Genomic DNA, 111,087 nt, shown 5'->3' with positions numbered 1-111,087 from the left:
GTGGGCGTTGATATAGTCGACGGCCTCCTGGGTGGAGCCATAGGATTTGATAGGCAGGATGGGGCCGAAAATCTCATCCTGCATGACCTTCATGTCGTCGGTCGGGTCGACGATGATGGTGGGCGCGATCTTGTGATGGGGCTGCTGGCTAAGGTCTTCGTCCTTGGGGTTAAGGTCGATCACCTCGGCGCCCTTCGCACGCGCGTCGTCCAGATAACCATTGAGGCGTTCAAAATGGCGCTGATTGATGACGGAGGTATAGTCGTCATTGTCCTTCACGCCGCTCGGGAACATGGTTTCGACCGACTTGGTGGCCGCCTGGATGAAGTCCTTCGTCTTGTCCCTGGGCACAAAGGCGTAATCCGGCGCGAGACAGATCTGGCCCGCGTTCAGTGTCTTGCCGGCCATGATGCGGTTGGCCGCCTTTTCGAGGTCTGCCGATTCGCCAAGGATGACGGGCGACTTGCCGCCAAGCTCCAGCGTCAGGGGGACGAGATTGTCCGCGGCAGCACGCATGACGTGATAAGCAATCGAGGTCGCGCCGGTGAAGAGAAGGTGATCAAAGGCGAGCTTGGAGAAGGCCGCGCCCACATCCGGCCCGCCGGTGACGACGGCGACTTCCTCTTCGGAATAATATTCAGCGAAGAGCTTCTTCATCAGCTCAGACGTCTGCTCGGTGAATTCCGACGGCTTGATCATGGTGCGGTTGCCGGCCGCAAAGACGCCTGCCAGCGGGGTGAAGGTGAGATTGACCGGGAAGTTCCAGGGACTGATCACGCCAATCACGCCCTTTGGCTGATAGTGGATGCGGGCCTTGGCGCCGAACAGGCCGAGCGGGAAATCAGTGGAGCGCTTCTCCGGCTTCATCCATTTCTTCACATGCTTTTTCGCGTGCTTCAGCGCGCCGATGGAGCCTGCAATGTCTGTGAAGTTCGACTGATCCTTGGAGCGGTGTCCGAAATCCTCGCGCATCGCCTCATTGAGGGCGTCGCCATGCGTGGCGAGGAGGTCAATCGAGCGGTCGAGCCAGTCGATCCGCTTTTCGACCGACGGGATGCCGTCGCGCAGATGCGCGGCTTTCTGTTTTGCGAGGATCGTTCCGAGTTCGCCTGCGCCGCCTTCTAGTGCCATGATAGCCTGCTCCTGATTTCCAGCTTTGGCTTCAGTGTACTGGAATTGCGCGTCTTTCCAAAGATTGCCCCGGCGTCACGGTTTTGGAGCCCCTGAGAGCGCGCTACAGTCGGCGTCAAATCTAACAAGAGGAAGAGCTGCGATGAGCTTTCAGAAGATCACCTACGAGGTCCAGGACGATATCGCGATCATCGCGTTCAACGATCCGAAGACCATGAATGCTGCCGGGGTCGACACGGTGGATGAGATGAGCCTCGCGCTCGAAAAGGCAGGCGATGAAGCCCGCTGCACGATCATCACCGGCAATGGCCGGGGCTTCTGCTCCGGCGCGAATTTGTCGGGCAATATGGGCGGCGGCAAATCCGAGCGCAAACCCGATGCAGGCCGTGAGCTCGACCGGCTCTACAATCCGTTTATCAAGGCGATCCGGACCCATCCGCATCCGGTCATCACTGCGGTGAATGGCGCTGCGGCAGGTGTCGGCTGCTCCATCGCTCTGGCGGGTGATTTCATTGTGGCCGCCGAAAGCGCCTATTTCCTTCAGGCATTCCGCCGCATCGGCCTGGTGCCGGATGGCGGATCGACCTATCTGCTGACCCGCGCGATCGGCCGGGCCCGCGCGATGGAAATGACGCTGTTCGGTGAGAAGATCCCAGCCGCGCAAGCTCTGGACTGGGGCCTCGTCAACCGCGTCGTGGCCGATGACCAGCTGCTGGATGAAGCAAAAGCCTACGCGAAGAAACTGGCCGACGGACCGACGACCGCGCTGTCGCTGATCCGCGATCTTGTCTGGCAGGCGGAAGACAATGACTTCGACAACCAGCTGCAGGCAGAGCGTTTTGCCCAGCGCACGGCTGGCCGCTCGCCGGACTTTGCCGAAGGCGTGAAGGCCTTCCTCGAGAAGCGCCCGGCTGACTTCAAGAAGGTCTAGGCCAGCCTATTCCGTATCCGGAAGACCGAGCCGGTAGACACCCTTGAAATCATGGGGGTCTACCGGCTTTCCCTTTCTGTAGATCGCAATTTGACCGGCATCGGCGAGCTTGACCGCGCGGACACGGATTTCGCCCATCAGCTGCTGCCAGTTCTCTTTCCGCTTGGCGCGGGCCACTTCGGACGGGCAGACCGTCTTGTCTGCGCCGCGTTCCTCCGTGAGCTCAAGGATCAGCTCATCCAGGCTGGCCTTCTGCCGGCGTCTGGCGTCTTCCTCGCTCACCATTCTATCGCGGCATAGGCGAGCTGCTGGAATTGCGGGCGCAGCGGATAACAGCCGGACGGGATCATCTGTGTCGCCTGGATGGCAATCATCTCTTCCTCATAGTCGATCCAGAAGAAGGTGTTGGCGAGTCCGCCCCAGCTGAACGTGCCGACAGAGCCCGGCTGAATCGTATCGGCGACGTTGACGATCGTGCTGCCGCCAAGGCCGAAGCCATTGCCTTCCATCCGCGCCTCGGAAAAGGTCTTGTCGCCCATCTGGCGGATGGTGCGGTTTTCCGGCAGATGGTTGAGCCGCATGAACTCAACCGTCTTGGGACTGAGCAGGCGTGTGCCGTTGAGCGCGCCGCCATGCAGCAGCATCAGACAGAAATTATGATAGTCCCGCAGCGTCGAGACCAGACCGCCGCCAGCATTGAGAAGCGGCGGCTGGGCGCGATACGCCTTCGACTCCGCGCCCTTGCCATCGCTTTGCGAAACCTTTCCCGTCTCAGGATCGCGCGAATAGCAGGCCATCAGGCGCGGGAGCTTTTCCTCCGGCACAAAGAAATCGGTATCCACCATATTCAGCGGACCGAATATCCGTTCACGGAAGAACTGATCCAGAGACTGCCCGGAGGCAACTTCAACGATGCGGCCGAGGACATCCGTCGAATGGCTGTAATTCCAGCGCGTCCCCGGTGAGAAGAGAAGCGGCAGCTTTGCCAGACGCTTGCACATTTCTTCCAGCGTTTCGTCGGGGCGGCCGATTTTCTCACGCCGGTAGAGGGCATCGACCTCATGCTGCATGAGGAAGCCATAGGTGAGGCCCGAAGTGTGCGTGAAGAGGTCACGCACCTCCATCGGCCGCAGCGGCTTGCGGGTCTCATAATTGTCCAGCGTGCCTTTGACCCACATCTCCGTATCCGCAAATTCCGGGATGTAGTGATGCACGGGATGATCGAGCCGCAGCTTCGATTCCTCAAACAGCATCATTGCGGCAACCGACGTGATCGGCTTGGTCATGGAATAGATGCGGAAGATCGTGTCCGGCCCGATCGGATCTCCGCCGCCAAGTTCATCCCGCCCGCGATAGGCTTCATGCACGATCTGCCCGTTACGGGAGACGAGCGTCGCCATACAGGGCAGCTTGCCGGTGTCGAGATAGTTGTCGGCGAAGAATTCCGGAATCCGGTTCAGCCGCTCTTCATTGAGCCCGACATCGGACGCTTGGATCCCGTCTTCATTTGGTGTCATATGCGTTTCAATCCTCTTTGGCCGGGCGACGGCCTTGTCTTTGAAAATCTAGAGCTGGTCGGCCTTGGCCGCCTTCATGAGTTCGCGCGCGATCACGATCTGCTGGATCTGCGAGGTGCCCTCATAGAGACGGAAGAGGCGCACATCGCGGTAGAAGCGCTCAATACCGTAATCGGTGATGTAGCCTGCCCCGCCGAACACCTGCACGGCGCGGTCAGCGACCCGCCCCGTTGCCTCACAGGCAAAGAGCTTGGTCGAGGAGGCCAGCATGGTGACGTTCTCCCCGGCATCGCGGCGGCGGGCCGCGTCGAGGATCATCGAGCGGGCGGCATAGGTTTCGGCCTGGCTGTCGGCCATCATCGCCTGGATGAGCTGATGCTGGGCAATCGGCTTGCCGAACTGCTCACGCTCCATCGCATAATTGACCATTTCCTTGATCAGGCGCTCGGAGGCGCCCGTCGACACGGCGGAAATGTGAAGGCGGCCCTTGTCCAGCACGCTCATCGCGACCTTGAAGCCCTCGCCCTCCTTGCCGATCATGTTCTCAGCAGGGACCTTCACGTCTTCAAAGATGACGTCGCAGGCATGTGCGCCCTGCTGGCCCATCTTCTTTTCCGGCTTGCCGACCGTGATGCCGGGCGTGTCGCGATCAACGATGAACGCAGAGACGCCCTTGGCGCCGGGCGTGTCCGGGTCTGTCCGCGCCATGACGGTGAAGACCTGCGCCTTGTTGGCATTGGTGATGTAACGTTTGGCGCCGTTGAGAACGTAATGATCGCCGTCGCGGATCGCCTTGGTGCGCAGGCTGGCTGCGTCGGACCCGGCTTCCGGCTCTGTCAGGGCGAAGCTGGAAATATACTCCCCCGCCGCGATGCCCGGCAGCCATTTCTGTTTCTGCTCCTCTGTACCGAAGAGGACGAGCGCCTGGCTGCCGATACCGATATTCGTGCCGGCGACTGAGCGGAAGGCCGGCGATGTGCGGCCAAGCTCCAGCGCGACGAGGCATTCGGTCTCCATGTCGAGGCCGAGACCGCCATATTCTTCCGGCACAGCCAGACCGAACAGGCCAAGCTGTTTCATCTCATCCACGACATCCTGTGGGACTTCATCGGTCTCTGCGACCTGGCCCTCAATCGGGATGCATTTCTCATTCACGAAGCGGCGCACCTGATCGATCAGCGCCTGGCGGATTTCGGCGTCAAAGGCCATGTTTCTTCTCCCGTCCGGTTTCCTGTTCAACATATGCTTTGAGGGGCAATCTGTCGAAGGGCAAGGGGCGTGTCCCTTGGCAGCAGCGCACGCCAGTGTTTAGGAGGGGGAAAAGAGACGGAGGAAAACATGGTTGCAGGCGAAGTGTGCGAAAGCGGTGAGTTCAAGGGCTGGTCAACCTGGCCGGATGAGCCGTTCGAGCACGATACGGCAGGTCCGTTCTATTTCCGTGTCGATGAGAAGGGCCCCGTGGCCGCCTTCCGCGCCGCACGCAAGCATATGAACAAGGGCGGCGTCGTGCATGGCGGCTGCCTGATGGCCTTCGCCGACTTTTCCCTGTTCGCCATCGCCCATGAACAGCTTGAGGGCGAATATGGCGTCACCGTCGCCTTCAATTCCGAATTCCTCTCCGGCCCGGCCGAAGGCGCCTATATCGAGGCGCGCGGCGAGGTGCTGCGCTCTGGCCGCAACCTCACCTTTGTGCGCGGGCTAATCACAGGCGACGGCAAGGCGTGCCTGAATTTCTCAGGCACGATCATGCGCAGGCCGCTGAAGAAAGATCAGTAGCTTTTCGGCAGGCCGAGCACGCGTTCGGAGATGAAGTTCAGGATCATCTCACGGCTGACCGGCGCAATGCGGGCGAGCATGGCTTCGCGCATGTAGCGCTCGACATGATACTCCTTGGCATAGCCCATGCCGCCATGGCTGAGCACCGAGGTCTCGCACGCCTTGAAGCCGGCTTCGGTGCCAAGCAGCTTGGCCGCGTTTGCCTCAGCGCCGCAGTCGACACCCTGATCGTAAAGACCGGCGGCCTTGTAGGCGAGAAGTTCAGCGGCTTTCAGCTCTGCCCAGCGCATGGCGAGCGGGTGCTGGATGCCCTGATTCTGGCCGATGGGCCGGCCGAAGACGACGCGTTCCTTGGCATAGGTGGTCGCACGTTCCAGCGCCGCGAAGCCGAGACCGATCGATTCGACAGCGAAGAGAACGCGTTCCGGATTGAGGCCCTGAATGAGGTATTTGAAGCCCTGCCCTTCTTCACCGATCAGATGCTCCTTGGGTACTTCGAGGCCATCGATATAGAGCATGTTACTCTCGACGGCCTTGCGCCCCATCTTCGGGATCGGCTTGGCGTCGATCTTGTCACGATTGAAATCGGTATAGAAAAGCGACAGGCCGAGATAGGGTTTGGAGGCCTTATCCTTGGGCGTTGTGCGGGCAATGATGAGGATCTTGTCGGCGCGCTGGGCGCCGGTCGTCCAGATCTTGCGGCCATTGATCGTATAGCCGGAATTGGTGCGCTCTGCCTTCGTCTCCAGACTGGAGGTGTCGAGGCCCGAATTGGGCTCTGTCACGGCAAAACACATCTTCTCCTCACCGGAGATGATGCGGGGCAGGTTTTCCTGCTTCTGTTCGGTCGTGCCGAATTTTTCCAGCGGCTTGGGACCGAAAATATTGAGGTGGATGGCCGAGGCGCCCGAGAAGCCGGCGCCAGAGCGCGTCACGGCCTGCATGACAATGGCCGCTTCGGTGAGGCCGAGGCCCGCGCCGCCATATTCTTCGGGAAAGGCAACGCCGAGCCAGCCGCCAGCCGCCATGGCATCGCAGAATTCTTCAGGCCAGTCGCCGGTCTCGTCGGTCTTTGCCCAATAGTCTTCGCCGAACTGGCTCGCCGTCTTCTCGACGGCGTCCTTGATGGCAAGCTGGTCTTCCGTCATCTCACCGATGGAATGCATGTTTTTTCCTCCTCGAACCGGCCTTTCTAATCACGGCGCGGCGCCTGAAACCAGTGTCACGCGCTCTCGCCGGGCACCTGCCGTGGCGCGAACTGCGTATACGTGTCCGGCAAAGTAAGGCCCTCGACCTGATCGGCAATCAGCCGCGCCGTCGCAGGCGCCAGCAGCACCCCGTTCCGGTAGTGCGCGGTCGCGATGAATTCAGTCTCGCCGCAGCGGCCGACCAGGGGCCGGTGGCCGTCTGCCTGCGGGCGCAGGCCAGCCCAGTGCTCGACAAGATCGGCCTGCCTCAGCGCGGGAAGGACGGCGGCGGCCTCTTCAAACAGCGTGCGGGCGACGGCCGGATCTACACCGGCACCGGAATAGTCTGGTTCGCTGGTCGCGCCGACAATGAGGCGGTCCGCCTTGGGCACGATGTAGCGGGGACCGAACCGCAGGACATTACGGGGCAGCCCGGCGACCGGCGAGAGGGCGATGGCCTGTCCCTTGACCTGTTTCATCACGCCGCTCTCGGCCGCGCCGCGGGCCCAGATGATCGTCTCGAAAGCCTGGCCCGCATGCGCTTCCATCTCATAGCGCGTGGAGACGGCTTGTGGGAGCACCCTGCCCTGCCCCTCAAACAGCCGACGCAGCGCGCTGATGACGCGGCGGTTGTCGACCTGATGGTCCTGCGCCAGCAGCAAGCCGCCGCGCAGGCCTGGCGCCAGACCGAAATTGAATTCAAGCGCTGCAGGCGAGAGGGGTCTGGCCGGATGCCCCATCTCATCAAGGTGGCCTCGCAGCGAGGTGAGACGGTCTTCTTCTTCAGCTGTGCGGGCGAGCGCAAGCGTGGCTTTCGATGAATAGCCCAGCGGTACGCCTGTTTCGGCCTCAATGCGCGCTGCGAATTCTTTCCAGAGGGCCGCGCTGTCGAAACAGAACGCGCCAAAGGCCTGATCCGGCGCGCCGGGCTGCAGCATCAGCTCATAGGCGGGGGCGATCATGCCGGCGGCGGCCCAGCCGGTGGACTTCTGCGGGGGGGCCGGGTCGAAAAGCGTGACGTCATGACCGCGCGAGGCGAGTTCGAACGCGCAGGCAAGACCGATAAGGCCTGCACCGGCGACCGCGATGGTCTGGGCTCGTGATGTCTGCGCCGTCATTCAAGCTTCTTAGGCAGGGCTGGCCGCTCTTCTCAACTCTATGAAATCAGAAAGGGCGCGACAGATTGACGTAAGGGCGTCAGAGCTCAGTGAGCTAGTTGCGATTGCTTCTCATTTGTGATTTAGCGGGGCCATGAAACTGACGATCGGAAAATATGCAAGTGTCGGCCTGGCGGCCCTGCTTGTTGCGTGCTCTGGCGGCGAAGACACGGCCGCGATGAGCGAGGACAATTCTGCTGCCAATCAGGAGAGCGCGACGGAGACGAACGATGCGGCGGCAGAGCCCGGCAGCAACGGCACGCTGCGCATCTATTCGGCGCGCCACTATGATTCCGACAAGTTCATGTATGAGGCCTTCGAAGAGAAGACCGGCATCCGCGTGCTCTATCGTGAAGCGGGGGCAAATCAGCTTCTCGAAACCATGAAGGCCGAGGGCGAAAACAGCCCGGCAGACCTGATCATCGCGTCGGATGCGGGGGCGCTCTGGCGGTTTGAGGATGCAGGGCTGACGCAGACCCTGCCGGATGGCGAGTTCGAAGGGGTTCTTCAGGAGCGTCTGATCGAGCCGGCCGGCCAGTGGGTTGGCCTTGCCCGGCGTATACGCGGCGTCGCCTATGATCCCGAGCGGATAAATCCCGACCAGGTAGACCAGTGGCAGGATCTCGCCGATCCCTCGCTGGAAGGTGAAATTTGCGTGCGCTCCTCGACCAATATCTACAATCTATCGCTGATGGCGGAGATGGTGGAGACCTGGGGGCCGGAAAAGGCGCAGGAATGGGCCGATGGTGTCGTGGCGAACATGGCGCGCTCACCGCAGGGCGGCGATACCAACCAGATTGAGGGCGTGGCCGCCGGTCTCTGCTCTGTGGCGATCACCAATCATTATTACTGGGTCCGCATGCTGGAAAGCAGCGCCAGTTCCGACCGTGAAGCCGCCGAAGCGACCGAGATCATCTTCCCGACCTTTGGCGAGGGCGAAGGCATCCATGTAAACATCACCGGGGTGGCGCTCGCCAAGAACGCCAAGAATCGCGATGCCGCGATTGAATTCATCGAATTCCTTCTCACCCCACAAGGTCAGCGCCTTCTTGTCGATGAGACCAAGGAAATTCCGGTCATCGAGGGGGTGAGCTGGCCTGACGGTCTGGATGCCATTCCGGATTTTGAAGACAGCGAAACGCCGCTCGACACGTTTGGCGAGCGTCAGGCGGAAGCCCAGCGCATCTATGATGAGGCCGGCTGGAACTAGCCTTCCCCTCCATGCAGACGCTTCAGGCCCCATCCCTCCATCTGCCGCGCCTCAACCCGGTGGCGCTGATCACACTGGCGGCTGCCGTGCTGGTCGGCGCGCCGGTGGCGATTGCCATCTTTACCGGCCTTGTCGGCGGGGGCGGCGAGGCATGGTCGCATATCGTTTCCACCCAGCTCCTCGGCTACACGCTGACGACGCTGGGTGTGATCGCGATGACCGCGCTCATCATCGTGCTGTTCGCCGTGCCTGCTGCCTGGTTTGTCAGCCTGAACGAGTTTCCGGGCCGGGGCTTTTTCGAGTGGGCGCTTATCCTGCCGCTGGCGGCGCCCGGCTATGTCATCGCCTATGCCTGGGCGGACTTTGCCGATGTCGGCGGACCGCTGCAGTCGCTGCTTCGGGACGTGACCGGGCTGTCGGCGCGCGATTACTGGTTTCCGACCGTCTATTCCATTCCGGGCCTCTCTTTTGTCATGGCCTGCGCGCTCTTTCCCTATGCCTATCTGACGGCGCGCGCGGCCTTTGCGAACCTGTCGCTCTGCACCATGGAGGCCGCGCGCAGCCTTGGCGCCTCGCCGCGCAGGATCTTCCTTCAGGTTGCCCTGCCCGCAGCCCGGCCGGCCATCTTTGCGGGGCTTGCACTCGCGCTGATGGAGACAGCGGCCGACTATGGCGCGGCAAGCTATCTTGGCGTCCAGACCCTCAGTGTCGGCATCTTCCGCGCATGGCATAGTTTCAGCGAGCCTGCGGTCGCCGCACGGCTGGCATTTCTGCTCATCCTCATCGCTTTTGGCCTGCAGTTCATCGAGCGGATTTCGCGCGGGCGAGGCAGTATCCAGCAGACCGCCACACGCTGGCGCACACCGCGCCGCCAGAAGCTGGGCTCACTTGCCGGCTGGTCGGTCGCCCTCGGCTGCGCCCTCGTCCTGACGCTGAGCTTCATCATTCCTGTGGCGCGGCTTGTCTGGGTGAGCGCCGAGACCGGCCTTGGCCAGGGGCAGATTGCCCGGCCATTCTTCAACTCCTTGATTCTCGCGCTGGCAGGCGCGGCAGCTGCCTTCATCCTCGCTCTCGCCATTGTCATCGGCGCGCGTCAGAACCGGTTCAGCCAGTATATCGGCCGGTTCACAGCCGGGGCCGGCTATGCCGCACCGGGTATCGTGCTGGCGCTCGGCGCGCTTTTCATCCTGTCCTGGACCGGCATGTCGGTTGCCGGGCCGGCCGCGCTGGTCTTCCTTGTCTGGATCTATGCAAGCCGCTTTACAGCCGCAGGTGCCGAGCCGCTGAACGCGGCGTTCTCCAAGGCGCCGGCAAGCCTCGGCAATGCGGCGCGCAGCCTCGGCGCGAGCCGCCTGCAGCGCCTGGCGCGCGTGGATCTTCCGGTTGCGATGTCAGGGGCCTCGGCCGCCGCGATCATCCTTTTTGTCGAGACGCTGAAGGAGCTTCCAGCCACACTTATGCTGCGTCCGTTCAACTGGGACACGCTGGCGGTGCAGGCTTTCGCCTATGCCTCAGATGAAAGGCTTGCAGCAGCGACCCTGCCTTCTCTATTGATCACCGCAGCGGGCCTTGGCCCAGTAATTCTTCTGTCCCTGCAGCTGACGCGTGCGGGACAATCGAGAGCGGCTGGATGAGCAATCTTCTACCAATTCATGCGCGCGGCGTGACACGCCGCTATGACGGCCGCGCGGTCGTCGATGATGCCTCGCTGACGTTGCAGCCGGGCAAGATCACCGCGCTTCTCGGCCAGTCGGGCGCCGGCAAATCGACGCTGCTGCGCCTGTTTGCAGGGCTGGAGCCCGTCGATGCCGGGGAAATCCGCCACGGCGATACCCTCGTCTCCTCGCTGTCGAAACATGTGCCTGCCGAAGAACGCCGTATCGGCCTGATCTTTCAGGATTTCGCGCTGTTCCCGCACCTCAACGCCATCGACAATGTCGGCTTTGGCCTGACCGGCGAGACCCGCAAGAAGCGCCGCGAAACCGCCAGCCACTGGCTGGAGCGGCTTGGCCTTGCGCACCGGGCCAAGGCGTTTCCGCATGAACTTTCTGGCGGCGAACAGCAACGCGTCTCCATTGCGCGCGCGCTGGCCGCGCGGCCTGTCGCGATCCTGATGGATGAGCCCTTTTCGGGCCTCGATGTGACACTGAAATCGGAAGTACGCCGGATCGCGCTGGCGGCTGTCACCGAGGCAGGCATTCCAGCCCTGCTAGTCAGCCATGACGCCTCCGAGGCCATGCGGGATGCCGACCGGATCGCGGTCATGAAAGACGGGGTGATCCTGCAGGAAGACACCCCCGAGGCGCTCTACCTCAACCCCGCCAGCATGGCAGTCGCGCGCGCCCTTGGCCCGCTGCGCTCTGTGCGGCGCGATGTCCTGCCCCCCGCCTGGCTGGCAAAGCTGCCCGAGGCAGAGGCCTATTGCCTGCGCCCCGAAGCCGTCCGCCTCGATGCGGCCGGTGAGACGGCGCTGGAGGTCATCAAGGCGCAGCGCACCTCTTCCCTCATGGAAATTGAACTGAAGCTTTCAGACGAGACAAGCGTCCACGCGCTTGCCATCGGACCCTATTGCCCCGCGCGCGGAGAAACCGTCCGCGTCTCCCTGTCACCGGAGTTTGCGTTCGCCGATCCGGCTCCTAACCTGTCTGACAATTCAGTAAGCTAGGGGCCGCGGCCTCGCCAAAGCCGCAATCATCTCCTACGCTCCCTGAAAGAAGCGGAAGAGACGATCATTCATGCGACCACGTTTTCTGAAAACTGCCATCGCCGCCGGGGCAGCGCTCGCCGCTGCGATGAGCGCGTCGGCGCAGGGCCTGATCCGGGATGCCGAGATCGAGACGACGCTGCGCGAATGGACCGATCCGATCCTTGAAGTCGCCGGCCTCGATCCGGAGGATGTCGGGCTTTACATCATCAACGATCCCAGCCTCAACGCCTTCGTCGCGAATGGCCAGAATATCCACCTTCACACTGGCCTGCTGATCGCTGCGGAATCGCCGGGTCAGATCAAGGGCGTCATCGCGCACGAGACGTGTCACATCGCCTGCGGCCACTCCATTTCCCGCACACGCGCCATGGACGTCGCTTCGCGCCCTGCCCTCATCTCCATCGGTCTTGGCGTGCTCGCCATGGCCGCTGGTGCAGGCGATGCGGGCGCGGCCCTGATCGCAAGCTCGCAGCAATTCGCCGCCCTCAATTTCTTCGTCCACACCCGCGCCGAGGAGGCCATGGCCGATGCGGCGGCAGTCTCCTATCTCTCCAAGCTCGGCCAGTCACCCTCCGGCATTGTCGAATTCTTCGAGAAATACCGCTATCAGGAGGTCCTGTCGGAGGCCCGGCGCTATCCCTATTTCCGCTCTCACCCGCTTGCGTCCGACCGGATCAGGACGACGCGTAACCTTGCGCAGGAAACAGGTCTCATGGATGTCGAGCCCGACCCGGAGACCGTGCGCCAGTTCGAGCTCATGCAGGCCAAGCTGATCGGCTTCCTGGAGCCGCTCGCGCGCGTCTATCAGAAGTATCCGACCAGCGATAAGAGCGAGGCGGCCCGCTATGCCCGCGCCATCGCCTCAATGCAGTCATCGGACCTTTCGGGCACGCTGACGGAAATCGATTCGCTGCTCGATGAGTTTCCGGAAAATCCCTATTACTGGGAGCTGAAAGGCCAGGCCTTGTTCGAGATGGGCAAGGCCGCCGAGTCGGTCGAGCCGCATGCAAAATCGCTGGAATACCTGCCGGGACACCCCCTGCTACTCATCAATTATGGCCGCTCCCTCATCGCGCGCGACAATGAAGGCGACCTTGAGGCCGGCGAGGAAGCGCTTCGTGATGCGCTGATCAAGGAGCCGGACAACGCCTTTGCCTGGAACCAGCTCGCCATCGCGCTGGAAAAGCAGGACCGGCGCGCGGAAGCGGAACTCGCGACCGCCGAGGCGGCCTACAATATCGGTGACTATCAACGCGCGCATATCTTTGCCCTACGGGCCATCGAGGACCTGCCAAGCGGTACGTCCGAGGCGCGCCGCGCCAATGACATCCGCAATGTCACCGACCCGGCGCTTCCCGAAAACGAGGATTACTGGCGCCGCCGCGGCTAGGCGATCACGCCATTGTCAGAAAAGGGGTGCCTTTGCGTTGAGACAAACGCAATGTATGGGCGCTAGTCAGACTGACAGTTCAAATGACGACAGGACGAGACATGACCCTGAGACTGCCCCCCCTCGCCGCCCTTTCCCTTCTAGCCTTCACCCCGGCCTGCGCGCAGCAGGACGACGCCGCCCCGCAAAGCCGGGACGAGATCGAGGAGATCGTCCGCGATTATATCCTTGAGCATCCGGAAGTGATCGAACAGGCGCTGATCAAGCTTCAGCAGCGCGCCAGCGAGCAGGAAGCCCAGAGCGCGCGCGACGCGATCGCCTCCAACAAGGAAGCGATCTATGAAAGCGACGCGGACTATTCCATCGGACCGGACGATGCGCCGGTGACGCTGGTGGAGTTCTTCGATTATCGCTGCGGCTTCTGCAAACGCTCCATGGAATGGACGATGGAACTGCCGGACGCCTATGACGGACAGGTTCGCGTTGTCTTCAAGGAATTCCCCATCCTGTCGCCCGAAAGCGAGAAGGCAGCGCTGGCGGCGCTGGCAGCTGGCGAACAGGGTCGCTACTCGGAGATGCACCGCGAACTCATGGAGCTCGACAATTCCAGCGGCTTTACGCCAGACGAGATCGATGCGGCCGCTGAGCGCGCCGGCGTGGATGTCGACCGGATGCGGGCCGATATGGGCTCTGTTCGGCTTCAGAAAGTAGTCGCCGACAACAAGACGCTGGCCCGGCAGATCGGCATCAATGGCACGCCGGCCTTCCTTGTGGGCGACGAGATGGTCTCGGGCGCCAACCAGCCCGGCGTCATCAAGATGCTCGACGAAGCTGTCGAACAGGCTGGCTAGATCAGCCCTGCAAGTGGCGAGGATGGGTCTGCATAGCGTTTGCGGCCCATCCGGCCCGCCAGATAGGCCTCACGGCCAGCAATTACGGCATGCTTCATCGCCCGCGCCATCCGGACCGGGTCCTTTGCTTCGGCGATGGCGGTATTCATCAGGACACCATCACAGCCAAGCTCCATCGCCATCGCCGCATCCGAGGCCGTCCCGACACCTGCATCGACGATGACGGGTACACGGGCCTGCTCCACGATGAGACGAATATTCAGCGGGTTCTGGATACCGAGGCCTGACCCGATCAGCGAACCAAGCGGCATGATCGCGCAGCACCCCGCTTCTTCCAGTTTTTTTGCGTAGACCGGATCGTCCGAGCAGTAGACCATGACCTGAAAGCCGTCGGCGATCAGCGCCTTGGCGGCGCTCAGCGTTTCTTCCATGTCGGGATAGAGCGTCTTCTGGTCGGAGAGGACTTCAAGTTTGACGAGGTCCCAGCCGCCAGCCTCACGCGCGAGCCGCAGTGTGCGCACCGCTTCATCCGCGGTAAAGCAGCCGGCAGTGTTCGGCAGATAGGTGTATTTGTCCGGAGAGACGTGATCCTGCAGGCGATCCTCATCCTTATTGGAGAGGTTTACCCGGCGCAGCGCCACGGTGACCATTTCCGCGCCAGCTGCTTCGGCAGCTTCTGCGTTCTGGGCATAGGACTTGTATTTCCCGGTGCCGATGATGAGGCGCGAGGTGAAATTGCGCCCGGCGATGGTAAGCGTATCGTCTGTCATAGGCCCGCTAGGTAAGAGACAAATCCGCCCTCCGCTAGGGGCCTTACCGGCAGAACTGGCATGCGAGATCAGGCAAGGCCGAATTTCGCCGGATGATCGCGGACATAGGCCTCAAGTTCAGGCAGGCCCTTCTTGATGCCCTTTTTCATCTGCCCCGAAATCAGCGGCCCCAGGATAAAGGGCGCCTTTGCACGGAATATCCAGTCGAGACGGCACCCGCCCGGCACGTTCTGAAGCCGGTAATCCTCAACGCAGGCCTTGATGGGCAGCGTGGTGCGGTCGAAATAGAAGGCCATGCGCTTGGTGTCCTCCCAGGCGAAGAAGACTTCCTCCACGACCTGTTCCCCGATCCAGACGGTGCGGGTAGTGCCCACCTTGTAGGGTTTGGGCGAGGTCCATTCGACCTTCGTGATCGGCAGCCATTTGGTCCAGGTTTCGCCATCGAGCAGCGCGTTCCAGACCACTTCGCGCGGGAATGGGAATTCGTGGCTGACCCGTTTGATCTTCGACTCGTCCGCGATGAAATCCTCACCGACGGCTTCTATCTTTTTCGGTTCCTTGGCCATGACGTCTCCCGGTATATCTCTTTGGACAAGCGGTAGCACCGGCGCCTGCTGGCTGGAAGACTGACCGCAAGGGAAGGCAGGTCAGCCGCCGCCCACAAACTGAACCACTTCCAGCTGGTCGCCTTCCTCAAGGATCACGGCACCGTGCTGCGATTTGGGGACGATCTCCCGGTTGCGCTCAATGGCGACGCCGCGCGGGTCATCGGTGAGCTTTGCGACCAGATCAGCCACAGTGGCACCATCGGCAATTTCGAACGGGTCGCCGTTTACGAGGACCTTCATGGGCGCATGGCTCCTTTCACTCCGGGCCGCTTGCCTTGCCTGCAAAACGCGCGCAAGACCGTCTCATGACCAAACCGATTTATGTTCTGAACGGGCCAAATCTCAACCTTCTGGGGACACGTGAGCCTGAAATCTACGGACATGACACGCTGGCCGACATCGAATCGCGGCTGAGAGACAAGGCGGGCGAGACCCCGCTTGAGTTCCGTCAGACCAATAGCGAAGGCCAGCTGGTCGACTGGGTTCAGGAAGCCTCGAGGCAAGCACGCTGTGTCATTCTCAATGCTGGCGCCTATACGCATACATCTATCGCGCTGCACGATGCCTTGCGCGCTTGCACCGCTCCTTTGATTGAGGTTCACCTGTCGAACCCGGCGGCGCGCGAGGCGTTCCGCCAAACGAATTATGTGGCGCCTGCTGCCATGGCTTCGATTGCAGGACTGGGCCCACATGGTTATGAAGTCGCACTCGAAGCTGCGCTAAGATTAAAAGCCTGAGGACACGCAATCTGATGAGCACCGCAAAAAACAGCCTCGATACCGGCCTTGTCCGGGAACTCGCCGCCATCCTGCGGGATGCCGACCTTGGCGAGGTCGAAGTCGAACATGAAGGCCTGCGAATCAGGGTGAGCAAGGCACACGCCAATCCGCCTGCCCCGGCGCCGGTCCAGTATGCTCCTGCTCCGGCAGCAGCACCGGCGGCGCCAGCAGCGCCCGCCGCAGCCGATTCAACCGCAGACACCGCTGCACCTGTTGCCAAGAATGCCGTGACGAGCCCCATGGTCGGCACGGTCTATCTGTCGCCCGAGCCGGGCTCCAAAGCCTTTGTGGCGGTGGGCGACAAGGTCAAGAAGGGCGATACGCTGATGCTGGTCGAGGCCATGAAGACCTTCAATCCTGTGGAGGCCCCGCAGGCCGGCACGGTGAAGGAAATCATCGTGCAGGACGCCCAGCCTGTGGAGTTCGGCGAACCGCTGATCGTGATCGAGTGAGGCCACCCGCATGATCGAGAAAGTTCTGATCGCAAATCGCGGTGAAATTGCCCTGCGCATTCACCGTGCCTGTAAGGAAATGGGGATCGCCACAGTTGTGGTCCATTCCGAGGCCGACCGTGACGCCATGGCTGTGCGCCTAGCAGATGAGAGTGTCTGCATCGGCCCGGCGCCGTCTTCAGAGAGCTATCTGAAGAAGTCGCGTATCCTCGCGGCAGCAGAAATCACCAATGCCGATGCCATTCACCCCGGCTATGGCTTCCTGTCGGAGAACGCCCAGTTCGCCGAGATGGTGGAAGCGCATGGCCTAAAATTCATTGGCCCGAAGGCGCAGCATATCCGCACCATGGGCGACAAGATCGCCGCCAAACAGGCCATGATCGATGCAGGGGTACCGGTAGTGCCGGGCTCCGATGGCGGCGTGACCAGTATTGGCGATGCAAAGAAGATCGCCAAGAAGATCGGCTATCCGGTCCTCATCAAGGCAGCTGCAGGCGGCGGGGGCCGCGGCATGCGGGTCGCCAAGTCCGAGAAAGAGCTTGAAAGCGCGGTTCGCGCCGCGAAAAACGAGGCGCGCTCGGCTTTTGGCGATGACTCGGTCTATCTCGAAAAATACCTTAGCACGCCGCGCCATATCGAGATCCAGGTGATTGCTGACAGCCATGGCAATGTCGCCCATCTCTGGGAGCGCGACTGTTCACTGCAGCGCCGTCACCAGAAGGTCTTTGAGGAAGCGCCATCGCCTGCCCTCAACCAGGCGCAGCGCGAAGAGATTGGCGGGATCGTGGCCAAGGCGGTCGAGAAACTCGGCTATCTCGGCGCCGGCACGATGGAATTCCTCTATGAGGACGGCAACTTCTATTTCATCGAGATGAATACCCGCCTTCAGGTGGAGCATCCGGTCACCGAGATGATCACGGGCATCGATCTGGTACGTGAACAGATCCGCATAGCCGACGGAAAGAAGCTGTCTTTCAACCAGGAAGACGTCATGCTGGTCGGCCATGCGATCGAGTGCCGGATCAATGCCGAACACCCGGAAACCTTCGCGCCCTCCCCCGGTACGATCACCGAGTTCCATGCACCGGGCGGCCCCGATGTACGTCTCGATAGCGCCGCCTATGCCGGCTACAAGATCCCACCCAATTATGACAGCCTTATCGGGAAGCTGATCGTGCATGGGCGCACGCGCAATGAGTGCATCATGCGCCTGCGCCGGGCGCTGGATGAAATGGTGGTCGGGGGTATTCACACGACCCTGCCGCTGCACCAGCGTCTCGTGGATGCCAAGGATGTGGTCGACGGCCATTATGACATCCACTGGCTGGAGCGTTTCCTGGCCGACAAATAGGTCCCGGGAAAGGCGCGAGCGCCATGTCTGACCGATTCGATACCGAGATGCTCCTCGACTGCTACCGGCAGGGCGTGTTTCCCATGGCGGATTCGCGCGAGGACATGAACCTCTTCCTGATCTCTCCAGAGATCAGGGGCATCCTGCCGCTCAAGGGGTTTCATGTGCCACGCCGCCTGCGCAAGACAGTGCGCAAGGCGCCCTATCGCGTCACGGTAGACCTTGCCTTCAACCGGGTCATCGAGGCCTGCGCGGAGGATATGCCAGACCGGCCCACCACATGGATCAATACACCGATCCAGAACATGTATGCCGCCCTCCACAGGCAGGGCCATGCCCATTCAATTGAGTGCTGGGACGATGAAGGATGGCTGGTGGGCGGGCTTTACGGGGTCTCGCTGGGCGCGGCCTTCTTTGGCGAAAGCATGTTTTCGCGGCGCACTGACGCGTCAAAGATCGCGCTTGTCCATCTGGTGGCACGGCTGATCGCCGGCGGCTACCAGCTGCTCGACGCGCAGTTCCACAACCCGCATCTGGAGCAGTTCGGCCTGATCGAGATGAAAAAGTCGGACTTCATGCGCCGGCTCGAGGCCGCCCTCGCCATGGACGCTGACTTCTATTCGTCTGGCGAAGCGGGCGAGGACAGGCTTTCCGGCGAAGGCTGCTTGCACCTGATCACCCAGACATCATAGACGGGGTGTTCCAGCGCGCTGAGCCCCGGTGAGGACGCAAACATCCAGCCGGAAAAGAGCGGCCCGGCCTCTTCCTCTTTCTCTGCTGGCTGCCTAGGCGCCGTTTTTCTGTCCGCAGCATCGAGTTCTGCCTTAACGTCGGACAGGAGACGCGGCTCTGTCAGCGTGTTGGTTGCCACATAATCGGCTTCGGTAATCTGCAGGAAGGCAGCACTTTCCGGCGGCTCCTCCGGCGGGGTCTGGAAACAGACCTTCAGGTCGACTTCCAGCACGCCATAGACGACCGGCTTGCCGACTTCGATCTCAAAGTCGGTTGACCGGCCGGTGATCTTGTCGAGCGCGCGAAGCGTGGCCATACGTTCCTGATTATAGGTCGGACCGGGGTCTTCCTGCTCCTCTTCCTCGAGGCTTTCCATCCCGTCGGTCTCTTGCGCGCCCTCTTCGCTGGCTTCATCGCCGGCGTCCAGCGCAGGATCGGTCTCATCCTGTGCGCTGGCGCCCAGACTGATCGCTGCTGCCGTCAGGGCGACGCAGAAAAGCTTTCTCACTGATTGTCTCCTGCCGATTCCTCATCTTCTGTCTCATCGACAGAAGCCTCGGATTCAGGAGATTCTGTGTCGTCTTCTGCATTTTCCTGCGGTGTTTCGGCGCTGGAGGCCGAGGCATTGTCCGAAGCGGACGGGGCAGCCGGATAACCGCCTGACGCATCGCTGGATGAGCTGGAGCTGCTTCCACTGCCGCTGTCGCCATCATCTCCGCCGCCGCTTGCAAAGGACGCCATGAGGGTGAGCAGGTCGACACTGCCCTGCGTGTAGAGGATTTCGCCGCAGCCGCTCTCGCCGAACAGCTCCTGACCCTCGCCGCAAGGTTCGATCTGGCCGTAGCCGGCAGCAGGCTCGAGATTGATATAATTGCCGCCCAGCAGGCCTTCGGACTGGATACGGGCGGACGTGCCATCCTCGAGCGGGACCAGCCGGTCATCGATCGCCATTGTCACCAGCGCTTCTGCACGTTCCATATTGAGGTCAATCGCACGTACCGTGCCGACCTTGACCCCGGCCATGCGAACATCGGTGCCGCGCTCGACCCCGCTCACACTATTGAACCGAGCGCCAAGCTCTACCGTGCCGGACGTGCTGGCCGAGCTGTCACTGCCCGTGCCGATGGCAAACCAGAGGAAGGCGCCGGCCACGACGAGGACCGCCGCGCCGATAATTGTTTCGAGCAGGGATTCACGCATCGGGGGTCCACGCCTCATAATCTGCATCAGAAGCCTGGCGCTTGCCGGCCTCATTGAGTGAGCCTTTCGGGTGATAGGCAAACAGGGTGCCGGTCATGTTCGGCTTATGGTCGATTTCCCATTCGCGGCGATTGAGCGGCTTTTCCGTCGGCGGCTCATCCAGCGTGTGATGCAGCCAGCCATGCCAGTCTGCCGGCACCTTGGAGGGCTCTGCATAGCCATCATAGATGACATAGCGGCGGTGACGGCGCTCTATGGAGACCTTGCGGTCTTCATAATACTTGTTGCCGTACTCATCGGTGCCGACGAGCTGGCTGCGGCGCTTGATATCGAACAGGCCGCCGAGCGTGACGCCATTCCACCAGGTAAAGAGTCTGAGCATGTCGCAATCCTGAAACTTCTGTGCGCAAACTGGAATATGGGGCAGGTCGTGCGGCGAATCCAGTTATGGATCGGCTCACAATATATGTGACGAGCCGTCAAGCCTTCTGCATCATTGTGATGCGTCAGGACAAGGCGGGTCCGCCGAGCCGTGAGAGGATGATGACATGGGACACAGGGAGTCGCCAGACGCACGCATCAAGGCAGCTGTGGAGGACGGGCGCATCGGCCCGGTTGCTCCGCTGGGCTCGCTTGCTCTCATGCCAAACGCACCATTCGCCGCAGATGGCGAAGCCGCCCTGCGAACGGCGATTGATGTGCAGACCAATGAGGCCCTCGAGAAACAGACACGGCTCGGGCTCGCCGATCTTGTCGAGCAGCTTGGCACGGCGCCGCGCAATGCAGACCTCGCCGAAGCGCTGAATGCGGGCCTGCCGGCACAGTTGATCGAGGCCGGTCTGACCCATCCTGACGGCTTTCCAGGCGTAGAAGCCTGGCTACGGTCCAGTGCCATGGCAGACGCCGACCAGGCGCCGCTCGCCCTCACCGCGGAACAATTTGCCGCAGCCCCGCTGATGGCCGAACATGCCCGCAGCGAAGGCATCAGCCTGAGCATCTGGCCGGGCCATATGCCGGACGCCGCCTCTGCTGGCTGCGCCCTGGATGTGAGCGGTTTCGTCTCGCCGGAGGGGTTCGAGACAGGTCTGCTGCGCGAGACTGTGGAGGCGCTTGCATCCGCCTGCAATGGCAGACCTCTAGTGATCCTGGCTCAGGGCGTGGCGGCAGCGACGCTTGCGCTGGGCGCCGACGATGAAACCTCTTTTGGACAGATCGGCGCTGCGCTGATTTCAGGTCTCACAGCCCTCATCGAGGGGGGAGAGATGCCGCAGGATGCGCCAGACCTGCTTGGCACTGAGGTTCAGACCTGTTCCCCGATTGAGGGGGCAACGCTCGCCGCCATGCCGCTTCGCCTGTCAGAGGAAAGCCAGCTCATGCCCGCCAGCGACGGGCTTTCCGGCTCGATCTCGCTGACGGTCCTGACCGAAGATGGCGCGGCAATTCCCTCTGCTGCCGCCATGACGGCACTGCAGCGCAGGGAGGCGGGCGGCCCGGACGCGCTTCGCGAAGCGCTTGAGGCTGGCTGCGACATTGACCGTCTGGAGGCCGTGAACAGCAAGGCCCTGCGCGCACGCGGATTTTCCGATGAAGGCATCTCGCGCGTGCGCAATGCCTTGCGCGAAGGCCTGCCGCTGGGCGCGGCCTTCTCACGCTGGGTTCTGGGCGACGATGTCATTGCAACAGAGCTAAAGCTGCAGCCTGAAGCCTTCGACACCGACGGCCGGCCGCTGCTTCGCATGCTTGGCTTTTCCGCCGAGGAGATCGAGACAGCCGAACAGGCTGTCGGCGGCGCTGCGGAAGCAACGGCGCGGCGCTTCTTCGCGCAGCAAGGCATCACCCTGCCCTCAGCGTCGGGTTTTGCGCTGGCTGCCGCCAGGGGCCTGTCACAGGCCAGCGGGCATGGCTTTTGTGTCGATGCGAGCGACTGGACGCCGGACGCGCGTGAAGCCGCCCTGTCTGCGGGCATCGCCATCCATCTGGGCGCCCTGCCCCGCGAGGAGGAAGGCAAGGCGTCCGACCGCATGACGGCGGTCTTCGAACTCGCCGAAGAATTGCAGGCCGAAGAGGCGCGAGCCATGCAGGCTGGGGCCGCGCCCGGCACGGCCACCGGCGCCCAGCGCACGCGCCTGCCGGACCGGCGCAAGGGCTATATCCAGAAATCGACCGTCGGCGGCCACAAGGTGTATCTGCATACGGGCGAATTCGACGATGGCGCCCTCGGCGAGATCTTCATCGACATGCACAAGGAAGGCGCCGCTTTCCGCTCGATGATGAACAATTTTGCCATCGCCGTCTCACTCGGCCTTCAATATGGCGTGCCGCTGGATGAGTATGTCGACGCTTTCGTCTTCACGCGGTTCGAGCCGGCCGGCGAAGTCACTGGCAATGATCGCATCACCAAGGCGACCTCCATCCTCGACTATATCTTCCGGGAGCTTGCAATCTCCTATCTTGGCCGTGACGACCTTGCCGAGCTTGGCGACGATGTCAGCCATGACGGCCTGGGCCGCGGTCTCAAGGACGGCACGCGCGAGGCGCCGCAGCCCCTGCCGGATGAGGCGGTGCAGTTCATTTCGCGCGGTTTCTCACGCGGGCAGCTGCCGGACAATATCGTCATTCTTGAGCGCAAGCGCGCCGAGCGGGACGAAGCCGCCTCAGCCAGCGCGGAAGAGGCTGAGGACGAGGAGACCGAAGACTATCTCAGCGACCCCTGCCCGCACTGTTCGAGCTTTACCCTGATGGCCACGGGCGATGAACGGGTGGCCCATTGCGCCACCTGTAACGAGCCGACCCGGTCCGAATCGGGATTCAACTGAGCGGGGAATCTGGCAGCGCCTTTGCGTAGGAGATGCTGTGATCCAAAATCCAGCCCCTACAGGTGTGCCATGCTGAAACATTTTTTCATTGCTCTCGCCACTATCGCCGCGCTCGCGCTTCCGGCCGCGGCTCAGAATGCCAGCGAGATCGCCAAGGTCCGCAACGGGCAGTCCTGTCCGGGCTGCAATCTGTTCCAGGCGGACCTTGCCTATTATGACGCCGACGGCATCGATGTTTCCGGCTCGCGCCTTCGCCAGAGCGATATGCAGCTGGGGACATTCGATAACTGGAATTTGCGCGGGGCCAATCTTTCGGTCGCCAACCTCTTCGGCGTGCGGTTCAATTCCTCGAACTTCTCCAATGTGAATTTCGAGAATGCGACGCTGGTGGGCGGCTATTTTGGCGCGTCAAACTTCACCGGAGCAAACCTGTCCGGGGCCAATCTTTCTGGCGCTGATCTGCATCTGGTCCGCGGCCTGACGCAAGGGCAGCTGAACCGCGCATGCGGCGATCGAACGACCCAGCTGCCCGGGGGACTGACCATTCCACGGTGCGGCTAGCGGGCAACACATATGTACGTACTTGCAGTTATTACCGGGAATTCAGTTCAAAGCCTCCAGCTGAGCCCGTACATATAGCGCATGCTTAATCTACGTCGTACCTCTGTCCTTCTGGCGCTTTCCGGTTCGGCGATGCTCATGGCCGGGCAAGCCAGCGCCCAATCGAAATCGACCCGTGTGTCCTGGGCGCCGTCCTATGGCGGGTCCTGCGTGAACTGTGATCTGCGCGGACGCAACATGTCTGGCGGCGACATTTCAGCGGCGAACTATCCCCGCTCCAACCTCTCAGGCGCGTTCCTGCGCGGGACACGGGCGCTCAATATCAATCTGACGGACGCGACAGCCAAAGGCACGGATTTCCGGCGCGCGACGCTGGACGGATCGCAACTGGTCAATGGCCATTTCGAGGGCTCCCGGTTTGAGCGGGCCAGCCTCGTCAATGCCGACATCTCCGGTGCGACCTTCAGCGATACGTATCTCAGCGGCGCCCATCTTGGCGCGGCCACGGCCACCGGCGCGAATTTCTCGCGTGCCAGGGCGTCGGGCACCGACTTCTCCGGCGCCAATTTGACTGGCGCGACATTCGAGGGCGCCGTCCTGCGTGAGGCCCAGTTCAATAATGCCATCCTGAGCGGGACGAATTTCGCGGGCGCCGACCTTCAGAATGCGCGTATCACCAATACGAGGCTCATCGATGTGAGCTTTGAGGGCGCGAGCGGCCTGGAGCAGACCATTTTCGATGGCAGCTGCGCGGGCGAAAATACGGATGTTCCGGCCAGCCTGTCGCTGATCTCCTGCCAGAACGTTCAGCTGCCGGGCTCTGACGAACTTCGCGGCGGACTGATCCAGACCGCCGGCAAATAAAAACGCCCCCGACCAAGCCAGGGGCGCTTTCATTTCAATACAATTACTGGCGCGCAGCGCCCTATTCCTTCTTCGCCTGCGGAGCAAGGCGGATATGGAGCTCGCGCAGCTGCTTGTCGTCGACCGGCGATGGGGCCTGCATCATGAGGTCGCGCGCCTGCTGGTTCATCGGGAACAGCGTGACGTCGCGCAGATTGTCGACCTCAGCCAGCAGCATCACGATCCGGTCGACACCCGGTGCGATACCGCCGTGCGGCGGGGCACCGAAGCGGAAGGCGTTCAGCATGCCGCCAAACTCGGCCTCGACCACATCTGCGCCATAGCCTGCCAGTTCGAACGCCTTGAGCATGATGTCCGGACGGTGGTTCCGGATGGCGCCGGAGGACAGCTCCACGCCATTACAGACAATGTCATACTGGAAGGCCTTGAGGTCGAGCTGCTTCTCGACCGTATCGGCCTGGTCCAGCGCGTCCATCCCGCCCTGCGGCATGGAGAACGGGTTGTGGGAGAAGTCGATCTTCTTGTTGTCCTCGTCCCACTCATACATCGGGAAATCGACGATCCAGCAGAATTTGAAGATGCCCTGCTCGATGAGGTCCAGCTCCTCGCCGACCTTGGTACGGGCAGCGCCTGCCAGCTTGTAGGCTGCGTCGTGATTACCGGCCGAGAAGAAGATGCCGTCGCCAGCACCAAGGCCCATCGTCTCAAGGAAAGCCTTGAGATGGTCAGGGTCAAAATTCTTCAGGACGGGGTCCTGGCTGTCGACACCGCCGCCATCGGCCTCCTTGAGGCGCGCATAGCCAAGGCCGGGCGCCTGCATTTCCTTCTTCGCCCACTTGTCGAGGTCATCGAAGAATTTGCGGGATTTCTGCTCAGCCGCCTTTGGCGCGGGGATGGCGATAACCTTGCCACCGCCGCCAATGATCTTGGCAAAGATGGAAAAGCCGGTCTTGCTGTCATCGGCGAAGAAATCGGTGACATCGGCAAGCTCGATCGGGTTACGCAGATCTGGCTTGTCGGAGCCATATTTGGCCATGGCTTCAGCATAGGGAATGCGCGGGAACGGGCCCTCGGGCATGGTGCGGCCCTTGCCCTGCCAGTCGGCGAATTCCTCGAACACGCCGCGCATGACAGGCTCGATCGCGTTGAACACATCTTCCTGCTCGACAAAGCTCATCTCGATATCGAGCTGATAGAACTCACCGGGGCTGCGGTCGGCGCGTGCGTCTTCATCGCGGAAACAGGGCGCGATCTGGAAGTAGCGGTCGAAACCGGACACCATGAGCAGCTGCTTGAACTGCTGCGGCGCCTGCGGGAGGGCATAGAACTCACCCGGATGCAGACGCGATGGCACGAGGAAGTCGCGTGCGCCTTCGGGCGAAGAGGCCGTCAGGATCGGCGTCTGATATTCGGTGAAGCCCTGATCGACCATGCGGCGGCGAAGCGAGGTGATGACGTCGCTGCGCAGTTTCATATTGGCGTGCAGCGTCTCACGGCGAAGGTCGAGATAGCGATGGCGCAGACGGATGTCTTCTGGATAATCCGGCTCACCAAACACAGGCAGCGGCAGTTCATCGGCGCGCGAGAGAACCTCGGCCTTGTCGACAACGACTTCGATACTGCCGGTCGCGAGGTTCGGATTGACGAGCGAGTCCTCACGGGCAACGACGCGGCCCTCAATCGTGATGACGCTTTCGGCGCGCAGATATTCAACGGTCTCAAAATCGGGCGTGCCCGGATTGAAGACGCACTGGGTCAGACCATAATGGTCGCGCAGGTCGATGAACATAACACCGCCATGGTCGCGGCGGCGGTGAAGCCAGCCTGAGAGTTTGACCGTGGCGCCGACGTCAGACTTGGTGAGTTCGCCGCAAGTATGGGTGCGGTAAGCGTGCATTCTCTCACTCCGAGGATTACTGTCAGGCGATGGGTTATGTGAACCTTCCCCTCGCCAATGTTGTGCGGATGCGATACGCGTGCGCGCCATGACTGACAAGACACTGACGCCGATTACGAAGCAGGAAGAGCTGCAAAAGTTCTGTGATTCGCTTGCGGCGAGTGATTTCATCTGTGTCGATACCGAATTCCACCGGGAAACGACCTTCTGGCCAGAGCTCTGCCTGATCCAGGCGTCCGCGCCCGGCGTTGAAGGCGTGATCGACCCGAAAGCAGACGGAATCGACCTCCAGCCTTTCCTCGACCTTCTGGCCGACACGTCCCGCGTGAAAGTGTTTCATGCCGCGCGCCAGGACATGGAGATCTTCAACAAGCTGATCGGCACCCCGCCTGCCCCGGTTTTCGATACACAGGTGGCGGCAATGGCTCTGGGCCTTGGCGATTCCATTTCCTATGACAATCTGATCCAGCGGGTGCTGCGCCGTCATATCGACAAGTCGAGCCAGTTCACCGACTGGAAGCGCCGGCCGCTCTCTGACAAGCAGCTCGCTTACGCCCTTGGTGACGTCACCCATCTGCGCGACGCCTATCTCTGGATGCGGGACGAACTGGAAAAGCGCGGCCGTATGGGCTGGGTGGCTGAGGAAATGGAAAGCCTTTCCGATCCTGCCCTTTACGACACCGACCCGAAGAATGCCTGGCAGCGTCTCAAAATCCGCAAGACGCACAAGGAATACCTCGCCGTCTTTGCCGCTGTGGCGGAATGGCGCGAGCGCCAGGCCCAGACGCTGGACCGTCCGCGCAGGCGTATCCTGAAAGATGATGCGATCCAGGAGATCGCAGACCAGAAACCGAAGACCGAAGACCAGTTTGACCGTCTGCGCGCCGTGCCAAAGGGCTTTATCCGCTCGCGCAATGCCGACGGGCTTATGCAGACGGTGGAAACGGCGCTGGATGATCCTGATGCGCACGCCCCGCCTGCCCCCAAGCGCAAGCAGAACCCGCAGACGCCGGCAGGCGCCCCGGAAATGCTGAAAGTGCTGCTGAAATATGTCAGCGAGGATGTCGATGTCGTCCCGCGTCTGATTGCGAACGCCGCCGACATTGAACGTATTGCGCGCGGTGAGACCGATGACGACATTCCGGCCCTTACAGGCTGGCGCTATGATGTCTTCGGCCAGAAGGCGCGTGCGCTCCTGACCGGAAATCTCGCCCTCTCCTTCGAAAACGGGCAGGTCAGGCTTTTCGAACCTAAGAGCTGATCTTTCCGGAAAAGGAGCCTTCCTAGTCCGCCGTGCTGATCTGCGCGTCGAGATCCAGGAAGGTCGCGAGCTGTTCGAACCGCTTCTTCACCGTGCCGGAAACCATGTCCGCACAGCCTGGCTGCACTTCCAGCACGAGCTTGGACTTTGAGGGCTTCAGACGCGCCTGTTTCAGCAAGGGGGCAGACCGCCCAGAATAGACCGCGCCAAGGCGCATGGCGGCGCCCATGATGCGGGCAAGTTGATCATCGGAATCCAGGCCCAGACGCGTAAATGCCTTCGGGCGCTGAAATTTATGGGTGTAGCGCGCGCCGGTGGCATGCGCGAGCAGGACACGCTCATCATGGCTGATGCCTCGGATCGGTGAGCGCAGGATAAGGTAATAGGCCATGTCGGCGCGGTGGTCTGGGTGGAACCTGCCACCGCAATCAGCCATCAGGCACGCGGCGCGGAACAGGCGTTGGCGCGAATGAGTGCGCGGAAGGACGGGCCGGATGAAGTCGTAAAGCGCCTCACCGAAATCGAGCTGCGATTTCTCCAGCCGCAGAAAAGCGATCGTGCCGTCGATCAAGGCGTCGCCATAGGGCTCGCGCATCGTCTCGAACAGCATCTTCTCGCCCTGGTCGAAGAGAACGCCTTCGCGAAGCCCGTTGGCAGAAACCAGAACTTCCTTGAAGCCGCCGGCGTCGAAAACCTCATCCAGAACGAGCGCCGCGTGCACGATAGTGTCGAAGCGCCGGCCGACAATGCCGGAAATGTGTGAGGCAAGCTCCTTGTCGCGCTGCGTCGCAAGGATGGTCCTAACGACGGTGCGCACGGCCTGACCATTCAGGCGGTAACCGTGGAGGATGGCAAGCGGATAGGCTTTTATGTCCATATGGACGCTGGCGAGCGCGCGCCAGGACCCGCCAACGGCGTAGAGGCGCCTTGTCTTGGCGTTCAGAAGTTCTGAGGATTTGAGCACCTTGCGGATGGCCTTGCGCCGTTCTGCCGGCTTTGCGCCCTCCATATGCGACATGGAAAACGGGCCGAGACGATGGGTTTCGCCTTGCCCATCCTGTCCGGCCGGCGTGATACGCTGAAATTCGAGACTGGAGCCGCCAAGGTCACTGACGATCCCGTCGGGCTGGTCGAAGCCCATACGGACCCCCAGCGCTGACAGCCGACCTTCTTCGGCGCCCGACAGGATGCGCAGGCGCGCGCCAAGTTCGGTGGCCGCCATGCGGGCAAAGTCGGGCCCGTCCTCGGCGTCGCGCACAGCGGCGGTCGCAACAGCGGTGACCTGGGTGACACCCAGCCCGGTGAGGATGGCCCGGTAGCGCCGGATCGCCGCCATGGCATCCACCACACCTTCGGGGGAAAGCTTGCCCGTCTCCGGAAGGCCGCGGCCAAGACCTGCGAGGACCTTTTCATTGAAATATGGAAGCGCCGCAGCGCCCGTCACCTCATAGATAACCAGACGAACGGAGTTCGACCCAATATCGACAACGGCGGCTTTCTCAGGCTGCAGCGCAAGCCTCATTTAGAGCCCCGCTTCTTGGGCGCGAGCCGGGGCGGGATGGACACGACAAGCGCATTGCCGCGACCGGAAAGCGAAGGATTTTCCATGAAGTACCGGTGAGCACTGAAGCCTTTGCCTCTCTCCGGCGGGCGCAGGCGGTGGAATTCACCGTCGCCATCCATCTCCCAGCTCTGCTCGTCATCATTGAGGTTCGCGATCATGATCTGGTTCAGAACCTGACGATGCACCGTCGGATTTTCAACAGGCACCAGGGCTTCCACACGGCGCTTGAGGTTACGCTGCATCCAGTCCGCCGACGAAATCCAGACCTTGGCGCGCGCAGAGGGCAGATTCTCACCATTGGCGAAACAGACGATTCGCGAATGCTCAAGAAAGCGGCCGATCAGGCTTTTCACCTGAATGTTCTCCGACAGGCCGGGGACGCCGGGGCGCAGGCAGCAGATTCCGCGCACGACCAGCACGATGGGAACGCCCGCCTGGCTCGCCCTGTAAAGCGCATCGATCACATCGCCATCGACCAGTGAGTTCATCTTGGCCCAGACGCCGCTTGGCTTTCCGGCCTTTGCATTCTCGGCCTCTTTTTCCAGAAGCTCGATGATGTGAGGCTCCAGCGTCCGCGGCGACATGGCGATCTTTTCGAAGTCGGGCGCTTTCTCCGGCGGCTCGCGATAGGCGGTGATATAGTTGAACAGCTTGTTGGCATCGCGGCCGAGGGCGGGGTCGGAGGTGAACAGCGACAGGTCGGTATAGATCCGCGCCGTCACCGGGTGATAATTGCCGGTGCCATAATGGGTATAGGTCACCAGCTTGCCCCCTTCACGGCGCACAACAAGCGAGACCTTGGCGTGCGTCTTGTAGTCGATGAAGCCATAGACGACCTGAACGCCAGCGCGCTCAAGGTCACGGGCAAGGCGGAGATTGGTCTCTTCATCGAAGCGGGCCTTGATCTCCACCAGTGCGGTCACGTTCTTGCCCATCTCGGCGGCTTCCTGCAGCGCCGAAACGATGGGGGAATTCAGCGTGGTGCGGTAGAGCGTCTGCTTGATGGCCACGACGTCGGGGTCGATAGCGGCCTGCCGGATAAACTGGATCACCACATCAAACGACTCGTAAGGGTGGTGGACCACAAAGTCCTTGGCCTTGATCGCGGCGAAACAGTCGCCGCCCATTTCCCGGATGCGCTCGGGATAGCGCGGCTCATAGGGTTTGAACTGAAGGTCCATCCTGTCTTCGATGATAAGCTCAGACAGGTTCTTCATGCCGAGGAGGCCATGCAGGATCATCACGTCGCGCGGCTCTGAGCCGATTTCACGCGTGATGAATCTCTCCAGCTCCTCAGGCGCGTCGCCATCGATGTGGATGCGCACAATGCGTCCCCGCCGGCGCTGTTTCAGAAGAATCTCGAACTCGTGGATGAGGTCTTCGGCCTCTTCCTCGATCTCGATATCGCTGTCGCGCACAATGCGGAAGACGCAGTGACCGAGCGAGCGGAAGCCCGGAAACAGCATGTCCATGAAAGTTGCAATGACGCTTTCCAGGCGCACGAACCGGATCGACTGGCGGTTGCGGTCCGGCAGACGGATAAAGCGAGGCGAGAAGGCAGGCATCGGCACCAGTCCGACCATCGCTTCGCCGGAGTCTTCGGGCACAAGCTGGAAAGCGACCGCGAAGCCGAGATTGGGGATAAAGGGAAACGGATGCGCCGGGTCGACCGCCTGCGGCGTCAGCATCGGAAAGACGTGGTTCTCGAAATGATCGCGCAGCCAGTTCTTGTCGGTCCTGGTCAGGTCCGCCATTTTCTTGACTTCGATCTTTTCTTCATCGAGCAGGCCCCGCAGCTCGCGCCAGCAGGCCTGCTGGGCCTCCATCAGCTTGGCCGACTGTTTCTCGATCGCCTCGACCTGCTGCGAGGGCGTCATCCCCTCCTGACTGGTGCGCAGGACGCCGGCACGGAGCTGTTCGCGAAGGCCCGCATAGCGGACCATGAAAAACTCATCGAGATTGTTGGCGGAGATCGACAGGAAGCGTAACCGCTCAAGCAGCGGATGGGTCACATTGTGCGCTTCTTCCAGGACCCGCTCATTGAACTTCAGCCAGGATAGCTCGCGATTGAGAAAGCGTTCCGGCCGCTCCATCAGCGGCTTTGCGGCACGTCCTGCCGGTTTTTCCGTCGTGTCTGTGTCAGTCGTGCTCATCGCCTGCCTCTGGCTATCAGGTGTCAGTCTTCGAACAGCGGGCGCGTGCCGTCCATCTCGTCCAGTATTTCCCGGGCCAGAGGTATAGTCACCTCCCGCTCATCACTGAGCTCGTGCAGCTCCTTCACGAAGCTTTCGATCGCCGCATAGCTGCGCTCAAGCCGCATGATGACATAGTCCTCCACCGCTTCGGGAAGTTTCAGGTAACGGCGTTTCATTGCAGCTCTGAGACGGATGCGGAGCATTTCATCATCTGGGGGCCCGAGTTCGAGCAATGTCATCGCGCTGAGCCGCGACTGAAGATCGGGCAAACGCGCCCGCCAGCGCGCCGGTGGCTGGCGTCCTGTCAGCAGAAGTGTGCCGCCATGGCTAGCTGAAAGATTGATAAGCGAGAGAAGATTGTCGTCATTCTCGACCTTGTCGGCCCGGTCAATCGCGACCGGGGCTTCGGCGAGTGCGCTGATCTTCTTATGGGAAAGTTTGCCGAGCGCCTTGGCACTCAACAAGGATCCACCGGAAAGGTCGCACCAGGCCTGGGCCGCTGTCGTCAGGCCTGAGCGCTTTTCGCCGACCAGGCAAAAGGCGGCTGTCCGCCAGTCCGGCCAGCGTTTGAGCAGAGAAATGGCCGTACGATTGGCGTCTGTCACCGCCAGCGTGTCGAGTGTGTGCCCCGTTTCGGGGAAATCGAACTTCAGCTGACGGTTTTTCCTTGGAGAACGATCCGTACCTTGCACCTAGACTAGCTCGGGGTTCGTGTGATGGCTGAGGTCATGACCCAGCCCATATCATCTGTCTCGACCTCTACACCTCTCTCACGCAGGCTGGAGACGAGCCGCTGACGGTCGCCCGCATAGGCGAATTTCACGACGGCACCCTGACGCGAAAGACCGGCGATCTCGAAGTCGAAGACAAGCGGGGACCGTGCCAGTGCGGCGCGAAGCGAATTCCATTCGGGCAGCGAGGTGAAGAGAATTGTCGTTTCCACTGGCGTACGTTCACTGGAGCGGATGATCGCCGAACGCTTCCAGGCTTCCTCCATGAGGGTGGCGGCGAGATCGGCCGCATCCTCGAGTGTTGCAGCGCTGTTCGTAGTGCCCAGATCGGTCTCGCCCGCCGCGGTCACACTGACGACGCGGACGCGATAACTGCCCTCCCCGCCCAGAAGCTCAGCCTTGATGGCCCGGCGCGCATCAGCGGCCAACACATCGCCCGACAGGGTTTCCCAGCCCGACGAGACGGTCGCTGTATTTCCGCGCGCGGTCTCAAAAGGCGCAAGGCGTCCGCGGGAGGCATCGGGCCAGGCTTCGTTCCAGGCATAGGCATCGCCGCCGGACTGCACGGGAAAGACGACAGATTTCGGCGCTGTCTGATCGGTATATGGAATATTCCGCTCATTGAGGAAGTCACGGACCATGGACGGATTATAGACCACGGCCAGTTCGCCGACATATCTGCCGCCGCCGCGCTCTTCCTTTTCGACATCGACCGCCGCGGCGAGCCTGTCCGCCAGAGCTGCGCTGACCGATCCCGACCCAAGCCGACCGGACCTGTCCTCAGGCAAGGTCAGACGCTCAAAGAGCCGGTAGGCGCCTTTGATGCGCGCAGAGGCGAAGGCCTGCTGCTGGGCCTGGATCACGCTGCCGGCCGATTCCTCGACTTCGATTTCCCTGATCGTATAGATTTCCCGGAGCTGAGCAGCAGCGGTGCCGGCAGCGAAAAATACCACAGCAATCATCAGCAAGATTCGTCTGGTCATTTGGTCGCCTTTCCGACTCCGGTTTGGAACTGTCCTTAGCAAGGCCGCTGGCACGATGGAACCGCCATGTCGGCTAGTCGAACACTCATCCACATGGTAACGCGCTTGCCTATGACTTCAAAAGATAAACCCTCCCTTTCCTACAAGGACGCTGGTGTCGATATTGAGGCAGGCGAACGCCTTGTCGATGCGATCTCTCCCATGGCCAAGGCGACCCGCCGTGCGGGCGTCATGGGTGGGCTCGGCGGCTTTGGTGCCCTCTTCGACCTGAAAAAGGAAAACTGGAAGGATCCGATCCTCGTTTCCGGGACCGATGGGGTCGGCACAAAACTGATGCTGGCCTTCGAGACAGGCATTCACGATACGGTCGGGATCGACCTTGTCGCCATGTGCGCAAATGACGTGCTGGCCCAAGGCGCAGAACCGCTTTTCTTCCTCGATTATTTCGCGTGCGGGAAGCTGGAAGCTGGCATTGCCGAAGCCGTCGTCTCCGGCATCGCGGAAGGTTGCCGCCAGGCCGGATGCGCACTCGTGGGCGGTGAAACCGCCGAGATGCCGGGCATGTATCCCCCCGGCCATTATGATCTTGCCGGCTTCGTTGTCGGCGCGGTGGAGCGTGAAAATGTGCTGCCGCGCTTTGCAGAGATGAAGGCAGGCGACGTGCTGATCGGGATTGCCTCTTCTGGCCCGCACTCCAATGGCTATTCGCTGGTCCGGCGGATTGTTGAGCGCTCTGGCCTTGGCTGGGATTCGGCCGCGCCCTTTACCGACAAGCCACTTGGCGAAGCCCTGCTGACCCCGACCCGGCTCTATTCCCACGCCGCCCTGCCCCTTATTCGCAATGAGCGCATCAAGGGTCTTGCCCATATTACCGGCGGTGGCCTTACGGAAAATGTGCCGCGCATGCTGCCCGATGACCTCACGGCGCGCTTCGACCGCGCCGCCTGGCCGGTGCCGGACGTGTTCCGCTGGCTGCAGGAGGAAGGCAATGTCGCTGAAGACGAGATGCACCGCACCTTCAATATGGGGATCGGGCTAGTCTTCGCCGTGGCGCCGGATCAGGCCGACCGCGCCATCGCAGAGCTGGAAGCGGTCGGCGAAACCCCGGTCGTGATCGGTGACATCGTTCCGGCATGAGCCGCCTCAACCTTGCCATCCTGATTTCGGGCCGCGGGACCAATATGGACCAGATCCTGCGGGCGACGACGTCCGAAGACTATCCGGCCCGCGCGCGGCTGGTCCTCTCGAACCGTGAAGATGCAGCGGGGCTGGAGGCTGCGCGCGCCTTTGGCGTGGCGACAGAAACGGTGCCGCACACGGATTATGAGGACCGCCAAAGCTTTGAGCGCGCCATGCATGAGGCGCTGACCCGGCATGAAATAGAGATCATCGCCCTTGCCGGCTTCATGCGGGTCCTGACGCCGTGGTTCGTCGAAAAATGGGCGGGGCGGATGGTCAACATCCACCCCTCACTCCTGCCGGACTATCCGGGGCTGAACACTCATGCTCGAGCGCTGCAGGCCGGCGACAGCGAAGCCGGCTGCACCGTCCACTGGGTCAGCGAAGGGGTCGATGAAGGCGATATCATCCGCCAGGCCCGCGTGCCGGTGAAGTCAGGCGATACGCCAGCCACGCTGGCAAACCGTGTGCTGGAGGCCGAACACAGGCTGTATCCGCAGGCGCTGGCAGAAGCCTGCCGCTATATTATTGCACGGCAAGCGAGCTGAAACTGTCCAGAAGGGCACGCAGATAGACCTCCATCGCCCAGCGGTCGGCATCCGTTGGACGCTTCGCGAGGCGTTCTGCGCATTCCACGATGTCGGCAAGCTGGCGGACCTGGCTGCGCTCAAGGTCACGGCCGGCGCGATATACAAGCGGCCATCCAGGAAACAGCCGGTCCGGGACGCTGTCATGGAAGACGACCTGACACGCGTCATGGCGCCAGTCGCGGCGGATGCGCGAGAAACAGTCGCGAACGGCGCCCTCTTCGCCTTCGATCACCTGCAGGCACAGACTATCCTGATGGATGAACAGGCCCGTCAGCCCGTTGTCCCGATTGCTCTGGCGCGCTTGCGCGAGCAGATCGTACAGGGTTTCGTCCTTTAGAGTCGGACGGCATCTCGACAGATAGATCAGGCGTTTCATGGAAGATCCTTTGCCAGTGACGAATCGATCATGGCGCCCGAAAGGTTAATTCGCGTTTACCAAATAAGAAAAGCCCTCACGCACAGGGCGAGAGGGCTTCCTCAAATCACGCAAAAAGCGAGCTAGCCAACGATCTCGGCTTCAGAGAAGAACTGGCGGATTTCGAGGTCAGCATTCTCTTCGCTGTCGGAGCCGTGAACGGAGTTTTCGCCGATCGACTTTGCATAGAGCTTGCGGATCGTGCCCTCTTCAGCGTCAGCCGGATTGGTGGCGCCCATGACATCGCGATAGGCCTTCACGGCGTTCTCGCCCTGCAGCACCTGAACGACGACCGGAGCAGAGGTCATGAAATCGACCAGCTCACCGAAGAAGGGACGTTCCTTGTGAACGTCATAGAAACGCTCGGCCTGTTCGCGGGTCATCTTGATGCGGCGCTGGGCGATGATGCGCAGACCGGCCTTTTCGATGACGGCATTCACCGCGCCGGTGAGGTTCCGCTCGGTTGCATCCGGCTTGATGATCGAAAACGTACGTTGGATAGCCATGAAAGGCTCCTTTTGAATAGACTTTATTGGTGTGAAACTCTCGCGGCGCCTATAGCGAGCGGGCTGCCTTCGGGCAACTCCTGCTGACATGGCCTGCAGACGTTGATTGCCGGCCGGCGTGGCCCCGCGGCGCGGATCAACCGGCTTCCTTCCAGCCACCTTGTTCGGTCTGCTGAAAATAGCGTGTGGTTAGGCCCGCATCTGACGCGGCCTTGTAGAGCTGGCGGGCCTTGTTGCGGACTGGCGCGTCCCCATCATCGAACATCACCATGCAGCGCTCATAGGCCGAATCGACCGGCATGTCGGCGCCGTCCATGAGCAGGGCCACGGCGGCTTCATTCTGGTTGTCTGTGGTTTCGCTGATTAGGACCGGCTGGCGCGCCGGATCCAGCCCGGCAGCCTCTGCCTGGCCGTGTGGCAGGAAACTCTGGTCGTCATACGTCCAGAGGGCCTGATCCAGCGCGCCGCGGCGCCGGATGTCGGGGCTGACAGCAAGCACGCGCCAGCCCCGTTCCAGGCATTTTTCAAGAAGCGGTCCGGCCGCCTGCTCAAGCGTGGTTCGCTTGAGATGGTAGAACCACCATTCAGGCTTTCCGGTCGCGCTCAAGACTAGCTCTCGTAATTGTCCGCAATCCAGCGATCGAGCAGGCGCGGACCGAAGCCGGAGGCCCAGCTTGGATCAAGCGGAGACTTCTCGCTTTCGACCCAGGCGACGCCAGCGATATCGAGGTGCGTCCAGGCCTGCCCCTCATTCACGAACCGCTTGAGAAATTGCGCGGCCGTGATGGAACCCGCCGACTTGCCGCCAATATTCTTCATGTCGGCGAATTGAGACTTGAGCTGGGCATCGTATTCGGGACCAATCGGCAGGCGCCAGACACGCTCACCTTCGGCGAGGCCAGCCTTGCTGAGCTGATCTGCCATATTGTCATTATCCGTAAAGAGACCGGCATGGTGATGGCCGAGCGACACAACGATGGCGCCGGTGAGGGTCGCCAGATCCACGATGGATTTCGGCTTGAACTGCTTCTGGGCGTACCAGAGCACATCGGCCAGAACGAGACGGCCTTCAGCATCGGTGTTGAGCACCTCGATGGTCTGACCGGAAGCAGAGGTGAGAATATCCCCGGGGCGGATCGCATTGCCGTCCGGCATATTCTCGACAAGGCCAACGAGGCCGACAACATTTGCTTTCGCCTTACGCTTGGCGAGCGCGAGCATGGCGCCCGTCACAGCGGCCGCGCCGCCCATGTCGCCGCGCATATTCTCCATGCCTGGTCCGGGCTTGAGGGAGATACCGCCGGTGTCGAAACAGACACCCTTGCCGCAGAGGGCGACAGGCGCGTCGTCCTTCTTGCCGCCCATCCACTTCATGATACCGAGCTTGGATTCCTTGACCGAGCCCTGTCCGACGCCGAGGAGCGAGCCCATGCCGAGCTTTTCCATTTCCTTCTCGCCGAGGATCTCGACCTCTATGCCGTGCTTTTCCAGCTCCTTGATCTTGTCGGCAAACGTGGCCGGATAGAGCAGGTTTGGCGGCATGTTCATGAGGTCGCGGGCAAGGAAGGTGCCGTCAGCCGCAGCGTCCATCGGCTTCCATGCAGCTTTCGCGGCGCGCTCGTCCGGGACGACCAGTGTGAAGGCTTTGAGGCTCGGCTTGTCATCGTCCTTGAGCTTGGTGAAATACTCGTCAAAGCGGTAAGAGGCCAGCTTCGCGCCAATGGCAGCGCGGGCGGCGAACTCAGCATCATCGACGTGAAGGCCGATAGACTTGAAACCGCTGCCGGCCTGGCCCTTCACAAGAAGCGCACCGATCTTTTCCTGCGCCCGGGCGTCGCGGTCTTTTGGTTTACCGCCACCGATCAGCACGGCGCGGCGCGCTTCACATGCCTTGGGCAGGACGATGACAGCCATCTGCCCATGCTTGCCAGTAAAGCGCTTCTGTCCGAGCGCTTCGCTCAGCAGGCCTCCGCTTTCCTCATCCAGCGAGGCGGCTGCTTCTGGCAGCTTTCCATCCTGATCGATGACATATGCAACGATATCTGTTTCGGCTTTTTCAGCGAAATTGATTTTCATGAATAAACTCCGTTTGATGCCGAAACTAAGCATCGACGCGCGCCAATCAACTCGCTAGGCAGAGGCCCGCACAGAAAAACTGCACCCAAGGCGCAATGAAACGCATTCAGAGCTATCTTTTCAGACAAGTCTTTCGCTCTGTCATTATCATTGTGGGCGGCCTGACCCTGCTCGCCATTCTGGCCCAGGGGCTTTCGCAGACTGACATCATCATCGAAAGCCGTCAGTCGGCCTTCACCTATTTCTATATCGTTGCGCTCGGGGCCCCGCAGGTTATCGCCCTTCTCACGCCGCTCGCTGTCTTTGTCGCGACGATCTGGTCGCTCAACCGGCTTCACCGCGACAATGAGATCGTGGTCGCCGGCGCCGCAGGCATGACGCGATGGGACATCGCCTCACCCGTCTTGCGCTTTGCGGTCATGGCTGCGCTTGTCCATCTTGCGGTCAATCTGTGGGTTCAGCCGACAGCGCAGCGTCTGCTTCGCGAAACGATCCAGGATGCCCGCGCCGATCTTGCAACCTCCCTTGTGCGGCCCGGCCAGTTCACTACTGCGGGCGACGGCCTTACCGTCTATGCACGCGACACCCAGGACGGCGACCTCATCGGCGTGCTGATCTCCGACAATCGCAAGACAGAGACCGAATCGCGCGACTATCTCGCCCAGCGCGGCCGCTTTGTCGAAGTGGATGGCGTCCCCAGCATCATCATGTGGGAAGGTCAGATTCACCAGATCGACGTCAATGGCGCTCTCTCCATCCTGAATTTCGATCAGTCGACATTCGACCTTTCGCCCTTCATCGAGAACCGGGCCGCCGTCATCCTCAAAGCGTCCGACCGTTATCTGCACGAGCTCCTCTACATCGACACGACAAGTTATCAGGAGCTCAACGACCAGGAGGCCTTTCTGGCCGAAGCCAATGCCCGCCTGACGACGCCGCTGGTTTCCATCGCCATGGCGCTGATTGCGGTGATGGCGGTGCTGGGCGGCGACTTCAACAGACGGGGCTATTCGCGGCGTATCGTGATCGCCACAGCGGGCGCCCTGCTGCTTGTGATCGTCCAGCTTGCGGTACAGTCGGCAAGCCGAAGCAGCGTGGGCGTGAATGTGGCCCAGTGGCTCGTGCCTCTAGGCACCACCGCCGTTCTCTCCTTCATTTTCTTCAACTGGCGAATGAAAGTGCCGGCAAGGAAAGTCGGGGTGACGCGGTGATGCTGCTTTCCAGAATACAGCGCTATATTATCTGGCAGCTCCTTTCGGGGCTGGCGCTGGTCCTTGCGATTTTCACCGCGACCATCCTGCTGGTCGATGTCGTCGAGCAGCTGCGCACAGTCGGGACGGATGTCGATCTTTCACCATTCGACGCGGTCCTCCTTTCCCTCATGAAACTGCCGGGCCTCATTGAACAGACCCTGCCCTTTGCTGTCCTGGTCGCCGCCATGATTGCCTATAGCCGTCTCAACAAGCGTTCTGAGCTCTCGGTGATCCGCGCCAGTGGCCTGTCGGCATGGCAGTTCCTTACGCCCGTCATCCTGATGTCCGTCGTGCTGGGCTTTTTCTCGATGATGGTGCTCAACCCGCTGGGCGCGACCCTGGCGGGCAAGTTCGAGGAGTCCCGCAACTCGCTTCTCATTTCTGGTGGGGTACGCCTTGATTCCAGCCGCGAGGATGTCTGGCTGCGTCAGGGCGACGGAAACACCCAAATCGTCATCAGCGCGCAGTCGGTCGATGCGACCGGGCAGATCTTCAAGGATGTGAAGATGCTCGAGGAGACGCGCGTCTATGAGAATGGGCGCCCCCTCGACCGCTATGAATTCACCCGCCGGATTGATGCAAAGACCGCCCGCATTATCGACGGCTTCTGGCAGATCGAGAATCTGATCGAGAATGTGCCCGGTCAGCCACCAGAGCGGATGGACGCGCTTGCCATACCGACCGACCTCGATCCCGACCGCCTTCTGGACAGGTTCACCTCGCCGAACACGATCGGTTTCTGGAAACTGCCTGCCTTTGTACGTCAGACCAGCCAGGCCGGGCTCGACACGTCGCGCTTCACGGTCCGGCTGTTCGGTCTGACGGCCATGCCTGTCTTTTTCACCGCGATGGGCCTGATCGGCGCGCTGGTCTGTTTGCGGCTCTCGCGCCTTGGTGGGACCAGCCGGCTTGTTGCCTCCGGCGCGCTGGCGGCAGTTGGCGTCTTCTTCATCATGCAGTTTTCCTCCAGCCTCGGCGCTTCCGGTGCCCTGCCTCCGTTCGTGGCCGCCTGGGCACCTGCACTCTTTGCTTTGTTTGCAAGCCTGGCTGTGCTGGCCTATCGCGAAGATGGCTAGCTCCCCCTCTCGGGTTGACAGGGGACAGCCACACACCCAAGTTCCGCCGCGCTCTGGAGGTTGCCCTATATGAAAGTCGTTGTTGTTGAGTCGCCGGCAAAAGCGAAGACGATCAACAAATATCTGGGAAAGGACTACAAGGTCCTCGCCTCCTATGGGCATGTGCGGGATCTGCCGTCAAAGGACGGGTCGGTCGATCCAGAGAATGATTTCGAGATGATCTGGCAGGCCGATTCCAAATCGGCAAGCCGCATCAAGGAAATTGCGGAAGCCACCAAGACGGCCGACAAGCTGATCCTCGCGACTGACCCTGATCGCGAAGGCGAGGCGATCTCCTGGCACCTCCTGGAAGCGCTGGAAAAGCGTAAGGCGCTGAAGGGCATTCCGGTCGAGCGCGTTGTCTTCAACGCGATCACAAAGAATGCAGTCACTAACGCGATGGAGCAGCCGCGCGAGATCGATCAGGAACTGGTGGACGCCTATCTCGCCCGCCGCGCCCTCGACTATCTCGTCGGATTCAACTTGTCGCCGGTGCTCTGGCGCAAGCTGCCCGGTTCGCGCTCTGCGGGGCGCGTGCAGTCGGTTGCCCTGCGCATCATCTGCCAGCGCGAGCTGGAGATAGAGACGTTCCAGCCGCAGGAATACTGGTCGATCGAGGCAGACCTTCGCGCCAAGGACGGCACCAGCTTCAAGGCGCGCCTGCATGCGCTGGACGGCGAAAACCTGAAGAAATTCTCCCTGCCCGACGAGAAAACGGCCACCGCCGCGCTCGAAGCGGTGAAGGTCGGCGGCTATACGGTAAGCTCGGTTGAATCCAAGCCCGTCAAACGCAATCCGCCCCCGCCCTTCATTACGTCGACGCTCCAGCAGGAAGCCTCGCGCAAGCTCGGTTTTACCGCCAAGCGCACGATGGGCGCCGCCCAGAAGCTCTATGAAGAAGGCCGCATCACCTATATGCGGACCGACGGCATCAATATGGCCGAAGAGGCCTATCACGCCTCACGAAAGCAGATCGAAAGCGATTATGGGGCGCGCTATCTGCCGGAGAAGCCGCGCCGCTATTCCTCCAAGGCCAAGAACGCCCAGGAAGCGCACGAAGCCATTCGCCCGACCGATTTCTCGATCCGCCCCGAGGAGTATCGCGGCGATGGGGACCTTAAAAAGCTCTACACGCTGATCTGGCGGCGCGCCGTCGCCTCGCAGATGGAAGCGGCTGTCTTTGAGCGCACGACGCTGGATTTCATGTCCAAGGACAAGCGCGCCCAGCTGCGCGCCACGGGCCAGGTCGTGCAGTTTGATGGCTTCATCAAGCTCTACACCGAAGGCCGCGATGATGGCGACGAGGACGAGGATGCTGAAGGCCGCCTGCCAAAGATGAAGGAAAGCGACCACGCCGACCTAGTCGAGGCAAAGTCGGACCAGCATTTCACCCAGCCGCCGCCCCGCTATACCGAAGCCTCGCTCGTCAAACGCCTGGAAGAGCTCGGCATTGGCCGTCCGTCTACCTACGCATCGACCCTGTCTACGCTGGAAGACCGTGACTATGTGCGGCTTGAAAAGAAGCAGCTGATCCCGGAGGACAAGGGTCGGCTGGTGACGGCCTTCCTGGAGAACTTCTTCGCCCGATATGTGGAGTATGACTTCACGGCCGAGCTAGAAGAACAACTCGACGTCATCTCGGATGGCAAGCTCGACTGGAAGGCCTTCCTGCGTGAGTTCTGGGTACAGTTCCAGGCCGCCATCGACGAGACGAAAGAACTTCGCGTGTCGAACGTGCTCGACGCGCTGAACGAGGCGCTTGGGCCTTATGTGTTTCCGAAGACTGACGAGAACGGTAATCCGAAGGAAAACCCGCGCGAATGCCCGCTCTGCGGCGAGGGTGAGCTATCGCTGAAACTTGGCCGGCATGGCGCTTTTGTCGGTTGTTCGCGTTATCCCGAATGCAAGTTCACGCGGCCCTTCTCGGCAGACAGTGAACAGGACGGCGCGATCAACCCGGAAGGCGAGGAGCTGGGCCTGCACCCTGAAACGGGCGAGCCCGTCTTCCTGAAGACGGGCCGGTTCGGACCCTATGTGGAAATGTCACTCGGTGAGGACGAAAAACCCAAGCGCACAAGTGTACCCAAGGGCTGGGATGTGAAAGCCGTGACGCTGGACCAGGGCGTCAAGCTTCTCTCCCTGCCGCGCGATGTCGGCGAACATCCCGACGATGGTGAGATGATCCGCGCCAATCTCGGCCGCTATGGCCCTTACGTTCAGCATCATCGCACCTTTGCCAATGTGCAGACCGTCGAGGAGCTGTTCGACATCGGCCTTAACCGTGCCGTGACGCTGATCGAGGACAAGAAAGCAAAACGTGGCGGGGGCCGCGGGGCCGAACCGCTCAAGGAGCTCGGCAAACACCCTGCTGATGACGAGCCGATCCACGTCTATGAGGGCCGCTATGGCCCCTATGTGAAGCACAAGAAGACGAATGCGACGCTTCCGAAGGACACCACGCCGGACACGGTCACACTGGAACAGGCGATTGAACTGATCGACGCCAAGGCGAAGAAGCCGGCCAAGAAAAAGGCGCCAGCGAAGAAGAAGGCCACCGCGAAAAAAACAACGGCCAAAAAGACATCGACGACGAAGAAGACGTCGACGACGAAGGCGAAGGACTAGCCGATGGAATGTGAGGACCGGCAGCCATGAACGTCAGGCCCGCCACGCTCGATGACCTGCCAGCCCTGCTTGAGTTCGAGCAGGGCATCATCACCGCAGAACGGCCTTATAACCCACTGCTGAAGCCCGACCCGATCACCTACTACGATATCGGCGAGATGATCGAGGCAGACGATGCCGAGGTCATGGTGGTGGAGATCGATAGCGAACTCGTCGCATCGGGCTATGCGAAGACCAAGCGGTCCCGGCATTACACCTCACCCGACTGGCACGCCTTTCTCGGTTTCATGTTCGTGAAGGAAGCGTTCCGCGGACGGGGCCTGAACCGGATTCTTCTCGACGCCCTGCTCGACTGGTCTCGCAAGCGAGGCCTTACCGAAGTCCGACTCACGGTCTATCCTGGCAACGAGCCGGCTATACGCGCCTATGAAAAAGCCGGCTTTTCGCCCTATCTCACAGAAATGAGGCTTGGCCTGAATGAGTAGGCCCATTCCACCTTGCTTTCATGGCAAGCCGAACCAGATCCTCTGGAAGAGGTTCAATAGCTTTGTGAAATAAAAACAAGGCATTTCAAATGCCACCGGAAGGACAGATCATGACAGATCCGAAACTGAAAGAAGAAAAAGCACGCCAGGGCGAGACCGGAAAAGGCGTTCGCTATGTACTTGTTATATCCACGATCGCCGCAGTGATCGGGCTGGGCCTCATCTTTGCTTTCGTGATCTGAAGAGAACGTCCAGGCTGAAAGAGTCCGGGCAAATCGCGCAGAATCCCCTATATGGGGAGCATGAGTTTTCCCGACCGAGAGACAGTTCTCGACTTTATCGCCAAGAATCCGTCCGCGACGACGAAACAGGACATTGCGCGTGGCCTGAAAGTGAAAGGGCGTGAGCGTCAGAACCTCAGGCAAGTTCTGAAGGATCTGGAGGCTGACGGCACCCTGGAACGCACAGGCAAGCGCGCCTGGGCCAAGACCGATACGCCTCCGCCAACAGGCGTCATCATTTTCGAGGAAATCGATGATGATGGCGAGCTGATGGCCCGGTCCGTCGGGCGCGACGGCGCCTTCGGTCCGCCTATCCGCTTTGCCGGTTATAGCGGCAAATCAAAGGGTCCGGCCCCCGGCATCGGGGACAAGGGCCTTGCCCGCATCAATGAGGCGAATGGCGAATATCACGCCAAGCTCCTGAAACTTTTCGAGAAACGCGATGAAGAATCGCAGCTGACCGGCCGGTTCGAACGCAATCCGAAAGGCGGACGCGTTATCCCGGCGAGCCGCAAGGACAAGCGGACACTCCTTATCGACAAGAGCGACACCAAGGGCGCCGAGGATGGCGACCTTGTTACCGCCATGCCCAAACCGGGCAAGCCGAACGGACCCGCGTTCGGTGTCGTCACGGAAATCATCGGTCGCATGGACGACCCACGCGCAGCCTCGCTGCTCGCCATTTATGGTCACGATATACCGGTCGAATTCCCCAAGGACGTCCTCAACGAGGCGGAGACCATCAAGCCGCTGAACGCGCCGCGTGAGGATCTCACCCATATCCCGCTCATTACCATCGATCCGCATGATGCGCGCGACCATGACGATGCCGTCTATGCCGAAAAGCTCGACGATGGCTGGAAGGTGATCGTCGCGATTGCGGACGTGGCCGCCTATGTGCGCCCCGGCACTGCGCTCGACCGCGAGGCGCAGAAGCGCGGCAACTCTACCTATTTTCCGGACCGGGTCGTCCCGATGCTGCCTTTTGAGCTGTCGGCCGATGCCTGCTCGCTGGTCGACAATGAGGACCGCCCCTGCATGGCGGTCGAGATGATCTTCGACCAGTCGGGTACGAAGCGCTCCCATCGCTTCATTCGCGGCACAATGCGGTCCCATGCAAAGCTCTCCTATGAAGAAGCGCAGGCGGCCATTGATGGCAAAACGGGCGGCGCTGGGGAGCCTTGGCTCAAGCCCGTGCTGAAGCCGCTATGGGGCGCTTTCGAAGCGTTGGGCGAGGCCCGCGCCCGCCGTGCCCCGCTGGCGCTCGACCTGCCGGAAAAGCGTGTCGAGATCAGCGAGGATGGCAAGGTCACGGGGATTGTGGAGAAAGAACGCTTCGATGCGCACAAGCTCATCGAGGAATTCATGATTCAGGCCAATGTGGCCGCCGCCGAGACGCTGGAGAAGCTCGGCTCACCCCTGCTCTACCGGGTTCACGATCAGCCGTCCGATGCCAAGCTCGCCGCGCTGGCCGATTTTCTCCAGACGATGGACATCAAATGGGCGCTGGGGGAGCGCCCCCAGACGCACCGCTTCAACCGGCTCCTCAGCGATCATGCAGACACCGAACATGCCGGCACAATTTCCGAAATCGTTCTGCGCTCTCAGGCCCAGGCCATCTATGCGCCGGAGAATGCAGGCCATTTCGGTCTTAACCTCTCCAAATATGCCCACTTCACCTCGCCTATCCGGCGCTATAGCGACCTCATCGTCCACCGGGCTCTGATCTCGGCGCTTGGTCTTGGTGACGACGGGCTGACCAAGGAAATGGCCGCCTCGCTTGAGGATATTGCGAGCCATCTGGTCGATACCGAACGCCGCTCCATGGCAGCCGAACGCGAAGCGACGGACCGCTATCTTGCACTCTATCTTGCCGACAAGGTCGGTGCCGAGTTTGAAGGGCGGATTACGGGCGTCACACCAGCTGGCCTTTTCATCCGCCTAGGCGGTACCGGCGCCGACGGCTTTTCTCCAATTTCCAAGCTCTCTGACGACTATTGGGTGCATGATGAAGGCGCAATGGCGCTGATCGCACGCGGCTCGGGCAAACGGTTCGAGATGGGTCAGGTCGTGAAAGTTGAACTTGCCGAAGTCACCCCGCTTCAGGGCGGCCTTCTGCTCAAGGTTCTCTCTCCACCCCGCCCCAAGAAGCCTGGTGAAAAGCCACCGGCCTCGCGCGGGGGCAGGTCTGGTCCGCCCGGGCGTTCGCGTGGCAAGATGTCGAAGGCGCGCAAGAAGACGCGGCAGAAAACCTCCCGCAAAAAGGGAGCCAAGGGAGGAAAAAGCTGATGGCCGGAAAACTGGGCACAGCCTTTGACAAGGAAAGGGACGGCGATGTCATCCAGAGGGACCGCCCCACCCCTCGGCCGAAGGATGCAGCCACGCTCATCCTGGTGCGGCGCGATCAAGCCAAGCCGCGCCTTCTGATGGGCAAGCGGTCGGGCGGCCACACCTTCATGCCGGACAAATATGTTTTCCCTGGCGGACGTGTGGATACGGCGGACGGACGGGTGCCTTCCCTGAGTGAGCTGCGCGAGAGCGAGCACCGTAAAGTGGCGCACAGGACGCGCCGCAAGCCGCGTGCCTTCGGCCTTACCGCTATCCGGGAAACATTTGAGGAAACAGGACTCATTGTCGGGCGTGCCAATGCGTTTCCAGGCCGTGTGGCGCAGGACTGGCGTAAATATGCCGATCAGGGCGCAGCGCCCTGCCTGCGGGGCTTCACGATGATCGGCCGCGCAATAACCCCGCCCTATCGTCCCAAAAGGTTCGATGCACGCTTCTTCATGGCCGAGGCCGAAGACGTCCTGATCGATGAGCGCCCGCCGGTTGACGGTGCCGAGTTGCACGACCTGCAATGGGTGACGCTGGACGATGCCCTGGCGCTCGACCTGCCAAATGTGACACGCTTCATGCTGGGCGAGATCGCAGAACGTCTGAAGCAGAAGGATGTCGGCGCCCTGCGCCCGCCATTCCTGCGCTGGACCGCTGGTGGCCACTCGCAGGACCGTATCTGAAGACGCAGGTCCCGGGTGCGCACAGGCGCTTGACTTTAAAAGCCCACCCCTCCATTAAGCGCCCTTCGAATTTCTCAGAACACGCGAGCAAGAGCACCCGTCATGGCCAAGCCGACAACCATCAAGATTCGCCTGAACTCGACTGCCGGGACGGGCTTTTTCTATGTGACCAAGAAAAACCCGCGCAACATCACCGAAAAGCTGGTGATGCGGAAATATGATCCGATCGCGAAGAAGCATGTCGAATTCAAGGAAGGCAAGATCAAATAGGTCTTCGCTTTCATAGCAATTCAGATCCAGCCGGACCTTTGCGTCCGGCTTTTTCTTTGGGGTCTACGTAAAAGTCTCTATGGACCTGCCCCCCTTCTCGCACGTTATACTCCCTGAAAATTGGAGGTGACCCATGGCACTTGAATTCAACAAGGTTGTTGCCGTCATTGATGTCGATGACGATCTCGCCAGTCTGATCATGGAAACGGCGTCGAAGCTGACCGCAGATGCCGGCGAACTTCACGCAATCGATTCCAACCCCTTCATTACGACATTCGAGTCGCCCTATGCGGCCGGCGCCCTTGAGGCGGATACCCAGGCCCACCAGGCGGACGCCAAACGCCGCAAGGAAGATATGAACGCGCTGAAGGCCAAGTTCGCCCCAGGGGCGACTGTGGCGGTTCTGGACGGCGACCCGTCGCGAGATGCGGCCAGCTATGCCAAGAAGATCGATGCAGACCTCATTGTCATCGGTTCGCAGCAGAAGACCTGGTGGAAACGCCTGTTGCTCGGATCTGAGAGCCTCGACATGTTGCGGGAGGCCCCCTGCGCGGTGTTTGTCGTAACGAACGCGCATGTGAAGCGTGTAAAGGCAAAGGGTTAGATTGCTTTTGGCGGCCGGTCAGCAGCTCAGGCGGCAATACTCTTGACCTGATTGCGGCCGGCTGTCTTGGCTCGGTACAGCGCATCATCCGCGCGGCGCAGCATGTCTGCGATCGTGTCTTGTTCACCATGAAAAGTCGAAACACCGGCGCTCACCGTGATCACCAGCTTGCGCGCATCACGCACACCTGCGTCAAAGGGGTCTGACGCGATCGCGCGGCGGATGCGCTCAGCCGCCGAACAGGCAAGATCGCCGTCCGTTTCCGGCATGATGACCAGGAATTCCTCCCCGCCGGGCCGGCAGACAATATCTTTCGGGCGGACATTCGCCATCAGCCTCTCGGCGAATAGCTTGAGGACCGCATCTCCCGCTTCATGGCCATAAATATCGTTCACTCTCTTGAAATAGTCGATGTCCACAGAGACAACCGAAAGCGGTTTGCCGCCCATACCGGCCCGTTTGATCCAGAGCGCGAGCTGGTTGTTCATATAGCGGCGGTTATAGAGACCCGTGAGCTGGTCGATCACTGAGAGCTCCAGCCCTGTATCGACGCGATTTCGCAGGATCTCCACATAGCGCGACTTGCGTGTCTGGGTGCGGATGCGTGCGAGCAGTTCCTCGGTGGTGAAGGGCTGCTGGATCACATCGCTGGCCCCGAGCTCAAGCGCCCGGCCGGCGAGTGCATTGTCGGTGTCTTCGGCCGTCACGATGATCGACAGGGCCCGTGTTTCGTCATTCGTACGCAGATGCGCGCACAGACGAAGGGGATCATAGGCCTGATCGCTGAGCCCGAGCAGGACGAGGTCCAGCTTGCCTCGCCGGGTCATATTCGGCCCCTCAGCCTCTTCCAGAGTAAAAACATGATGGCCGGCCGCTTCCAGAGGTTCTCGCAAGCGCCGGACATTGTAGGGATTTGTGTCGACAACGAGCACATTCACGTCGCGGTTCAGCGTTTCATTCTCTTCCTCACTGAATGCCCCGAACCGGACGCCGCTCGCCTCGCGCTGGCGAAGTTCCCTTGTGACCGCATTGTAGCGGATCAGCGCGCTCAGCCTGGAAGCCAGCGCAAAATCATCGACCGGCTTTGTCAGGAAGTCGTCCGCCCCCGCATCCAGTCCGCGAACGCGGTCAGCGGTCTCGCTGAGCGCACTCAGCATGACGACGGGAATATGCGCAGTCTCCGGCGATGCCTTGAGCTGCCGGCAGACTTCATATCCGTCCATACCCGGCATCATGATATCCAGAAGTATGATTTCCGGCGCTTCGGTACATGCGAGTTTTAGCGCCTCGGGCCCGTTTTCCGCCAGAATGACCGAATAGTATCTTGCGGCCAGCTTGGCCTGCATCAGGCGCCGGTTCGCCAGGATATCGTCAACAACGAGGATGCGCGCGCTCATGCCGCCCGCCTGTCTCCAATAAGATCCTCGACTGCCGCGCGGAAGGAACGCATCTGAATAGGTTTGGACAGATAGGCCTCGCAGCCTGCCTCGCGCACCAGCTTCTCATCGGAGCGCATCGCAAATGCGGTAACAGCAAGGACCGGTATGGAGGCGATCGATTCATCATCCTTGATCCAGCGGGTGATATCGAGCCCCGAGACGTCCGGCAGCTGGATATCCATGACGATGAGGGCGGGCTTATGCTGGCGGGTAAGTTCAACTGCACGCGCGCCGTCGCGGCATTGCAGCGTGTCATATCCGAAGGCATCAAGAAGATCACAGAACAGGCGCATGTTCAGTTCATTGTCCTCGACAACGAGAACCGTTTTGCGAGCGCCTGACGTCATTTCCCCTGCTTCACCCTCACATCAAAGTCTTCTTCAATATCCACATAGCCCGAAGAGTCTTAATCTTTGTTTGAATTCAGCCGGTAACTTGCCGCTCCGGCAGGAACATGAGAAGAACAAGCATGATGTCGCTATGCCGGGACTGCTCGTCTGTCCAATCAGGTCAGGTCGCGAAATGCCCGGTCTGTCAGGGCGAGCGCATGATCAGTCATGACCAGCTCGGCGAGCTGACGGTTGCCCATATCGATTGCGATGCATTCTACGCAGCCATTGAAAAAAGGGACAATCCCGAGCTTCGAAACAAGCCCGTCATCGTCGGTGGCGGCCAGCGCGGCGTGGTCGCCACCTGTTGCTACATTGCCCGGCTGGACGGCGTGCGCTCTGCCATGCCCATGTTCAAGGCGCTCAAGGCGTGCCCCAACGCTATCGTGATCCGGCCGGACTTCCGCAAGTATACAGCCGTCTCGCGCGATATACGGGCCAGACTGGAGACGTTGAGCCCGATGGTCCAGATGGTCAGTATCGATGAGGGGTATATCGACCTGTCGGGCACGCAGCGCCTGCATGCCCACCTGCCGGCCGCCCTGCTCGCCACGCTTGCCCGCGATATCGAACGAGACCTTGGCATCACCATATCCATCGGGCTGGCCGAGAACAGATTCCTTGCCAAGATGGCGAGCGAAATGGACAAGCCGCGCGGCTTTGCCGTTCTTTCCAAGGCTGATGCGAAATCGATTCTCGGCCCGATGCCGGTGACGGCGATCCATGGCGTTGGACCGGCCTTTGCCAAACGGCTGTCGCGCGACGGGCTCCACCTGATCGGGGACGTCCAGGCACGCGGCCGGGCAGACATGATGCGCCAATATGGCGAGGGCGGCCAGCATCTGTGGGACCGGGCCAACGGCATCGATCACCGGCGCGTCTCACCAGGACGTGAGCGCAAATCAGTTTCTGCCGAGCGCACCTTCAACACCGATATCTCCGACCCGACGGTACTGGAGGACCGCCTCTGGGCCGTCTGCGAAGAAACGGCGACGCGTGCCAAGGCGCATGGCGTATCGGGCTATGTGGTCACGCTGAAACTAAAGACGAAAACATTCAGAAGTCTGACCCGGAGTGTCACCCTCTCTGAGCCGACGCAGCTTGCCCAGACGCTTTTTCGCACGGCGCGCCCGCTGCTCAGCCGCGAGACATCGGGCACCACGGCCTACCGGCTGATCGGTATCGGCATTTCGGACCTTCATCCGGCCGGTCTCGACCAGATAGATCTTGTTGATCCGGCTGTGGCAAAACGCGCGGCAGCCGAACGCGCCATAGATCGCGCCCGCGGAAAATTCGGTGACCAGGCCGTCCAGACCGGCCGGGCCATGCGTTCAGAGCGGCGAAAGCGCACGCCGGACTAAAGCGTGCCTTGCCGGGGGCGGGCCCATGTGTTCAAGAGGTGAAAAGATAACCACCGGAGCCCCTGTCCATGAGCACACCCGAAGCCCGCCTGGTCAATCTCGGCATCACGCTGCCAGAACCGATGAAAGCGGTGGCCAATTACGTTCCCTTCGTGATCTCAGGCCAGCACCTTTATATCTCCGGCCAGGTCAGCTCTACGCCTGACGGGCTTGTGACAGGGCGTCTTGGCGAGACAATGGACCTGCCCGCCGGCCAGCAGGCGGCAAAGCGCTGCGGCATCAATCTCATCGCCCAGTGCAAGGCTGCCGTGGGCGACCTTTCCCGAATCAAGCGCGTCGTGAAACTTGGCGGCTTTGTGAACTCGCATCCGCTCTTCATCGACATCCCACAGGTCATCAATGGCTGCTCGGACCTGATGGTCGAGGTATTTGGAGACGCCGGTCGCCACGCCCGCTCGGCCGTGGCCTGCCCCACCCTGCCGCTGGGCGTTGCTGTAGAGATCGACGGAATATTCGAAATCGAAAGCTGAGGACTGTTTTGGCCGAAAGATTCAATCTGCTAGCCTACCACTATGCCCATCGCGGACTGTGGTCGAACGAAACCTATCCGGAAAACAGCCTGGAGGCGATCCTGGCCGCTGGTGGCGGTGGGATCGGGTGCGAGATCGATGTGCGTCCGGCTGCCTGTGGCACACCGGTCGTCTTTCACGACGCCATCCTTGACCGGATGACTGACACGACCGGTTTCGTCTCCAATCATTCGGCCGAAGAGCTGACAAAGCTGAACCTCAAGGGTAACGGCACATTCGTCACACTGGATCAGGTCCTGGAGGCCTGGACATCCGACACCCCGCTTCTGATCGAGCTGAAGATCGATGGGGAAACCGATGCTGAAGGCTTTACCAATATCGTATCGGAACGCGTCGCCGCCTATGACGGGCCGGCTGCGCTGATGAGCTTCAGCCGCCGGGCCGTTTCTGCCGTACCTGCCGGCATCATGAAGGGCGCCCTCATCCTGCCGAGCCGCATGTCGCAGGACATTACCCTGCAGGCGCTGGTCAGCACGTCTGCTGCGCTCATGCCGGATTTCATCGCCGCCCACTGGTCCGACGCTGCGGAGGCGACGACGACAGCTACCGATTACGGCCTGCCACTGGCGGTCTGGACGATAGATACGGCGGACCGGGCGCAGGAGCTGAAATCGCTGCCCATCGCCCAGATCTTCGAAGGCTTCGATCCAGCCTTTGTCAGGCCGGAGGCATGAGCTAGATTCCACTCTATGGATGAAGCGCGCCTCGAAATCAGACTGATCCGGAGCCTCAGCGAGATCGGGGCCGAGGACTGGAATGCGGTCGCCAATCCACCGGGCGAACCCTATGACCCTTTTCTGAGCTGGCAGTTTCTTCAGGCACTGGAGGAAAGCGGCGCCGCAGCGCCAGAGACAGGCTGGGCGCCCCACCACATCCTTGTCGAGGAGATCGGCCGCGGCCTTGTCGGGGCCATGCCGCTCTATCTGAAATCCCACTCGCAGGGTGAGTTTGTCTTCGACCATAGCTGGGCCGATGCCTATGAGCGCGCGGGCGGGCATTACTACCCCAAACTTCTCTCGGCGGTGCCGTTCACGCCCGTCACCGGCCGACGCCGCCTCGTCAAGCCGGGGCCGGACGCCCAGCGCATTGGCGACGCCCTGCTCGGCGCGGCCGTAAAGATTGCGGCCGACAATGATATTTCCTCGCTCCATATCAATTTCCTGCCACCCGAAGAGGCGCTTCGGCTCGAGGCGGCAGGCCTTCTCATCCGCACGGACCAGCAGTTTCACTGGCACAATGAGGGCTATGAGAGCTTTGATGATTTCCTGGCCGCGCTTTCTTCATCAAAGCGCAAGAATCTCCGCAAGGAACGGCAGAAAGCCCAGGACGGTCTCGTCTTTCGCCACATTACCGGCGCCGATATCACCGAAGACCACTGGGACGTCTTCTACGAATTCTATATGGACACCGGCGCGCGAAAATGGGGCTCTCCCTATCTCAACCGTGAGACCTTTTCGCTGCTGGGTGAGCGTATAGCAGACGATATTCTGCTCGTTTTCGCCGAAGAGGATGGCCATCCGATCGCAGGCGCACTCAACATGATCGGCGGCGACCGGCTTCTCGGGCGCTATTGGGGCACGACGTCCCCCCGCCCCATGCTTCACTTCGAGACCTGCTACTATCAGGCCATCGATTTTGCCATCGCCCATGACCTAAAGACGGTAGAGGCCGGCGCGCAGGGCGGCCACAAACTCGCGCGCGGCTATGTGCCTTCCACCACCTATTCCGCGCACTGGATCGCGCATGAGGGCCTGGCGCAGGCCGTTGAGGAATACCTTGGCCGGGAACGCCAGATGGTTGAAAAAGAAGCTGATTTCCTGAAAGAAAGAACGCCGTTCAAGAAGGACGGCTAAGACGAGAGAGCGAGACATGGCCCTGCACGGCGACTACGATACCGATAACATCTTCGCAAAAATGCTACGCGGGGAAATGCCCTGCGTGAAGGTCTTTGAGGACGACGTCGCCCTCGCCTTCATGGACATCTTTCCGCAGGCCGAGGGCCACACGCTGGTCATCCCGAAGGATGTAAAGGCGCGCAATTTTCTGGAGCTCAAACCCAAGAAGATCGGGCCCTATATGGAGCGGGTCCAGACCGTCGCGAAAGCCGTGGAGAAGGCGCTAAAACCCGATGGGCTTCGGATTGTGCAGTTCAACGGCGCCCCGGCCGGGCAGACCGTGTATCACCTCCACTTCCACATCCTGCCCGTCATGGAAGGCCAGAGCGCCCGCCCCCATGCCAGCGGCAAACCCGCAGACACTGAAGAGCTTCAGGCGCTGGCGGAGAAGATTGCGGCCTATCTTTAAACCCCGATAGGAGGGCGCGGGTGCAGGCGAAACTAATCATCGGTGTCCCGGGTCTCATTTCAGTCGCCCGGGATGACGAAAATTCCGAATATCGGCGAGACCTAGAGGCCCAGCTTCTGCTTCAGGATCTCATTCACCGCCTGCGGGTTAGCCTTGCCACCAGAGGCTTTCATCACCTGTCCGACAAACCAGCCCATCGCTTTCGGCTTTTCCTTCACGGACTCTGCCTGCTCTGGATTGGCGGCGATGATCTCATCGACAATGGCTTCGATGGCGCCGGTATCGGTGACCTGTTTGAGGCCGTGCTTCTCGACAATGTCACCCGGGTCGCCTTCGCCGTCGATCATGCGCGCGAACACGTCCTTGGCGATCTTGCCCGAGATGGTGTCATTGGAAATGAGATCGACCAGCTCGCCCAGCTGCTTGGCTGAGACCGGGCTGTCGGCCAGCTCCAGATCCTCGCGGTTGAGATAGCCGAACAGCTCCTGACTGACCCAGTTGGCGGCGAGCTTTGCATCGCGACCCTTTGCAACAGCCTCAAAGAATTCGGCGCGCTCACTGTCAGCCGTCAGAACACCGGCATCATAGCGTGAGAGCCCATATTCGCTCTCGAAGCGCTGGCGTTTCTCGTCCGGGAGCTCCGGCAGGCTTTCACGGATATTGTCGATGAAGAGGTCGTCAATCTCCAGCGGCAGCAGGTCCGGGTCGGGGAAATAGCGATAATCGTGCGCGTCTTCCTTGGAGCGCATGGACCGCGTCTCGCCCTTGTTCGGGTCGAACAGGCGCGTTTCCTGATCGACCTTGCCACCGCTCTCGATGATCTCGATCTGGCGGCGCGCCTCATATTCGATGGCCGCCTGAATGAAGCGGAACGAGTTCATGTTCTTGATCTCGCAGCGCGTGCCGAGATGGCTGAAGTCGCCCGTCTCACGGAACTTCTCATAGGCGCCAGGCTTGCAGACCGAGACGTTTACGTCTGCACGCAGATTACCCTTCTCCATGTCACCGTCGCAGGTGCCAAGCGCGACCACAATGGATTTGAGCTTCTTCACGTAAGCTGCTGCTTCCAAAGGCGTTCTGACGTCCGGCTTGGACACGATCTCCATCAGCGCGACGCCGGACCGGTTAAGGTCCACATAGGTCGCGGTCGGGTCCATGTCGTGAATCGACTTGCCCGCATCCTGTTCAAGGTGAAGGCGTTCTATCCGTACAGGGAAGGAATAGGCCGGGTCGCCATGAGCCGGTTCGACATCGACCTCGATCTCACCCTCACCGACGATGGGGTGGTCGAACTGGCTGATCTGATAGCCCTGCGGCAGGTCCGGATAGAAATAATTCTTGCGGTCGAAGCGGGAATATTTGTTGATCTTCGCCTTGAGGCCAAGCCCCGTGCGCACCGCCTGCTCGACGCATTTGCGGTTGATTACCGGCAGCATGCCGGGCATGGCGGCGTCCACCAGCGAGACATTGCAGTTGGGATCGGCGCCAAACTCAGTCGACGCGCCGGAAAAAAGCTTCGCCTGCGAGGCGACCTGCGCATGGACTTCTAAGCCCATGACAAGTTCCCAGTCTCCGGTGTCGCCTTTCAGCGTGTAAGTCGGCCGCTCGGACATGCTCAAAAATCCCGATTCAATTCTCTTGTCAGCGCGCGTTTAAGCATAGCTCGCAAGGCCTTGCCATAGGCGCGCATGCGGCGCTTGCAGCACCTAGCTCGTTTTGTCCTGGCCGGCCTTCTTCTGGGCGGCAGCCACCCGGGCCTTGCGGGCCGCCATACGGTCCTTGATATTGGCACTGAGCCGGCTTGGCGCTTCTGTGTCGTCAGCCTTGCGTTCGCGGCGATACTGGAGCCGCTCAACGAATATCGCGCCACGAAGCGAGATGTAGAGCGCCGCGACAACAGCTGCCAGCCAGTACATCCGCGTGCGCGGATGGAACGGGTTCACCCCATTGTACCAGGCCATCGACAGGATGAGCAGCAGCATGAGGATAAAGGCCAGAGCTGCATAAAGGACGGTGCGGGTTTTTCTCGACATGGCAGCAAACTAGCACCGCAAGGCGCGCGCCGTCACGCATACAGATGCGTTATTCCTTATGGTTCTTCTCGTCCCATTCATCTGCCAGCGGCAGAAGCGGAAGCAGAATGAGAAACAACGCAAAAAGGAACAGGAGCGCCGGGATCGCGATGCTTTTGTCCTGTCCATCGAGCGCCATTCCAGAGGTCACCGAATAAACGGCAAGACCACCGAGAAAGACAGCAATTGGCCAGCGTACAGCACGGAAGCGGAACACCCTCGCACCGAAAACCGAACTGATCAGCTTTTCGAGTGTGTTGCGGTGGCCCCGGGTCGACATAGGCTGAAGCCTACCACCACTTCTCCGGCTTTGCGACAAAGCCCGCAGCTTCTTCCAGCGCGCCTGCGACGCGGAAACAGGTTGTCTCATCCAGCGCCTTGCCGATCACCTGAAGGCCAAGCGGCAGACCCTGACTGTCGAGCGCGGCGGGCACCGAAATACTCGGCAGTCCGGCGAGGTTTGCGGTCACGGTGAAGATGTCATTGAGGTACATCTGCACCGGGTCGGCCTTCTCCCCATAGACAAAAGCCGCCGACGGACAGGTCGGGGTCAGGAGCGCGTCACATTTCTCGTATGCCTCAATGAAATCATTGAGGATTTTCTTTCGCACCTTCTGCGCGCGCAGATAATAGGCATCATAATAGCCCGATGAGAGCACATAGGTGCCAATCATCAGGCGGCGCTGGACCTCTGCCCCGAAACCTTCGGACCGCGTACCTTCATAGGTCTTGATGAGGTTGTCACCCTGAACGCGTGCGCCATAGCGCATCCCGTCATAGCGCGCGAGGTTCGAGGAGGCTTCAGCCGGCGCCACGATATAATAGGCCGGCAGCGCATATTTGGTGTGCGGCAGGGAGACATCCACGATCTCGGCGCCCTGCTCTTTCAGCCAGTCGATGCCCTGCGTCCACAGCGCCTCGATCTCTTCGGGCATATCATCCACGCGGTATTCTTTGGGGATACCGATCTTCATGCCCTGCACGCCGCGATGGACCGCGTCACGCCAGTTCGGCACCGGCTCCGGCAGGGAGGTGGAATCCTTGGCATCATGGCCGCACATCGCTTCCAGAAGGATGGCACTGTCCTCAACCGTCTTGGCGATGGGGCCGGCCTGATCCAGCGAAGAGGCAAAGGCGACCATGCCATAGCGGCTGGCGCGCCCATAGGTCGGTTTGATGCCCACCGTGCCTGTAAAGCTCGCTGGCTGACGGATAGAGCCGCCGGTGTCGGACGCCGTCGCGGCGAGGCAGAGATTGGCCGACACGGCTGTTGCAGACCCACCCGACGACCCGCCGGGGGTCAGCGTCTGGTTGGAGCCCGATCGCCGCCATGGGTTGGCAGGCGGCCCGAAACGCGATGTTTCGTTGGAGGAGCCCATGGCGAACTCATCCATGTTGAGCTTGCCGAGCATCACCGCGCCGCGGTCCCAGAGCTGCTGGGTCACGGTCGATTCATAGGTCGGGGTAAACTCGCCCAGGATATTCGAGCACGCTGTCGTGCGCACGCCCTTCGTACAATACAGGTCCTTCACGCCAATCGGCGCGCCTTCGAGCGCCCGCGCCTCACCTGCCGCGATCTTCGCATCGGCGGCATCTGCCATTTCCAGCGCCTTTTCCGGTGTCTTCACGACATAGGCATTCAGCGTGTCGTTCGACGCTTCGATCTCCTGGATGAAGGCCTCGGTCAGTTCACGCGAGGAGAAGGCCTTGGAAGACAGCCCGTCGAGGGCTGCAGCAAGGGTGAGTTTCGGGAGGTCAGTCATCTGGCAATGATCCACATACAGAGGTTTGCGCCTTCGTATGCTGGCCCGGCTCGAGGTTTCAAGCCCCGTCTACTGAAAGGCCGCACATGAAATTTTGCGCGTGTGAGCTAAATACGTGTAATATCACGCATAGTCTCCCGCTCGGGTTGTAAATCAACAGGAGGAAAATGATGAAACGTTCCCACATCCTGACCGCCCTTCCCGCGCTGGCCTTGATGGCCGCAGCAGCCTGCACGACATCCCCGCAACAGGATTCAGAGGCGGAGGCTGAGAATTGGCGGACCGATGCGCGTCTCGGCGAACAGGTTGACCGGATTTGCTTTGCATCCGCTGTCGATGACTTTCAAATGACGACGCGGCGGAGCGTCGTGGTCGAGCGCGGCGTCAATGATCACTACCTGATCGAGACCATGGGAAACTGCCAGGATCTGCGTAACGCTCTGTCGATGTCTTTCGATACGTTTCCGGGCTCAAGCTGTATCAGCAAGGGCGACAGCATCTACGCCTATGACAGCCTGTTTGGCCCCGACCGGATGGACATTCCGCCAATCCGTTGCCCTATTAAAGCAATCTATAGATGGAGCGAAGATGCTTCTGATCAGGACGCGACAGCCGAAGAAAGATAACGGCGCGAGTCCAGACTGCCCCCAAGGTTTGCCGGCCGAAAATGTCCAGAAAGCCTGGATCGCAGTCGTCGAGTGCGGGCGTTTTTAATCCCGCGCCAAAAGCTCCACATGGAAGCCAGACCAATATTGTGGCTTGCAGTCGTTTGACCGCAACCGGTAATGGCGATACATTCTAGCTTCAGTTGCAAAACTATCCCTTAGCCAAGGAAGTTGCCATGTCTCCAAATACCTTCGCTGCCACACTTGCAAGCGCCGCTGGATTAACTCTCCTAGCACTTCCCTCGCATGCCGATGACGCGGGCACACAAGTCAGTGCACTTCAAGACGGCCGTCTTGGCGAACAGGTCGATCAACTTTGTATCAATGCCAAAGGCTTCAACTTCCGCGACATGACAGATCGGACGGTTATCATCGAAACCGCCGGCGAGGACTTCCTTGTGGAAACGGTCAAGAAATGCGGCAATCTTTCCACCGCCAGAAATCTCTACGTTCATTCGGAGCAGAGAAATTCCCGATGCATCAAGGCGAGCAATTTGCTTGTGGCGGAAGCGCCCTTTACTTACTCTACATTTATTCCTTCGGAGTCTCGTAGCAGTCATTGCCGGATCGGATCCATCTATGAATGGAACGAAGACGCCTTAGAAGCTTCGGAAGCCAGTTCATAAGTCAGACCCAAAAAAAGCTTATCATTGAAAAGCTCAAACGACTTAGCTTTTGATTGGGTCCTAGTTTTTGCAGCTCTACACAAGAAGGAGTTTCTCATGAAACTATTTGCGATGATCGGTGCAGCGTCCTCTGCCACGTTCTACTTTGGAGCCGCAGCGATCGCTGAAGCGCCAACTTTGGGACCCGCTGATTACCTCAACGACGTCCGTCTCGGAGAGAAGGTCGACCGCATCTGCTTTCGCGATCAGGTCGATGATTTTCGCGAGGGCACCGAAAGCACTATCATCCTGGAACGAGGCGCCAAGGATTACCTCGTAGAGACCGAGGAACCTTGCGGTGAGCTTGATGGAGCCCAAACGCTTTCCCTGAACAACGCATTCTCAAGCGGACGGTGCATTACCACTCACGATCAATTCTATGCGTCCCAGAACCGGTTTAGCAGCGTGGGCGATACGTCAGATCTTTGCCGGATCAAAGCGATCTACAGGTGGAATGAAGACGCACGAGTGCAAGATGGCGAATCCATAGGCTAGTCGCCTGAAATCCCGCCTTATCCACCCCCGCAGAAGCCTATGGCTCTGCGGGGGTTCTTTTTGCCTATTCCACAGCCTTGGGAACAACGAAGAAGCCGTCTTCGCTCTTTGGCGCATTCGCCAGGACCTGGTCCTGGATATTGCCATCGGTCACGACATCGTCGCGCATCGGCAGTGTGGCCTCGACAACGGACGTCATCGGCTCGACGCCCTCTACATCGACCTCATTGAGCTGCTCAATCCAGCCCATGATTGCCGACAGCTCATTTGCCAGCGGCTCAAGCCGGTCTTCGCTCACGGCGATGCGTGAGAGGCGGGCAACCTTGCGGACGTCTTCCTTCGTGACACTCATGAGCGCTCTCTCCAATCGACAGAAGCGTGCGATACGCGCTAGGCAGGTCAAATTCAAGAGACGGGGGCACCGCACATTCCATGGCAATCACCGATCTCTTCGATCTTCCCCCGTCCGGGCCGCTTGTCGGTATAGACCCCGGCTCGAAGACGCTCGGGATTGCCGCGTGCGACGCAGGCCGTCTGATCGCCTCACCGGTGGAAACGATACGGAAGGGCCGCAAGCTCGCCCCCTCGCTGGACCGCCTGTTCGAGATTATGGACCAGCGGCACACCGTGGGTCTCGTGATTGGCCTGCCTCTGAACATGGATGGCAGCGAAGGTCCGCGGGCGCAGTCCGCACGGGCGCTGGCCCGCAACATCATCGCCCGGCGCGACATTCCCATCGCCTTTCAGGATGAGCGCCTCTCCAGCTCGGAGGCTGAGCGGGCCATGATCGCGGGCGACCTGTCGCGCGCACGCCGCGCAGAGCTGATCGACGCCTCAGCGGCCGCGATCATCCTGCAGACAGCCATCGACCGCCTGGCCAACGCCTCATGAGCGCCTTTCTGGCCGCCCTCGTCCCGGTCATCCTGATCACGGCGCTGGGCCGCTTTCTTGGCTGGCGAAAAACTCTCCCGGACGATGGCTGGCGCGCAGTCGAGCGGCTGGCCTATGTCGTTCTCTTACCGGCTCTCATCATCCGCGCGCTTGCCAATGCCCCTTTTGAAGAGGCGCCATGGGCGCTCATGGCCGTCCTGATCGGTGCGCAATGCCTGCTTGGCGCCGTCGGAATTCTGGCCCGCGTCTGGCCAGGCATCCGGCGCCCCGAAATCGGTACGATCATCCAGTCCAATGTCCGCTGGAACACTTTCGTGGCCCTCTCCATCGGTAGCGCCCTCTTTGGTGAAGAAGGTCTTGCGCTTGTCTCTATCGCGGCTGCGGCCATGATCCCCACCGCCAACATATTGAGCGTCACCGCCCTCACCGCTCACGCAGAGCGAGATGGGCTGCCAAAACGGAACCCGGTTACAGAGCTTGCCCGCAATCCGCTCATCATCGCCTGCCTCATCGGCGGCGCGCTTGCTGCATTCGACATCGCCATTCCGGAACTGCTCGAGCTCACCATAGATCTTCTGGGTCAGGGCACGATTGCGCTTGGCCTTCTCGCAGCCGGGGCTGGGATGGATATCGCCGCGCTTGGCGGGGCGGGGGTAAAGACAGTCACCTGGTCTATGGTACGGCTTGTCGGGCTACCCTTGATCGCGATTGCCGGGGCGCTTCTGCTCGGCGTTACCGGCATTCCGCTTGCGATTGCCGTGATCAGCGCCTCGGTGCCGACCGCGACCAGCTCCTATATCCTGGCGCGTCAGCTTGGCGGAGACGCACCGCTCGCGGCCAATCTCATCGCCATGCAGACCGTGCTTTCCATGGTAACGATGCCGCTCATCTGGTTCGCCTGTCTCAGTCTTGGGCTGTTCTAGCACTTGCCCGCCACTGGAATCGTGCCTAAACCGCCGAAAATCGAGAGGCAGCGCATGTCCATTCCGGGCTATAGCTACAAGTTCAGTCACGAGCACCTGTTGAGCATTGAGGACCTGTCCCGGCTCGACATCGAACACATTCTCGACCTCTCAGAGGAATTCGCTGAAGCGACGCGTGCCGGCAAGCGGCCTGAGCCTCATCTTAAGAACATGACGGTGATCAATCTCTTCTTCGAGAATTCGACCCGGACCATGTCCAGCTTCGAGATCGCCGCGAGACGCCTTGGCGCCGACGTCATTGCCATGCCGGTCGCGCAATCAAGCGTGAAGAAGGGCGAAACGCTGATCGATACGGCCATGACGCTGAATGCGATGGCGCCTGACGCCATCGTCATCCGCCATTCTGCGTCGGGCGGGGTGAAGCTCCTCTCGCGCAAGGTGGACTGCGCCGTCATTAATGCCGGGGACGGCACCCACCAGCATCCGACACAGGGCCTGCTCGACACGCTGACCATAAGGCGGGCCAAGGGACGGATCGAAGGGCTGAAAGTCACCATATGCGGCGACATCCTGCATTCGCGTGTTGCCCGGTCGACCACGCTGGCGCTGCATCTGCTTGGAGCAGAGGTCACACTCTGCGGGCCCGCAACACTTCTGCCATCGGGCACGGAACATTGGGGCGCGGCGCGCACGACCCATCACTTCGATGAAGCCATTGAGGGCGCCGATGTTGTCATGATGCTGCGCCTCCAGATGGAGCGTATGAATGGCGGCTACCTTCCGAGCCAGCGCGAATACTTCCGTAATTTCGGTCTCACCAAGGAACGCCTTTCCCGCGCCGCCCCCGATGTCACCGTGATGCATCCCGGCCCGATGAATCGCGGCATCGAGATCGAGAGCGCCATCGCGGACGGCGAACATTCGGTCATCACCCAGCAGGTCGAGATGGGCGTTGCCGTGCGCGAGGCGGTCCTCAAACTCCTCGCCGGGAGGCGCGTATGAGCCGCACGCTGATCACCAATGCCCGCCTGCTCTGCCCGGCTGCGGGCCTTGATGAGCCAGGCAGCCTTCTCATTGAGAATGGCGAGATCGCCACCATCGGCGATGTTTCGGGGGCGGCCGAAACGACGATCGACGCTCAGGGACTTTGCCTCGCGCCGGGCCTCATCGACCTTCGCGTCAAGACGGGGGAGCCCGGCGCCGAGCAACGTGAGACACTTGAGACAGCCTCCCGCGCCGCTGTCTCAGGCGGGGTCACCACAATGGTGGTCATGCCCGATACCAATCCAGTCATCGACGATGTCGCCCTTGTCCAGTTCATCGCCAATCGTGGCCGCGAAACGTCGAAGACGCGTGTCTATCCCGCTGCGGCACTGACCATGGGCCTCAAGGGCGAGGCAATGTCAGAGATCGGCCTCATGCAGGGCTCGGGCGCCGTCTTCTTCACCAATGGCGACTGGCCGGTCGCCGACACCTCTGTTCTACGCCGCACAATGGCCTACGCGGCCAGCTGCGACGTCATGGTGGCAAGCCGCGCCGACACCCATGCGCTATCGGCACGCGGTGTGATGAATTCCGGCGCCCGTGCCGCCCGTATGGGCCTTACCGGCCTGCCACGCGAAGCAGAATGGATCGGCCTTGCCCGCGACCTTCTCCTGGCAGAGGCCACGGGCTGCCGTCTTCTGGTCGATCAGGTCTCGACGGGGCGCAGCCTCGACATGATCCGCGACGCGCGCGAGCGCGGCGTCGAGGTCTATGTCAGCGTCGCCGCCCACCATCTGTTTTTCAATGAGACCGATGTCGGCGACTATCTCACCTACTGCAAGGTGAACCCGCCTTTCCGGAGCGAGGAAGACCGCCAGGCCCTGATCGAAGGTCTGGCCGCAGGTGAGATCGACGCCGTCGTTTCCGCGCATGACCCTCAACCCCCAGAAGAAAAGCGCCTGCCATTCGGAGAAGCTGCGTTTGGAGCGGCAGGCCTTGAGACCGTGCTCTCTGCCCTGCTCGCGCTGGTGCAGGATGAGCGGCTTGGCCTGCTTGACGCCTTGCGGTCAGTGACCGCCGCGCCCGCAAGTCTTATCGGCGTCCCGCAGGGTCGTCTCGCGGCGGGCCTGCCGGCGGACCTCATCCTGTTCGATCCGGAAAAGCCCTGGTTCTGCGAACGTGAGAACCTTCTCTCCCGCTCAGTGAATTCCCCATTCGACGGGCGGCGCATGGTCGGCCGTGTGATGCACACGCTTGTTGGCGGTGAAACGGTCTTTCAACGCTAAGGCATCAACGTGCAAGCAGCGCCAGGAGGCGGGCTTCCAGCGCGACAAGGTCAACGCTCTTACCCCGGGCCAGAATATCGAACTCCACACCGCGGCAGTAACGCACCAGCAGGTCGACAGCGTCCTGCGGCGTAGGATGGCCAAGCCGCTCGAGCGTGCGCACCAACCTTACCGGTAACAGTCCTGCCCAGTCGCTGACTTCACGCTGGAGGAGCTCGTCGCGCTGCGCATAGGCGATCATCGCATATTCGATCCGCGCAAGCTCCGCACGGTCCGGATCGGTCGCAATCAACATCATCAGAAACTGCACGACGTCACGCTCTGAAGACAGCGGGCGCGCGGTCAGCGCCCCGTCCAGACCGGCTTCATAGTCTGCCATATAGAGGCGAAATGCGTCCGCGAGCAGCGCGTCTATCGTGTCGAAATGATAGGTGATGGTGCCGGGCGAGACGCCGGCCTGCGAAGAAACGAGGCGATGCGTGATACGGTCAGCGCCCCAGTCCGGGACAAGATCGAGCGTCGCCTGGAGAATTTTCTCCCGCGCGGGCACATCCTCAAGGGGGTCGCTCTGGCCTGCCATGACGGGATCAGCGCTAGTCCATATAGGCAAAGCGATGGTTAAGATTGCTCGCACGAGAACCCGTATGGTCCGTCCGCCCGCCTTGACCTCGCCGCAAGACGCGCACACAAGACCCGTCCGCCTCAAGGCTTCAACCGGGACGAGACATATGGACGGGTTCCCCTTTATCATCGCAGCGCTCGGCGGCTATCTGCTGGGCTCCATCCCCTTCGGCCTGTTCATCACGCGGGCTGCCGGGCTCGGCGATATCCGCCAGATCGGCTCTGGTAATATCGGCGCGACAAATGTCCTTCGCACCGGCCGCAAGGATCTGGCCCTCGCTACCCTGCTTCTGGACAGTTTCAAGGCCGGCCTTGCCATTCTCGGCTTCGCGCTCCTCTTTGGAGACCGCAATGTCGGTCTGATCGCTGGGGTCTTTGCCTTTCTCGGCCATTGCTATCCCGTCTGGCTGCGTTTCAAGGGCGGCAAGGGCGTCGCGACCTATGCCGGCCTTCTTCTGTTTGCCTCCTGGAAAGGCTTCCTGGTCGCTGCGCCGATCTGGCTTGCTGTCTTTTTCCTCTCGCGCATCTCGTCACTCGCCGCCCTGACCGCAGCCCTGCTCGTGCCCATCGGCGCCTGTTTTCTCGGTGAGACGCCGTTTGCCGTGGGCGTCCTCGCAGCGTTGAGCGTCCTTGTCTTCTGGACGCACCGGGCAAACCTTGTCCGCCTTCTGAAAGGTACCGAACCGCGCTTCGGACAGAAGAAAGACGCCGGATGAGTAGCGCCTTCGGGGACGCCGCGCGCCTCGCCTGGCTGGCCCTCGCCCGTGCCCCGCAGGTTGGTCCCGTTACATTTTTCCAGCTACTTGCCCGGTTTGGGTCGCCCGAGGCGGCGCTGAGAGGCGTGCCCTCGATCCGCCCTGACATGGATGCAGCAAGACGCGAGCTGGAGGCGACACATGAAGCTGGCGGAAGGCTTCTCTATGCCGAAGATGACGCCTACCCGGCCGCCCTGGGCGAGCTCTCGCCGCCACCCCCTGTCCTGACGGTTTTCGGCGACGCCGCCCTCTTTCAGCGCTCCGCTGTCGCGATAGTAGGTGCACGCGACGCGTCTGCGGCAGGGCGGCGGATGGCGCGAGAGCTCGCCAGCGCGCTTGGCGAGGCCGGCCTTGTGATTGCCTCCGGTCTTGCCCGCGGCATTGATGGCGAGGCGCATGCCGCCAGTCTCGATACCGGAACGATTGCGGTTCTCGCCGGTGGCGCCGATCAGGTCTATCCGCCGCAGCATGGAGACCTCTATGCCGCCATCCGCGAACGCGGGCTCATCGTCTCCGAGCGTCCTCTGGGCCGCCGCGCGACCGCGCAGGACTTTCCCCGGCGCAACCGGATCATTACCGGCCTGTCTGTCGGCACTGTCATCGTGGAAGCGGCAGAAAGGTCGGGGTCGCTCATTTCCGCCCGCATGGCCGGCGAGCAGGGACGAGAGGTCATGGCTGTGCCAGGCTCGCCGCTCGACCGCCGCGCCGCCGGCACCAACAGGCTGCTGCGCGAGGGCGCGACACTGATTCGTCATGGCGAAGACGTGCTGGAGGCGATTTCCAGTCAGATCGGTGTATCCAGTACCGGCTTTCATCCTGTCCTGCCACTCGACCCACCTGACCGCCCGGATGTGGAAGATACCGGCCTTCCTGCGCGGATCCTTGAAGCGCTTTCTCCGACGCCACTTCCAATCGCAGAAATTGCTCGCGCAAGTGGCTGTAGCGCCCGCCAGTGCGCCGCCTGCCTGATGGAGCTTGAACTGGAAGGCCGTGCCCTCACTCATACGGGTGGGCTGGCGTCCCGGGTCTGAGGACTGTATCAGCCCGGCAATCAGGCTTAATAAAAGATTCTTTCCTGACGAGAAAATATGGACGCGCCATAGGACTTGTGCGATCCGGGCGGACCTTAGGAGTTGAGGGAGACGGGATGACCGGCTGGAGATCAATACTCGCGACGCTGTTGATGGCGGCTGCGTCCGCTCCGGCATTGGCGCAGGTCTCCGAAAAACCCTCCGGTGCGGCTAGCGAAGAGAAATCCGAAGCACGGGTCACGCTGGACGCTGACAGCGTCTATGTCCTGCAGGACGAGGATCTCGTTGTCGCCGAAGGCAATGTGCGCGCCGAATATCAGGGCCGCGTGATGACAGCGGAAAGGCTGACCTATAACCGCACTAGCGGAAGCGTTCGCGCCCAGGGGAACGTCGTCGTGACCGAGCCTGATGGCACACAGCGCTTTGCCGAGGAGTTCGAGACCGACGCCACGCTGGCTAACGGATATGCCGTCGGCTTCGCCCTCCAGACACCGCTCGGCGAGACGGCCGCGGCAAATGCGGCCCAGCGCCGTAATGAAACCTATAATGTGTTGGACCAGGTTCTCTTCACCGCCTGCGAACTCTGTGAGGACGGCTCCAGTCCCACTTGGGCGATCCGCGCAGGCAAAGCCGTGATCGATGAAGAAGAAGGCATGTTCAGCTATCGCAATGCTGTGCTCGAGATCGCAGGCGTTCCTGTTGTCTACTTCCCCTATTTCGCTCATCCCGACCCGCAAGCAGACCGCCGTTCCGGTTTCCTTTTCCCGCGCTTTGGCATGTCCTCCAAATATGGCGTCTTCCTGCAGCCGCAATATTACTGGTCGATTTCGCCCTATCAGGACGTGGTCATCGCCCCGGCCTTCTATTCAAAGATCGATCCGCGCCTGGCATTGGACTACCGCAAACGCTTCTATTCCGGTGACGTGCGCGTCGATATGAGCATGACCAATGAGGCGCGCTTCGACGATGATGGCGACCGCCTCAACAACAAGGCTTTTCGCGGTCATCTTTTTGCCGACGGCAGGTTCCGGATCAATAACAAATGGCGCTGGGGCTTTGCGGTCGAAGAGGTCACCGACGACCTTTATATCGAACGCTACGACATTCCCGGTCAAAATGAGCAACGGGGGATATATCGGGGGCAACCCAATGTCCTCCTGTCGCAGCTCTACACCCAAGGACAATCGCACAACTGGTATGTGGACGCCTCCGCGCAAACCTTCGACAATCTCGGGGCGAGCGGTGACGCCGAAGACGCGATTGCCGATGTCCTGCCCTACATCAACTCACAATACGATCTCGACCTGGGCAGCTACGGCTTTGTCAGCCTGACCGCGTCCAGTGCGTTTCTCCAGCGCGTGCTTGGTGTCGACAGCCGGCGTGTTTCAACCGGCGCTGAATGGTCGACCCAGCGGGTCATCCCCGGCGGGGTCCTGGTCGAGCCGTTCGCGAATGCCAGGTTTGACTATTACGACCTCGCTGATTTCCCTTCTCGCGGCGATAATGAGCGAGTGTCGCGCGGTCTTGGTGCCGCCGGCGTCAAGATGTCGATGCCTTTCTACCGCCCCGGCCGCACAGTGGACGTACTGGTGGAACCGACCGTCATGGGGGCAGTCGCCACCGCCTCTCCGAATGATGAGAACATTCCTGTTGAAGACGGCGCGTTTTACGAACTCAACACCGCCTCGCTCTTCGATGCGAGTGCGCAAGGCGGTTACGATCTCTATGAGGGCGATCAGAAAATCGCCGCAGGTATTTCAACGGTCGCCCGCTGGAAAAACGGTGTCGAAATTTCAAGCCTGGTCGGCCGACGGTGGCGCAGCGAGAATGATGAGACCTTCAGCGAGGCCAGCAATCTTGACGGCACCGTCAGCGACTGGATCGCGACCCTCGGCCTGAATGTTCCCAACCGATTCAGTTTCAGCACCAAGATCCGCCTTGATGACGAGAATCTTGCTCTGAACGGGATCGACACGTCCTTGAATTTTCAGTTCGACCGGGCACGCGCCACGGCGATGTACTATATGATCAATGAAGAAGTTTCCCGCTCGGGCATTCGCCAGGAAGGCGTCATGCTGGCTGGAGAGGTCAGTGTTACGGACAATCTCTTCGTACTCGGTTCGATCCGTCGCGAAATCCAGCTCAACCTGAATATCGCTCAATCACTCGGCGTCGGGTATCAGGATGAATGTTCCCGCTTCGAGCTTGTCTATGAACGCCAGGGCACGTTGAACCGGGAACTCGGCCCGTCTGAATCCATCGTTTTCCGCTTCTCGCTGAAATCCATCGGACAGTTCGGGAGCAGTGAATTCGACTAGGCGTCGCGTGTATCAAACCCTGCTCAACTGAAGGCGCCCCGTTGCGCGCATCATGGTGAAGGTTATGGTTCCGCGCTAGCAAGTAAGAGGCGAAGGCTGGATCGCCATCTTGGAGGTTTGCGATGATGAAAGTTCTATTGGCATCCGCAATGGTCGCGATATCTGCCGGACCGGCGGTCCTGCATGCAGAGGCGCAGGAAAACACGCAGACGATCGAAGGTATCGTCGCGATCGTTAACGATCAGCCGATTTCCTATAGTGACGTGCGCGAACGTGCGAGCCTTTTGCTCCTCACGCTTGGCGCCCAGAACCCGTCGCAGCAGCAGATCCAGCAGGTCACCTCTCAGGCGCTCGATGAGCTGATCGACGAAAAGCTTCAGCTTCAGGAAGCGCAGGAATACGAAGTTGAGGTCTCCGAAACCGACATCAACAATGCCATTGCTGACATGGCGAACCAGTCGGGCATGGACCGCGAAGGTCTGGTCAATGTACTGCTTTCCTCAGGCGTCAATCCGTCGAGCCTGGAGGCGCAGATGCGCGCCGAGATCGCCTGGCGGCGAATCATGGGCGGGCTTTACGGCTCACGTATCCGCATTTCGCCCAACCAGATCGATGAGGCACTCGAGCAGCGCCGCGCAGCCCTGACAAAAGTGCAGTACAATCTCGATGAGCTTTTCCTTTATGCTCCGAGCGAGGAAGAAAAGAGTCAGGCCCTTCAGGGCGCGCAAACCATTATGGAGCAGCTGGACGCCGGCGCGCCGTTCTCTCTCGCTGCCCAGCGGCTCTCGTCTGCGCCAACAGCCGCCTCAGGCGGCGACATGGGCTGGGTGTCGCTTGATGATATCGATCCCGAAGTTGCGGAGACCGTGCGTAACATGTCCAGCCCGGGCGTGTCGGACCCCATCGTCGTGAATGACGGGATCTATCTCATAAACTACAAGGCCAAGCGCGACCCGGATGATCTGGAAACCCGCGTTGACCTGGTACGGCTTGCTGTTCTCGACGGGTCCGAGGATGCGCTGCGCGAAGCGGCCAGCGAGGCCAATAGCTGTGAAGCAGCCATTGAGGTGGCAGCAGATAACGACAATCTGGATGCTACTGAGATTGAGGATATCCGCATGGAAGACCTCGGTCAGGAAGGCCAGAACATGATCAACGAGGTCGAGATCGGTCAGCCCACCCAGGTCTTCGCGCTCTCTGGCCGTCTGGCCGTCATGTATGTCTGTGACCGCCGCCAGTCCGGCGCGGCCCTGCCGACGCGCGAGGAAATGGAAGACCGCCTCTTCGCACGCGAACTTTCGATGATTTCCGACCGCTCACTGCGCAATCTGCGTCGCGAGGCAACGATCATCCAGCGCGGCAGCTAGGCAGAGGTCCCGGGGCACATCAGGGCAGCAAGACGATGAGCCATTCAGGGCAACTGCCACTCGCTGTTACCATGGGCGACCCGGCCGGCTGCGGCCCGCAGATCACCCTGCGCGCCTGGCAGGCCCTCGCGAAAGAGGACGCGGCGCCCCCTTTCTATGTCATCGCCGATCCGGCCCTTTTTGGAGACGCCGCTGAGATCATTGCCTCCCCCGGTGATGCAGCCAGCCTCTTTGCCCGCAAGCTCCCGGTGGTGCCGCTCAGCTCTCCCTTGCCAGCTTTTGAAACCGGAGTCCCCAATCCGGAACTGGCACCAGCCATCCTTGAAAGCATCGACAAGGCCATGGCCGACAGTTTCGCGGAGAAGGCTGGCGGCGTTGTGACGAACCCGATCTCCAAGGCGGTGCTCTATTCTGCCGGTTTCAAACACCCCGGGCACACCGAATACCTTGCCGACCTCTCGAAGAAGGAAACCGGCAGGACCACGCCGCCCGTCATGATGCTCGTCGGCGGTGGACTGCGGGTGTCGCTAGCCACCATCCATGTGCCGCTGATGCGGGTTCTCGACCATCTCACACCGTCCGCGCTTGAACATGTCATCCGCGTCACTGCCGCCGCCATGGAGCGCGACTTCGGTCTCAGCACGCCGCGCATCGGCCTCACAGGCCTCAACCCGCATGCCGGGGAAAGCGGCACGATCGGACTTGAAGAGCGTGACATCATCAACCCCGTGGCCGGCCGGTTGCGCGCTGAAGGCATCAACGTTTCCGACGCCCGGCCTGGCGATACGATTTTTGCCGAAGCGCTGGACGGGCGGTTCGACGCCGTCATTGCGATGACACACGATCAGGGGCTCATCCCGGTCAAGACGCTCGATATATGGGGCGGCGTAAACACCACGCTCGGCCTGCCTGTCATCCGCACCAGTCCCGACCATGGCACCGCCTATGACGCGGCCGCCGAAAACAAGGCGCGTCCCGACAGTCTCATCGCGGCCATTCGCCTTGCCAGCAAAATGGCCGCCGAGCGGGCGCTTCATGACGGATGAGACCCCCGAATTCTCGCAGGCCCGCGCCCGTAAAGCGCTTGGCCAGCATTTCCTGTTCGACCCGGACATATTGCGGCGCACAGCGTTAGCAGCTGGCCCCGTGGATGGGCGCACCGTCATAGAGGTCGGGCCGGGGCCCGGTGGCCTGACCCACGCGCTCCTGAAGGAAGGGGCGGCGAAAGTGATTGCGGTCGAGGCCGACACCCGCTTTGCCGAAGCCCTGAATGAATGGCCGGATGCCTTGTCCGGCCGGCTCAAAGTCTATCAGCGCGATGCCCGAAAGGTGAACTGGCCTGAACTGATCGACGATGCGGGCGGCAGCCAGCCAGCCATGATCGTCGCCAATCTCCCCTACAATGTCGGCACGCCGCTTCTTATCGACTGGCTGAAGGCTGGTGACTGGCGCGGGGAGATGGCGCTGATGTTCCAGAAAGAGGTCGCAGAACGTATCGTCGCTGGGCCGAACACACCCCATTACGGGCGCCTCGCCGTTCTCACGCACGCCGTCTGCGACGCCCATATCGCCTTCACGCTGCCGCCCGGGGCTTTCAGGCCGCCGCCAAAGGTGGACAGCGCAGTCGCCGTCCTGACGCCGCTCCAGCCGGAGAAACGCTTTGGCGACCTCGACACGCTGGAAAAGGTCTCCACGGCGGCCTTCGGTCAGCGCCGCAAGATGCTCCGCGCCAGCCTCAAAGCCCTCGCAAAGACCCGTGGGATTGACCCAATCGACTGGATCGAAAGCTGCGGTATCGATCCGACGGCGCGCGCCGAAACCCTGACGCAGGATGAATTCCGGGCGCTCGCCAGTCATCTGGCCAAGCAGAGCTAGCCTTCGAGCCTGACCGGCTTACGCCTCGCCCATCAGCTCGCGTACATGGTCTTCAAGGCTGAGCTGGCGCAAGCGCTTCAGGCGCTCGACCAGCAGAATTCGCTTCAGCCGTTGATAGGCCACATCGAGGTCGTCATTCACGATAGCATAGTCGTAGCGCCGCCAGTGGCGCATCTCCGCCTTGGCGTCGCGCATCCGGCGCTCGACGATCTCGTCATCGGAGCCCTCACGTGCCGCCAGGCGCGACTTCAGCGCCTCGATGCTCGGCGGCAGGATGAAGACCGACACGACATCGCGCGGCATCTGATCATGCAGCGCATCGGCGCCCTGCCAGTCCACATCGAACAGGACGTCATGCCCGGTTTCCAGCAGGCGCTCCGTGTCGGCGCGCGGTGTGCCATAGAGGTTATCGAAGACCAGCGCCCATTCGAGAAATTCGCGCTTGCCGATCATGTCGCGGAACTCTTCGCGCGACTTGAAATGATAATCGACGCCGTCGGTTTCCCCAGGACGCGGGGGCCGCGTGGTGGCCGAAACCGACAGCTTGATGTCGGAAAACTCTTCCATCAGTTTGCGGCAGAGCGTTGTCTTGCCCGCCCCCGATGGTGAGGAGATGACAAGCATCAGTCCCCGGCGTTCGCCTGCGTCTTTCGGATGGCCGCTATTCGACATTGGCTGCCTGCTCCTTGAACTGATCCACCAGCCCTTTGAGGGCGAGTCCTGCATTCGTCAAATCAAGGCTGGCTGATTTCGAACACAGCGTATTGGCTTCGCGGTTGAATTCCTGCGCCAGAAAATCGAGCTTGCGGCCGATGGGGCCGCCCTCGCTCATCAGAGTGCGCGCGCTGGCAATATGGGCGCGAAGACGGTCGATCTCTTCGCGCACATCCGCTTTTGCCACTGACAGAGCGATCTCGGCGGCCAGACGCTCGCTGTCGACCTTGTCGCTGGCATCCAGCTCTGCCAGCTGCTTTTCGAGCCGGGCCTTGAGAAGCTGGGGCTGCTCTGCCGCAACGCTCTCAGCCTTCGCGACCAGGGCGTCCATCTCATCCAGATAGCCGGTCATCATGGTTTCCAGCGCCGCACCTTCGGCGAGGCGGGCAGCTTCAAGATCGGACAGGCATTCCTCACCCGCCGCGCCCAGCATCTCGACGGTCTCTTCGCTGGCGAGGGTGCGCGTGGACTGGTTGCCGGTCTCCACGACGCCCTTGATACTCATCAGTGTCGCAATCGCGCCAAGGTCGGCCGCATGGCCGGAGGCCGCCTCGAAAGCTCTCAGAAGCTGTTGCAGGGCCGCGTGATTGACACTCAGCGTCTCTGCCGTGCCTGTGAACTCGATCCTCAGGCCAACCTGCATATTGCCGCGCGCAAACCGCTTCGACGCGGCCTGCTTGATGAGGCGGTCCAGCACTTCAAATCCGCCGGGGACGTTCACCCGCACATCGAGTGAGCGGCCGTTGACGCTCTTTGCCTCTATGGCCCAGCTACCCCACGCCGCCTCACCGGCAACGCGGGCAAACCCTGTCATGGATGAAACCTTGCCGCTCAATCTTCACTCCGTTCGCGCGCAATCTCCCGGCGCTCATATTCACGATAGGCCGCGACATTGCGGTTATGTTCTGCCAACGTCTCTGCAAAGGCATGCCCGCCAGACCCGTCGGCCACGAAGAAGATAAAGTCGGTCTCCGGCGGGTTGAGCACGGCCGCAATGGAGGCCCTGCCCGGATTGCAGATCGGCGTCTTTGGCAGTCCGTCGATCTCATACGTGTTCCAGTCTGTCACCCTGTCGAGCTCTGACCGGTAAAGCGTGCGCCGTACCTTTTTACCGTTCAGCGTACGATAGAGCGGCTCGCCCCGCGAGACGCCGTAGATGACGGTCGGATCGCTTTCCAGGCGCATGCCCCGGCGAAGGCGGTTGGTGAACAGGCCGGCGACCAGCTGGCGCTCCTCTGCATGACCTGTCTCCTTCTCGACCACAGAGGCCAGAATGATCGCTTCTTCCGACGTGGATACGGGAATATCGTCGGCGCGCTGCGGCCAGAGCTCTTCCAGAAGGTCGTCCTGCGCCTTTTCCATCCGCTCGATAATGGCCGTGCGCGACTTCTCGGCTGAGAAAATGTAGGTGTCGGGCAGCAGAGTCCCCTCCCCGATCTCACGGTCCGGCATGTCGCCTTCCAGATCCTCATGGTTTTCGACAAGGCGCAGGATCTGCGCGGTCGTCAGCCCCTCGGGTACGGTAATCCGGTAGGTAAGGACATCACCAGAGACAAGACGCTCCAGAATGGAGGCGACGCTAGCGCGAGGCGGAATAGCGTATTCGCCAACCTTCAGGCCCGCCTCCATATCGGAAATGCGTGCATGCAGCTTCATCGTCGTGGCGCTGGAGATGATCCCCTGCTCTTCCAGTCTCTGCGCCACCGCACTGACGGAATCCCCCTGGCGCACCTCAAAGACCGTGCTTTCGACAAGCGGCCCCGGCTCGGCGATCTCGTTCTGAAGCCAGAACCAGCTAGCGACAACGGCGATGCCGGCCAGACCGGCAAGGACAAAGGCCAGCGCCACGAGCGCCTTAATGAACCGCATATCGAAGCCCCCGCTGATTCAAGCTCATCCTGTTTTGCCTGAGCTTTGTCGCTTAGGGAACTAGTCGGCCTGTTTCAGGATAAGGCAAGCATTGGTGCCGCCAAAGCCAAACGAGTTCGACATGGCTGCACGGACCTTGCCCTTCTTGGCCTTGTGGGGAATGAGATCGATGGGCGTATCGACACTCGGATTATCGAGATTGAGCGTCGGCGGCATGATCTGATCGCGCAGCGCAAGGGCGCAGAAAGCCCCCTCAATCGCCCCGGCAGCCCCCAGAAGGTGGCCAACGGCAGACTTGGTCGAGGACAGCGACAGATTCTTCGCATGATCGCCGAACAGGCGCTCAACAGCACCAATCTCGCCCTCATCGCCCTTCGGCGTCGAAGTACCGTGCGTGTTGACGTAATCGATGTCGGAAACGTCGAGACCGGAATGGCCAAGCGCCATCTTCATCGCACGGTAGCCGCCCTCAGAGCCTTCGGCAGGCGCGGTGATATGATAGGCGTCGCCCGTAAGGCCGTAGCCAGCGACTTCGGCATAGATTTTCGCACCGCGAGCCTTTGCGTGCTCATACTCCTCAAGCATGAGGATTGCGGCGCCCTCGCCCATGACAAAGCCATCGCGGTCCTTGTCGTATGGACGTGAGGCTTTCTCCGGCGTGTCATTGAAACTGGTCGACATCGCCTTGGCCGAACAGAAACCGGCAATGCCGATCTCACAGATCACAGCCTCGGAGCCGCCTGCCAGCATCATGTCGGCATCGCCATATTTGATGAGGCGGGCCGAGTCGCCGATGGCGTGCGCGCCTGTCGCACAGGCCGTCACCACCGAATGGTTCGGGCCCTTGAAGCCGTGGCGGATAGAGACCTGCCCGGAGGCAAGGTTGATCAGCGCAGAAGGGATGAAGAATGGGCTGACCTTACGGGCGCCCTTCTCATACAGCGTGATCGACGTCTCATAGATCGACTGGAGCCCCCCAATGCCCGAACCGATCAGAACGCCTGTGCGCTCCTTCTCCTCATCGGTCTCCGGTTTCCAGCCAGAGTCCGCGACAGCCTCGTCAGAGGCGGCCAGGGCATAAAGGATGAACTCATCGATCCGGCGGCGCTCTTTTGCGGACGCCGCCGTATCAGGGTCGAAAGAGTACGGATCGTCCGCACTCCCGCCGCCGCGGCCGTCTTTCCACGGAACCTGGCAAGCGATCTTGCAAGGCACGTCCTTGGTATCGAACAGGTCAATCGGACCTGCCCCGGACTTGCCCGCAAGCAGACGCTCCCATGTGGCCTCACGCCCGTTTGCCAACGGTGAGACGAGACCTATCCCGGTAATAACGACACGGCGCATCAGCTAACCCTCTTAAGAGACGTGAGCCTTGATGTGGGTGACAGCGTCACCAACGGTGCGGATATTTTCCTGAACATCGTCAGGAATCTCGATGTTGAATTCTTCTTCGAAAGCCATGACCAGCTCGACCAGGTCGAGGGAGTCAGCACCGAGATCGTCGATAAAGCTCGCCGATTCAGTCACTTTGTCTGCTTCAACGTCGAGATTCTCGACAACGATCTTTTTAACACGCTCGAAAACGTCAGACATGGAAACCTCTCTCATAATGTCTGATGGGAAGACTATTTGTCTTGGGTTGCCCGTTAGCACACTGATAAAGATATCGCCAAGGGCTGCAACTGTTGGGTGACCCTCGGTCAGATCATGGCCATGCCGCCATTCACGTGCAGCGTCTGGCCTGTGACATAGGCCGCCTCGGCCGATGCTAGGTAGACCGCCGCTGCTGCAATATCGCTGCCCTGACCCAGTTTACCCGCCGGAATCTGGCCCAGAAGCGCTTCTTTCTGAGCGTCTGGCAGGACATCCGTCATTGGCGATTCGATGAAGCCAGGTGCGATGCAGTTGGCGGTAATGCCGCGGCTGGCGACTTCCTGGGCGAGTGATTTGGTAAAGCCGATCATGCCAGCCTTGGAGGCACAATAATTGGCCTGCCCAGGATTGCCGGTAACGCCGACAATGGAGGTGATGCCGATAATACGGCCATGACGGCGCTTCATCATACCGCGCACGACCGATTTGGTCAGCCTGTAATAGGAGCCGAGATTGACGTTCATCACATCGTCGAAATCTTCCGGCTTCATCTGCATGAGAAGCTTGTCGCGCGTGATACCGGCATTGGCGACCAGAATGTCGAGCCCGCTGCCCAGCGCCTCTTCGGCGCGGCTGACAAGGCTGTCGACCGATTCGGCATCGGAAAGGTTCGCCGTTACCACGGCGCCTTCGCCTTTCAGCCCTGCCTTCACCTCTTCCAGCACACCTTCGCGCGTGCCCGACAGGGCAACTTTTGCGCCCGCTTCGGACAGGGCGGCGGCAATGGCGCTTCCGATGCCACCCGAGGCACCCGTGACGAGGGCGGTGCGTCCGCTCAGATCAAACATGCGGCTGTCATCCTTCCTGTGTTGCGGCTTCTGCCGTCTCGTGTCGCTTCCTGAGAGACCTTGTCGCCCTAGCGGAGGCGGCTGGCAACCGATTCTATGTCTTCGGGTGTCCCAAGCGTCAGTCCCTCGATCTCTTTTGCCGTGCGCCGGTTCATGACACTCAGCACCTTGCCTGCACCGGCCTCGACTGTCAGCTCGATGCCCTGGGCGGCCATATATTCAACGCTTTCGCGCCAGCGAACCTGCCCGCAGACCTGTTCGATGAGATACTGGCGGATCTCCACCGGGTCTGTGGTCGGCGTGGCCGTGACATTTGCGATAAGTGGTACGCTCGGCGCCTTGATCTCGATCTCCGAGAGCGCCTTCATCATCTCATCGGCAGCTGGCTGCATCATGGAGCAATGGAAGGGGGCGCTGACGGGCAGCATCATCGCCTTCTTGATCCCCACCTCGCCGGTCTTTGACGCGGCAAGCTCAATCGCTGCCTTCGACCCCGAAATCACGATCTGTCCCGGCGCATTGTCATTGGCGATCTCACAAACCCCGCCCTCAGCGCGGCCGAGCTCACAGAGCGCGACGGCCTGCTCCGGCGTTGCGCCCAGCAGGGCCGCCATCGCGCCCTCTCCGGGCGGCACGGCAGCCTGCATGGCATTGCCGCGTATGCGTAGGATACGTGCCGCGTCGGCCAGTTCGATCGCCCCACTGGCTGCAAGCGCGGAATACTCACCCAGCGAATGACCCGCGACGAAGGCTGCTTTTTCCGGGCCAACGCCTTCGGCCTGCAGCGCGCGCATCGCGGCGACACTGACGGCCATCAGGGCCGGCTGCGTATTCGCCGTCAGCTTCAGCTCTTCCTCGCTGCCTTCCCAGATCAGCATGGAAAGGTCCTGATGAAGCGCGGCGTCAACAGCCTCGAAGACCTCCTGCGCCTGCGGATAGGCTTCGGCCAGGTCCTTGCCCATGCCGATGAACTGGCTGCCCTGTCCGGGAAAAATGAACGCGAACTTGGTCATGCGGTCCTGCCCTTGTTGTGACATTTCTTTTTCGATTGGCGCATTGCCTAGAAGCCCCTTTCACGATGCGCAAGTATCGGGTGGAGTCCCTTCGGCCGATGGGTCAATGACAAGGGGCAACAGAATGACAGGGAAATACATGATCACCCAGCACGACAAGGCTGTCGCCTTTCAGGCCCTCCATGACGGCGGGTGCTTCCTCATTCCCAACCCCTGGAATGTCGGGTCTGCCCGCATCCTTCAGGGGCTCGGGTTTCAGGCGCTTGCCACGACCAGCGCCGGCTTTGCGAATGCCAATGGCCTCAACGATTATGAAGTGACCCGCGAGATGGTGATGGCGCATGCGGGCTCTCTCTGCGCCGCTACGCACCTTCCTGTCTCGGCAGATCTTGAAAATGGCTTCGGCGATGAGCCGGCCACCTGCGCGGAAACCATACAGCTTGCCGCAGCGGCTGGTCTGGTCGGCGGCTCGATTGAGGATTTCAGCCCTGGACGCAAAGCCCAGTATGAGATTGCCGAAGCGCGCGACAGGGTCGCCGCCGCCGTCGAAGCCGCCAACTCCCTGCCCTTTCCCTTTATCCTCACGGCACGGGCGGAAAATTTCTTCACCGGCATACCGGACCTGGCCGACACCATCCAGCGTCTGCAGGCCTATCAGGAGGCCGGCGCCCATGTTCTCTACGCACCGGGGCTCCGGTCGCTGGAGGATATCCGCACGGTTCTATCCTCTATAGACAGGCCCCTGAACGTGTTGATGGGGCCACGTGATGGCTTCGTTCCAGTGGAGGAGCTGGCCGCGCTCGGCGTACGGCGGGTCAGCCTCGGCGCCTCGCTATCCAACGCCGCCAATGGCGCGCTGATCCGGGCTGCGAAGGAGCTTCTGCGACCGGGCACATTCGGCTTTACGCAAGATGGCGTTGGCGGCGCGCAGCTCATGGCCGTCATGGATGCTGAAAAAGCCTGAAGCCACTGGGCTTTCAGCCTTGATTTTATCCACAGTCTGGGCTTTAAGCCCCCTCTTCACACGGGGTGCGGTCCCGATATCCGGAATGAGCCGGATGACCGGGGGCCATCGCCGGAACGTCTTCCCGCGTTCCAGCGCCGCATCGCGAACACCAGGGAAAGACAATTATGGCACTTTATGAACACGTGCTGATCTCACGTCCGGACATCTCGCCTGCACAGGTCGAGAGCCAGATCGAAGAGCTCGGCCAATGGCTTGAAAGCCAGGGCGCAAAAGTCGGCAAGACCGAGTATTGGGGCCTGCGCAATCTGTCCTATCCGATCAACAAGCAGCGCAAGGGACACTATTCCCTGCTCAACGTCGACGGCCCTGCCGAGGCGATCCATGAGCTTGAGCGCCGTCACCGCATCTCCGACGACGTCATCCGCTACATGACCATCAAGGTCGATGAGCTGGACGACGAGCCGTCCCCGATGATGGGCCGCAAGGGCCGCAAGGACTAGGGAGACAGAGACATGTCATCAGAAAACAACCAGGGTGATATCAACATCACCAACATCCCGGCCCGGCGTACCTTCAACCGCCGCCGCAAGGTCGATCCGTTTTCGGGCGAAGGCGCTCCGAAGATCGACTATAAGGATGTAAAGCTGCTGCAACGCTACATTTCGGAAAAGGGCAAGATCGTCCCTTCCCGGATCACTGCAGTGAACGTCAAGAACCAGCGCAAGCTCGCCCGTGCCATCAAGCGCGCCCGCATGCTCGCGCTTCTGCCATTCACCGTGAAGTAGGAGGCCCAAAACATGGACATCATCCTTCTTGAACGCGTCGAGAACCTCGGCGAACTCGGTGAAGAAGTCACAGTGAAGAACGGCTTTGCCCGTAACTTCCTGCTTCCGCGTGGCAAGGCCCTCATCGCGAACGACCGCAACCGCGCCCGTTTCGCCGCTGAGCGTGACATCATCGAGAAGCGCAACGCAGACGCGCGCGCTGAAGCCCAGCAGACCGGCGACAGCCTGGACGGCACAGAGCTCGTCCTGATCCGCCAGTCTTCGGACACCGGCAACCTTTACGGTTCCGTCTCGACCCGCGACATCGTCGATGCGCTGGACGAGAAAGGCTTCAAGGTCCGCCGCGGCCAGATCAAGCTCGACCAGCCGATCAAGACCATCGGCATCTACGAAATGGGCGTTCGCCTTCACGCAGAAGTCCTCGTCGACATCTCCGTGAACGTTGCCCGTTCGATGGAAGAAGCCGAGCGTCAGGCTGCCGGTGAGAACGTCATCGAGACGATCCAGGCCGAACAGCAAGGCGCTGCCGCCGAGCAATCGGCCGAGCTGGCTGAAGCTTCAGCCGAGCGCGAAGAAGAGACCCGCGAAGCCCCCGAAGAGGAATAGGCAACGCGGCGTTTCACGCCAGACTTTTGAAAAAGGCCGTGCCCGCCGGGCGCGGCCTTTTTTGTTGGGCACCAGACTGATTCGAATCGCTGTATTCCACGACATGGAGTCAACTGTGGACATCGGGGAAAGCTTCGTGAACATCGCTGAAGTCAAGAGTGCAATCTTCCCCCCTCAGGCGTAAAGTTTACCCATCGGTAAGAGCCTTTTCGAGGACGCGCGCATGAACGATATGTCCAATACGCCACAGACGGTCGAGGCGCCGCACAACCTGTCTGCAGAAGCCGGTGTTCTGGGCGCGATCCTGTATGACAACAATGCGTTCCAGCGCGTGGCGGATATTCTCCGCACAAGCGATTTTTATTCCATCCCCCATCAGGAAATCTTCGAGGTCTGCTCGACAATGATCCAGGGCGGCCGTGTGGCCGACGGCATCACGCTGCGCGAGCATTTCGAGAAGGCTGACAAGCTGCAGGAAATCGGCGGCGCCTCCTATCTGGCAGAGCTTCTGGACTCGGCCGCCTTCGGTCCGGAAATCTCCGACTATGCGCGCATGATCCGCGATTTCGCGATGCGCCGGGAGCTGATCGACATCGGCGCCACCGTCCAGCACCGCGCCTTCAAGCCCGCCCCTGAAGAAGATGGGGACAAGCAGCTGGAGCTTGCTGAGCGTCAGCTCTTCGACCTTGCAGACCGGGGCTCGTCCGGCAGGGGCTTTCACTCCTTTTCCACGGCCCTCAAAGAGTCGCTCGCCATGGCGGAAGCCGCCTTCAAGCGAGACGGCAAGATCGCAGGTATCGCCTCACAGCTGGATGACCTCGACACCATGCTGGGCGGCTTCCACAAGTCCGACCTCGTCATTCTTGCTGGCCGCCCGTCCATGGGGAAGACGACGCTCGCCACCAATATCGCCTTCAACGCCGCGCAGGCCTGCCGGCGTGAGACACAGCCGGATGGGTCGAAGAAGACCGTCGAAGGCGCTGTTGTTGCGTTCTTTTCTCTCGAAATGTCGTGCGAACAGCTTGCCACGCGGATCATCGCAGACCGCACCGGCCTCAACGCCCACCACATCCGTCAGGGCGATCTCGATGCCAGCGATTTCGAGAAGATCCGCCAGGCCACCGAAGAACTGCAAAATCTGCCGCTCTATATCGATGATCAGGGCGGCATCTCGATCAGCCAGCTTGCCGCCCGCGCCCGGCGTTTGAAACGGACCAGCGGTCTCGACATGGTCGTGATCGACTATCTGCAGCTGCTGACATCGACGACCGGAAAGGCGAGCGATTCCCGCGTGCAGGAGATCACGCAGATCACCATGGGCCTCAAAGCCCTCGCCAAGGAACTCAACGTCCCTGTCATCGCCCTTTCGCAGCTATCGCGTCAGGTGGAACAGCGCGAAGACAAGCGTCCGCAGCTCTCAGACCTTCGCGAATCCGGCTCAATCGAGCAGGACGCCGATGTCGTCATGTTCGTCTATCGCGAGTCCTATTATCTGGAGCGGACCGAGCCCCAATCGGGAGGCGACGACCCGCAGGCGGCCGAGAAATGGACAAAATGGCGCCAGCGCATGGATGAGGTTCTCGGCACCGCAGAGGTCATCATCGGCAAACAGCGTCACGGCCCGATTGGCCGGGTCACGCTGGCTTTCGATGCCAACACGACCCGTTTCGGCAATCTTCGACGCCAGCAGGAGCCAGATTTTGTATAGAAGCGCTTGCGGGCGCACGTCACAGCAGACTATGCCGCCCGCATGAGCCTCAGTCCCCACGCCCTTGTCCATACGCGAAATATCGTCGCCAACTGGCGCGCGATCGGTGCGCTGGTACCTGGCAGCGAGGCGGGCGCAGTGGTGAAAGCCAACGCCTATGGGCATGGCGCCGGACCCGTCGTAACTGCCCTTCATGCAGCAGGCTGCCGCACATTTTTCGTCGCCTATGTCGAGGAAGGCGCTGAACTTCGCAGCATTGTCGGCGGAGACGCTACAATTCTTGCCTTCAACGGAGCGGGGCCCGACGATGCGAACATTGTGCGCGAAAGCGCGATCCTGCCCGTCATCAATTCCATTCCCGCACTCAAGGACTGGCTCGCCCTCCCCAACATGCCGGACTATGCCGTCCATATCGACACCGGCATGAACCGGCTTGGTGTGCGGATGGAGGATGTTGGCGAACTGGCAGCGCTCACCGCCCATGCACCGCCCGGCCACATCATGTCGCACCTTGTGGACTCAGACGACCGCTCGCAGCCCATCAATGAACGCCAGCTTGCCCGTTTTACCGAAGCCGCCTCGCATTTTCCCGAAGCCATCAAAAGCTTTTCCAATACAGGCGGCTGTTTCATGGGCCGGGCCTACGGGTTCGATGTCGCCCGCCCCGGCATCGGTCTCTATGGCGGCGGCCCGCCTGCCCCCGCCGGCGTGACCGCTCTCCTGCCCGGCATGACGCTGGAAGCGCCAATCCTGACAGTGCAGTCGGTGTCGGCCGGCGAGACGGTCGGCTATGGCGCCACCTACACGCTGGACCAGGCGCGCACGCTCGCCACTGTGGCCCTCGGCTATGGCGACGGGTTTCCACGATCTGCAACCAATTCGGGCTACGCGACCCTTGGGGGCATAAAGTGCCCGATTGTCGGGCGTGTCTCGATGGACCTGATCACCATCGATGTCAGTGACGCACCCGACCTTGCAAAACCGGGCCAATTCGCCCAATTCATCGGAGCCGCGGTCCCACTGGAGGATCAGGCAAGACGTGCCGGCACAGTCGGCTATGAACTCGTAACAGGACTGGGCCATCGTGTCAGACGCATCTACGACTAGTTCCGGCGGTTTTCCCAACCCGCTCGCCTGGCTTGGGCGCGGCACGCTCGGCCTGCTTTCCGAGATCGGCCGGATTTCCATTTTTTCCGGCCGCACCGGCCTTGCCGCGTTCAGTCCGCCCTGGAACCTGACCCAGCTATGGAAGCAGATCGTCGCCATCGGTTTCTATTCTTTGCCGGTCGTTGGCCTGTCGGCCGTCTTTATCGGCGCCGCGCTGGCCCTGAATATCTATACGGGCGGCAACCGCTTCGGGGCCGAACAGTTCGTACCCAACATCGTCGTCCTCGGTATCACGCGTGAACTTGGCGCCACGATTACCGGCCTAATGCTGGCAGGCCGGGTCACGGCGGGGATCGCGGCAGAAATCGGCGCAATGAAGGTCACCGAGCAGATCGATGCCCTGAAAACGCTCTCAGCAAACCCGTTTCGCTATCTCTATGCGCCGCGCTTTCTGGCTGCCGCGCTTACCCTGCCCATCCTTGTGCTTGTCGCAGACATTATCGGCGTGATGGGGGGCTGGCTGGTCAGCGTCTATGCGCTCGACTTCGACTCCACCACCTATATCCGCAACACTGTCGACTTCCTCACCATGGAAGATGTCAGTGTCGGCCTCATCAAGGCGGTCATCTTCGGCATGGTGATCGCGCTGATGGGCTGTTATCAAGGCTCGAAATCGTCAGCTGGCGCAACAGGCGTCGGCCGTGCGGCCACACTCTCCATGGTTGGCGCAGCCGTTCTCGTGCTCGCCGCCAACTATGTCCTGTCCACCTTCTTCGTTCAGATCGGCATCTGATGACCAAGCCCCTCCTCGAACTTATAGGCGTCGAGAAAAGCTTCGGCCCCAACCATGTCCTCCGCGGCGTCGATATCGATGTGGCGCCCGGCCGCTCACTTGTGATTCTTGGCGGGTCGGGCTCAGGCAAGTCTGTGATGCTCAAGAACGCGCTCGGCCTGATGACGCCGGATGCCGGCAAGATCGTCTTCGATGGCGAGGATGTCACGCATGATCAGGGCAAGGAACGCGAAGCGATGCGCGCTCGCGTCGGCATGCTGTTCCAGTCCGGCGCCCTCTTTGATTCCCTCACCGTGTGGGAAAATGTCGCCTTTCGCCTTCTGAACGCAGATAAGATGAAACGCAGCGACGCCAAGGATCAGGCCATCGAGACGCTCAAGAAAGTTCGCCTCGGCGCCTCTGTGGCGGACCTTCGCCCGGCTGAAATCTCCGGCGGCATGCAGAAACGCGTGGCCCTCGCCCGCGCCATCATCACCAAGCCGGACCTTATCTTCTTCGATGAGCCGACCACCGGTCTCGACCCCATCACGGCCGACGCCATCAATGATCTCATCATCGAACAGGTCAAAGCCCTTGGCGCAGCTGCTGTCTCGATCACCCACGATATGGCCTCTGCCCGCAAGGTCGCAGACGAGATCGCCATGCTCTATGAGGGCAAGATTATCTGGCGCGGCCCGGCAAGCGAGATTGATCACTCCGGCAACGACCATGTCGACCAGTTCGTCCATGGCCGCGCCGACGGCCCGATCCAGCCCGCGCTTTAGGCTGCCGGCGCCGCATTCAGGGACGCGGCAATCTCATTAGCTCCTGGCAGCCGCATGTCCCGCCCAGCGTCCCATGGCGAGGCATGCGGTGAGCAGATACCCGCCCGTCGGGGCGTCCCAAGCCACCATCTCCCCGGCGCAATAGACGCCGGGCATCGCCCTCAGCATCAAGTCTTCGTCCAGCGCCAACCAGGACACGCCCCCGGCTGTCGAGATAGCCTCGTCGATCGGCACAGTCGCCTCCAGCGTGAGGGGCAGCTGTTTCAACAGACCCGCCAGCGCGTGCGGGTCCTTCGGTGGTGTCCCGCGTGTCACTTCATTGACTAGCGCGAGTTTGGTCTTGTCGAGGCGCGCCGCCTTGCGCAGCCTGTTGGACGCGCTTTGCTTCGGGTTTGCCTCCGACAGCCGCCCCGCAAGGACCGCCGCATCGACATCTGGCACCAGATCGATGATCAGCGATGCCTGTCCCGAGGCTGCAATCTCCCTGCGCAGGCTGGCGGCGAGCGGATAGATGGCGCCGCTCTCGATCCCGCGCCGCGTAATCACCACATCCCCTTCAACCGATTTGCCATCATGAGACAGCCGGACGCCCTTGATGGGCGCGCCTTCCTGTGCCTCCAGAAGACGCGGCGACCAGTTCACGCAGAAACCGCAATTGGACGGCTGGAAAGGCTCCATCTCCACCCCGCGCACCTCCAGAAGACCGGTCCATGTGCCGTCGGATCCGAGCCGCGACCAGCTGGCCCCGCCAAGCGCCAGGACGGTCGCATCCGCGTTCAGCCTGCGGCGGCCTTCGGGCGTCTCAAACACCAGTCTTCCATCCTCGTCCCACCCCTTCCAGCGATGACGCACATGGATTTCCGCGCCTCGCTCCCGGAGCCGGGCAAGCCAGCTGCGCAACAGGGGCGAGGCTTTCATGACGTCGGGAAAAATCCGCCCGGAGCTGCCTGTAAAGGAGCTCACCCCGAGTCCGTCCATCCAGCGCACCACATGTGCCGGGCCGAAGGCCTCGATCATGGCCGCGAGGCGCCCATCGGGCGAGGTATAGCGCGACCGGAAAAGCCCCTCGTCTTCCGAATGGGAAATATTGAGGCCGCTCTTGCCCGCCATCAGGAATTTACGAGCCACGCTCGGCATCGCATCGAGGACAGATACCGAGGCGCCGGCGGCCAAGGCCGCTTCTGCTGCCATCAGGCCAGCTGGCCCCGCGCCAATGATCGCCACATGTCTCACCCGGCCTCTCTAGCGGCGCACGCCACGCCTTACCAGCGGAGGGATAAGTGTGCGGCGCGCTTCAAGCCGAAAAGCAAACGGCCGGTCCTTGCGGAACCGGCCGGTCGAATTCTGCAGGCCATGAGGCAATCAGCCTTCAGGGCTGGACCCAGTGTCGGCGATGTGGGCCTTCGGAGGATAGAGGGAAGCCAGAGCGTCGGTCTTCGCCAGGGTGATGCAGTCTCTCACACGCTGCATCTCGGAAACCGGCTGGCGGATACTCCCGCCAATATCGCAAGCCCGCTTTGCGGCGCGATCGATGCGGCGTTCGGCAATCGCCTTGCCTTCAGCGGTGTTCAGGTCGAGACCCGAAACATCGACTTCCACAGACTTCGCGCCAGTGGGGGCGTCGGCAAAGGCCGGGGCGGCGAAACCCGCACAAAGGGTGAGGGCGATGGCGGTGATAACAGTCTTCTTTTTCATTATAGGGGTCCTTCTTTTCTTCTTGTTTTTTGTTGTGACCCTGATCCCTGAGTGACTCTCCTGTAACATATTTATTGTTTTTCGATAATTAAATTATCGTAATTCGATATGAAACTTTTGCGACGGAATCGCTTTCCGCAGCTGCGGCATCAGTTTAAGTCTGAGGGCCATGGCCAAATCCAACACCGTCTTCGTCTGCCAGTCCTGCGGCGCCGTTCATCCGAAATGGTCGGGCCGGTGCGATGCGTGCGGAGAGTGGAACACTCTGGTCGAGGAGACTTCCTCGGCGGCTCCCGGCGGTCTCGCTGCGCCCAAATCGCTTTCTCGCAAGGCGGGCAAGGCTGAATTCACTGCCTTGAATGAGGTGACCGAAGCCCCGGCACGTCATGTCATCGGCGTCGACGAGCTGGACCGCGTCTTCGGCGGCGGCCTGGTCCCCTCCTCAGCCACGTTGATCGGCGGCGATCCCGGCATCGGCAAGTCCACCCTTCTTCTCCAGGTCGCCGCGCGGCTTGCCCGTAACGGCCTCTCCACCGTCTATGTCTCCGGCGAAGAGGCGGCTGCCCAGATCCAGGACCGCGCCAGACGCCTCAAGGTCGCTGAAAGCCCTGTCGAACTCGCCACCGAGACCGATCTTCGAAAGGTCCTCTCGGCGCTCAAATCCGCCCAGCCGGACTTCGTCGTCATCGACTCCATCCAGACCATGTGGTCCGACAGTCTCGAAGCGGCGCCAGGCTCGGTGGCGCAGGTGCGGGCCTGCGCGCAGGAGCTGACCCGCTGGGCCAAGAAGTCCGGAGCCGCCCTCATCCTCGTCGGGCATGTCACCAAGGAAGGCCAGATTGCCGGCCCGCGCGTGGTCGAACATATGGTCGATACGGTTTTCTATTTCGAAGGCGAGCGCGGCCACCAGTTCCGCATCCTTCGCGCGGTCAAAAACCGCTTCGGCCCGACCGACGAAATCGGCATTTTCGAAATGCATCAGTACGGCCTGGCCCCGGCACGGGAGCCTTCTGCGCTGTTCCTCTCCAATGAAAGCGAGAATGCGGGCGGCGCGGCGGTCTTTGCTGCCATGGAAGGCTCACGGCCCGTCCTCGCAGAAGTCCAGGCGCTTGTCTCCGCTTCCTCGTATGGCACGCCGAGACGCAGCATTGTCGGCTGGGACGCCAACCGGCTGGCCATGGTGCTGGCGGTGCTCGAAGCGCGCTGCGGTGTCTCCCTCGCCGGGCGGGATGTCTACCTTTCTGTCGCGGGCGGCTACCGGATGGCCGAACCGGCGGGCGACCTTGCCGCCGCCGCGGCCCTCCTCACCTCGCTGGCCGATAAGCCGGCGCCGGAAAAATCGGTATTTTTCGGAGAGATCGCCCTTTCAGGTGCGATCCGTCCCGTGGCGCGCATGGACCAGCGCCTCAAGGAGGCGCAGCGGCTTGGTTTCCGCAATGCATTTGTCCCGGAAGGCAGCTCTTCCACAATTGAAGGGTTGACCGTCAAGCCTCTCTCACGCCTATCTGAACTGGTAGATTTAGTCGGCCCGGACCCAGAGCCATGATGGACGCCCTCACAGCTTTCGATGCGATCGTGATCGTCCTTCTCATCCTGTCCACGATCATGGCATTCGCACGTGGCTTCATGCGCGAACTTGCCACCCTTGGCGCCTTCATTGCCGCGCTGGCCGCCGCCTATTATGCCCGCCTTTTCCTGCGCGACGGGTTCGCCACTTTTCTGCCAGAGGATACGCCTGCCTGGCTCCCGGACCTTATCCTCTTCGTGTCCGCTTTCCTGCTGGTCTACATCATCGTCGCCTGGTTCGGCGCCAATCTTTCGCGTTCCATCCAGGGCGTTGATGGTGTGGGTTTCCTCGACCGGCTTGCGGGTGCCGCCTTTGGCTTTGTACGCGGCGCCGTCGTGCTGGTCTTCTTCGTCTTTCTGCTGCGCATGGGCCTCGACCAGGACCGTATCCCCGAATGGATCCGCACCGCCCAGACCTATTCCATGCTTGAGGACGGCGCCGACTATATCGCGGAAAGCGCCCCTGCCCTCAGTCACAGTGGGACAGTCAGGGAGCCTTGACGAATCTCGGTACACGGCATATTTGCGCGCCATAGCAAGGCCGTGAGGTGTCGATGATCTGGGACCATGATGACGACAAGCCTCGCGAGGAATGCGGCATTGTTGGCGTGTTCAATCATCCAGAGGCGTCGCTTCTGACCGCCCTCGGTCTCCACGCCCTTCAGCATCGCGGACAGGAAGCTTGCGGGATCACCACCTATGACGGTGAGAAATTCCACAATGAGCGCCATATGGGCCTTGTGGGAGAGAATTTCGGCGGCGACCTGACAACCCGCCTGCCCGGCAGTTCCGCCATCGGCCACAACCGCTACTCCACCCAGGGCAAGCCGGCCGTCCGCAACATCCAGCCGATCTTCGCGGACCTCGCCAATACCGGTTTTGCGCTCGCCCATAATGGTAACCTCACCAATGCCGTGGCGCTGCGCCGCGAGCTCATCAATCAAGGCGCCATCTTCCAGTCGACCATGGACACCGAAGTCGTCCTCCAGCTCGTCGCCCGCTCGGCACGCACGCTGATGCGCGAACGGTTCATGGAAGCGCTTCAGGCAGTGGAAGGCGGCTATGCCTTTGTCGGCCTCACCAACAAGAAACTTATTGGCGCCCGCGACCCAATCGGGCTTCGCCCGCTGGTTCTCGGCAAGATCGGCAAGGGCTGGGTCCTCGCCTCCGAAACCTGCGCCCTCGACATTATCGGCGCCGAGTTCGTTCGCGAGATCGAGAATGGCGAGACGGTCATCATCACCGATGAAGGCGTGCAGAGCTACCGTGCTTTCCCGGAACGCCCGGAAAGCCCCTGCCTCTTCGAATATGTCTATTTTGCGCGCCCCGACAGCATTGTGCAGGGGCGCAGCGTCTACCAGGTCCGCCGGCGCATGGGCCATCAGCTCGCGCGTGAAAATCCGGCCGATGTCGACGTGATCGTCCCGGTTCCGGACTCCGGCGTTCCCGCCGCTCTCGGCTTTTCCGAACAGTCCGGCGTGCCCTTCCAGCTCGGCATCATCCGCAGCCACTATGTCGGGCGCACCTTCATTGAGCCGACACAGCTTGGCCGCCAGAAATCCATCTCCAAGAAGCATTCGCCGAACCGCTCTGTGCTGGAGGGCAAGAAGGTCCTGCTGGTCGACGACTCCATCGTGCGCGGCAATACCTCCAAGAAGATCGTCCAGATGGTCCGCGATGCCGGCGCCAAGGAAGTACACCTTCGCTCGGCCAGCCCGCCAATCGTAAATCCGGATTTCTATGGCATCGATATGCCGACCAAGGGTGAGCTTCTCGCCTCCAACAATTCGCTGGAGCAGATGCGGGACTTCCTGAATGTCGAGACGCTGGGCTTCCTTTCGGTCGACGGCCTTTATGCCGCAATCGGGATCAAGCGCGACATCGATATGCCGCAATTCTCCGATCACTGCTTCACCGGCTGCTATCCAACGCGCCTCGTGGACCAGATGCAGGAAGAAGGCGGCAAGGACAGACAGCTTTCGCTTCTGGACTAGCCGGGCCCTGACAGGCTAACCCGCCTCTTATGGACAAGCGTATCACCCTCATCACCGGCGCCTCGCGCGGGATTGGCAAGGCCGCCGCGTTGGAACTTGCCCGCCGCGGCCATCACATCGTCGCCACAGCCCGCTCCAAGCTCGCGCTGGAAAAGCTCGATGACGAGATCCGGGCCGAAGGGGGCAGCGCGACCCTCCTGCCAATGGACCTCAAGGAAAAGACGGCCTTCGAAGCGGCTGGCCAGGCCCTCGCCACAAAATTCGGGCGCATCGACGGCCTGCTTGGCAATGCCGGCGTGCTTGGCTCGCTCGGCCCCCTGCAGGCGGTCGGACCGCGCAGCTTTGAAGAAACGATTGAGGTAAACCTCACCGCCAACTGGCGTCTCATCCGCGCCATGCATCCTCTTCTGCAGCGCGCGCAGGCGCCGCGGGCCGTCTTCATCTCCTCCGGAGTCGTGCCCCGCCCCCGCGCTTTCTGGGGGCCTTATCAGGCGTCCAAGATGGGGCTTGAAGGGCTCGCCTATGCCTGGGCCGACGAGAATGAGAAGATGCCGCTCCGCGTGAACCTCTTCGATCCCGGCGCCACCCGCACCGGCATGCGCGCCGAAGCCATGCCCAGCGAGGATCCGATGACGCTCCCGACACCGGAAGAGGTCGTGAAGGTGCTCGCTCCGCTCCTTGAGGAAGGCGAGACGCGCACGGGTGAACGAATCAGCTTTAGAGGCTAGCGCCGCAGCCACCCTCGTCCCGTGTCACAGCAATCCCGCCGACCGTAGCCATCTGATCGCAAGCTCCGGCCATTCGGTCGTTACCGGATCAGACGTCTCGCGCAGGCCAAAGGCGTGGCAGCCATCGGCAAACAGGCGCATATCCACAGGAACGCCTGCCTCACTGAGGGCCAGGCCATAAGCGATCGAATGGCGGACATCATCCACCGGGTCATTCATCGCATGGATCAGCAGGGTGGGCGGAGCGTCCTTGCTGATCCTGACCCAGGGTGCCAGTTTCATGAGCGGCTTCGGGCTATTCTCATCCCAGAGGCGGCCCGGATAGGCGAGGATCGCAAAGTCGGGTCGCAGCGTCTCATCATCTGCCGCATCCACCCGGTCATAGCTTAAGGTATCGGCATTGCTCAGTTCCGCCGCTAGGTGCCCGCCAGCGGAAAAACCGATCACACCGATCTTTTCAGGATCAATCCCGTAGGCATCGGCGCCATGGCGAAGCAAGGCCATCGCCCTTTGGGCATCTTTCAGCGGAAGCTGAACCTCAGGGGCCTGTTGCACCCCATTTTCGTCCCGCTGCCAGACCTGGGGCACCCTGTATTTCAACACGATGCATGTCATGCCCTGAGCGGTGGCCCAGTGGCAGATTTCCGTTCCCTCAAGATCCATCGCAACGGCAGCATACCCTCCGCCGGGAAGGACCAAGAGGGCCGTCCCGCTATTCTCTCCCCTCGGAGAATAGAGCGTCATGCTCGGGCGCGAGACATAGGTCGCCCAGTGCCACAGACGCCCAGCAACGAGCGGGGAGCCGTTTCCCGTCCACTCGGCGTTCCCATCGGTCTCTGGCGCCTCGATGGCCAGCCCCTCCGGCCACAAGGGCACTTGTTCCCCATCAGGCCCAGGTTCCCAGACTTCCGGCCCTTCGACCTTCTCCACGCTGGTTCGGGTGCAGCTGCCCTCATCGCCTTCCGCATTCGCGGCGGCCCCTGTTCCGATTGCGATCAGCAGCAAAGCCGGTAACGCTATAAGTCGCTTCAACATCTGGCCTTTCAAACCTCGCGGACCGGCAAGTGAAGAATTATCTGTCGCATCGCTCGTCTCTGGAAGGCAATATACCTGTCGGAACGAGCCTACTTCTTCCGCCGCCCCTGCGACTTGTCGGCATAAGGGTTGGAGCTTTGCCGCACGAACAGGCGGATCGGCACACCCGGCATCTCGAATGCGTCACGGATCCCGTTGACCAGAAAACGCTTATACTGCTCGGGCATATGCTCGGCGCGTGACGCCATCAGCACGAAGGTCGGCGGGCGCGCCTTCATCTGCGCCATATAGCGCGGCTTGATCCGCTTGCCGTGGACGGATGGCGGGGGATGACGCTCGATCGTATAGCGCAGCCAGCGATTGAGATCGCCCGTCTTTACGCGCGCCGACCAGTCATCATAGACCTTGGCCACCGCTGGCATGAACCTGTCAACGCGCTTGCCCGTAAGGCCTGACAGCGTCACCACCGGCGCCCCGCGCGCATTCGGCAGCAGCACTTTCGCCATTTCCGACAGCTCACGCATCTTCTGGGCGTGGTTCTCGACGAGATCCCATTTGGAGATCACGAAGACCAGGCCCCGACCCTCGCGAATGGCAAGGTCCGCGATCTGCAGATCCTGTTTCTCGAACGCCTCATCGGCATCCATCACAAGCGCAATGATGTCGGCAAATTTGAGCGAGCGCACCGTTTCACCGGTCGACATACGCTCCAGCTTTTCCTGAACGCGCGACTTGCGGCGAAGCCCGGCCGTATCGACCAGTTTCACTTTGCGTCCCTCATATATCCAGTCGACCGCGATGGAATCGCGCGTGATCCCGGCCTCAGGTCCGGTCAGCACCCGCTGCTCGCCCAGCAACTGGTTGATCAGCGTAGATTTGCCAGCATTCGGACGCCCAACGATCGCCAACCGGATCGGCCGCTTCCTTGCTTCCTCGCGCGCGGCCAGCTGGGCTTCGGCCTCTGCGGCGTCATCAATCCCGGCAGCTTCCAGTGCGGCCGTCAGCTCCTCTTCGGAGAGGTTGGGATCGTCGACATCAATCTCGGCCATGCGGTCGAGGATTTCGTCATCGAAGCCCTCGCCTTCGGCGGCGTCCACTTCGGAGAAGGCCGCCTCAAACTTTTCCTCCCCCAGCGCGGTGCGGATGGCCGCGTATAGATCGCCCATCCCCTCGCCATGCGCCCCGGAGAGGCCGACAGGCTCGCCCAGGCCAAGGCCCCACGCCTCGGCGATACCGATATCACCCTGATTGCCTTCGGCCTTGTTCGCTGCCAGCACGATCGGCAGGTCAGCGCGGCGCAACAGGTCGGCAAAGCGCTCATCCATAGGGGTGACGCCATCGCGCGCATCGATCAGGAAGAGAGCAAGTTCGGCTTCCCGGATGGCGATTTCTGTCTGCTGGCGCATCCGCGATTCCAGCGAATCGTCATGCACGTCCTCAAACCCGGCTGTGTCGATAAGCACAAGCGGCAGGTCCGCAAGGCGGCCTGGCGCTTCCTTGCGGTCGCGTGTCACGCCCGGCTGGTCATCGACCAGCGCGAGCTGCTTGCCGGCCAGCCGGTTGAACAGCGTCGACTTGCCCACATTGGGGCGTCCGACAATAGCGATCTTCAACGGCATGCGCCGTCCTTTCCTGAAGCGGCCTGCAAAGCAGGGGTGGCCGTCTGGCGGCCTATTCTAGCGGATCGCGACCAGACGCGCATCGTCGGTCAGGACGAACACCTTGTCCCCGACCGAAATCGGCTCGAGATAGACCGGATCCTTGAGTTCGAGCGACCCGATACGCTCGCCCGTCTGCGGCGACAGCGCAATCACTGTGCCAAGCGAAGACGTCAGCAGGAGCTGGTTCGAGGCAAGCAGCGGCCCGGCATAGGAAATCCGGCCACGCTGTTTCTTCTCGCGCTCGAATTCACGCAGCTGCTGGACCCAGTAGACCTTGCCGCTGCCGGCATTGATGGCGGCAATGCGCGCGTCGGTTCCGGAGACGAAGATATACTGACCAACCAGCGACGGCGCAGAAGTCGAGCCGATGGGCTGGACCCAGACGCGGTCACCTGTGCGCCCGTCAATGGCCGCCATTACACCAGACTGGTTGGCTGCAAACACCAGCCCCCCGCCGACAATGGGGCGCGAGGCAATATCGTTGATGGAGGAAATCGGCGTGAACTGCCCCGGACGCGACAGCGCTTCAGTCCACAGACGGCGTCCATTGGCGGCCAGATACGCGATGACCTCACCGGAAGAATACGGCGCGATGATGATGTCCTCGACAGCCGCCGGGCTGGGCGAACCGAGCACGCGCGCCGATTCCGCAATGGCCTGGTCCGACCAGAGAACACGCCCGTCATTGAGGTCCAGCGCGAAAATCTCATTATTGTTCGACGAGACGAAAATCCGCCCGTCCACAATGGTGGGCGAGCCCGTCATCGGCGCTTCCATGTCACGACGCCAGATTTCACTGCCCGTCTCGGCATCAAGCGCGCTGACAAAGCCAAACCCGCTCGCCACGATCAGGCGGCCACTCGAATAGGCAAGACCGGATCCGATGCCGCGCTTGTCGCGGCTATTGCCGGAGTCCAGCTCACGCTGCCAGATGCGGCTTCCATTCTGCAGGCTGAAGGCGCGCACCGTCTGGTCGGCATCGACCACGAAAATCGTCGTCTCGCTGGCGACCGGGGGCGTCGTCAGTGCGCTTGCGCGCGTCGTGCCCTGTCCGGCATTGACGGACCAGGCAATCTCAAGCGCGGAAGCCGCCGCAACATGACCGGCCGACTTGGATGGCTTCGAGCCGGCTTCCGGCCAGCTCGCAAGCGGACGGGCCTCAGGCAGCTCGATTGTGGTCGAGGCAAGGTCGGGATCGGCTTCAATGGCCTCGTCGCCGAGAACCATTTCGATGCGCCCTTCCTTTTCTTCCTCGCTCAGGCGGCGCTTTTCATCATTGAGCCCGCGCAGATAGGAACAGGCCGAAAGCGTCATGATAAGCATGGCGGTAATGCCAAGGCGGACAGGAGTGGTCTTCATTATGGCTGGTCTCCGTCGCTGGAGCCGGCCGGGCCGGTCTCCGGGATTTCGGGTGTCTCATTTGCCGTATCGGATGCCGGTACGTCCAGATCGGCGGGCGCGGCCGCCTCACCGGTCTCCGCGCTCTCGGGCGCTGGCGGCAGAGCTGCGAGGGCCTGCGTGGCTCGCTCTACCGTGCCTTCCGGCACATTGGCGAGGAAGCGCAGCTCATTGAAGACCTGCCGGGCATATTCGACATCACCTTCCTGCACCGCCATCGAGGCGACCAGTTCCAGAGCCAGCGCCCCGAACTCGCTCTCCTCGTCCATCAGGGAACCAAGATAGGTTTCCATTTCGGCACGACTGGTCTCACCCGCCTTCAGATAGGCCGCTTTCATGAGCGAGAGCTTGCCGATCGGCGTCTCGGCATTGGCCGCCATCTCCAGCGCGTCCACAGCTGCGGCCCGGTCGGCATTGCCGGCAAGACGCGCCGCGGCGAGATAGTTGGCCGCCAGCGGCGCAATCTCGTTATCGGACTGGGCGAGCGCGGCGAATTCATCACCGGCTTGCTCGAAATTCTGCTCGCTCAACGCCTCGTCCGCGCTCTCGAACGCGGCGCCCTGTTCTTCCAGGTTCTGCGCGCGCTGGCTTTGCATGTATTCGTTGAGCGCGACCCCGCCAATCAGCAGTGCTGCGGCAATATAGGCGAAGACACCGTACTTCTTCCAGAGACGGGCGGCCCGATCCTGACGCAGGCCTTCTTCAACTTCATCAAAGATATCAGCCAATTGGCCTGCTCCAGTGAATAATGGACTTCAAATCAGCGCGCACCCTAACCGCGCCGCCTGCCCCCGGCAACGCGCGATCACTGTTTCGTCTGGCCTTTCGGCAGCTTGGACGTTCCTGGCTTGGAAAGCTTGTAGGTTTCCGCCTCTGCGGGAAAGCTTCGCGCGCGCACATCGCGGGCATAAGCCTCTACGGATTTGGCTATTTCTGACTGCAGGTCGCCATAGCGGCGCACGAATTTCGGCGTCCATTCAAAGATGCCGAGCATGTCCTGCGTGACAAGGATCTGCCCGTCACAGGAGGCCGAGGCCCCGATCCCGATTGTGGGGATGGACAGCGCTCTGGTGATCTCGTCGGCAAGATCCTCCGCGACCCCCTCGATGACAATGGCGAAGGCACCGGCAGCCTCTGCAGCCTTTGCCTCCTCCATGACGCGGCTTCGCTCTTCCTCGTCGCGCCCCTGTGCCTTGAAGCCGCCTACGACATTGATGGCCTGCGGCCGCAGGCCGATATGACCCATCACCGGCACACCGCGCTCCACAAGATGCTTGATCTGGCCGGCGGCATAGGTCCCGCTCTCGATCTTCACCGCCTGACAGCCGGTTTCCTTCATGATTCGCGACGCATTGAGAAAGGCCTGGTCCGCGCTTGTCTCATAGGAGCCGAAGGGCATGTCGACGACCACGAAAGCCCGGTCCGATCCACGCATGACGGCCTGCGCGTGCAGGATCATCATCTCCATCGTGACACCGACGGTCGAGGTCATCCCATGCACCACCATGCCAACGCTGTCGCCGACCAGGAGAAGATCGCAATAGGGGTCCATGATCGCAGCCGTCGGCGCGTCATAGGCGGTCAGACAGACCAGCGGCTCACCATTCTTGGCGGCAACAATGTCGCGGACGGTTTTTCGTCTGACTTGGCTTTGTGCGGACACGGGCGCGTATCCTCCATATTGAGATCTACCGCCCGTCTCCTAACAGAGCCGATCCGTCCACGCCAAGCGCGAAACAGCAACGCCGCCGGTGAAGCGGCCCGCAGGCCTCAGCCCATGCCCGCAATGACAGGCTGTCCAAACAGGATGGCATGAAGGCCAAAGATCATGGCGCCCCAGATGACAAGGCCGATCAGCACGGCAATTGCGTCGTTCATCACCGACACTTTTGCACCGGCCGGCAGGCCTGTCTCGCCGCGTTTTTTCACCATGATCCGGTCGAACACGGCATAAGCGAGGAAACTGCCGAACAGGATAATTGAGTTGAGCTCCCCATTCGCCAGCAAATGGCCGACCGCCCAGATCTTGACCGCCACCAGCATCGGATGCTTCAGCGTCTTCTTGATATGCCCAGCCGGCACATAGGCTGCGACCAGGATCGGCATGGCGATCAACTGGAAGAGGATATTGAGATGAGCCGTCCATACGGGCGGCTGCCAGATGATCGGCGCCGGGCGCATTGCGCCATAGCCCCAGACGATTAGAACGAATCCCGCAATCGCAACGAGGCTGTAAAGCCCCTTGAACGGTCCCTCCCCCAGTCGCGTCTCGATCCGGCGCTCAGGGGCGCGTGTGCGCAGCGCGGAATAGATGTGTGCCCCGAAGAAAATGACCAGACCTGCCAGCAGATAGATCATGTCCGCCTCCCCTTTTTGTTGCCCGCAGAATGGCCTCAATCCACGTCGCCGGCAAGCGCGATCAGGGCGCGACAATTCGCTATCCGATTGAGCTTGCTCTGAACCCCGGCCAGCGCCATGACTGGCAGCCATGAACGCAGATAGAAGACATGCCCTGATCGCAGGGGGCGGCATTGGCGGCCTCACCGCAGCCCTGTGTCTTGCCCGTAGGGGCTGGTCGGTTGACGTCTTCGAAGCATCTGACGCTATCAGTGAGGTCGGCGCCGGCCTGCAGCTCAGCGCAAATGCGATGAAAGTCTATGAAGTGCTGGGCCTTGCAGACGCCATCGCCGCCAGCGGATTTGCCCCCGAAGCCCTGGAGCTGCGCCTTGGGCGGTCCGGGCGCCGTATTTTCTCAATTCCCGTGAACCAGGCGCCAGAGCCGGACTGGGGCGCGCCCTATATCCACATCCACCGCGCCGACCTCATCGACATTCTCGAAAAGGCGGTGCGGTCCACCTCCGGCGTCACCGTCCACCTGGGTGCAGCCGCCAGCGGATATGAGACAGACGGCACCTCCGCCCGTCTCCTCTTCGCCAGCCGCGCTCCGGCGGAAGGGGATCTTCTCGTGGGGGCCGATGGTCTCCATTCCGCCATCCGCAAACAGATGCTGGGCGATCTTCCTGCGCGATTTACCGGCAACCTTGCCTGGCGGCTGACCGTCCCTCTCGACCGGCTTGCAGAGGCGCCGCCACCGACCGCCTGCGTCTGGGCAGGCCCGGGTCGCCACGCCGTCACCTACCGCCTCCGCGCCGGCACGCTGGCCAATTTTGTGGGCATTGTGGAGCGCCATGACTGGCAGGGCGAAAGCTGGACTGAAGAGGGAAGTAAAGACCAGGCGCTTTCCGATTTTGCCGGATGGGACCCGGTCGTCACAAACCTCATCGAGAAGGCAGATACGCATTACCGCTGGGCGCTTTTTGACCGTAACCCCCTGACGAAATGGTGCGATGGTGCGGTCACACTGCTTGGAGATGCCTGCCACCCCATGCTGCCCTTCCAGGCCCAGGGCGCCGCGCAGGCTATTGAAGACGCTTTCGTGCTCGCCGCCGAGCTTGACTCCGGCGGACCGGTGCCGGGCAGCCTTATCCGCTATGAGTGGGCCCGCAAGCCACGCACCTCACGGATTCAGGCCGCTTCTCGCGCCAATATGAAAACCTTCCACAAGCGCTCGCTGCCGGGACAGGCGGCGACCTACGGTCCGATGTGGATTGCGGGGCGGCTTCTGCCCAGCATGGTCCGCTCACGGCTCGACTGGATCTACAGCCACGACGTCACAGCGACGGATCGATAATCACCCGGCCGACCACCCGGCGCTCTTCCATTTCCGCAAACGCCTTGCGCCAGTCATCCAGACTGTAGACGCCATGCGCATGCGGCGTGACGGCTTTGTCCTCAATCAGTTTCCAGACCGCTTCCATATTCTCGCGCCCCTTTTCCGGAAACTGGCGGCCATATTCGCCGGCGCGGACGCCGACGACCGAAAAACCCTTGATCAGAGGCATGTTCACCTTGACCTCCGGTATCCGGCCCGACGCAAAACCGACCACAAGAAGGCGCCCGTCAAAGGCGATACAGCGAACACTTTCATCGAACACATCGCCGCCAACCGGATCAAAGATGACATCGGCCCCGCCATTGGTAATCTCTTTGACCTTCTCGCGAAAACCGCCCGTATAGTTGATGATTGCGTCCGGCGCGTATTTGTCCTCGATCACTTTCAGCTTCTCATCGTGAGATGCCGCCGCAATCACTTTCGCGCCAAGGTGTTTGCCAAGATCGACCGCGGCGAGCCCGACGCCGCCTGCCGCCCCATGCACAAGAAGCCACTCCCCCGGCTGAATATTGGCGCGCCGCACCAGAGACACATAAGCCGTCAGATAGGCTGACCCGACCGAAGCCGCCGACGCAAAATCAAGGTGCTGAGGTATCTTCCTCACCGTCGCCGCGCTGTAGGTGTTGTACTCTGCGAACGCCCCGCCGAGCCGGCTCGTCACGACCCGGTCGCCAACCGCAAACCCGCTGACGCCATCGCCCAGCGCTGCAATCTCCCCGGAAACATCGCCGCCCGGGATGAACGGCAGATCCGGTTTGTGCTGATACCCGCCCTGAGTCATCAAAAGGTCGGGAAAACCAAGGCTCCCTGCGCGTATCTTCAGAAGGATTTCGCCCTTGTCCGGTTTCGGCACGGCAATCTCATGCAGTCCGACGCCCTTATAGTTTTCACCCAGTTCGACGACCTGCAGGGCTCTCATTTTTTCCGGAACACTCATCGCCTTGCCTCCTCACGCACAAATCCTGTTTGCGCCAATCTAGAGAGCCGCCGCCCTCCCCGCCATCATGACGTCGCGGCCCCTTTCTGCGCCGGCTCGCAAAGACGCCCAAAACCCGCTAAGCGCCGGAGCATCCATGCGCGCGCTCTCAATCCTCCTTCATAGTCTTGCCGGCGCGGCCATCGCGATGAGCGCCTGGCTGCTTGCGCCGACCGGCCTCTTTCTGCTGACACTCGCCATGGGCGCGGTTCTCTATGCCCTCGCCGTCATCGATTGGCGCAGCTTTATCCTGCCCGATCCGCTGAACGCCCTGCTTGCAGTGCTCGGTCTCGTCATGGTCTGGCAGCACGCGCAAGATGTGTGGCTGGACCATCTCATCGGTGCAGCCGCCGGCTATCTTGTCCTTCTAGCCATTGAGCTTTTCTACCGGCATGTCAGAGGCGTGGACGCCCTCGGCCGCGGCGATGCAAAGCTGGCCGGCGCGCTGGGCATCTGGCTTGGCTGGCAGGGCCTACCTTTCCTTTTCCTGATCGCTGCCGCCAGCGGCCTCATCGCAGTTCTTGTCTATGCTGGTCTCATGCGCCGTCCGGTCACGACCGCCACCCCCATCGCCTTCGGCCCATGGATCGCATTATCCGGATGGATCTGCTGGCTCGCCCTTCCGCGCGTTCTGCTCATATAAAAAACCCGGCCTCCCACAAGAGAGGCCGGGAATTGATTCAACAGGGTCGGAATACCGCCTTTTTACGCGTCGCGGTCCCATTTGCGCAGGCCTGGCAGGGCGTTCAGGAAGTCATCCAGCCCGCCATCATCCAGCCGGAAGCAGCCATCATCGACCTTGTCCGTGACGCCAGCTTGCTTGAGCAGCGGGTCTGCCCCGCCCGTCAGGCCGATGAACTTGCCATGGGCCAGCGCGTCGGTAACGAAATCACGCGCGGGCGGCATGTCCGCCAGTGTTTTGGCGCCCTCTTCCGACAGGACCAGCGCCACAGCATCATAAAGCACCGACGGGCCACCATCGACCTTCTCGCCCGCCGCGACATGGCTGCCATCGCTTAGCGTGACACCGCCGACCTTCGGGGCGACAAGCACGGTGAGCGCGCCTGCCTCCGTCATGGCCTCCTGCAGCGACTTTAGGAGATCAGCATCGCTGCCATCGCCCACCAGAATACCAAGCTTGCGGCCCTTGAAGTCCTTCGGGCCGTTCTTGATGATGCTGAGCGCGTCCGACACCTTAAGGTCCGTGATCGGCTCACGCGCCGCTTTGGCAGGCTCCGGCAGCTCCAGGCCCAACCCGTCGGCGACGCCGCTCGCAAGATCCTCATCGATATTGCGCAGATGAGAGAGCATACGCTTGCGCACGCGCATCTCCTGACACTTGGACAGCTCGAAGGTGAGCGCATTTGCGATATGCGTCTGCTCAGTTTCTGTCTGACTCATATAGAATTGCCGCGCCTGGCTGTAATGGTCGGCAAAGGTCTCAGAGCGCGTCGCCACTTTCTGCCCGCTCACCTCTTCAGGATAGTGGCGATAGCCATTCACCGGGTCTTCACGCGGACCGCCATCCTCTGTGCCCCAGCTATTGGGCTCGTAATTGGCCCGGCCCGTGGGATTGCGCATCGCCATATGGCCGTCCTGCTGGAAGTTCCGCATCGGGCATTTCGGCGCGTTGATCGGGATATGGGTAAAGTTCGGCCCGCCAAGACGCTTGGTCTGCGTGTCGAGATAGGAGAAATTGCGCCCTTGCAGCAGCGGGTCATTGGTGAACCCGATACCCGGCACGACATTGTTCGTGCAGAAGGCGACCTGTTCTGTCTCGGCAAAGAAATTGTCCACGACACGGTCGAGCACCATCCGTCCGACAATGCGAACCGGCACCTCTTCTTCGGGGATAATCTTGGTGGCGTCCAGCACATCGAAGTCGAACTTCTCTGCGAACTCTTCATCGAAAAGCTGCATGCCAAGCTCCCATTCGGGATAATCGCCGGTCTGGATCGCATCCCACATGTCGCGGCGGTGGAAATCCGGGTCCGCGCCATTGATCTTCAGCGCCTCGTTCCAGACGACCGACTGAAGGCCATGTTTCGGCTTCCAGTGGAACTTCACGAAAGTCGATTTGCCCTCGGCGTTGATGAGGCGGAAGGTGTGCACACCAAAGCCTTCCATGAAACGCAAGGAACGCGGGATCGTCCGGTCGGACATGATCCACATTACCATGTTCATCGCTTCAGGGCTCAGCGAGATGAAGTCCCAGAAATTGTCATGCGCCGTCTGCGCCTGCGGGAAGCCGCGGTCCGGCGCTGGTTTGGCAGCATGGATAAGGTCGGGAAACTTGATCGCATCCTGGATGAAGAAGACCGGGATATTGTTGCCGACAAGGTCCCAATTGCCCTCGCTTGTATAGAATTTGGTCGCAAAGCCGCGCACGTCGCGGGCCACATCCGGTGACCCCTTATTACCCGCCACTGTCGAAAAGCGCGTAAAAACAGGCGTCTTTTCGCCTTTCTTGAACACGGCCGCGCGGGTGATGTCCGAAAGGTCGTCAAAGCACTCGAAATAGCCATGTGCCGCAAAGCCGCGCGCATGCACGACGCGCTCGGGAATGCGCTCATGGTCGAAATGGAAGATTTTCTCGCGGAAATGAAAATCATCCATCAGCATCGGGCCGCGCTCGCCCGCTTTCAGATGGTTCTGGTCATCGGAGACCGTTACACCCTGCTGCGTCGTCAGGGCCTCGTAGCCTTCTTCGGTGGTCTGGTGCGGCGCACCATTCTCGTCGATCGGAAGATCGTCCTTGCTCGCCATGCTTGTGTCTCCTTGAGGTCGACACAAGCCAAGTCCCCGCGAGCGCGGAAGTTCCTGATCGCGGAAGACATAGACGCTGCAAAGGGCACTATTCGCGCGCAAAGTTAACCGAAGTGAACGCGCACGGCTTTGATGTCAGGCCCGGCCGCCCTGCACCGCAACCAGCGGCGAGCGCGCCGTCCTTGGCTGAGAGATCGCGAGATCGGGCATGTCGATCACCAGCTCGGCCATAAGAAAGTCCGAGGAGATCGAGAGTAAAAGCTCTGCAAGCTCCTCATCTGGCGCCTTGGCCATCAGCCAGGTGAGATGCAGCTCGAGAAGTGCACGGTCACAAAGCTGGGCGGCTGCAAGTGCGGCGATAATCGACAACTCATCGCTCGCCAGACGGGCGCATCCCGGCATGGCAAGGCTAACGGTCCGCCGGCCGGAATGACCGACATGGCGGGCAAATTCCAGCATGTCGTTCAGAACGCGCGGTCCATTGGCAGGCCCGAACGCGCGCCCAAACCCATTAACAATGGCGCAGCATCCCGCGCCACCTCGCGCGCATGCGCGAAAGCCCCAGATCGCGATCCCCGCACCGATGCCGAGATCCGGCAGATAAACATCATCCATAAGCTGTGAAGACATGGAAGCTCCGTAAAAAAGCGGCTGCGGCCCCGATAAGGTTTGAGGGAGGAAACAAAGACAAACCGGGACCGCAGCCAGTGGAGTGACCAGGCAGCGGAGGTCAGGCTACCCGGTCTGGCAAGGCTTCAAGATTCTCGATTTCGGTCCGCAGCCAGCGATAGTGACGCTCGACGCTGGCCGCTTCCCTTCTATCTGCATGAGCGTCCCCGGCGATTTCATCCCGCCAGGCCCGCAGCGCTTCCAGCTGTGACCTCAACCATCCGATGGTTTGCAACTCGGCGATATCCAGGCGCATCCTCTGCCTCCAGCTTGCAATCGTTACGGGACCAATTTGCGATCCATTCTCATTCGCACACGATCACACCATGTTCGCTCTTGCAAGTCATTCTCAATACATTTCGCAAAGTTCATGCAGGCGTTACGCTTCCAGGCGGAACGCAGACACCCGGCAGCCTGTTATTTAGGACAAGGCCTATGGCGACATAGCTGAGAGCCAATTGGAGGACCCCCATGAAGAACCGCCAGGACGAAGACGCCCGTAGCGGCACGCTTGATGAAAAGGGCGAGCCGAGAACCACGGCATCGACGCACGAACAGATCGAAAAGCAAAAAGCTGTGCGGCGCACCGGCGACTTCCCCCCTCCCCCGGCCGACCGGGACGAGGATGTCGATCAGGAAGTCGAGCGCGAGAGCTGGGACAGGTTGAAAGCCGGACCGCGCAACAATCCGGACAAACCGCCTTATGATGGCATCGACTGATACCTAGCGGAGGACAGATAAGGTTTCGCGCGCAATCACGCTCTCCTCATCGGCGGGAATTACAAGCGTGCGCACCTTTGCGCCGGTGTCGTGCACAGATCTCTTTCCCTGCCGGTTGGCGGTGTCATCCAGTTGCACGCCCAGCCAGCCAAGCTCAGCGCAGATCATCTCTCGCACCTGCCAGGAATTCTCGCCCACCCCACCGGTAAAGACCAGTGTCTCCAGCCCCTTCAAAGCCCCCGCGAGCGAGGCGATCTCCCGTCTGACGCGGTAGGCATAGACCTCCAGGGCTTCGCGCGCCTCGGGCGCATCGCTTGCCAGCAATTCGCGCACATCTGCGCTCAGTCCCGAAAGCCCAAGCAGGCCAGAGCGCTTATAGAGCATGTTCGCCACATCCTCGGTGCGCATGCCCTTGTCCTGCAGAAGGTGGAGTAAGAGCCCGGGATCCACACTGCCTGAGCGCGTGGCCATCGGCACGCCGTCAAGCGCGGTCAGCCCCATACTCGTCGCTACACTTCGCCCATCCTGCATCGCACACAGACTGGCGCCGCTACCCAGATGCGCCACAATTACCCGGCGCCGCTCCGGCGGAGAAAGGGCTGTCTCGAGCTCATCGGCGATATGCGCATAGGAAAGGCCGTGAAACCCGAACCGCAGCACCCCCGATTCAGACAGCTCTCTCGGGATGGCATAGAGCTGCGCGAGGCGCGGCTGTGTCCGGTGAAAGGCGGTATCGAAAGACAGGCTCTGTGGTATGTCCGGCCAGAGCGACGAAATCCCTTCAATGCCAGCCAGATTGTCTGGCTGATGCGACGGCGCCAGCGGACTCAGCTTGCGCAGCTGAGCAATCACATGATCGCTGGTACGCACTGGGCCGGTAAAATCCTGCCCGCCATGCACCACCCGGTGACCCACACCCAGGAGGGACGTTTTCCCCAATTGCTTCCGCGCCCACTGGGCCAAAGCCGCAACCATATCGCTTTTGCTGGGCCCGGCCGCGGCGACACTATCGGGCACATCGTCTATGTTCTGTCCGGCAATACCCGCTGAAAAACGCGGGCTGTTTGGCAAACCGGAAAGATGGGCCTTCAGAAGCTGCTCGCCCAGCTTTCCCGCTTCTACCTGATAGGCGGCAAGCTTGATGCTGGATGAGCCAGTATTGACGGTGAGGACGGCTTCTCCGCTCACCGGTTCTGCTCCATCCATTTCCCATAAAGGCAAGCGAGCGCGCAGGACCCCACCCGTTCGGCCGCGCTATCGGACCGGCTGGTCAGGATGACCGGCACCCTTGCCCCCAGTACCAGCCCTGCCGCTGCTGCGCCGGCAAGATAGTCGAGCTGTTTGGCGATCATGTTGCCCGCCTCCAGCGTCGGCACCATCAGAACATCCGCCTGCCCGCCGACGGGAGACACAAACCGCTTGGTCGCCACCGACTCTGCCGACACGGCCAGATCGAACGCCATCGGGCCATCCAGCACCCCGCCTGTAATCTGGCGCCGGTCGCCCATCTTGCAGAGGGCGGCGGCATCCACAGTCGAAGGAATATTCGGATCGACCTCCTCGGTCGCAGACAGGATCGCAACCAGCGGCTCGGCAATACCGATTGCATGCGCCAGGTCGATAACATTCTGGATGATGTCGCGCTTGGTCTTGAGGTCCGGCGCGATGTTGATCGCCCCGTCTGTCATGAGCAGCGGCTTTGGATAGGCCGGGGTCTCCATGACGAAAGCATGACTCATCCGCCGTTCGGTGCGAAGCCCGGCAGACCTGTCGATCACCGCCTGCATCAGCTCATTTGTATGGATCGCGCCCTTCATCAGCGCCCCCACCTCGCCCTCACCGGCAAGCTTGGCCGCCTTGGCCGCCGCATCGTGGCTGTGGGGTACCGACAGGACTTCCACACCGGAAATGTCTAACCCTGCTTCATCTGCCGCCGCCTGGATCTTGTCCTGCGGCCCCACCAGGACCGGCTCGATCAAACCAGCCTCGCGCGCCTCCATCGCCCCGCTGAGCGACAGACGCTCAACCGGATGCACGACCGCGGTGCGCACGGCATTGCCGGTTGCCTTGTCAATCAGGCTCTTGAAGGCATTGGGTGGATCAATTCGCGGCGAAGACGACATGCGGCTCTCCTTGTCTGCTGTCGGGGCAACTCTGTTACGTATCGGCTGTTCCGCCAAGCCTGCGCGCAATGTCGGCGGCGATCCTGTCGACCGGGCGGCCGGCATCGATCCGGCACCATTCGGGTTCCAGCTGTCCAGGCTCTTCCTGCCGGCGGGCTACAGCCTCGTCGGCGTCCGAGGCGTCTCCCCGCCGGTTTGAGACCCGCTCTAGACGCGTTGCCAGCGAGGTTTCGAGCCAGAAAGCCTGCAGCGGCGCAGCGCTGACCGACTCCAACGCCTCACGCGCCGCGGCCTCCTGAAAGGTCGCATCGGCAAGCACGCTGCAGCCAGCCGTCAGTGCCTCCTCGGCATGGCCGGCAAGCTGGCGGGAGACTTTCGCGCGCTGCTCTGGGGCATAAGCCCTCCTGTCTGCGCAGCCCGCTTCCGGCGTCCCCTGCCCGCGTTTGCGAAGCACATCACTACGCAGGAGCCGCGCCCCCGCCGCACCCGGCAGATCCGGTGCAAGTGCCGCCGCGACGGTGGATTTTCCCGTCCCCGAAAGCCCGCCAATCGCAACGAAGACCGGTTTGCGCCGTTTTAGCAGCGTCAGCGCAAGCCGGCGATAGCGGTCGGCCTCCGCCAGCGCCCCGCCTTCAACCGCAACGGCCATTCGCACACTGGCCCGGAGCGCCATGAAAAAAGGCAAAAGTGCCAGAGCGGCCTCATCCTCCTGCGCCCCATCCCAATAGCGGTTCATCACCCGGTTTGCCGCCTCAGGCAGCCCCGCCTGCAAGAGGTCCATGAGCAGGAAAGCAAGATCATACAGGACATCTGTCGTCGCCAGACGTTCATCGAATTCCAGGCAGTCGAAGGGCGTAACTTCTCCCTCATAGAGACAGAGATTGCGAAGATGCAGGTCGCCATGCGTGCGCCGCACCTTCCCGGCCCGGCGGCGCTGTTCGATCAGCGGGTCCACATGCGCAAGCTCTGTGTCCAACAGGTCAAAGGGCGACGGCTCGCCGATACTCAGCCCATCTCTCGCGGCGCCATCCGCCTCGGTCTGGCGCAGGTCCCGGATGACCTTCCGGTAGTCCGCCGCGTGCCCCGCTGTCGTCACTGGCTCGAGCCCGGCATGCATGTCGACGATCCGGTCCGCCGTCCGCCATGCAAGCGCAGGATCCAACGCCCCCGCCTCAGCCAGGGAATCGAACCGCTTAGCCGAGTCGAAGCGCTTCATGACCACAACCCAGTCGACCGTCTCACCCCCGCCATCCAGAACATGCTTGCCGCCCGCAGCCTGTGTGACAGGCAGAACATCGAGATAGAGCGAGCTCCCCATCTTTCGGTTGGCCTCAAGCTCGGCAAGGCAGGCAGAACGGCGCTTCTCAAGCGTCGAGAAATCGACAAAGGCCAGTTTCACCGGCTTCTTCAGCTTGATCGCCCGGTCCCCCGCCAGCAGGACATGGCTGAGATGCGTCTCGAACGTCTCCGTCTCGCACGGCTCATATCCGCCGGTCTCGACAAGGTCGTCCAGAATTGCACTGGTCATGACATTATCCGCTTGCGTCTCATGGACCGCAGCCTGCCACGCCATGGCCCTGATACAAGCCGTACAATTACGGAAGGCACACTTCTTCCTGCGCCGCCATAATCTTCTCCGGCAATCGCAGAGGTTTAGCGCCTTGCGCGCTGCGATAGGTGTTGCCTAGACAGGCCCATTACAGGCAGGGTCGTCACCTTGTGTTTCACTCAGGATACCAGCATGTCCGATGATCCGACGCCGTCCGCGGCAAGCCAGCCCAAGCCGGCCCCGTCCGATACCGCTCAGGAAACGCCGTCCCGGCGGGGCCGCCCGCCCAGCGACAGGATTCTCGACCGTCTGACCAAAGCGGCGCTTACCATTCTGGAGACCGACGATATCAGCGCCCTGACCATCGAACATGTCTGCAAGGTAGCCAAGGTCTCGCGCGCCACCTTCTACCGGCGCTGGACCTCGATAAATCCGGTTTTCACCTCAACGGTTGCGCATATCCTGCAGGAGTCCAGCCCGCCCATCATCGATGGCAGCGATCTTCGGGCAGATATCCGGCGCGGCATGCTGAACCGGTCTGAACTGCTCGCTGACAAGCGGGTCGGGGGCCTCTTCAGACACGCCTTCTCTGCCGCCGGCACGGATGACGAGTTACGCCATCTCATTCAGGAGCTCGACCGCGAACGCAACGCGCCGCTCATTGCCCTTCTCGAACAGGCGCAAGCCGAAGGACGGGTCAGGCGGGACATCCACCCGGAATATGTCGCTTACCAGCTGTTCGGGCCTATCTGGCACCGCTCGCTTCTGCTTCAGCTGCCGTCCGACCCCGACTTCATATCGGCTGTTCTGGACAGCGTGCTCAACGACATTCTGCTTGATACGGATTAATTACGAAACACTATTGTTTCGTAATTAATCCTGTGTCACCTATCGCCTGAGGCTGCGGGCATGCGACCCGCCGAATCCATAGGAGGTGCACCGGATGTCGTTCTTTTCCCTTCGCCAGGTCTTGCTGGGCAGCTGTGCCCTCACCCTGCCATTTACCGCGCATGCACAGGAGCCGGCGCAGGCCGCAGCCCCAGTAGACGCCACCGCCCAGGTCACCTCCGAAGAGGCCGCCGAGGATACCAGGAAAGTCTATGACGCTGTCGTCGTTGTGGCGCAGCGGCGCGAGGAAAACCTTCGCGATGTGCCAAGCTCCATTGCCACCGTTGACGACGAGCAGATCGAGGCGACCTCCTCTCAACGGGTCCAGGACATGGCCAATTATGTGCCCAATGTCGATATCGCCTCGACGTCTGCGCTGGGCGCGACGCTGACCATTCGCGGTGTCGGCTCCAGCAGCCGGAATATCGGCTTTGACAGCCGCGCCGGGCTCTATATCGACGGCGTCTATCTCGGCCAGTCGCCCGCCCTCGATCAGGACCTTCTCGGCCTCCAACGCGTCGAGGTCCTGCGCGGGCCGCAAGGCACACTTTTCGGCAAGAACAATGATGCCGGCGCGATCAACCTGATCACCAAGCGCCCCGGACAGACGCTGGAAGGCGAAGCCTTTGCCCGCATCGGCAATCGCGGCCAGGAACAATACGCCTTCCGCGTCTCCGGCCCGCTTACCGATTCCGTCGCCGCCAGCCTCTCTGCCTCCAGCTCGAAGCGGGACGGCTTTATCCGCAACGTAACCGATGGTGCGGAATTCCCCACCCGCGATTCCGAAAGCGTGCGCGGCCAGCTCAATATCGACTCAGGCGGCCCCTTCACCCTCTACCTGTCGGCAGATGCCCAGTTTGCCAATGACCGGCCGAACAATGGCGACCCGCTGACCAATTCCTTCGGCTCGGCCATCGATACCGCCGCGCCTGCCCGCAACTCGGTCAGCTATACGCCCGGCCGCATCAAGGATGATGACCGCACCATCTGGGGCGTTTCCGCCGAAGCCGAATATGAGCTTCCCTCGAACCATGTCCTGAAATCGATTACCGCCTATCGCGAAACCGACTTCACCACGAACTTCGACGCCGACCGCGCCGCAGTGGACCTGCTCTATGTGAATTACGAAGACAGCTACCGCCAGACCTCCGAGGAGCTGCAGCTGATTTCGCCCGGCGATGGCCGCCTGACCTATCTGGCGGGCGTCTATCTCTACGCCCAGGACAGCGAAACGCAGCGCGATGCCATTGGCGGCGCCCAGAGCCTCGCGCTTGGCATCGCTCCGGGCACGGGCGTGCTCAGTGGCGGCGACCTGAAGACAGAGAACGCAGCCCTTTACGGCAATGCCTCCTATGATCTGACAGACAGGCTCGAGGCGAGCGTCGGCCTGCGCTGGTCCTGGGAAAAGAAGACTGTCGACTGGTCCATTGATGGCAGCGCCGCTCCGGCCTTCAATATCGCAACAGGCACTGTGGACACCGACCGGGTGGACCGCGATCTCTCGCCAACCGCGACGCTCACCTATGCCATCACGCCTGAAGTCAACATCTACGGACGTTATTCGACCGGCTACAAGAGCGGCGGCTACAATCTCGACTTTATCTCCGCGTCCATCTTCCCGGACGGCGTGGAGTTCAAAAAGGAGACGGTCGACAATTTCGAGATCGGCCTGAAAGGCGCCTTCTTCAACAATCGCGCCACACTGAACGTCACGGCCTTCACCGCCGACTATAGCGACTATCAGGTCAACCAGTACCGCGACCTCGGCAATGGCCAGACCGTCATCGCGATCAGCAATGCCGGCGCCGTGCGCAGTGAGGGGATTGAGGCGGAAGGCACATTCCACGCCACCGATAATCTTCGCCTGCAGGGCGGCATCGGCCTTCTGGACACGACCTTCACAGATTTCCCGGGGGGCGGAACAGGCGGTGTGAATGTCGCCGGAAACCGTCTGCCGCGCGCCTCGAAATTCCAGGGCACGCTGGGCTTCAACTATGACCGCCCGCTGACGTCAGATCTCACCGGTTTCGCGTCAGCCCAGTACAGCTATCGCTCCAGCTACTATGTCGAGGAAAACAACACCGAGACGCGCACCGTGGCCGGTCAGGAAATCGACTGGGGCAAGGTGCCGGGCTACGGTCTTCTCGATGCCCGCATCGGTGTCCAAGGCGCCAGCGGCTGGGAGCTTGCGCTCTATGCCCGCAACCTCACCGACAAGGATTATTTGGTCAATTATGGCCGTGAATTCCTTGGCGCCCTGATCGAATACCGGGGCGAACCGATGAGCTGGGGCGCCGAGGCGCGGGTCAGGTTCTGATCGGACTCGCCGCGCCAAGCATTTCAGACCACAATGCAGACAGGAAGGACAGCGTCATGCTCAAGGCATCCAGAGTGCGAGTACAGGCCAGCAGCCGAGGCCAAGCCCCGAGGCGGCTCACCGGGGCTTCCTGGCGCCCCTTCCTTCTGGCCGCAGGCCTGATCATGGCGGCCAGCCAGGTCAGCGCCCAGGACGCGGAAACGCCCGCAAAAGGCAATGGCGGGGAACTTGCCAAACAGGCCGCCATCGCAACAGGCGTCGGCGCGAAGGTGCTGTGTTCCAGCCTCTTCATCTCGGGGCGCGACAAGGAAGATGTCATCGCCAATGATATCGTTCCGCTCTGGCCGCCCGCCGGACTGGTCGCCTATGAGGTCGATGCGGACAATCATGCCGTCACCGCCCGGTTCGGTTCGACCGCACGCACGGCGACCTACCGGACAGGAATTGGCTGCACTGTTGATGTCCCGGCAGATGAGGGCACCGCGCTTGCGCAGCCCGTGTCGGAAACAACCCCGCCTGTTGAGCCCGGCAAGGCCCTCTCTGCTGCCTTCGACGCTGCCATGGAAGATCCGTCCGGTGATCTGCGCACCCGCGCGCTCGTCGTCATTCAGGACGGGAAGATCGTCGGCGAACGCTATGCTGACGGCTTCGACCCGTCGATGCCCCTGCTTGGCTGGTCCATGAGCAAGAGCGTGACGGCAGCGCTTGCCGGTCTTGTCGTCGGCGATGGCCTCATGGCGCTGGACGAACCGCTCGGCGCGCCGGAATGGGAGGGGGATGAAGGCCGCTCCGCCATCACCCTGCAGGACCTCCTCCAGATGAGCAGCGGTCTCGAATTCGTCGAGGAATACACTGCCGGCAATGACAGCGTCGGCATGCTCTTCCTTGAGCCTGACATGGCCGCCTATGCCGCCAGCAAGCCCCTCATCGAGACGCCCGGCACTCACTGGTCCTATTCCTCCGGCTCCACCAATATTGTCGCGCGGGCCCTGACCTCCGCGCTCGGCGGCAGCGAAGCCACGCAGGCCTATCTGCGCGAACGCCTGTTCGGCCCGGCCGGCATGAAGAATGTCACCTTCGAACAGGACAATGCCGGTACACCTGTCGGCAGCTCCTATATCTATGCCACGCCGCGCGACTGGGCCCGCTTCGGCCTCCTTTTCCTGAATGGGGGGAAAGCTGGTGAAGAGCAGATCCTCAGTCCCGAATGGGTCGACTTCGTCCACACGCCGGCACCTGCCAATGAGCTGGGCATTTACGGGGCCGGCTTCTGGCTGAACGGCATGGCCGAAGACGGAGACGGCCGATTCCTGCAAGGCCTGCCAGAAGACGCCTATTTCGCCATGGGCCATAATGGTCAGATCGTCGGCATCTTCCCCTCGCAGGACACGGTCATTGTCCGTCTCGGCTGGACCACAGGCGACGCGAAATTCGACACCAACGGGCACTTTTCAGAAATCCTGAACGCCCTGACCGAATAAAGACAAAAAGGGCGCGCTGGCGAAAGCCGGCGCCATGATCAACTTCCGAACAGCTCGGCATCGCTGACCGCACCGGCCTGAAGATCTCTAGCGCCTCAAAGCCCCGGTCCCCCAATCAGGGATCGGGCACCCTACTCCCACTCGATGATGAAAGAACTGATAAATCGGTATAAAAACAAGCACTTGCGAA

113 protein-coding genes (1 of these 113 only partly in view) are annotated in these 111,087 nt (G+C 61.3%); 62 read left to right on the top strand and 51 right to left on the bottom strand.

Annotation, left to right across the window (positions count from 1 at the left end; all coding sequences use genetic code 11):
* Positions 1-1,131: the 5' portion of a coniferyl aldehyde dehydrogenase gene (locus ABNU55_RS06530; protein ID WP_290752488.1), read on the bottom strand. The gene continues 303 nt to the left of window position 1, outside the view; only the first 1,131 of its 1,434 coding nucleotides appear in the window; it begins with the start codon at positions 1,129-1,131; its stop codon lies beyond the left edge, outside the window.
* Between the two features lie 142 nt (positions 1,132-1,273).
* Here ABNU55_RS06530 and ABNU55_RS06525 point away from each other — a divergent pair, with 142 nt between their 5' ends.
* Positions 1,274-2,062 carry an enoyl-CoA hydratase/isomerase gene (locus ABNU55_RS06525; RefSeq protein ID WP_290752490.1) on the top strand — a complete coding sequence of 263 codons (789 nt, stop codon included), beginning with the start codon at positions 1,274-1,276 and terminating at the stop codon, positions 2,060-2,062.
* A gap of 6 nt (positions 2,063-2,068) precedes the next feature.
* Here the strand turns inward: ABNU55_RS06525 and ABNU55_RS06520 are convergent, their stop codons facing one another.
* From ABNU55_RS06520 to ABNU55_RS06510, 3 genes are read right to left on the bottom strand one after another with little or no spacing between them, the layout of a single operon-like run.
* Positions 2,069-2,347 (bottom strand): DUF3253 domain-containing protein, encoded by a 279-nt coding sequence (locus ABNU55_RS06520; RefSeq protein ID WP_290752492.1) that lies wholly within the window; start codon positions 2,345-2,347, stop codon positions 2,069-2,071.
* Positions 2,341-3,579: a serine hydrolase domain-containing protein gene (locus tag ABNU55_RS06515; RefSeq protein WP_290752496.1), complete on the bottom strand. Its 1,239-nt coding sequence runs from the start codon at positions 3,577-3,579 to the stop codon at positions 2,341-2,343. The genes ABNU55_RS06520 and ABNU55_RS06515 overlap by 7 nt, the downstream gene beginning before the upstream one ends.
* A gap of 48 nt (positions 3,580-3,627) precedes the next feature.
* Positions 3,628-4,788, bottom strand: coding sequence for an acyl-CoA dehydrogenase family protein (locus tag ABNU55_RS06510; RefSeq protein ID WP_290752499.1), 1,161 nt, complete (start codon positions 4,786-4,788; stop codon positions 3,628-3,630).
* Between the two features lie 129 nt (positions 4,789-4,917).
* On the opposite strand from ABNU55_RS06510, the gene ABNU55_RS06505 reads away from it, so the two are divergent.
* On the top strand, positions 4,918-5,355 hold the full coding sequence (locus ABNU55_RS06505; protein ID WP_290752502.1) for a PaaI family thioesterase: 438 nt from the start codon (positions 4,918-4,920) through the stop codon (positions 5,353-5,355).
* Here the strand turns inward: ABNU55_RS06505 and ABNU55_RS06500 are convergent.
* Complete coding sequence (locus ABNU55_RS06500) at positions 5,349-6,521, bottom strand: acyl-CoA dehydrogenase family protein (RefSeq protein ID WP_290752504.1); 1,173 nt, start codon at positions 6,519-6,521, stop codon at positions 5,349-5,351. The two genes, ABNU55_RS06505 and ABNU55_RS06500, sit on opposite strands and share 7 nt — an antisense overlap.
* A 56-nt stretch (positions 6,522-6,577) precedes the next feature.
* The gene (locus ABNU55_RS06495; RefSeq protein ID WP_290752506.1) at positions 6,578-7,660 is read right to left on the bottom strand and encodes an FAD-dependent oxidoreductase; all 1,083 of its coding nucleotides are present in this window, start codon (positions 7,658-7,660) and stop codon (positions 6,578-6,580) included.
* A 133-nt stretch (positions 7,661-7,793) separates the two neighbouring features.
* On the opposite strand from ABNU55_RS06495, the gene ABNU55_RS06490 reads away from it, so the two are divergent.
* From ABNU55_RS06490 to ABNU55_RS06470, 5 genes are all read left to right on the top strand, one after another.
* A complete protein-coding gene (locus ABNU55_RS06490; RefSeq protein ID WP_290752509.1) occupies positions 7,794-8,909 on the top strand; it encodes an extracellular solute-binding protein in 1,116 nt (371 codons plus the stop codon).
* A gap of 11 nt (positions 8,910-8,920) precedes the next feature.
* Entirely contained in the window at positions 8,921-10,543 is a 1,623-nt protein-coding gene (locus tag ABNU55_RS06485; protein ID WP_290758809.1) for an iron ABC transporter permease, read from the top strand.
* Entirely contained in the window at positions 10,540-11,574 is a 1,035-nt protein-coding gene (locus ABNU55_RS06480) for an ABC transporter ATP-binding protein (protein WP_290755010.1), read from the top strand. Before ABNU55_RS06485 ends, ABNU55_RS06480 begins: the two co-directional genes overlap by 4 nt.
* A gap of 70 nt (positions 11,575-11,644) precedes the next feature.
* Complete coding sequence (locus ABNU55_RS06475; protein ID WP_290755008.1) at positions 11,645-13,006, top strand: M48 family metalloprotease; 1,362 nt, start codon at positions 11,645-11,647, stop codon at positions 13,004-13,006.
* 101 nt (positions 13,007-13,107) lie between these two features.
* The gene (locus tag ABNU55_RS06470; RefSeq protein ID WP_348764274.1) at positions 13,108-13,857 is read left to right on the top strand and encodes a thioredoxin domain-containing protein; all 750 of its coding nucleotides are present in this window, start codon (positions 13,108-13,110) and stop codon (positions 13,855-13,857) included.
* On the opposite strand, the gene ABNU55_RS06465 is transcribed toward ABNU55_RS06470, so the two are convergent.
* The 3 genes from ABNU55_RS06465 to thiS all read right to left on the bottom strand — a co-directional run bounded on the left by ABNU55_RS06465 (position 13,854) and on the right by thiS (position 15,475).
* Positions 13,854-14,627 (bottom strand): thiazole synthase, encoded by a 774-nt coding sequence (locus ABNU55_RS06465; RefSeq protein WP_290755004.1) that lies wholly within the window; start codon positions 14,625-14,627, stop codon positions 13,854-13,856. The two genes, ABNU55_RS06470 and ABNU55_RS06465, sit on opposite strands and share 4 nt — an antisense overlap.
* Before the next feature lie 68 nt (positions 14,628-14,695).
* Positions 14,696-15,193, bottom strand: a complete 498-nt coding sequence (locus ABNU55_RS06460) for an SRPBCC family protein (protein ID WP_290755002.1) — start codon at positions 15,191-15,193, stop codon at positions 14,696-14,698.
* Positions 15,194-15,274: 81 nt separating this feature from the next.
* A complete protein-coding gene (gene thiS / locus ABNU55_RS06455) occupies positions 15,275-15,475 on the bottom strand; it encodes a sulfur carrier protein ThiS (protein ID WP_290755000.1) in 201 nt (66 codons plus the stop codon).
* A 65-nt stretch (positions 15,476-15,540) separates the two neighbouring features.
* Between thiS and ABNU55_RS06450 the strand changes: the two genes are divergently transcribed.
* Genes ABNU55_RS06450 through aat form a run of 4 tightly spaced genes read left to right on the top strand, consistent with a single transcriptional unit; the run spans position 15,541 to position 18,509 of the window.
* Positions 15,541-15,972, top strand: a complete 432-nt coding sequence (locus tag ABNU55_RS06450) for a type II 3-dehydroquinate dehydratase (protein ID WP_290754999.1) — start codon at positions 15,541-15,543, stop codon at positions 15,970-15,972.
* A 14-nt stretch (positions 15,973-15,986) separates the two neighbouring features.
* Positions 15,987-16,466 carry an acetyl-CoA carboxylase biotin carboxyl carrier protein gene (gene accB / locus ABNU55_RS06445; RefSeq protein WP_290754998.1) on the top strand — a complete coding sequence of 160 codons (480 nt, stop codon included), beginning with the start codon at positions 15,987-15,989 and terminating at the stop codon, positions 16,464-16,466.
* 10 nt (positions 16,467-16,476) lie between these two features.
* A complete protein-coding gene (accC, locus tag ABNU55_RS06440; protein ID WP_348764273.1) occupies positions 16,477-17,817 on the top strand; it encodes an acetyl-CoA carboxylase biotin carboxylase subunit in 1,341 nt (446 codons plus the stop codon).
* Between the two features lie 23 nt (positions 17,818-17,840).
* Positions 17,841-18,509: a leucyl/phenylalanyl-tRNA--protein transferase gene (gene aat, locus ABNU55_RS06435; protein ID WP_290751046.1), complete on the top strand. Its 669-nt coding sequence runs from the start codon at positions 17,841-17,843 to the stop codon at positions 18,507-18,509.
* On the opposite strand, the gene ABNU55_RS06430 is transcribed toward aat, so the two are convergent.
* The 3 genes from ABNU55_RS06430 to ABNU55_RS06420 are packed head-to-tail and all read right to left on the bottom strand — an operon-like array spanning position 18,434 to position 20,131.
* Positions 18,434-19,057, bottom strand: coding sequence for a DUF2155 domain-containing protein (locus tag ABNU55_RS06430; protein ID WP_290751049.1), 624 nt, complete (start codon positions 19,055-19,057; stop codon positions 18,434-18,436). The two genes, aat and ABNU55_RS06430, sit on opposite strands and share 76 nt — an antisense overlap.
* Positions 19,054-19,749, bottom strand: coding sequence for an MlaD family protein (locus ABNU55_RS06425; RefSeq protein WP_290751052.1), 696 nt, complete (start codon positions 19,747-19,749; stop codon positions 19,054-19,056). Before ABNU55_RS06425 ends, ABNU55_RS06430 begins: the two co-directional genes overlap by 4 nt.
* The gene (locus tag ABNU55_RS06420) at positions 19,742-20,131 is read right to left on the bottom strand and encodes an NADH:ubiquinone oxidoreductase subunit NDUFA12 (RefSeq protein WP_290751054.1); all 390 of its coding nucleotides are present in this window, start codon (positions 20,129-20,131) and stop codon (positions 19,742-19,744) included. Before ABNU55_RS06420 ends, ABNU55_RS06425 begins: the two co-directional genes overlap by 8 nt.
* A 166-nt stretch (positions 20,132-20,297) precedes the next feature.
* Here ABNU55_RS06420 and ABNU55_RS06415 point away from each other — a divergent pair, with 166 nt between their 5' ends.
* The 3 genes from ABNU55_RS06415 to ABNU55_RS06405 all read left to right on the top strand — a co-directional run bounded on the left by ABNU55_RS06415 (position 20,298) and on the right by ABNU55_RS06405 (position 23,990).
* The gene (locus ABNU55_RS06415; RefSeq protein ID WP_290751057.1) at positions 20,298-22,565 is read left to right on the top strand and encodes a hypothetical protein; all 2,268 of its coding nucleotides are present in this window, start codon (positions 20,298-20,300) and stop codon (positions 22,563-22,565) included.
* A gap of 69 nt (positions 22,566-22,634) precedes the next feature.
* Entirely contained in the window at positions 22,635-23,126 is a 492-nt protein-coding gene (locus ABNU55_RS06410) for a pentapeptide repeat-containing protein (RefSeq protein WP_290751059.1), read from the top strand.
* 81 nt (positions 23,127-23,207) lie between these two features.
* Positions 23,208-23,990: a pentapeptide repeat-containing protein gene (locus ABNU55_RS06405; RefSeq protein WP_290751062.1), complete on the top strand. Its 783-nt coding sequence runs from the start codon at positions 23,208-23,210 to the stop codon at positions 23,988-23,990.
* Between the two features lie 61 nt (positions 23,991-24,051).
* Here the strand turns inward: ABNU55_RS06405 and aspS are convergent, their stop codons facing one another.
* On the bottom strand, positions 24,052-25,887 hold the full coding sequence (gene aspS, locus ABNU55_RS06400) for an aspartate--tRNA ligase (RefSeq protein WP_290751064.1): 1,836 nt from the start codon (positions 25,885-25,887) through the stop codon (positions 24,052-24,054).
* Positions 25,888-25,975: 88 nt separating this feature from the next.
* Here aspS and rnd point away from each other — a divergent pair, with 88 nt between their 5' ends.
* Positions 25,976-27,148 carry a ribonuclease D gene (gene rnd / locus ABNU55_RS06395; protein ID WP_290751067.1) on the top strand — a complete coding sequence of 391 codons (1,173 nt, stop codon included), beginning with the start codon at positions 25,976-25,978 and terminating at the stop codon, positions 27,146-27,148.
* Between the two features lie 22 nt (positions 27,149-27,170).
* Here the strand turns inward: rnd and ABNU55_RS06390 are convergent, their stop codons facing one another.
* Genes ABNU55_RS06390 through ABNU55_RS06375 form a run of 4 tightly spaced genes read right to left on the bottom strand, consistent with a single transcriptional unit; the run spans position 27,171 to position 32,621 of the window.
* Positions 27,171-28,670, bottom strand: coding sequence for a Ppx/GppA phosphatase family protein (locus ABNU55_RS06390; protein WP_290751070.1), 1,500 nt, complete (start codon positions 28,668-28,670; stop codon positions 27,171-27,173).
* Positions 28,667-30,865, bottom strand: coding sequence for an RNA degradosome polyphosphate kinase (locus ABNU55_RS06385; protein WP_290751073.1), 2,199 nt, complete (start codon positions 30,863-30,865; stop codon positions 28,667-28,669). The genes ABNU55_RS06390 and ABNU55_RS06385 overlap by 4 nt, the downstream gene beginning before the upstream one ends.
* A 23-nt stretch (positions 30,866-30,888) precedes the next feature.
* Positions 30,889-31,599, bottom strand: coding sequence for a hypothetical protein (locus ABNU55_RS06380; RefSeq protein WP_290751076.1), 711 nt, complete (start codon positions 31,597-31,599; stop codon positions 30,889-30,891).
* 5 nt (positions 31,600-31,604) lie between these two features.
* Positions 31,605-32,621, bottom strand: coding sequence for a hypothetical protein (locus tag ABNU55_RS06375; RefSeq protein WP_290751078.1), 1,017 nt, complete (start codon positions 32,619-32,621; stop codon positions 31,605-31,607).
* 111 nt (positions 32,622-32,732) lie between these two features.
* On the opposite strand from ABNU55_RS06375, the gene purM reads away from it, so the two are divergent.
* Both purM and purN read left to right on the top strand, forming a co-directional pair.
* A complete protein-coding gene (gene purM / locus ABNU55_RS06370) occupies positions 32,733-33,758 on the top strand; it encodes a phosphoribosylformylglycinamidine cyclo-ligase (RefSeq protein WP_290751081.1) in 1,026 nt (341 codons plus the stop codon).
* Entirely contained in the window at positions 33,755-34,348 is a 594-nt protein-coding gene (gene purN / locus ABNU55_RS06365) for a phosphoribosylglycinamide formyltransferase (RefSeq protein WP_290751084.1), read from the top strand. Before purM ends, purN begins: the two co-directional genes overlap by 4 nt.
* On the opposite strand, the gene ABNU55_RS06360 is transcribed toward purN, so the two are convergent.
* From ABNU55_RS06360 to ABNU55_RS06345, 4 genes are all read right to left on the bottom strand, one after another.
* Positions 34,326-34,766, bottom strand: a complete 441-nt coding sequence (locus ABNU55_RS06360) for a BLUF domain-containing protein (RefSeq protein WP_290751087.1) — start codon at positions 34,764-34,766, stop codon at positions 34,326-34,328. The genes purN and ABNU55_RS06360 overlap by 23 nt on opposite strands.
* Before the next feature lie 122 nt (positions 34,767-34,888).
* Positions 34,889-35,311 carry a nucleoside-diphosphate kinase gene (gene ndk / locus ABNU55_RS06355; RefSeq protein WP_290751089.1) on the bottom strand — a complete coding sequence of 141 codons (423 nt, stop codon included), beginning with the start codon at positions 35,309-35,311 and terminating at the stop codon, positions 34,889-34,891.
* Positions 35,312-35,447: 136 nt separating this feature from the next.
* Positions 35,448-35,918 carry a DNA polymerase III subunit chi gene (locus ABNU55_RS06350; protein ID WP_290751091.1) on the bottom strand — a complete coding sequence of 157 codons (471 nt, stop codon included), beginning with the start codon at positions 35,916-35,918 and terminating at the stop codon, positions 35,448-35,450.
* Positions 35,919-35,920: 2 nt separating this feature from the next.
* A complete protein-coding gene (locus ABNU55_RS06345; protein WP_290751093.1) occupies positions 35,921-37,387 on the bottom strand; it encodes a leucyl aminopeptidase in 1,467 nt (488 codons plus the stop codon).
* Positions 37,388-37,482: 95 nt separating this feature from the next.
* Between ABNU55_RS06345 and ABNU55_RS06340 the strand changes: the two genes are divergently transcribed.
* The 9 genes from ABNU55_RS06340 to ABNU55_RS06300 all read left to right on the top strand — a co-directional run bounded on the left by ABNU55_RS06340 (position 37,483) and on the right by ABNU55_RS06300 (position 47,037).
* Positions 37,483-38,598 carry an LptF/LptG family permease gene (locus ABNU55_RS06340; protein ID WP_290751095.1) on the top strand — a complete coding sequence of 372 codons (1,116 nt, stop codon included), beginning with the start codon at positions 37,483-37,485 and terminating at the stop codon, positions 38,596-38,598.
* Positions 38,598-39,716, top strand: a complete 1,119-nt coding sequence (locus ABNU55_RS06335) for an LptF/LptG family permease (protein WP_290751098.1) — start codon at positions 38,598-38,600, stop codon at positions 39,714-39,716. Before ABNU55_RS06340 ends, ABNU55_RS06335 begins: the two co-directional genes overlap by 1 nt.
* Positions 39,717-39,785: 69 nt before the next feature.
* A complete protein-coding gene (gene topA, locus ABNU55_RS06330; protein WP_290751100.1) occupies positions 39,786-42,380 on the top strand; it encodes a type I DNA topoisomerase in 2,595 nt (864 codons plus the stop codon).
* A gap of 26 nt (positions 42,381-42,406) precedes the next feature.
* Positions 42,407-42,865, top strand: coding sequence for a GNAT family N-acetyltransferase (locus ABNU55_RS06325; protein ID WP_290751102.1), 459 nt, complete (start codon positions 42,407-42,409; stop codon positions 42,863-42,865).
* A gap of 110 nt (positions 42,866-42,975) precedes the next feature.
* Complete coding sequence (locus tag ABNU55_RS06320; RefSeq protein ID WP_290751104.1) at positions 42,976-43,107, top strand: hypothetical protein; 132 nt, start codon at positions 42,976-42,978, stop codon at positions 43,105-43,107.
* A 60-nt stretch (positions 43,108-43,167) separates the two neighbouring features.
* Positions 43,168-45,435 carry a ribonuclease R gene (rnr, locus tag ABNU55_RS06315; protein ID WP_290751106.1) on the top strand — a complete coding sequence of 756 codons (2,268 nt, stop codon included), beginning with the start codon at positions 43,168-43,170 and terminating at the stop codon, positions 45,433-45,435.
* Positions 45,435-46,163, top strand: a complete 729-nt coding sequence (locus tag ABNU55_RS06310) for an NUDIX hydrolase (protein ID WP_290751108.1) — start codon at positions 45,435-45,437, stop codon at positions 46,161-46,163. Before rnr ends, ABNU55_RS06310 begins: the two co-directional genes overlap by 1 nt.
* Before the next feature lie 102 nt (positions 46,164-46,265).
* Complete coding sequence (gene rpmG / locus ABNU55_RS06305; protein ID WP_290751111.1) at positions 46,266-46,433, top strand: 50S ribosomal protein L33; 168 nt, start codon at positions 46,266-46,268, stop codon at positions 46,431-46,433.
* A gap of 133 nt (positions 46,434-46,566) precedes the next feature.
* A complete protein-coding gene (locus ABNU55_RS06300; protein WP_290751113.1) occupies positions 46,567-47,037 on the top strand; it encodes a universal stress protein in 471 nt (156 codons plus the stop codon).
* Between the two features lie 26 nt (positions 47,038-47,063).
* Here the strand turns inward: ABNU55_RS06300 and ABNU55_RS06295 are convergent, their stop codons facing one another.
* Positions 47,064-48,434, bottom strand: a complete 1,371-nt coding sequence (locus ABNU55_RS06295) for a PleD family two-component system response regulator (RefSeq protein WP_290751115.1) — start codon at positions 48,432-48,434, stop codon at positions 47,064-47,066.
* Positions 48,431-48,823: a response regulator gene (locus ABNU55_RS06290; RefSeq protein WP_290751117.1), complete on the bottom strand. Its 393-nt coding sequence runs from the start codon at positions 48,821-48,823 to the stop codon at positions 48,431-48,433. The genes ABNU55_RS06295 and ABNU55_RS06290 overlap by 4 nt, the downstream gene beginning before the upstream one ends.
* A 107-nt stretch (positions 48,824-48,930) precedes the next feature.
* Between ABNU55_RS06290 and ABNU55_RS06285 the strand changes: the two genes are divergently transcribed.
* The 5 genes from ABNU55_RS06285 to ABNU55_RS06265 all read left to right on the top strand — a co-directional run bounded on the left by ABNU55_RS06285 (position 48,931) and on the right by ABNU55_RS06265 (position 53,120).
* Positions 48,931-50,226 carry a DNA polymerase IV gene (locus ABNU55_RS06285; RefSeq protein WP_348764272.1) on the top strand — a complete coding sequence of 432 codons (1,296 nt, stop codon included), beginning with the start codon at positions 48,931-48,933 and terminating at the stop codon, positions 50,224-50,226.
* A gap of 68 nt (positions 50,227-50,294) precedes the next feature.
* On the top strand, positions 50,295-50,756 hold the full coding sequence (locus ABNU55_RS06280) for a RidA family protein (RefSeq protein ID WP_290751120.1): 462 nt from the start codon (positions 50,295-50,297) through the stop codon (positions 50,754-50,756).
* An 8-nt stretch (positions 50,757-50,764) separates the two neighbouring features.
* Positions 50,765-51,490: a glycerophosphodiester phosphodiesterase family protein gene (locus ABNU55_RS06275; RefSeq protein ID WP_290751122.1), complete on the top strand. Its 726-nt coding sequence runs from the start codon at positions 50,765-50,767 to the stop codon at positions 51,488-51,490.
* Positions 51,491-51,505: 15 nt separating this feature from the next.
* A complete protein-coding gene (locus ABNU55_RS06270) occupies positions 51,506-52,669 on the top strand; it encodes a GNAT family N-acetyltransferase (protein WP_290751125.1) in 1,164 nt (387 codons plus the stop codon).
* 16 nt (positions 52,670-52,685) lie between these two features.
* Positions 52,686-53,120: an HIT family protein gene (locus ABNU55_RS06265; RefSeq protein ID WP_290751127.1), complete on the top strand. Its 435-nt coding sequence runs from the start codon at positions 52,686-52,688 to the stop codon at positions 53,118-53,120.
* A 101-nt stretch (positions 53,121-53,221) separates the two neighbouring features.
* Here the strand turns inward: ABNU55_RS06265 and gatB are convergent, their stop codons facing one another.
* From gatB to gatA, 4 genes are all read right to left on the bottom strand, one after another.
* On the bottom strand, positions 53,222-54,733 hold the full coding sequence (gatB, locus tag ABNU55_RS06260; protein WP_290751130.1) for an Asp-tRNA(Asn)/Glu-tRNA(Gln) amidotransferase subunit GatB: 1,512 nt from the start codon (positions 54,731-54,733) through the stop codon (positions 53,222-53,224).
* A 93-nt stretch (positions 54,734-54,826) separates the two neighbouring features.
* A complete protein-coding gene (locus tag ABNU55_RS06255; protein WP_290751132.1) occupies positions 54,827-55,153 on the bottom strand; it encodes a hypothetical protein in 327 nt (108 codons plus the stop codon).
* Positions 55,154-55,202: 49 nt separating this feature from the next.
* Complete coding sequence (locus tag ABNU55_RS06250) at positions 55,203-55,472, bottom strand: hypothetical protein (RefSeq protein ID WP_290751134.1); 270 nt, start codon at positions 55,470-55,472, stop codon at positions 55,203-55,205.
* Positions 55,473-55,482: 10 nt separating this feature from the next.
* On the bottom strand, positions 55,483-56,955 hold the full coding sequence (gatA, locus tag ABNU55_RS06245) for an Asp-tRNA(Asn)/Glu-tRNA(Gln) amidotransferase subunit GatA (protein ID WP_290751136.1): 1,473 nt from the start codon (positions 56,953-56,955) through the stop codon (positions 55,483-55,485).
* A 170-nt stretch (positions 56,956-57,125) separates the two neighbouring features.
* Here gatA and ABNU55_RS06240 point away from each other — a divergent pair, with 170 nt between their 5' ends.
* From ABNU55_RS06240 to ABNU55_RS06230, 3 genes are all read left to right on the top strand, one after another.
* Entirely contained in the window at positions 57,126-57,581 is a 456-nt protein-coding gene (locus ABNU55_RS06240; RefSeq protein WP_290751138.1) for a DUF6491 family protein, read from the top strand.
* Positions 57,582-57,796: 215 nt separating this feature from the next.
* Positions 57,797-58,246, top strand: coding sequence for a DUF6491 family protein (locus ABNU55_RS06235; protein WP_290751141.1), 450 nt, complete (start codon positions 57,797-57,799; stop codon positions 58,244-58,246).
* Between the two features lie 96 nt (positions 58,247-58,342).
* Entirely contained in the window at positions 58,343-58,780 is a 438-nt protein-coding gene (locus ABNU55_RS06230) for a DUF6491 family protein (RefSeq protein ID WP_290751143.1), read from the top strand.
* Between the two features lie 64 nt (positions 58,781-58,844).
* On the opposite strand, the gene gatC is transcribed toward ABNU55_RS06230, so the two are convergent.
* Positions 58,845-59,132, bottom strand: a complete 288-nt coding sequence (gene gatC, locus ABNU55_RS06225) for an Asp-tRNA(Asn)/Glu-tRNA(Gln) amidotransferase subunit GatC (protein WP_290751145.1) — start codon at positions 59,130-59,132, stop codon at positions 58,845-58,847.
* 80 nt (positions 59,133-59,212) lie between these two features.
* Here gatC and ruvX point away from each other — a divergent pair, with 80 nt between their 5' ends.
* The 4 genes from ruvX to pyrC are packed head-to-tail and all read left to right on the top strand — an operon-like array spanning position 59,213 to position 62,864.
* On the top strand, positions 59,213-59,671 hold the full coding sequence (gene ruvX, locus ABNU55_RS06220) for a Holliday junction resolvase RuvX (protein ID WP_290751147.1): 459 nt from the start codon (positions 59,213-59,215) through the stop codon (positions 59,669-59,671).
* Positions 59,668-60,594 (top strand): AEC family transporter, encoded by a 927-nt coding sequence (locus tag ABNU55_RS06215; RefSeq protein ID WP_290751150.1) that lies wholly within the window; start codon positions 59,668-59,670, stop codon positions 60,592-60,594. The genes ruvX and ABNU55_RS06215 overlap by 4 nt, the downstream gene beginning before the upstream one ends.
* Positions 60,595-60,648: 54 nt before the next feature.
* The gene (locus ABNU55_RS06210; protein WP_290751152.1) at positions 60,649-61,596 is read left to right on the top strand and encodes an aspartate carbamoyltransferase catalytic subunit; all 948 of its coding nucleotides are present in this window, start codon (positions 60,649-60,651) and stop codon (positions 61,594-61,596) included.
* Positions 61,593-62,864 carry a dihydroorotase gene (pyrC, locus tag ABNU55_RS06205; RefSeq protein WP_290751154.1) on the top strand — a complete coding sequence of 424 codons (1,272 nt, stop codon included), beginning with the start codon at positions 61,593-61,595 and terminating at the stop codon, positions 62,862-62,864. The genes ABNU55_RS06210 and pyrC overlap by 4 nt, the downstream gene beginning before the upstream one ends.
* 4 nt (positions 62,865-62,868) lie before the next feature.
* Here pyrC and ABNU55_RS06200 read toward each other — a convergent pair whose 3' ends face one another.
* Complete coding sequence (locus tag ABNU55_RS06200) at positions 62,869-63,444, bottom strand: TetR family transcriptional regulator (RefSeq protein WP_290751156.1); 576 nt, start codon at positions 63,442-63,444, stop codon at positions 62,869-62,871.
* Positions 63,445-63,592: 148 nt separating this feature from the next.
* Between ABNU55_RS06200 and plsY the strand changes: the two genes are divergently transcribed.
* From plsY to rsmA, 6 genes are all read left to right on the top strand, one after another.
* Complete coding sequence (gene plsY, locus ABNU55_RS06195; RefSeq protein ID WP_290751158.1) at positions 63,593-64,201, top strand: glycerol-3-phosphate 1-O-acyltransferase PlsY; 609 nt, start codon at positions 63,593-63,595, stop codon at positions 64,199-64,201.
* The gene (dprA, locus tag ABNU55_RS06190) at positions 64,198-65,271 is read left to right on the top strand and encodes a DNA-processing protein DprA (RefSeq protein WP_290751161.1); all 1,074 of its coding nucleotides are present in this window, start codon (positions 64,198-64,200) and stop codon (positions 65,269-65,271) included. Before plsY ends, dprA begins: the two co-directional genes overlap by 4 nt.
* 116 nt (positions 65,272-65,387) lie before the next feature.
* Positions 65,388-67,589 (top strand): LPS assembly protein LptD, encoded by a 2,202-nt coding sequence (gene lptD / locus ABNU55_RS06185; protein WP_290751164.1) that lies wholly within the window; start codon positions 65,388-65,390, stop codon positions 67,587-67,589.
* A 122-nt stretch (positions 67,590-67,711) separates the two neighbouring features.
* Positions 67,712-68,956, top strand: a complete 1,245-nt coding sequence (locus tag ABNU55_RS06180; protein WP_290751166.1) for a SurA N-terminal domain-containing protein — start codon at positions 67,712-67,714, stop codon at positions 68,954-68,956.
* A 35-nt stretch (positions 68,957-68,991) separates the two neighbouring features.
* Positions 68,992-70,002: a 4-hydroxythreonine-4-phosphate dehydrogenase PdxA gene (pdxA, locus tag ABNU55_RS06175; protein ID WP_290751168.1), complete on the top strand. Its 1,011-nt coding sequence runs from the start codon at positions 68,992-68,994 to the stop codon at positions 70,000-70,002.
* Positions 69,992-70,831, top strand: a complete 840-nt coding sequence (rsmA, locus tag ABNU55_RS06170; RefSeq protein ID WP_290751170.1) for a 16S rRNA (adenine(1518)-N(6)/adenine(1519)-N(6))-dimethyltransferase RsmA — start codon at positions 69,992-69,994, stop codon at positions 70,829-70,831. The genes pdxA and rsmA overlap by 11 nt, the downstream gene beginning before the upstream one ends.
* A gap of 18 nt (positions 70,832-70,849) precedes the next feature.
* Here the strand turns inward: rsmA and gmk are convergent, their stop codons facing one another.
* The 7 genes from gmk to fabD all read right to left on the bottom strand — a co-directional run bounded on the left by gmk (position 70,850) and on the right by fabD (position 76,868).
* Positions 70,850-71,503, bottom strand: coding sequence for a guanylate kinase (gene gmk, locus ABNU55_RS06165; protein ID WP_290751173.1), 654 nt, complete (start codon positions 71,501-71,503; stop codon positions 70,850-70,852).
* Positions 71,493-72,380, bottom strand: coding sequence for a YicC/YloC family endoribonuclease (locus ABNU55_RS06160; RefSeq protein WP_290751176.1), 888 nt, complete (start codon positions 72,378-72,380; stop codon positions 71,493-71,495). Before ABNU55_RS06160 ends, gmk begins: the two co-directional genes overlap by 11 nt.
* Positions 72,377-73,414, bottom strand: a complete 1,038-nt coding sequence (mltG, locus tag ABNU55_RS06155; protein ID WP_290751178.1) for an endolytic transglycosylase MltG — start codon at positions 73,412-73,414, stop codon at positions 72,377-72,379. Before mltG ends, ABNU55_RS06160 begins: the two co-directional genes overlap by 4 nt.
* 60 nt (positions 73,415-73,474) lie before the next feature.
* A complete protein-coding gene (fabF, locus tag ABNU55_RS06150) occupies positions 73,475-74,758 on the bottom strand; it encodes a beta-ketoacyl-ACP synthase II (protein WP_290751181.1) in 1,284 nt (427 codons plus the stop codon).
* Positions 74,759-74,770: 12 nt separating this feature from the next.
* Positions 74,771-75,007 carry an acyl carrier protein gene (locus ABNU55_RS06145; RefSeq protein ID WP_119380175.1) on the bottom strand — a complete coding sequence of 79 codons (237 nt, stop codon included), beginning with the start codon at positions 75,005-75,007 and terminating at the stop codon, positions 74,771-74,773.
* A 107-nt stretch (positions 75,008-75,114) separates the two neighbouring features.
* A complete protein-coding gene (fabG, locus tag ABNU55_RS06140; RefSeq protein WP_290751187.1) occupies positions 75,115-75,855 on the bottom strand; it encodes a 3-oxoacyl-[acyl-carrier-protein] reductase in 741 nt (246 codons plus the stop codon).
* A 68-nt stretch (positions 75,856-75,923) separates the two neighbouring features.
* Positions 75,924-76,868, bottom strand: coding sequence for an ACP S-malonyltransferase (gene fabD, locus ABNU55_RS06135; RefSeq protein ID WP_290751190.1), 945 nt, complete (start codon positions 76,866-76,868; stop codon positions 75,924-75,926).
* A 139-nt stretch (positions 76,869-77,007) separates the two neighbouring features.
* Here fabD and ABNU55_RS06130 point away from each other — a divergent pair, with 139 nt between their 5' ends.
* From ABNU55_RS06130 to ABNU55_RS06095, 8 genes are all read left to right on the top strand, one after another.
* Positions 77,008-77,832, top strand: coding sequence for an isocitrate lyase/phosphoenolpyruvate mutase family protein (locus ABNU55_RS06130; RefSeq protein WP_348764285.1), 825 nt, complete (start codon positions 77,008-77,010; stop codon positions 77,830-77,832).
* A gap of 167 nt (positions 77,833-77,999) precedes the next feature.
* Complete coding sequence (gene rpsF, locus ABNU55_RS06125) at positions 78,000-78,335, top strand: 30S ribosomal protein S6 (RefSeq protein WP_290751194.1); 336 nt, start codon at positions 78,000-78,002, stop codon at positions 78,333-78,335.
* A 12-nt stretch (positions 78,336-78,347) separates the two neighbouring features.
* Positions 78,348-78,620 carry a 30S ribosomal protein S18 gene (gene rpsR / locus ABNU55_RS06120; protein WP_290751197.1) on the top strand — a complete coding sequence of 91 codons (273 nt, stop codon included), beginning with the start codon at positions 78,348-78,350 and terminating at the stop codon, positions 78,618-78,620.
* 12 nt (positions 78,621-78,632) lie between these two features.
* On the top strand, positions 78,633-79,226 hold the full coding sequence (gene rplI, locus ABNU55_RS06115; protein WP_290751200.1) for a 50S ribosomal protein L9: 594 nt from the start codon (positions 78,633-78,635) through the stop codon (positions 79,224-79,226).
* Between the two features lie 223 nt (positions 79,227-79,449).
* A complete protein-coding gene (locus ABNU55_RS06110) occupies positions 79,450-80,934 on the top strand; it encodes a replicative DNA helicase (protein ID WP_290751202.1) in 1,485 nt (494 codons plus the stop codon).
* A 42-nt stretch (positions 80,935-80,976) separates the two neighbouring features.
* Positions 80,977-82,041, top strand: coding sequence for an alanine racemase (gene alr, locus ABNU55_RS06105; RefSeq protein WP_348764271.1), 1,065 nt, complete (start codon positions 80,977-80,979; stop codon positions 82,039-82,041).
* Positions 82,019-82,834 carry an ABC transporter permease gene (locus ABNU55_RS06100; RefSeq protein WP_290754620.1) on the top strand — a complete coding sequence of 272 codons (816 nt, stop codon included), beginning with the start codon at positions 82,019-82,021 and terminating at the stop codon, positions 82,832-82,834. Before alr ends, ABNU55_RS06100 begins: the two co-directional genes overlap by 23 nt.
* Positions 82,834-83,598 (top strand): ATP-binding cassette domain-containing protein, encoded by a 765-nt coding sequence (locus ABNU55_RS06095; protein WP_290754618.1) that lies wholly within the window; start codon positions 82,834-82,836, stop codon positions 83,596-83,598. The genes ABNU55_RS06100 and ABNU55_RS06095 overlap by 1 nt, the downstream gene beginning before the upstream one ends.
* 36 nt (positions 83,599-83,634) lie before the next feature.
* On the opposite strand, the gene ABNU55_RS06090 is transcribed toward ABNU55_RS06095, so the two are convergent.
* Both ABNU55_RS06090 and ABNU55_RS06085 read right to left on the bottom strand, forming a co-directional pair.
* Positions 83,635-84,831, bottom strand: coding sequence for a TIGR03862 family flavoprotein (locus ABNU55_RS06090; RefSeq protein ID WP_290754617.1), 1,197 nt, complete (start codon positions 84,829-84,831; stop codon positions 83,635-83,637).
* Between the two features lie 129 nt (positions 84,832-84,960).
* Positions 84,961-85,293, bottom strand: a complete 333-nt coding sequence (locus tag ABNU55_RS06085; RefSeq protein ID WP_290754616.1) for a UrcA family protein — start codon at positions 85,291-85,293, stop codon at positions 84,961-84,963.
* Positions 85,294-85,462: 169 nt separating this feature from the next.
* Between ABNU55_RS06085 and radA the strand changes: the two genes are divergently transcribed.
* The 4 genes from radA to ABNU55_RS06065 are packed head-to-tail and all read left to right on the top strand — an operon-like array spanning position 85,463 to position 89,581.
* Positions 85,463-86,839, top strand: coding sequence for a DNA repair protein RadA (gene radA, locus ABNU55_RS06080; protein WP_290754615.1), 1,377 nt, complete (start codon positions 85,463-85,465; stop codon positions 86,837-86,839).
* A complete protein-coding gene (locus ABNU55_RS06075) occupies positions 86,836-87,360 on the top strand; it encodes a CvpA family protein (RefSeq protein ID WP_290754614.1) in 525 nt (174 codons plus the stop codon). Before radA ends, ABNU55_RS06075 begins: the two co-directional genes overlap by 4 nt.
* Positions 87,361-87,413: 53 nt before the next feature.
* Complete coding sequence (gene purF / locus ABNU55_RS06070) at positions 87,414-88,853, top strand: amidophosphoribosyltransferase (RefSeq protein ID WP_290754612.1); 1,440 nt, start codon at positions 87,414-87,416, stop codon at positions 88,851-88,853.
* Between the two features lie 29 nt (positions 88,854-88,882).
* The gene (locus ABNU55_RS06065) at positions 88,883-89,581 is read left to right on the top strand and encodes an SDR family NAD(P)-dependent oxidoreductase (RefSeq protein ID WP_290754611.1); all 699 of its coding nucleotides are present in this window, start codon (positions 88,883-88,885) and stop codon (positions 89,579-89,581) included.
* A 24-nt stretch (positions 89,582-89,605) separates the two neighbouring features.
* Here the strand turns inward: ABNU55_RS06065 and ABNU55_RS06060 are convergent, their stop codons facing one another.
* The 6 genes from ABNU55_RS06060 to ABNU55_RS06035 all read right to left on the bottom strand — a co-directional run bounded on the left by ABNU55_RS06060 (position 89,606) and on the right by ABNU55_RS06035 (position 96,033).
* Positions 89,606-90,616 (bottom strand): alpha/beta hydrolase, encoded by a 1,011-nt coding sequence (locus tag ABNU55_RS06060; RefSeq protein WP_290754610.1) that lies wholly within the window; start codon positions 90,614-90,616, stop codon positions 89,606-89,608.
* An 89-nt stretch (positions 90,617-90,705) separates the two neighbouring features.
* Entirely contained in the window at positions 90,706-92,235 is a 1,530-nt protein-coding gene (gene der, locus ABNU55_RS06055; RefSeq protein ID WP_290754608.1) for a ribosome biogenesis GTPase Der, read from the bottom strand.
* 57 nt (positions 92,236-92,292) lie between these two features.
* Positions 92,293-93,636, bottom strand: a complete 1,344-nt coding sequence (locus tag ABNU55_RS06050) for a PQQ-like beta-propeller repeat protein (protein ID WP_290754606.1) — start codon at positions 93,634-93,636, stop codon at positions 92,293-92,295.
* Positions 93,636-94,403: a hypothetical protein gene (locus ABNU55_RS06045; RefSeq protein WP_348764270.1), complete on the bottom strand. Its 768-nt coding sequence runs from the start codon at positions 94,401-94,403 to the stop codon at positions 93,636-93,638. The genes ABNU55_RS06050 and ABNU55_RS06045 overlap by 1 nt, the downstream gene beginning before the upstream one ends.
* A gap of 77 nt (positions 94,404-94,480) precedes the next feature.
* A complete protein-coding gene (panB, locus tag ABNU55_RS06040; protein ID WP_290755203.1) occupies positions 94,481-95,338 on the bottom strand; it encodes a 3-methyl-2-oxobutanoate hydroxymethyltransferase in 858 nt (285 codons plus the stop codon).
* 107 nt (positions 95,339-95,445) lie between these two features.
* Positions 95,446-96,033 carry an NnrU family protein gene (locus ABNU55_RS06035; protein ID WP_290755206.1) on the bottom strand — a complete coding sequence of 196 codons (588 nt, stop codon included), beginning with the start codon at positions 96,031-96,033 and terminating at the stop codon, positions 95,446-95,448.
* 130 nt (positions 96,034-96,163) lie between these two features.
* Between ABNU55_RS06035 and ABNU55_RS06030 the strand changes: the two genes are divergently transcribed.
* A complete protein-coding gene (locus ABNU55_RS06030) occupies positions 96,164-97,366 on the top strand; it encodes an FAD-dependent monooxygenase (protein WP_290755209.1) in 1,203 nt (400 codons plus the stop codon).
* On the opposite strand, the gene ABNU55_RS06025 is transcribed toward ABNU55_RS06030, so the two are convergent.
* On the bottom strand, positions 97,347-98,345 hold the full coding sequence (locus ABNU55_RS06025) for an NADPH:quinone oxidoreductase family protein (protein WP_348764269.1): 999 nt from the start codon (positions 98,343-98,345) through the stop codon (positions 97,347-97,349). The two genes, ABNU55_RS06030 and ABNU55_RS06025, sit on opposite strands and share 20 nt — an antisense overlap.
* 136 nt (positions 98,346-98,481) lie before the next feature.
* Here ABNU55_RS06025 and ABNU55_RS06020 point away from each other — a divergent pair, with 136 nt between their 5' ends.
* Positions 98,482-99,027, top strand: a complete 546-nt coding sequence (locus tag ABNU55_RS06020) for an A24 family peptidase (RefSeq protein ID WP_290749612.1) — start codon at positions 98,482-98,484, stop codon at positions 99,025-99,027.
* Between the two features lie 62 nt (positions 99,028-99,089).
* On the opposite strand, the gene ABNU55_RS06015 is transcribed toward ABNU55_RS06020, so the two are convergent.
* The 3 genes from ABNU55_RS06015 to ABNU55_RS06005 form a co-directional block, all read right to left on the bottom strand.
* Positions 99,090-101,150, bottom strand: a complete 2,061-nt coding sequence (locus tag ABNU55_RS06015) for a catalase (RefSeq protein ID WP_348764268.1) — start codon at positions 101,148-101,150, stop codon at positions 99,090-99,092.
* Positions 101,151-101,285: 135 nt separating this feature from the next.
* A complete protein-coding gene (locus ABNU55_RS06010) occupies positions 101,286-101,780 on the bottom strand; it encodes a hypothetical protein (protein ID WP_290749618.1) in 495 nt (164 codons plus the stop codon).
* A gap of 100 nt (positions 101,781-101,880) precedes the next feature.
* On the bottom strand, positions 101,881-102,075 hold the full coding sequence (locus tag ABNU55_RS06005; protein ID WP_290749621.1) for a hypothetical protein: 195 nt from the start codon (positions 102,073-102,075) through the stop codon (positions 101,881-101,883).
* A gap of 215 nt (positions 102,076-102,290) precedes the next feature.
* Here ABNU55_RS06005 and ABNU55_RS06000 point away from each other — a divergent pair, with 215 nt between their 5' ends.
* Entirely contained in the window at positions 102,291-102,539 is a 249-nt protein-coding gene (locus ABNU55_RS06000; RefSeq protein ID WP_290749624.1) for a hypothetical protein, read from the top strand.
* Between the two features lie 3 nt (positions 102,540-102,542).
* On the opposite strand, the gene ABNU55_RS05995 is transcribed toward ABNU55_RS06000, so the two are convergent.
* Genes ABNU55_RS05995 through ABNU55_RS05985 form a run of 3 tightly spaced genes read right to left on the bottom strand, consistent with a single transcriptional unit; the run spans position 102,543 to position 106,190 of the window.
* Positions 102,543-103,727 carry an acetate/propionate family kinase gene (locus tag ABNU55_RS05995; protein WP_348764267.1) on the bottom strand — a complete coding sequence of 395 codons (1,185 nt, stop codon included), beginning with the start codon at positions 103,725-103,727 and terminating at the stop codon, positions 102,543-102,545.
* Complete coding sequence (locus tag ABNU55_RS05990) at positions 103,724-104,767, bottom strand: bifunctional enoyl-CoA hydratase/phosphate acetyltransferase (RefSeq protein WP_290749602.1); 1,044 nt, start codon at positions 104,765-104,767, stop codon at positions 103,724-103,726. Before ABNU55_RS05990 ends, ABNU55_RS05995 begins: the two co-directional genes overlap by 4 nt.
* A complete protein-coding gene (locus tag ABNU55_RS05985; protein WP_290749599.1) occupies positions 104,697-106,190 on the bottom strand; it encodes an AAA family ATPase in 1,494 nt (497 codons plus the stop codon). Before ABNU55_RS05985 ends, ABNU55_RS05990 begins: the two co-directional genes overlap by 71 nt.
* Before the next feature lie 213 nt (positions 106,191-106,403).
* Between ABNU55_RS05985 and ABNU55_RS05980 the strand changes: the two genes are divergently transcribed.
* The 3 genes from ABNU55_RS05980 (at position 106,404) to ABNU55_RS05970 (ending at position 110,897) form a co-directional block, all read left to right on the top strand.
* A complete protein-coding gene (locus ABNU55_RS05980) occupies positions 106,404-107,060 on the top strand; it encodes a TetR/AcrR family transcriptional regulator (RefSeq protein ID WP_290749597.1) in 657 nt (218 codons plus the stop codon).
* Positions 107,061-107,154: 94 nt separating this feature from the next.
* Positions 107,155-109,416, top strand: coding sequence for a TonB-dependent receptor (locus ABNU55_RS05975; RefSeq protein ID WP_290758950.1), 2,262 nt, complete (start codon positions 107,155-107,157; stop codon positions 109,414-109,416).
* 164 nt (positions 109,417-109,580) lie between these two features.
* On the top strand, positions 109,581-110,897 hold the full coding sequence (locus ABNU55_RS05970) for a serine hydrolase (RefSeq protein ID WP_290754577.1): 1,317 nt from the start codon (positions 109,581-109,583) through the stop codon (positions 110,895-110,897).
* Positions 110,898-111,087 lie beyond the last annotated feature (190 nt).

Origin of the sequence: uncultured Henriciella sp., from assembly GCF_964005855.1 — a bacterium.
In the GTDB taxonomy this organism is placed as follows: domain Bacteria; phylum Pseudomonadota; class Alphaproteobacteria; order Caulobacterales; family Hyphomonadaceae; genus Henriciella.
Note: the sequence above shows the minus strand (reverse complement) of the source record. Positions and strands in the feature narration are given on the sequence as shown.

Excerpts from the sequence above, each read along its gene's own strand:
- ABNU55_RS06325 (WP_290751102.1), top strand. The coding sequence starts at position 42,407 with ATGAACGTCAGGCCCGCCACGCTCGATGACCTGCCAGCCCTGCTTGAG.
- ABNU55_RS06525 (WP_290752490.1), top strand. The coding sequence starts at position 1,274 with ATGAGCTTTCAGAAGATCACCTACGAGGTCCAGGACGATATCGCGATC.
- ABNU55_RS06450 (WP_290754999.1), top strand. The coding sequence starts at position 15,541 with ATGACCAAACCGATTTATGTTCTGAACGGGCCAAATCTCAACCTTCTG.
- ABNU55_RS06360 (WP_290751087.1), bottom strand. The coding sequence starts at position 34,766 with ATGAAACGCCTGATCTATCTGTCGAGATGCCGTCCGACTCTAAAGGAC.
- ABNU55_RS06490 (WP_290752509.1), top strand. The coding sequence starts at position 7,794 with ATGAAACTGACGATCGGAAAATATGCAAGTGTCGGCCTGGCGGCCCTG.
- rplI (WP_290751200.1), top strand. The coding sequence starts at position 78,633 with ATGGACATCATCCTTCTTGAACGCGTCGAGAACCTCGGCGAACTCGGT.
- ABNU55_RS06215 (WP_290751150.1), top strand. The coding sequence starts at position 59,668 with ATGAGCGCCTTTCTGGCCGCCCTCGTCCCGGTCATCCTGATCACGGCG.
- ABNU55_RS06345 (WP_290751093.1), bottom strand. The coding sequence starts at position 37,387 with ATGAAAATCAATTTCGCTGAAAAAGCCGAAACAGATATCGTTGCATAT.
- ABNU55_RS06510 (WP_290752499.1), bottom strand. The coding sequence starts at position 4,788 with ATGGCCTTTGACGCCGAAATCCGCCAGGCGCTGATCGATCAGGTGCGC.
- ABNU55_RS06180 (WP_290751166.1), top strand. The coding sequence starts at position 67,712 with ATGATGAAAGTTCTATTGGCATCCGCAATGGTCGCGATATCTGCCGGA.
- ABNU55_RS06200 (WP_290751156.1), bottom strand. The coding sequence starts at position 63,444 with ATGGCAGGCCAGAGCGACCCCCTTGAGGATGTGCCCGCGCGGGAGAAA.
- rpsF (WP_290751194.1), top strand. The coding sequence starts at position 78,000 with ATGGCACTTTATGAACACGTGCTGATCTCACGTCCGGACATCTCGCCT.
- mltG (WP_290751178.1), bottom strand. The coding sequence starts at position 73,414 with ATGCGGTTCATTAAGGCGCTCGTGGCGCTGGCCTTTGTCCTTGCCGGT.
- ABNU55_RS06010 (WP_290749618.1), bottom strand. The coding sequence starts at position 101,780 with ATGTCTTCACAGCTTATGGATGATGTTTATCTGCCGGATCTCGGCATC.
- gatB (WP_290751130.1), bottom strand. The coding sequence starts at position 54,733 with ATGTCCGAGCGGCCGACTTACACGCTGAAAGGCGACACCGGAGACTGG.
- ABNU55_RS06460 (WP_290755002.1), bottom strand. The coding sequence starts at position 15,193 with ATGGCCAAGGAACCGAAAAAGATAGAAGCCGTCGGTGAGGATTTCATC.
- ABNU55_RS06255 (WP_290751132.1), bottom strand. The coding sequence starts at position 55,153 with ATGTCGAGAAAAACCCGCACCGTCCTTTATGCAGCTCTGGCCTTTATC.
- ABNU55_RS06005 (WP_290749621.1), bottom strand. The coding sequence starts at position 102,075 with ATGCGCCTGGATATCGCCGAGTTGCAAACCATCGGATGGTTGAGGTCA.
- ABNU55_RS05990 (WP_290749602.1), bottom strand. The coding sequence starts at position 104,767 with ATGCCGGCCGCCCGGTCGACAGGATCGCCGCCGACATTGCGCGCAGGC.
- ABNU55_RS06145 (WP_119380175.1), bottom strand. The coding sequence starts at position 75,007 with ATGTCTGACGTTTTCGAGCGTGTTAAAAAGATCGTTGTCGAGAATCTC.
- ABNU55_RS06480 (WP_290755010.1), top strand. The coding sequence starts at position 10,540 with ATGAGCAATCTTCTACCAATTCATGCGCGCGGCGTGACACGCCGCTAT.
- ABNU55_RS05970 (WP_290754577.1), top strand. The coding sequence starts at position 109,581 with ATGGCGGCCAGCCAGGTCAGCGCCCAGGACGCGGAAACGCCCGCAAAA.
- ABNU55_RS06050 (WP_290754606.1), bottom strand. The coding sequence starts at position 93,636 with ATGAAGACCACTCCTGTCCGCCTTGGCATTACCGCCATGCTTATCATG.
- ABNU55_RS06300 (WP_290751113.1), top strand. The coding sequence starts at position 46,567 with ATGGCACTTGAATTCAACAAGGTTGTTGCCGTCATTGATGTCGATGAC.
- topA (WP_290751100.1), top strand. The coding sequence starts at position 39,786 with ATGAAAGTCGTTGTTGTTGAGTCGCCGGCAAAAGCGAAGACGATCAAC.
- ABNU55_RS06020 (WP_290749612.1), top strand. The coding sequence starts at position 98,482 with ATGCGCGCGCTCTCAATCCTCCTTCATAGTCTTGCCGGCGCGGCCATC.
- ABNU55_RS06320 (WP_290751104.1), top strand. The coding sequence starts at position 42,976 with ATGACAGATCCGAAACTGAAAGAAGAAAAAGCACGCCAGGGCGAGACC.
- rpmG (WP_290751111.1), top strand. The coding sequence starts at position 46,266 with ATGGCCAAGCCGACAACCATCAAGATTCGCCTGAACTCGACTGCCGGG.
- ABNU55_RS06290 (WP_290751117.1), bottom strand. The coding sequence starts at position 48,823 with ATGACGTCAGGCGCTCGCAAAACGGTTCTCGTTGTCGAGGACAATGAA.
- plsY (WP_290751158.1), top strand. The coding sequence starts at position 63,593 with ATGGACGGGTTCCCCTTTATCATCGCAGCGCTCGGCGGCTATCTGCTG.
- ABNU55_RS06335 (WP_290751098.1), top strand. The coding sequence starts at position 38,598 with ATGCTGCTTTCCAGAATACAGCGCTATATTATCTGGCAGCTCCTTTCG.
- ABNU55_RS06415 (WP_290751057.1), top strand. The coding sequence starts at position 20,298 with ATGGGACACAGGGAGTCGCCAGACGCACGCATCAAGGCAGCTGTGGAG.
- purN (WP_290751084.1), top strand. The coding sequence starts at position 33,755 with ATGAGCCGCCTCAACCTTGCCATCCTGATTTCGGGCCGCGGGACCAAT.
- purM (WP_290751081.1), top strand. The coding sequence starts at position 32,733 with ATGACTTCAAAAGATAAACCCTCCCTTTCCTACAAGGACGCTGGTGTC.
- ABNU55_RS06470 (WP_348764274.1), top strand. The coding sequence starts at position 13,108 with ATGACCCTGAGACTGCCCCCCCTCGCCGCCCTTTCCCTTCTAGCCTTC.
- rnr (WP_290751106.1), top strand. The coding sequence starts at position 43,168 with ATGAGTTTTCCCGACCGAGAGACAGTTCTCGACTTTATCGCCAAGAAT.
- ABNU55_RS06025 (WP_348764269.1), bottom strand. The coding sequence starts at position 98,345 with ATGAGTGTTCCGGAAAAAATGAGAGCCCTGCAGGTCGTCGAACTGGGT.
- aspS (WP_290751064.1), bottom strand. The coding sequence starts at position 25,887 with ATGCACGCTTACCGCACCCATACTTGCGGCGAACTCACCAAGTCTGAC.
- gatC (WP_290751145.1), bottom strand. The coding sequence starts at position 59,132 with ATGAGTGTCACGAAGGAAGACGTCCGCAAGGTTGCCCGCCTCTCACGC.
- ABNU55_RS05975 (WP_290758950.1), top strand. The coding sequence starts at position 107,155 with ATGTCGTTCTTTTCCCTTCGCCAGGTCTTGCTGGGCAGCTGTGCCCTC.
- ABNU55_RS06405 (WP_290751062.1), top strand. The coding sequence starts at position 23,208 with ATGCTTAATCTACGTCGTACCTCTGTCCTTCTGGCGCTTTCCGGTTCG.
- ABNU55_RS06000 (WP_290749624.1), top strand. The coding sequence starts at position 102,291 with ATGAAGAACCGCCAGGACGAAGACGCCCGTAGCGGCACGCTTGATGAA.
- ABNU55_RS06230 (WP_290751143.1), top strand. The coding sequence starts at position 58,343 with ATGAAACTATTTGCGATGATCGGTGCAGCGTCCTCTGCCACGTTCTAC.
- ABNU55_RS05980 (WP_290749597.1), top strand. The coding sequence starts at position 106,404 with ATGTCCGATGATCCGACGCCGTCCGCGGCAAGCCAGCCCAAGCCGGCC.
- ABNU55_RS06495 (WP_290752506.1), bottom strand. The coding sequence starts at position 7,660 with ATGACGGCGCAGACATCACGAGCCCAGACCATCGCGGTCGCCGGTGCA.
- accC (WP_348764273.1), top strand. The coding sequence starts at position 16,477 with ATGATCGAGAAAGTTCTGATCGCAAATCGCGGTGAAATTGCCCTGCGC.
- thiS (WP_290755000.1), bottom strand. The coding sequence starts at position 15,475 with ATGAAGGTCCTCGTAAACGGCGACCCGTTCGAAATTGCCGATGGTGCC.
- alr (WP_348764271.1), top strand. The coding sequence starts at position 80,977 with ATGAGCCTCAGTCCCCACGCCCTTGTCCATACGCGAAATATCGTCGCC.
- rnd (WP_290751067.1), top strand. The coding sequence starts at position 25,976 with ATGACTGACAAGACACTGACGCCGATTACGAAGCAGGAAGAGCTGCAA.
- ABNU55_RS06310 (WP_290751108.1), top strand. The coding sequence starts at position 45,435 with ATGGCCGGAAAACTGGGCACAGCCTTTGACAAGGAAAGGGACGGCGAT.
- ABNU55_RS06015 (WP_348764268.1), bottom strand. The coding sequence starts at position 101,150 with ATGGCGAGCAAGGACGATCTTCCGATCGACGAGAATGGTGCGCCGCAC.
- ABNU55_RS06035 (WP_290755206.1), bottom strand. The coding sequence starts at position 96,033 with ATGATCTATCTGCTGGCAGGTCTGGTCATTTTCTTCGGGGCACACATC.
- ABNU55_RS06210 (WP_290751152.1), top strand. The coding sequence starts at position 60,649 with ATGTCCATTCCGGGCTATAGCTACAAGTTCAGTCACGAGCACCTGTTG.
- ABNU55_RS05985 (WP_290749599.1), bottom strand. The coding sequence starts at position 106,190 with ATGACCAGTGCAATTCTGGACGACCTTGTCGAGACCGGCGGATATGAG.
- ABNU55_RS06385 (WP_290751073.1), bottom strand. The coding sequence starts at position 30,865 with ATGAGCACGACTGACACAGACACGACGGAAAAACCGGCAGGACGTGCC.
- ABNU55_RS06500 (WP_290752504.1), bottom strand. The coding sequence starts at position 6,521 with ATGCATTCCATCGGTGAGATGACGGAAGACCAGCTTGCCATCAAGGAC.
- ABNU55_RS06295 (WP_290751115.1), bottom strand. The coding sequence starts at position 48,434 with ATGAGCGCGCGCATCCTCGTTGTTGACGATATCCTGGCGAACCGGCGC.
- rpsR (WP_290751197.1), top strand. The coding sequence starts at position 78,348 with ATGTCATCAGAAAACAACCAGGGTGATATCAACATCACCAACATCCCG.
- ABNU55_RS06060 (WP_290754610.1), bottom strand. The coding sequence starts at position 90,616 with ATGTTGAAGCGACTTATAGCGTTACCGGCTTTGCTGCTGATCGCAATC.
- ABNU55_RS06240 (WP_290751138.1), top strand. The coding sequence starts at position 57,126 with ATGAAACGTTCCCACATCCTGACCGCCCTTCCCGCGCTGGCCTTGATG.
- ABNU55_RS06075 (WP_290754614.1), top strand. The coding sequence starts at position 86,836 with ATGATGGACGCCCTCACAGCTTTCGATGCGATCGTGATCGTCCTTCTC.
- ABNU55_RS06095 (WP_290754618.1), top strand. The coding sequence starts at position 82,834 with ATGACCAAGCCCCTCCTCGAACTTATAGGCGTCGAGAAAAGCTTCGGC.
- ruvX (WP_290751147.1), top strand. The coding sequence starts at position 59,213 with ATGGCAATCACCGATCTCTTCGATCTTCCCCCGTCCGGGCCGCTTGTC.
- dprA (WP_290751161.1), top strand. The coding sequence starts at position 64,198 with ATGAGTAGCGCCTTCGGGGACGCCGCGCGCCTCGCCTGGCTGGCCCTC.
- ABNU55_RS06475 (WP_290755008.1), top strand. The coding sequence starts at position 11,645 with ATGCGACCACGTTTTCTGAAAACTGCCATCGCCGCCGGGGCAGCGCTC.
- accB (WP_290754998.1), top strand. The coding sequence starts at position 15,987 with ATGAGCACCGCAAAAAACAGCCTCGATACCGGCCTTGTCCGGGAACTC.
- ABNU55_RS06285 (WP_348764272.1), top strand. The coding sequence starts at position 48,931 with ATGAGAAGAACAAGCATGATGTCGCTATGCCGGGACTGCTCGTCTGTC.
- ABNU55_RS06085 (WP_290754616.1), bottom strand. The coding sequence starts at position 85,293 with ATGAAAAAGAAGACTGTTATCACCGCCATCGCCCTCACCCTTTGTGCG.
- der (WP_290754608.1), bottom strand. The coding sequence starts at position 92,235 with ATGCCGTTGAAGATCGCTATTGTCGGACGCCCCAATGTGGGCAAGTCG.
- ndk (WP_290751089.1), bottom strand. The coding sequence starts at position 35,311 with ATGGCTATCCAACGTACGTTTTCGATCATCAAGCCGGATGCAACCGAG.
- ABNU55_RS06520 (WP_290752492.1), bottom strand. The coding sequence starts at position 2,347 with ATGGTGAGCGAGGAAGACGCCAGACGCCGGCAGAAGGCCAGCCTGGAT.
- gatA (WP_290751136.1), bottom strand. The coding sequence starts at position 56,955 with ATGACTGACCTCCCGAAACTCACCCTTGCTGCAGCCCTCGACGGGCTG.
- lptD (WP_290751164.1), top strand. The coding sequence starts at position 65,388 with ATGACCGGCTGGAGATCAATACTCGCGACGCTGTTGATGGCGGCTGCG.
- ABNU55_RS06250 (WP_290751134.1), bottom strand. The coding sequence starts at position 55,472 with ATGTCGACCCGGGGCCACCGCAACACACTCGAAAAGCTGATCAGTTCG.
- ABNU55_RS06375 (WP_290751078.1), bottom strand. The coding sequence starts at position 32,621 with ATGACCAGACGAATCTTGCTGATGATTGCTGTGGTATTTTTCGCTGCC.
- ABNU55_RS06235 (WP_290751141.1), top strand. The coding sequence starts at position 57,797 with ATGTCTCCAAATACCTTCGCTGCCACACTTGCAAGCGCCGCTGGATTA.
- ABNU55_RS06270 (WP_290751125.1), top strand. The coding sequence starts at position 51,506 with ATGGATGAAGCGCGCCTCGAAATCAGACTGATCCGGAGCCTCAGCGAG.
- ABNU55_RS06410 (WP_290751059.1), top strand. The coding sequence starts at position 22,635 with ATGCTGAAACATTTTTTCATTGCTCTCGCCACTATCGCCGCGCTCGCG.
- ABNU55_RS06110 (WP_290751202.1), top strand. The coding sequence starts at position 79,450 with ATGAACGATATGTCCAATACGCCACAGACGGTCGAGGCGCCGCACAAC.
- aat (WP_290751046.1), top strand. The coding sequence starts at position 17,841 with ATGTCTGACCGATTCGATACCGAGATGCTCCTCGACTGCTACCGGCAG.
- ABNU55_RS06420 (WP_290751054.1), bottom strand. The coding sequence starts at position 20,131 with ATGCTCAGACTCTTTACCTGGTGGAATGGCGTCACGCTCGGCGGCCTG.
- pyrC (WP_290751154.1), top strand. The coding sequence starts at position 61,593 with ATGAGCCGCACGCTGATCACCAATGCCCGCCTGCTCTGCCCGGCTGCG.
- ABNU55_RS06280 (WP_290751120.1), top strand. The coding sequence starts at position 50,295 with ATGAGCACACCCGAAGCCCGCCTGGTCAATCTCGGCATCACGCTGCCA.
- ABNU55_RS06465 (WP_290755004.1), bottom strand. The coding sequence starts at position 14,627 with ATGACAGACGATACGCTTACCATCGCCGGGCGCAATTTCACCTCGCGC.
- fabG (WP_290751187.1), bottom strand. The coding sequence starts at position 75,855 with ATGTTTGATCTGAGCGGACGCACCGCCCTCGTCACGGGTGCCTCGGGT.
- ABNU55_RS06515 (WP_290752496.1), bottom strand. The coding sequence starts at position 3,579 with ATGACACCAAATGAAGACGGGATCCAAGCGTCCGATGTCGGGCTCAAT.
- fabD (WP_290751190.1), bottom strand. The coding sequence starts at position 76,868 with ATGACCAAGTTCGCGTTCATTTTTCCCGGACAGGGCAGCCAGTTCATC.
- ABNU55_RS06485 (WP_290758809.1), top strand. The coding sequence starts at position 8,921 with ATGCAGACGCTTCAGGCCCCATCCCTCCATCTGCCGCGCCTCAACCCG.
- purF (WP_290754612.1), top strand. The coding sequence starts at position 87,414 with ATGATCTGGGACCATGATGACGACAAGCCTCGCGAGGAATGCGGCATT.
- pdxA (WP_290751168.1), top strand. The coding sequence starts at position 68,992 with ATGAGCCATTCAGGGCAACTGCCACTCGCTGTTACCATGGGCGACCCG.
- fabF (WP_290751181.1), bottom strand. The coding sequence starts at position 74,758 with ATGCGCCGTGTCGTTATTACCGGGATAGGTCTCGTCTCACCGTTGGCA.
- ABNU55_RS06505 (WP_290752502.1), top strand. The coding sequence starts at position 4,918 with ATGGTTGCAGGCGAAGTGTGCGAAAGCGGTGAGTTCAAGGGCTGGTCA.
- ABNU55_RS06390 (WP_290751070.1), bottom strand. The coding sequence starts at position 28,670 with ATGAGGCTTGCGCTGCAGCCTGAGAAAGCCGCCGTTGTCGATATTGGG.
- radA (WP_290754615.1), top strand. The coding sequence starts at position 85,463 with ATGGCCAAATCCAACACCGTCTTCGTCTGCCAGTCCTGCGGCGCCGTT.
- rsmA (WP_290751170.1), top strand. The coding sequence starts at position 69,992 with ATGACGGATGAGACCCCCGAATTCTCGCAGGCCCGCGCCCGTAAAGCG.
- gmk (WP_290751173.1), bottom strand. The coding sequence starts at position 71,503 with ATGTCGAATAGCGGCCATCCGAAAGACGCAGGCGAACGCCGGGGACTG.
- ABNU55_RS06065 (WP_290754611.1), top strand. The coding sequence starts at position 88,883 with ATGGACAAGCGTATCACCCTCATCACCGGCGCCTCGCGCGGGATTGGC.
- ABNU55_RS06130 (WP_348764285.1), top strand. The coding sequence starts at position 77,008 with ATGATCACCCAGCACGACAAGGCTGTCGCCTTTCAGGCCCTCCATGAC.
- ABNU55_RS06030 (WP_290755209.1), top strand. The coding sequence starts at position 96,164 with ATGAACGCAGATAGAAGACATGCCCTGATCGCAGGGGGCGGCATTGGC.
- ABNU55_RS06265 (WP_290751127.1), top strand. The coding sequence starts at position 52,686 with ATGGCCCTGCACGGCGACTACGATACCGATAACATCTTCGCAAAAATG.
- ABNU55_RS06340 (WP_290751095.1), top strand. The coding sequence starts at position 37,483 with ATGAAACGCATTCAGAGCTATCTTTTCAGACAAGTCTTTCGCTCTGTC.
- ABNU55_RS06425 (WP_290751052.1), bottom strand. The coding sequence starts at position 19,749 with ATGCGTGAATCCCTGCTCGAAACAATTATCGGCGCGGCGGTCCTCGTC.